Here is a 115343-nt window from a genome sequence, read left to right on the forward strand (position 1 = left end):
AGATAGACTGCAAAAACGCCAAAGAAGCCGCAAACTGGGGACGCAGCATGACAATTGAGTATTCTGATTTCGATACTACAAGAATGACCTCAAAATCACAGATAATAGTAGATTATAAGATCGATAAAAAAGACATGGATACAGCTCCCTGCGAGTTGGTTTTTCAAAGCTGGGAAAATCCCGATACTCCGATGGCTGACAAGGACGGCAAGGTTTGGGCAAAAATAGCTCCGTCTGAGTACAGCGATACTCAGGCAACTTTTGACTATATAGATATAATTGAAGCCTACGGAACTGCAAATTTTGAAAAGGTAAGCGCAATAAGCATAGGCGATTCAGGCTTCTGCAAATTGAAATGCACCGGTATTACTATAACGAACTGCACAGATAAGGGAACTCATAAAATTGACCAGGCCCAGTCCTCGTCCGAAACCGAAGAGGTTTCACAGACTGTATCTGAGCCTGCCGAAGAAGCGGTATCCTCCGCCGCCGAAGCCGCCGCTCCCGTTCAGCCGCAGAACAATTCCGGCAGCGGGAACAGCAATATCGTATTTATTATAGTAGGTATAGTTTCAGGAATAGCGCTGGCTGTCGGAGTTATCGTTATTATAATGAATAAAAAAAGCGGCGCAGCCTACGATGTAAATTCAGGAACATTTGTGGAAAAGAAAAAATCCAAAAAGCAGCAATAAGCTTATAACCGTCTTATGCGGATATTTCTCCGTACAGGACGGTTTTTCCGTTACACAGAAGCAAATTCAGTATGTAATGAATAGAAGTATAATTCTGATGATATTAATTACATTGCAGTACTATTCCCTAATATATAACTATAAACTGATTTGTTTATTTTCATTACCGTCTCTCTTGTTTTCTGAGTTATATTATGCTATACTATAGATAATTGTATAAAATTGAAAGGAGGGCTTCCCTGAATGCAGATAACGGATCAGGATAATCCAAGACTTCCCTATTTGAGAGAAAAAACCTCTAAGCTTACAGCATCTCCCGGCTGTTATATAATGAAGGATTCTTCAGCGAAAATAATATATATCGGTAAAGCCAAGAACCTTAAAAAACGAGTTACCTCATATTTCCGGAAGGGGCAGGATCATCTCCCCAAGGTCTGGAAAATGGTATCACATGTAAACGACTATGACTTTATAGTTACCGATTCGGAATTTGAAGCGCTGGTACTGGAATGCTCTCTAATAAAGCAGTATACTCCGAAATACAATATACTGCTTAAAGATGATAAGGGCTACAGCTATATCAGGATAACCGGCGAGCCTTTTCCGAGACTTCAGAGCGTACTGCAAAAATACGACGACGGAGCCGAATATATCGGCCCATACACAAGCTCCTATGCCGTAAAGCAGGCGGTCGCAGAAGCGAATAAGGTCTTTATGCTTCCGACCTGCAGCCGCAGATTTCCTCAGGATTTCGGAAAACAGCGTCCCTGCCTTAATCATCATATTAAACAGTGCATGGGTGTATGTACCGGACAGATCTCTCAGGAGGAATACCGTTCGGTAATACGTCAGGCTGTTGACTATATCAAAAACGGTTCTCAGGATTCAGTAGAGCGGCTTACAAAGGAAATGGAAGCCGCTGCGGAGGAGCTTGATTTTGAGCTTGCAGCAAAGCTCAGGGACAGGATAGCCGCAATAGCAAAAGCCGCCGACAGACAGAAAATAATAGACCCTGATATGAAAGATACCGACATAATAGCAGTTTCTCAGAACAGCGAAAAGGCCTGCGCCAGCGTTCTTATGTACCGTGGCGGAAGGCTCTTTGACAAAGCCGACTTCTTCCTCGGTGAAAAGGAGGATCAGATACAGATGCGGGAAAGCTTTATGACCCGCTTCTATTCAAATCGTGATTTTGTCCCTAAGGAAATACTGCTTGACGAGGATATTGAAAATTACGATCTGCTGGAAAAATGGCTGAGAGAAAAATCAGGGCACGCCGTACACATTTCTACTCCGAAAAGAGGGCATCTTCTCAGGCTTACTACTCTCGCAAAAAGCAACGCCTCCGAATATCTTTCAATAAAGGTCGGAAGAACAGGCAAGGAGATAGTCGCGCTTGAAGAGCTTGCAAAGGCTCTGGAGCTTCCGAAGCCGCCGAGATTAATAGAGTGCTATGATATATCGAATCTGGCTTCCGCTGATATGGTTGCGGGAATGGTAGTATTTGAAAACGGACGTCCCTGCAAAAAATTCTATAAAAAATTCTCTATAAAAACAGTTGAAGAGCAGAACGATTATGCCTGTATGTGTGAAGTGCTTGAAAGGCGTTTCAGAAACTATTTTGAGAAAACCGACGAGGGTTTCTCTGCTCTCCCCGACCTAATACTTCTTGACGGAGGGCAGGGGCATGTAAATACTGTTACCCCAGTTATACGGAAAATGGGCATAGACGTTCCTGTCTTCGGACTTGTAAAGGACTCAAAGCACCGCACCAGAGCGGTAGCTACAGGAGGAGGCGAAATTAGCCTGACAAGATCACGCAGCGCCTTTAATCTTGTTACAAGGATACAGGACGAGGTACACCGCTACGCAATAACCTATCAGGCACAAAAGCATAAAAAAAGTTCATATCAGCTTGAGCTTACCAAGGTAAAGGGAATAGGCGAGAAAAAGGCGGTAAAGCTTATGACCGAATTCAAGACCAAGGAAAACCTGAAAAAGGCCACTTCCCAAGAGCTTGCCAAAGCGGCAGGAGTAAACGCCGATACAGCTGAAGAACTATACAGAGTTATTCAGGATATGTAAACTTTATAGTAAATTTTCAAAAGCAGATACTGCCGCCTAAGGGCTGTTTAAAATATTGAAAGGAGATATGCTCACTATCCTGAGCATAGCCGCAGAAATGACTGAAGCAGAAGAATATATCAACAGCTTTTCCAGAACAGGAAAACGCATATATAACCTTGACAGGATCAGATCACTGCTGTCCTCAGTCGGCGAGCCTCAGAAAAGCCTGCGTTTTATTCACATTGCAGGTACCAACGGAAAAGGCTCTATGGCTCAGATGTTCAATGAAATACTTTCAGATTCCGGATATACTGTCGGACTTTTTACCTCTCCTTATATAGTAGAGTATTCCGACAGAATAAAGGTAAACAACTGCAATATTCCATACGCTGAGCTTAACGAAATAGTCGGACAGATAATGCCTGTTCTTGAAGCTCACCCTCAGAGAAAGGAATTTTCCCAGTTTGAAATAACTCAGGCTATAGCCTTTCTGTACTTTGTAAAGAAAAATTGTGATATTGTAGTGCTTGAAACAGGACTTGGCGGACTGCTCGACAGCACCAATGTTATTGAATCGCCGCTGGTTTCGGTAATAGGCTCGGTTTCCTACGACCATACGGCAATTTTAGGAGATACTCTGGAAAAGATAGCCTATCAGAAAGCAGGGATCATAAAGCAGAACCGTCCCTGCGTACTTTCACCCGGAAACAGCATTGAGGTCATAAATACGGTAAGAGAAAAGGCATTACAGACCGGATCACTGCTGAATATTCCTATCTTAAACCTCTGTTCCGTAAAAAGAAGCGATATAACAGGAAGTGATTTCCTGTACAGGGGCAGGAACTATAAAACTTCTATGGCCGGACTTCATCAGGTATCAAACGCCCTTACTGTAATAGACGCAATGAAATTCGTATCCGAAGAGCTGCCGGTTTCTCAGGAAGGCATTGAAAACGGAATACGAAAGGCAAAGCTTTTCGGAAGAGTCGAGGTCATTTCAGAAGCCCCTCTGACGATATTAGACGGAGCTCATAATCCTGACGGAATGAAAGCGCTGGCTTATTCCCTCAAAGCTTTGAACGGAAAAAAAATCACTGCTGTTATAGGAATGCACAAGGATAAAAATGCACTTGAAGCGGTAAAACATCTAATTCCGCTAGTTAGCAGCTTTACAGCAGTAGACGGATTCTCCGACGAAAGACTTGACCTTGATAAAAATGAGCTTGCCGAACTTATCATAAAAGCAGGAGGAAACGCCCGTCCTGCGCAGGACAGCATTATAAACGAAATACGCAAGGCGAGAGAAGAAGCTTCCAACGGTGCAGCTCTGATATGCGGCTCTCTGTTCCTTGCCGCTTATGTCAAAACAAACTCAGACAAGTTATTTAAGGAAAGCCATCTTAAAAATACAAAATGAACATAAATCAGAAGTTCAGCTAAAATAGTATGATCTTTTTTGCTTGCAGAACAGCAAGCTGTATTAATTTTATTATAATAGTTGACCTTTAAAACTGATTTCAGTAAATTATTTTATAAACCTTGACGCGGTTAAGTAAAAGTTGTATAATAATAAAAGTGTGCTGCACTAATTTATTCGTTTTAGGAGGAATTAAAATGCCTGAAAAGCCTTTTTACATTACGACCCCGATATATTATCCGTCGGGCAATCCGCATATCGGCCACTGCTATACTACGGTCGCCTGCGATTCTATTGCCAGATATAAGCGAATGCAGGGATATGATGTAATGTTCCTCACAGGTACCGACGAGCACGGTCTGAAAATAGAACAGAAGGCCGCCGAAAAGGGTATTACTCCGAAACAGTATGTAGACGAGATCGTAGAGATATTCAAAAGGCTTTGGAGCTATATGAATATAAGCTATGACAGATATATTAGAACTACCGACGATTATCACGTTGAAACTGTACAGAAGATCTTCAAGGCTCTTTATGACAAGGGTTATATATACAAGGGCGAATACAAAGGAAAGTACTGCACCCCGTGCGAAAGCTTTTGGACTGAATCCCAGCTTGACGAAAATGGCTGCTGCCCCGAATGTCACAGAGAAGTAACCGAGGCTAAGGAAGAAGCCTATTTCTTCAAAATGAGTCCCTTTGCCGATCGTATAGAAAAGCTTCTTACCGAAACCGACTATCTTCAGCCGAAAACCAGGGCTTCCGAGCTTGTAAATAATTTTATCAAGCCGGGGCTTGAGGATCTCTGCGTATCCAGAACTACTTTTAAATGGGGAATTCCGGTAACATTTGACGAGGGTCATGTCGTATATGTTTGGATCGACGCACTTTCAAACTATATTTCCGCTCTCGGCTATTGGAATGAAGAATATAAAGACTTTGATAAGTTCTGGCCCGCTGACGTTCATATGGTCGCAAAGGATATAATGCGCTTTCATGCTATAATCTGGCCCGCAATGCTTATGGCGCTTGAACTGCCTTTGCCTAAACACCTTGCAGTTCACGGCTGGATAACGTTCAACGGACAGAAAATGTCTAAATCAATGGGAAATGTAGTTGACCCGTTCATTCTGGGAGAGCGCTACGGAGCAGACGCAATAAGATACCATATTCTCCGTGAAATGGCGCTGGGCGCAGACAGCTCGTTTTCAAATGAAATAATGATAAACCGTATAAATTCCGATCTCGCAAACGGTCTGGGAAATCTTGTTTCAAGAACTACGGCAATGGCTGACAAGTACTTCGGCGGAACTCTTCCTTTTGAAAGAGAAGCTGAGGAAATTGACAGCGAGCTTATCGGAGAAGCATTGGCTTTAAGAGCCAAAACCGATGATTTTATTGACAAAACACAGATAAACAACGCACTTGCGGAAATATTCAAAGTAATTTCACGTGCAAACAAATATATCGACGAAACCGCACCTTGGATACTCGGCAAGGACAAAAGTAAAAGAGCCAGACTTGCAAGCGTACTTTACAATCTGCTTGAAACAATAAGAATAGCTTCTTCTCTGCTGAGCTGCTTTATGCCTTCGACTATGCCTGAGGTATGGAAGCAGATAGGCGCAAAAGAAGAGGACGTAACCTATGAGAACGCGGGAAAGTTCGGAATTCTTCCTCTTGACGTCACCGTTTCCAGAGGCGAGATAATTTTCCCGAGGATAGACGTTGAAAAGGAGATAGACGAGCTGAATAAGATAATCGGCTCTAATTTGCCTAAGGAAGAAAAAACGGAGGACTGCTTTGATCCTGCTCCGCTTTCCGACGAAATAGCTATCGACGATTTCGCCAAGATAGATCTTAGAGTTGCCCTTGTAAAGTCATGTGATAAGGTAAAGAAATCCAAAAAGCTTTTATGCCTGCAGCTTGACGACGGAATGGGAGGACGTCAGGTCGTTTCCGGTATTGCTCAGTGGTACAAGCCCGAGGATCTTGTCGGAAGAAAGGTCATAATTGTTGCAAATTTGAAGCCTGTTAAGCTCTGCGGAGCTGAGTCCAATGGAATGATTTGCGCTGCGGACGCTCCCGACGGCTCGGCAAAGGTAATCTTCCCAGACCAGAGCCTTCCCTGCGGTTCAAAGATCAGATAATTACAAATAAGGAGCGGAAATTCCGCTCCTATAATAAGCGTCCGTAGCTCAGTTGGATAGAGCGTCAGACTCCGACTCTGAAGGCCGCAGGTTCGATTCCTGTCGGGCGCACCAGCTCCATTCCGTCATCACATCCTGATGACGGATATTTTTTTGCCGCTGAGCAAACACACATAAGTAAAAAATAATATTCTTCCTATCCTGCATATACTCGTATAACCGCTCCTTATTTATAAGTATTTAATTCTGATAAAAGGATATACTACAAAAAAGTAATATAAAGGAAGTCAGACAAATGAGCAATAAACTGAAAAACGAAACAAGTCCGTACTTGCTGCAGCATGCGGAAAATCCTGTAGAATGGTATCCGTGGGGAGAGGAAGCGTTTGAAAAGGCAAAGTCAGAGGATAAGCCAGTTTTCCTGAGCATCGGCTACAGCACCTGCCATTGGTGTCACGTTATGGCACATGAAAGCTTTGAAAATCAACAAACGGCAGCTATTTTAAATAAGAATTTTATCTCAGTCAAGGTCGATCGTGAGGAACGCCCCGATATTGACAGCGTATATATGTCGGTATGTCAGGCGTTGACGGGCAGCGGCGGCTGGCCTATGAGCATATTTATGAGCTGGGACAAAAAGCCTTTTTTTGCCGGAACATATTTTCCTCCTAAATCAAATTACGGAATGACCGGTTTTCCTGAACTGCTTACTATGATCTCTGAACAATGGAAAAACAACCGCAGCAGCCTTATGAGATCTGCCTCCGAGATCATTTCACACCTGGAAAGGCAGGAAAAAACCGATTCAGATTGCGTAAATGATCCGGTAACTGAAGCGGCAGAGCAGCTTGAAAACAGCTTTGACGAGGTCTTCGGAGGCTTCGGTAATGCGCCGAAATTCCCTGTGCCGCACAATCTGCTGTTTCTTATGCTTTATGCTGAGAAGAAAAATTATCCTGAAGCATTGAAAATGGCGGAGAAAACTCTTACTCAAATGCGCATGGGTGGTATATTCGACCATATAGGCTCCGGCTTTTCAAGATATTCAACCGACAGGTACTTTCTTGCACCGCATTTTGAGAAAATGCTCTACGATAACGCACTGCTTATTATTGCCTATTCAGCCGCCTACAGGATAACAGGCAGACGGCTGTACCTAGATACCGCTGAAAAAACTGCTCAGTATATCCTGCGTGAAATGACCTCTCCCGAAGGCGGCTTTTACAGCGCTCAGGACGCCGACAGTGAAGGTGTAGAAGGCAGGTTCTATACATTCACGCTCAGCGAGATAATTGACGCACTGGGAGAAGAAAGGGGCAGGCTGTTCGCAAAAACCTTTGATATAACAGCCGAGGGGAATTTTGAAGGAGTAAATATCCCCAACCTGCTGAAGCACAACGAACTTACCTCCGAATTCAGCAAAGAGCTGAGTAAATTGTACGCTATGCGTAAAAAGCGTTTTAAGCTGTATCTTGATGATAAGATACTATTGTCATGGAATTCATTGATGACCGCCGCAATGTCGGTATTGTACAGAGCTTCCAAAAACCCTGAATATCTTGCTGCAGCTGAAAAGGCTCATAGATTTATTGAAAATAATCTGTGTTCAGGAAATGAGCTTTATACAAGCTTCCGCAGCGGAAAACATTCGAGCGGCGGCATTCTTGACGATTATTCATTCTATATTGCCGTGCTGATCGAGCTTTACTGCTCCGCACCTGATATACTCCTGCTGGAAAAAGCGGAGTTATTATGCAGCAAAGCGCTGGAAAAGTTCTCAGACAGAGAGAACGGCGGTTTTTATCTGTGTGATCCAAAGAACAGCGAGCTGATTATTAATCCTAAGGAAATATACGACGGAGCAATCCCAAGCGGAAATTCTGTCATGGCCTACAGCCTTGTAAGATTATATCAGATCACCGAAAAAGATAAATACCGTGAAGAAGCCGAAAAACAGTTTGATTATATGATGTCAAGAAGCAGTGATCATCCCTCAGGACATTGTATGCTGCTGCTTGCCAAGCTTTTATATGACGATCCTCCGGAGCATATATCCATCGCTTATCAAGATAAACCTGATCTGAAAAGCATCTCGGAAGCTCCGCCCTTTCTGGCAAATATAACTCTTGTAGGGGAGAATGAAAAATATCCGCTTATCAATAACAAAACAACCTATTATATATGCAGAGCGCATTCTTGCAGACCTCCGGTAAACGAATATCAGCCTTAGACTTTTATCTAAAAAAATTCCCGGCAGCCGAACAGCACCGGGAATTTTTGCTTATTATAATTTTACTTTACATCATAATCTGAAAGCTCGGCGGTTATCTCTCCCCCTATCTCTAAACTGCTCACAGTGCTGTTCTTCACTTTAGCAGTAAAGCTAACGCCGTTTATTTCTCCGTCAAGTATAAAGCTGTCTCCCTTACTGGAGCTTTTTACCCCTTTCCCTGAAATACACCTGTCGGCAGCCGAGGCAACAAGAGAGATCATTCCGTTCTGAGAAAGCTCCTCTCTTTCAGCGGTATAGGAAAGGTCCTTGAAATTGACCGTACACTGATCGTTCAGCAAAGAAAGCTCCATTCCCTCTATTGTTTCAGGCTCCGAAAATACAGCCTTCCACCCCGCTCCGTCTACCCTTTCAAGCTGCGCACGGTAAGTAGTATCCTCCTGAATGATAACCGCATTGCAGGTAAAGCTTTTATCCAGCTCCTCAGGCTTTTCCTCTCCTTTGGAACAACCCGAAAGTCCTGCCGTCAAACAAACCGCGATCGCCGCAAAAACACCCGTAAACGAAATCCTCGTCACAAGCAAGCACCCGCCTTTCATATATTTACTGCAAAAAAATACTGCCTTTCAAAGAAAGACAGCAGATAACGGAGCAGCTATACTATGACCCCTCTTTCAGCCTGCCACAGCATTTTCGGAAAGCAGGCTATAATGTCCTCGGCAAGCACTCCCCTCGGTGAATTAGTTTCACACAGAAGTTTCGCCGATCTGCCCATAATATAGTCCGCAAGCAGGCAGGCTTCCATAGGAGCAGAGCCCTGAGCGCAGAGAGATCCGATAAGTCCTGCCAGCATATCTCCCGAACCGCCCTTCGCAAGCGCGGAGCAGCCGAAATCCGTAATAAAGGCCTTTCCGCCGTACAGAGTTACAGTCTGTGTATTCTTTGCATGAACTATAACTCCGTATTTATCAGAAATACTTTCAGCATAGCCTATTACATCAGAGAGGACCTCCGAAACCGAAGCGCCGCATAACCTTGCAAGCTCTCCGATATGAGGAGTAAGTATTATCTCCGTCTGTTTTTCTTTTAATACATCTATATGCTCGGACAGACAGTTTATTCCGTCTGCGTCAATTATAAGAGGACATTTTGCATTTCTGATAACCTCGCATACGAGCTTGCAGGTATCCTCGGTTTTTCCCAGACCGCAGCCTATAACTGCAGAATCGGACTTTGAAAGCGATCCAAGTATTTTTGGTAAATTTTCAGCCGACGCAAAGCCGTCACGATCTGTAGAAAGCGCAGTAAAAATAATTTCGGGAGTTCTTGTTACTGCAGGAATAACCGCTCTTTCAGACGTGCAAAGCTCAACGATACCGACTCCTGAGCGCATTGCCGACATTGAAGAAATAACCGCCGCACCGGGATACTTTTCCGAGCCGCATACAAGCGTACACCTTCCGTATGTGCCCTTATGGCTGTTTTCAGTCCTTTTGGGAAGCAGCTCGGCAGCCTCAAAGGCTGTAACTGCCGAAATATCACGCTTTAACCCTATTTCCCAGCCGTCCGGGATCCCTATATCTGCGGTAATGACCTTTTTGCAGTGATCCTTTCCCGGAGAAAAAAACATACCTGTTTTCTTTCTGTGAAAAGTAACGGTTTCGTCAGATTTGAATGCGTTCTCACTGACCTGTCCGCTGAGCGAATTTACTCCTGACGGAATATCGCAGGCAATTTTATACGCAGAAAGCTCATTCACTCTTTTAAAAAATAAGCTTAAAACTCCGCTAAGTTCTCCATGAAAGCCTGTTCCGAAAACGCAGTCGGCAATTATTCCGGCTGAATGAACTACCGCACAGGTGCGCTCATCGCTTATATCGAGAACTGCGATCCTTGACGGCATATTGTTGAAAGCCGCCTTTGCAAGCTCAGTCTTAGGCTCGCCGCAGCACAGCACGACTATCGGCATAACTCCCTGCTCTGAAAGACAGACTGCCGCCTTAAAACCGTCGCCGCCGTTATTACCGCTGCCCGCCAGAATCACGATATTTTTTTTCATTATCCTCTGAGATACCGAAAGTATTCTTCTTGCAAGCCTTGCCCCCGCATTATCCATCAAAACGTCAAGTCCTGTTCCAAGCCTTACCGACGCCTCCTCAGCCGCCCTCATCTGCATTGGCGTTAAAATTTCAAACATCAATTGTCACCCTTTCCGTAAAACTCATTTTTTATATGCTATACATACCGCCTGCGCCAGCTGCTCCGTATGTGTAATACTTACCGTAAATTCAAGACCCGCTTCCTCCGCTATTCTTTTAGCGCAGCCCGTAAGCTCAATGTACGGAGCGCCCAGTTCGTCACGCAGTACGGATACCTCGTTAAGGCTGAAATCTCTTACCCCGGTTCCGAGAGCCTTTGAAAAAGCCTCCTTAGCCGCCCAATTGCCTGCCATGGATTCAAGAGCGTTTTTCTTGGAAGAAAAAAGGGCGATCTCTTTTTCAGAGAAAACCCTTTCCGTAAACCTGCGGCTTTTAACGCTTTTTTCTATGCGGGAGATCTCAACAAGATCCACGCCTACCCTGTACATATGCGCCTCCTGCTTTAAAGCTTTGCCCTTATGTTTCTTGGAACATAAGGCTTTATAAGTCCGAGCATTTCCTCGTTAGGAGTAAATATAAGAACCGTATCTCCAAGGCTCTTGTGATTTAATCTTATAAAATAATCCGTCTGGTCCTCATCGTCGGCAGAGGCTCTTACATAGGTTTCAGCGCCGTCCGTATTGCTTCCGTCTTCTACCTGTCCGAATTCAACAGCAGCGCCTATTCTTACGGAGCAAAGACGTTTTCTTTTTCTCTGTGCAATAATTTTATCAACGTCAAGTTCCCCGTTGGTAAAAATATATTCGTATTCAACGTCTAAATTTGTCACAAGATAATAGCCTCCGTAAAGCGCAAGCCCGGCAAAAAGTATCCCGAACATTGCGAACTGAGTGCCGAAAGCAAATATAAAGCACATCATAGCCAGCGCTACCGCAGCTACAAGAATAAGTATTTTTGATATCTTCTCATTTTTACTGGGAAGCTTCCTCACGATCTGCTCCTTAAAAACGTCCATATCCGATAACCTTTCCTTCCGTATAATTCATATAAAATATTCCGCCCTGCGTTCAGCATATAAACAGACGCCTACCGCCGATGCAGACCTTATTATTTGAATTATATCATATTTCAGATTTCTTTTCAAGTCCGTATGAGGAAACAGATAAAATTATTTTCTCAGGCCTGAGATAATAAGTCTGTTTAGCTCGAATATCTTTACTAAAAGTATATAACGTATGTAAATTATCGCAAGACATAGAATATTCATTTGAATGTAGCACAAAATTAATGTGAATAATGCTATAATTATTTCAAACAATACAGGTTATTGTTGTGCAGTTTTTACATAAAGTTTACTGCATTCCAACATTATTGACAAGAATTGAGGAGGAATCAGCAATGGCTAGATTTACACTGCCGAGAGATTTGTATCACGGAAAAGGAGCTCTTGAAAACCTGAAAAACCTAAAGGGTAAAAAGGCAATTATCGTAGTAGGCGGCGGCTCGATGAAGAGAAACGGTTTTCTTCAGAAGGCTGAGGATTATCTTAAAGAAGCCGGTATGGAGGTAAAGCTTATTGAAAATGTAGAGCCTGATCCATCAGTTACAACAGTTATGAACGGCGCAAAGGTAATGCTTGATTATGAGCCTGACTGGATCGTTGCTATGGGCGGCGGCTCGCCTATCGACGCAGCTAAAGCTATGTGGATCAAATACGAATATCCTGACTGTACATTTGAGGATATGTGCAAGGTATTCGGTATTCCCGAACTTAGAAAGAAAGCTCATTTCTGTGCTATTCCTTCAACCTCAGGAACAGCTACAGAGGTTACGGCTTTCTCTATCATTACAGACTACGACAAGGGTATAAAATATCCTATCGCAGACTTTGAGATCACTCCGGACGTTGCTATCGTTGACGCAGAGCTTGCCGAAACTATGCCGCAGAAGCTTACTGCTCATACCGGTATGGACGCTCTTACTCATGCTATTGAGGCTTATGTTTCCACGGCTAACTGCGATTATACCGACCCACTTGCTATTCACGCCATTGAAATGATCCAGAAGGATCTTATTGAATCCTACAATGGAGATATGGATGCGCGCGACAGAATGCACAACGCTCAGTGCCTTGCAGGTATGGCTTTCTCAAACGCTCTGCTGGGTATTGTTCACTCCATGGCTCATAAGACGGGAGCTGCTTTTGCAGATTACGGCGCTCATATTATTCACGGCGCTGCAAACGCAATGTATCTTCCTAAGGTAATCGCATTTAACGCCAAGGATGAAACAGCTAAAAAGCGTTACGGAGTAATTGCCGATTATATGCATCTCGGCGGCTCTGATGATGATGAAAAGGTTGCTCTTCTCATTAAGTACGTCCGCGATATGAACGATAAGCTGAATATTCCTCACGGTATCAAGACCTACGGACCAGACAGCTATCCCTGTGAGCAGGGCTTCGTTCCTGAAGAGGTATTCCTTGAAAGACTTCCCGAGATCGCAAAGAACGCTATCGGCGACGCCTGCACAGGCTCAAATCCGAGAATTCCTACTCAGGAAGAAATGGAAAAGCTGCTCAAGGCCTGCTACTACGATACAGAAGTTGATTTCTGAGATTGAGCTGAATAATATCGGCTCAGAAATGTTCGGTACCAATATAGTTAAAGCCGCAGAGAGTAATTCTCTGCGGCTTTTTTGTGTTTATCAGCTTTTAAATGAGGAGTTTATTACCGCCGCAAAACTGACCCTCCGTATTTTTATTTTCAAAACCTCTTGACAAATCAAAAAGTTTGTTATATACTTATTTACACAAGTAGTTAACCATTAAACTCTATGTGTATAAAAGAAAGCAGACAGCTCTACTTAAACGGAAGGAGGAAGAGTATGGAACTGAAATTTGAAAACGAAAAGCCTATATATATACAGCTTTCGGAATGGATATCCGATCTTATAATTTCCGGAAAAATAAAAGAAGAGGAACAGATCCCCTCAACAACGGAAATTTCGGTTAGCTACAAAGTAAATCCCGCAACCGCCCTTAAAGGAATTAACCTGCTTGTTGAAAAGGGCGTGATCTATAAGAAAAGAGGGCTTGGAATGTTCGTAGCGGAAGGTGCGGTCGAAAAGCTCAGGCAGGAACGGCAGTCTGACTTTTTTGACAGCTATATTAGATCAATGACCGAAGAAGCCAAAAAACTAGGGCTTACAAAACAGGAAATTATCAGACTTATCGAAAGGGGTTTTGAGGAATGAAAGGTATAGAATTAAAGAACCTTACAAAGAACTACGGAAAAAACTGTGCGCTTGATAACGTAAGCGTTAAATTTGACAGCGGAAAGATATACGGGCTTCTGGGAAGAAACGGAGCGGGAAAGTCCACAATGCTGAATCTTATTTCAAACAGAATATTTCCTACCTCAGGCGAAATTCTTATAGACGGAGAACCTTCTATAGAAAACGATCGGGCGCTCAGCAAGGTATACTGTATGAGTGAAAAAAATCTTCTGCCTGCAAATATGAAATTCAAGGAAGCAGTAAAAATAACAAAGCATTTTTACCCGAGGCTTGACGAAAATTACGCTTTTAAGCTTGCAGAAATGTATGAGCTTGCTCCGAAGAAAAAGCTGGGAAGCCTTTCTACCGGATATAACTCTATTTATAAAATAATACTTGCGCTGTCCTGCAATGCTGACTACGTTTTCTTTGACGAGCCGGTTCTTGGGCTGGACGCTCACCACAGGGATCTGTTCTATAAGGAGCTTCTTAAAAAATATATAGACATAGGCGGAACTTATATAATTTCAACTCACCTTATTGACGAATGTGCAAACCTTATTGAAAAAGCGGTAATTATCAGACAGGGCAGGATAATAGAGGACAGAGATACAGAAGCCCTGCTTTCCGGCTCCTATACCGTTACCGGACCGGCGGCGCTGATAGATATGTATTGCTCAGATAAGGATGTTTTAGGAGCCGACACTATCGGAGGAATTAAGTCAGCCTATATAAAAGGAACTCCGGAAGATCTGCCGGACGGACTTGAGGTTTCAAAAGCCAGCCTGCAAAATCTGTTCGTTCAGATGACTAACTGATCGGAGGGAAAACTATGAAGCTTTTTAAGGTCTATATAGCAGATAAAAAGAAAATCCTCTTTATATTTATTTTTTTAACAGCATTAATTATTTTTATTAATTTCTGCGGTAATTATTATGCACAGCAGGAGATTCGCAGTCTTACTGAACAATACGGAACACGGCAAAGCATTCCGTCAGATGAGCTTAAAGAAATCGAATTTAAATTTTCGACTCTCGACTCCCTTTTCATTGGTGGATTAATAGGCGCAACCGCTTCCGCTTTTAACGAGCTTTATACCATTTCACTGCAAAACAGCGTTTCAAGAAAAAGCCTGCGCAAGTCCTATATTGCCTTGTCGCTGATTTTGTCCACAGCCGCTTCACTGTCTATGCTTATAATTACCGCCGTAAGCGACAGATTTTTTGAGTATACTGAAACTCAGACATGGTTTACCGCTCTTAATTCAGGACTGACCGACAGCAAACCGATTATTTATCTGCTTTATTTTGCGCAGTGGCTTGCAGAGGGAATGCTTTTTACATTATTTACTGACTTAATTATTATGTCGTCTAAAAGGTATCAGTTCACACGCCTTTTCGCAGTAGCATTCGCCGCAATGCTTATACTTGTTACCGCTGCGGTCAGCACCTTGGAGTATGAAACCTATGCATTGCAAATCGCTCTTATTGCCTTCGCTTTATTTATCCTTATAGGCTTTTGGAGACTTTTCAGATCAATGTCCCTTGAATATAAATTATAAGGAGGAATCCAAATGATGAGATTAAAAACGATGGTAAGCTGCAATCTGAAATTCTACTTTAAAAAAACGGCGGTTCTGATTATGATAATTACAGCCTGTCTGCTTGCAGTTCTGATGGCTGTAGGACTGCTGATAGAGCATTTTGAAATTAACGGCGGCTTTCAGGCAGCTGCGGTTTTTCAAAACGTAATGCTTTGGACAATATTATTTATTGCCAAGGAAGCATATGATGTGAATTATAAAATTTCTACAGCAAACAGTATTTCTAGGAAAACCGTTATGGCGGCAGCGCTTATATCTTTTATTATTTTTATGGCATTTCTTTCAGCGCTGACAGTTGCCTGCGAATATTTGCTTCATCTTTTCTACAGACACTTTGAATATTCAGAATACTCCTTAGTTTTATTCGCCGACGCTCTGAATATGAATATTTCCCCGATCGCCGCATTTCTTATCCAAATGCTGATATACGGTACGATCGCTTATGTAGTAATACTTATATGTACTCTTACAAGCCGTCTGCCGAATTACGGTATAGCGATAATGTACAGCGTTTTTGCGTTAATGTTTTTATTGATAATACAATATTTTAGCAGAATATACTTTTTCTTTTACAATAATTTCGGAATAAATCTTTTATCAGGAAACAGTATAACGGTCATGCTGTCGGCATTATTTATCATCTCTGCGGCGGTTCATTTCCTTATATTCCGCAGGCTATCATTTGTAAAAGCGGCAAGCAGATAAATGTGCTTTAAAGCTTAACAGCGTAAGTCAAACGGTTTTTATCCGTCAGCCTTACGCTGTTTTTAAATGTAAACTCATACTTAATAAATTCCGTACAAATTCCGTAAATGCATTCCAATGCCTTGAATAAATATCATAATGTGATATAATATTAATATATTAAAGCTGAAACGGAAAAGGCAGGTAAAATTGTGGGAGAAAAAAATAAACTTAAAAAGCTAAGAAACAGATTGATAGCCGTATATACCGTTCTGGGAATACTTCTGCTGTCAGCAGGTGCGGCTTCAATAATAAGCGCCGCAAAACGCTCGCTTGACAAGCAGGCGGAAAGCTTTACTTCCTCGCTTACTGCACAGCTGAAAAAAAGCGTGGATAATTATATTGTGAGAATTGAAAAATCATCAGCTGCCGTCTTTGAAAATGAGGAGGATATTTCCTACTGCCCTGATGAAAACGGTGAGAAATCTATAGAAGATATAAAAAAGGAAGAACAGCTGACCAATAAGCTTATCTCCTTCAGCCTTATGGAAAACTACTGTGATTTCGGAATTATTTACAGAAACGGCAGTTCAGCAGGAAGAATATCAGACGGAACTACCGATCTCTTTGGTTCGGATATATTTGAAACTTTCTGCAGTTATCTTGATGACGGCTCGGACAGCAAATGGATCGCCGAAAATAACAGTCGGTTCAGTCGGCTTTACTACATCAAAAAGCTGAATGCAGGAGCGCTGCTGCTGACCTCAGTCTATACTACAGAGCTTGATACGGTATTTCAGAAATTCGGTCCCGACAGCGACGCAGTTGCCTATCTTACAGATAAAAACGGAAATATTCTGTACTCCTCAGATAATGCGCCCGAAAAAACCGGAGAAGCTCTTCCCAAGGATATTTCGGGTTTGCTTCAGGACAGAGAAAATATAGTGTTTTCAGACATAAGTCTTACAGGAGCGGCGACAGTATGCGAGCCTGACTGGACTGTAGTAACCTGCGTCAGGTCAAAAGGTCTGTTCAGCGGTAACTCGGATCTTGCCACACTGATGATCACTGTATTTTCAGCCGCAGCCGCAGTTCTTATCAGCGCCGGTTTTATTGCTTCAGGAAAATTTGCCTCTGAAACGGAAAAAGGTAAAGCTTCCTATGAAAATGAGGAAATAGACACTGTAACGGGACTTCTTAACGGAATGAGCCTTGAGGAAGAGATCTCCGACCGTATAGAAACCTGTCTTATGGGAAGTACCTACGCATTTATTCTGATCAAAATAAAGGATTTTGAAGATATAAAGCTTCGGCTTGGCTGTAACTACGCCAATGACGCTCTGCGAAAAATGGGTGATATGATAAGCGCCTCCTTCGGCGCAAAGGACATTGTCGGAATTAATGAAAACAGTGAATTTACCGTATTTGCCGATTTTTCCGACTTTGACCTCTTCAAGGCTCACAATAGCCTCAAAGCAAGGTGTAATTCACTTTGTTCAAGCTTTAAAAGCTTCTGTGCAGGCGGAAGTCAGGAGCATAAGCTTTACGCCGCAATGGGCGTATGCGTATATCCCGACAGCGGAAAAACCTTTGATGAGCTTTACGAAAACGCTTCTGCGGCGCTTGAGCTTTCTCTCCGTGCAGACAAAGACAGCTGTATATTCTATGAGGCTATGAGCAAACGTCAGTAATATGCGATACATTGCAACTTTTCAGAAAGGAGCCGCTTCCCGCGGAGACAGATAAATTATGAAATACAGTTTAAAAGCGTTATTGGCGCTGTCCGTATCAGCAGCATTATTTCTGTGCTCCTGCTCCGGTGAAGCTGAAATAAAGCTTGCCCGCCGTACCTCTGAAATTTACTTTTCATGGTGGGGAAAGGATATACGAAACGACTATACGATAAACGCCGTAAAACAGTTTGAAGCTCAGAATCCGGAGATAGACGTAATTCCTGAATACAGCGAATGGACCGGCTTTCAGAAGCGTATGTACGCTCAGCTTTCCTCTCATACGGAAGCGGACGTAATGCAGATAAACTATGACTGGCTGTATAAATATTCTCCTGACGGAGAGGGCTTTTACGATCTGAACGACCTGAGCGAATATATCCGCCTTGATAATTTCAGTCAGGAAGCGCTGATATTCGGAACTGTCGGAGGAAAGCTTAACGGGATCCCGACCGCGCTGAACGCTCAGACAATGTTCTATAACAAAACAATTTATGATTCTTACGAGCTTGAGCTTCCAAAAACGTGGGACGACCTTTTCCGAGCCGCAGAGGTAATGTCTTCAGACGGGATATATCCCCTTGAACTTAACCTTAAACAAATGTGGCTCGCCTCTGTTGCCTATGAGGAGCAGAAAAGCGGAAGAAGCTTTATCGGAGAAAACGGCGGACTGAACTTTTCTGAGGAAAACGTCGCTGATATGCTCCTGTTCTATAAATCACTGATAGACGCAAAGGTTTCTAAGCCTATCGAAAAGTACAACAGGAACGATTTTAAAAACGGAAAAACCGCAGGAACTATGTACTGGATATCCGATGCGGAATATTACTGCGTTCCGGCTCAGAAAAACGGCTTTGAAATAGCTGCGGGAGATTATCTTACGATTGACGGTACGCTTTCGGGCTGGTACGCTAAGCCTACCAGTCTTTATGCAATAAAGCGTGATACCGAATCTCCCGAAGCAGCGGCAAAACTGCTGGACTTTCTGGTGAACAGCGAGGAAATGACGTCAGCTCAGGGACTTGAAAAGGGCATTCCGTTAAGCAGATCCGCTCTTGAAGTCCTTGAAGCTAAGGATATGCTTAGCGGAATACAGTTTGAAGCAAACGAAAAGCTAGCCGAGAATTCTGATAAGATCGGCTGTATTGATCCGGCGCTTGAAAACTCGGAGCTTATTTCCGAATTTAAATCGGCTTTTGATGAAATGTACTACAATAATGCCGATGTATCAGAGGTAAGCCCCGAACTTTACCGTAGTTTTACAGAAATTATCCAAACAAACGGCTGAAATGCAGGAAGGTGATATTTTGAAAGCTCTTCAGAAAATAATTGATGAAAGCCGTAATATCGTATTTTTCGGGGGTGCAGGAGTATCTACCGAAAGCGGTATTCCTGATTTCAGGTCGGCAGACGGCTTGTATAGCCAAAAATATGATGTTCCTCCCGAAACTATCCTGAGCAGAAGCTATTTTGACCGTAATACCGAAAAATTCTACGACTTTTACCGTGATAAAATGCTTTGTCTGAGCGCAGAGCCAAACCCGGCTCATTATAAGCTTGCGGAGCTTGAAAAATACGGTAAGCTGTCGGCAGTCGTGACCCAGAATATCGACGGACTTCATCAGGCGGCAGGAAGCAAAAACGTGCTTGAGCTTCACGGCTCTGTACACAGAAATTACTGCATGAAATGCCGCAGAATGTATACGGCGGAGTTTATGCTGAACTCCGCAGGGATACCACGCTGCTCCTGCGGAGGAATAATAAAGCCTGACGTTGTGCTTTACGAGGAACAGCTCGACGACGATACCGTAAGCAAAGCGCTGGCGGCGATTTCCCAAAGCGATACTTTAATTATAGCGGGAACCTCCCTAACCGTTTATCCGGCGGCGGGAATGATACGGTATTTCCGCGGAAAGAGCCTTGTGCTTATAAACCGTGACTCTACAGCTATGGACTCAACTGCAGACCTTGTAATTCATGATTCGGTAGGAAAGGTGCTTAAAAATATTGCGGTCTGAAATACACCTGTTGACAAAAACCCCGCAATGAAGTACAATAAAATTTAAGACAATACCTGATAATTATCGGCTGACGGCTTTATGAATGATCCTTGCGTGGTATTGCCTTGATAATCTGAAAGGAGAATGCTCCGTATCGGAGCGGTTTAATATGTCTAAAATTTGCAGATCCTGCGGAAGCTACTATGAAGGCAGCTACTGCACAAAGTGCGGCTACGGCAAAGAAGTGAAATCCAAATCCCTTGCAAAATACAAGAAAGCAACCAAGCCTGAACGTTTTATGACCGATGAGGAAAAAAAGGAATTTTACGACCGCAGACGTGAACAAAATAAGAAGAAAACCCATACAGAACGTACAGACCCGAGAGCCAGAAGAAATACCCTGATAATTATTGCAGTAGTTGCAGCTGCAATGGTGGTCTTAGTTCTGATAAAGAACGGTACGCTTTCGGGAGGAAAGAAAACCGACGTCATAAATCAGTATTTTACTTCTATAAGCCAACGCAGTTTTGACGACTTTACCGACTGCTTTCCGTCTGATATGAAAAAGGAATACGAGGACGAACGCGAAACCCTCGGCTACGAAAAGGACGAGTATATGCGAGAGTTTCTCAAAGACTTTACAGAAGAATACGGCGAAGGCTTTACAGTTAATGTAACCTGCGGAAAGGAAACTCTGCTTGAAGATTTCAGCCTGGCGGAATACAAAAGCAAATACGGCTCCGTTCCGTCTGTAAGTGAAGCATATTCAGTTATTGCCGACGTTACCTTCTCAGGTTCAAAGAAAACAGATAATTTCAGATATACCTGCTATGTCGGCAAGGTAAGAGGCAAATGGAAGCTGTTCAATCTTGAATACTCGGCAGGAATTATTGACCCGTCAATGGAAATAAAAAATCCCGAGCAGTATGAAAACAGCTCCGTACCCTCTGCGGAAAGCAAAAATCAGTAATATTTAAAAACGGGCGAACGCACTATGTCCCCTGCAAGAACAAACGATATCACGTTGTTCTGCTGTCAGAGGGGAAACTGCGTTTGCCCGTTATTTTTATATGACTGCGAATATACCCTGCCGCTTTATACAATAAGCCCTGCGATCTCAGCCGTGATCTCTATAGGCGTTCCGTTCCCGTCAGCAGTTATATGAGAATTCTTTATATACAGCGGTCTTCGGTAATTATACCTTTCAAGCAGCTGTTCCCTTGTAGAGCTGTATGCTATAGGACGATTTTTGTCCTCCTTTATACGGTTATAGCATACCTCAAAGGGCGTATCTATAAATACTACCGTTCCCGTCCTTTTTGCAGCTTCGGCATTTCTGTCTGAAAGCAAAGCGCCTCCGCCTGCCGCTATAACTCCTCCGCTGCGGCCCAGCTCCTCCAGAGCCTTAGCCTCTGCTTCCCTGAAATATTTCTCCCCCAGCTTTTCAAAAATATCGGGAATGCTCATTCCAACGCTTTTTTCTATGTAAATATCCAGATCGGTAAAGCCTGCTCCCAGACGCCTTGCCAGAAGCTTTCCTACCGTAGATTTTCCGCAGCCCATAAAGCCGCATAAATAAACCGCTTTTGAGTTCAAAGACTTCACTCCCGTTTATATCTTAAAATTCTTTTCGACAGCCGCTTCCATTTCTTTGATTATGGCTTTTACTTCATCGTCGGTATACTTATCCGAATCCCATATTTCATGAGCAGATACCGCCTGCCATACCAGCATAGCCATTCCTCCCGCAGCTCTTTTGCCCATTGCCTTTGCCTTCTGTACAAGCAGCGTTTCACGGGGATTATAGATAAGGTCAAAAACGCAGTCCGCACGTTCAATAACTTCATCAGAAACCGGACAAGCGTTTACCCTCGGATACATTCCAACAGGACAGGCGTTTACAAGCAGATCATATCGCTTTGAAGCGTCTATTTCCGTATTAAGTACAATATTTACCCGAGCGTCAGGCTTAACAGCCCTGATCTCCTTTTCAGTCCGTACCGCAAGCTCCAGATCGGACTTTAGTACCGCAATATTCAGAGCCGCTCCCGCAAGAGCGGATTCGATAGCTGCCATTCTGCCTACTCCGCCGCATCCGATAAGCAGAACCTCTCCGGAAAGACTTGCTCCCATTGCCCTGACCGTATGAAGAAACCCGTCGCAGTCGGTATTATAGCCTGTAAGTACGCCGTTTTTATTATCAACGCAGTTTACTGAATTGTATCTCCTTGCAGATTCTCCCAGCCTGTCAATATATTTTATAATCTCAACCTTATGAGGAATAGTTATATTATAACCGCTCATTGAATTGAGATATTCCGCTTTATCAGCAAGCTCCTGAGCATTGACCTCGACTACCTCGTATTCAAAGCTTCTCCCCCTAAGCTCAAAAAGCCTTGCATGGATCGGCGGCGACATTGTGTGCCTGAGTGTTTCACCTAAAATAGCGTATTTTCTTGTCATTTTTATTCCTGCTCCTGCCTGCGGAAAGCTCCGCGATCATATGTATATCAGACTTATATTTAACGGTATTGCTTTAATTATATAACCGCAGTCCTTTTATGTCAAGAAAGATTTTATTAATTTCAAGAAAATCAATATCCCCAACAAATAAATCTGAGCTGTCCTTTTTACGCCATACGTCGGGGAAAAGGCAGAGATCTCATATCATTTTCGCTGAAATACCCATTTATTTTATTTGTATATTTTAGATTTCCGAGTATTACGATTTGCAGTAAAATTTTATAAATTTGTGCAGGATCTCTATAGATCTCCAAAAACATTCGTGCTAATTTATGAACATTAGTTCTTGACAAAATGCCGATAAAGCTGTATAATAAAGACATAAGGAAGCAAAACCGCACTGCTTCAATAATAAGAATTGCCCTGTAATTCAGCAAACAGCCGAAGATCATATCAACTGCTTAAAGACAAAAATGCAGCCTGACGCTTTAGAGTCGGGGGGATATCAGCTTTGTTATATTAAAATAACGGGCAGCAGCAGACCGCCCTGTCTGCGCTTACCCGTTTTGCTGAAGGTCTTTATTATAAGCTTTATATAACATAATCCGAAGCCAGAGATCTCTGATATTCCGCCAGATCTTCAAGGGTAATGGAATCGACAACTCCGTTGATAGCCTCGTAAAGCTTCTCCCACACCATAAGCGTTGCACATTCATTTCTTCTCTCGCAGGTATTTACATTGTCGTCAAGACAAGCTACCGGCGCAAGGCTGCCCTCCGTAAGCCTGAGAACCATTCCTACCGTATAACTTTTCAGCGGATGAGCAAGCTTATATCCGCCGCCTGCTCCCCGTACGCTTTTTACATAACCTGCACGTCCGAGTATTGATATGATCTGCTCAAGATATTTGTCAGAGATCGACTGACGTTTCGCAATATCCTTTATAGGAATATAGCTTCCGTCGTCGTGCATTGCAAGATCCAGCATAAGCCGCAGCGCATACCTTCCCTTTGTGGAAATTTTCAAGAAAATCAACCTTTCTCAGATATTAACGTTCCATATTGATTATTTTACACCGTCCGCCGCCGTTTGTCAATAATACCTAATGTCTAAAACATGCAAATCAACTTTATTTAACGGCTTTACAAGTATCGATTCAGTTGCTTTTTGCCGTATATTCAAAAAATACAGAAAGCGATCATCTACGATCAGGAATTAGCCATTATAAAGCTGTTTACAAACTCAAAAATTATCATAGCGAAATAAACAAGAATGAAAACGTTTGAAAATACCGCTCCGTACCGCTGAGTAGAGGTCATTGCGTAGGTTCGGTCGTTATTGAACCTGAGCCGCCAGCCGTTTGTGAAAAGCACATAAACGCCCATAAATATTACAAGTATCTCAAACGCCATATAAAATTCCTGAGCATATGCCCAGCCGTAAACGTCGGCAAAATCCATATAGCTTGCGAACATATTGTTGACTATATGGATAATTACGGTAGGAATTATCGAGTTGCACTGAATAGCTACCGCTCCGAAAATAAGCGCACTGGCGAACGCTGATGCCGCCTGAGGAATATTACCGTGCATAAGTCCAAATATAAGCGCCGAGAAAAAAACCGCCATAAATTTACCGAAAGGCTTTAAAAGGGTAAGAATTATCCCCCTGTATAATATTTCCTCAGCAATCGGCCCTAAAATTATAACATACGCAATCTGAAGTACGACCGCCGCCGTACTGGGCTGTCTTATGGAAAGATCACTTTCGGGAACGGTAACGCCCATTTGATCCATGTAAAAGGTAAAATAGGAAATTACAATACTGACAAGAACATTAAGCGTAAGGCAAAGCGGAAACCATTTTACTGCCTGAACGGCGTTTCCTTTTCTGGGACGCATCATTTCCGAAAAATTTATTTTCATTGCAAACCGCGCTATAATCAGAATAATAACAAGACTGACAAATATAATAAATAAATTTCCCGCCATTGAAAATACCGACGAGTTTACAAGCTCCTGCTGCTGGGATAAATATATCTTCGCCGTCCGTACGCTTAGCGTCAGGCTTCCGTTCTTATAAGCGTAAACGATAAGATAATAAACATTGAGAAATAAGGAATTGAGCAGATTGTAAACGATCAAAAGTATGCCCAGCTTGGAGCAGTTTATAAACATAGCCTTTTTTTCGCGTCTGCGGGCGTCCATAAGCTGATTGTAATAATCGCTCTGAAAATTGGTCCCGCCGAAATTGCTGTAAAACATCAAAGCCCTCCCGAACGTTATCTCATAGATTCTACTGCCGCAAATATCTTCTGGGCGATATACGGCTTATTCATTGTATAAAGATGTATTCCGTCAGCGTCGCTTGAGATCAGATCGACTATCTGGTCTATAGCGTAAGCGATACCGGCATCCTCAAGCGCCTTGGGATTATTTTCAAAGCGGTTGAGCATTTTCGCAAGCTTTTTCGGAATAGACGCACCGCACATTGAAACCATACGCATTATTCCGCTCTTGGAGGTAACAGGCATTATTCCCGCTTCGATCGGAACATTTATACCTGCTATCCTGCATTTTTCACGGAACTCATAAAAATCCTCGTTATTGAAGAAAAGCTGTGAAATAAGATGCTCAGCTCCGCAGTCTACCTTGTGCTTTAAATGAAGAATATCCGAGATCATATTCTCTGAATCCGGGTGCGCCTCCGGATAACAGGCGGCGGATACGCTGAAATCCCCTCTCTGCTTAATATATGAAACCAGCTCGTCGGCATGGCTGAAATCATTCTTAGGAGGACTGTCGGGATTTATATCTCCCCTCAGCGCCAGAATATTTTCAACTCCCGCAGATCTCAGCTTATCAAGGATATAATCAATATCCTCTTTAGTATTGTTAACGCATGTAAGATGAGCTATCGGCATAATATTGTATTTATTTTTTATTATAGAGCATATTTCGCAGGTTGAATTGTCAGCGATATTTCCTCCTGCTCCGTATGTAACGCTTATAAACGCAGGCTTCAGTTCCCTTAGTCCGTCCAGCGTTTCATATATTGTTTCTATTCCTCCGTTTTTCTTAGGCGGAAAAACCTCCAAAGAAAACTGAGGTCTGTGGGATTCAAAAAGCTTTGATATTTTCATTTTTTACAGCTTTCCTTTCTGCTTATGCGCTGTACGGCAGATCCTGCCGCCGTATAGCATTAATTGGAAATACAGCGGTAATTATCAGGACTTGGATCGTTTTTACCGTAAACCTATTTTATCGCCGTTAACTTATATTATAACACATTAAGTATATGAAATGCAAATTATTGTGCGCCGGCAATTATTAAGTAAAAGTAAATAAAGAGTATCTATTTTATTATAACTATTGCATTTTATCAAAAGCGTTGTATAATAAGATTATAGTTAGCACTCTGGTAGAGAGAGTGCTAAAACTTCTGAAAGAAAGGTTTGATCAATAATGGAAACAAAACAGTTCAAAGCGGAATCAAAGCGGCTTCTCGATATGATGATAAACTCTATTTATACTCATAAAGAGATTTTTCTGAGAGAGCTTATTTCAAACGCCAGCGACGCTATAGACAAGCTTTATTTTAAGTCGCTTACCGATACCTCGATCGGCATGAAAAAAGACGATTTTGCGATCCGTCTTGAAGCCGATAAGGAAAACCGTACGCTTACTGTTTCAGACAACGGTATCGGAATGACCGATGAGGAGCTTGAAAACAATCTGGGAACTATCGCAAACAGCGGTTCCTTTAAATTCAAAAAGGACAACGATCTGGGCGACGACGTGGACATTATCGGCCAGTTCGGAGTCGGCTTCTATTCTACCTTTATGGTAGCAAAAGAAGTAACGGTCTATACTAAAGCCTATGGCTCCGATAAGGGCTGGAAATGGCAGTCAAACGGTGTAGACGGCTATACAATAGAGGAATTTGACAAGGAAGGCTTCGGTACTGAAATAGTTCTGAAATTGAAGGACAATACCGATGATGATAATTACGATAAATATCTCGACCAGTATCAGATACAGTCGCTTGTTAAAAAATATTCCGACTATATCCGCTTCCCGATCAAAATGGACGTTGAGCATACTCATTATCCCGACGACGAAAATGCCGAACCGGAAAAGCATATTGTAAATGAAACTCTTAACAGCATGACTCCTATCTGGAAGAAAAACAAAACCGAGCTTAAAGACGAGGACTATAATAACTTCTATACCGAAAAGTTTATGGATTATATGCCTCCTCTCGCACATATTCACAGCAAAAACGAGGGCGTCGCAACATATGACGCACTGCTTTATATCCCCTCAAGAGCCCCCTTTGACTATTATTCAAAGGATTATGAAAAGGGACTTCAGCTTTATTCCAGCGGCGTGCTTATAATGGAAAAATGCGCCGATCTGCTGCCGGATCACTTCAGCTTTGTAAAGGGTCTTGTTGATTCGGAGGATCTGTCGCTGAATATTTCAAGAGAGCTTCTTCAGCATGACAGACAGCTTAAGATCATTGCAAAGAATCTTGAAAAATCAATAAAGAACGAGCTTGCCAAAATGCTTAAAAACGACCGTGAAAAGTATCTTAAATTCTATGAGACCTTCGGCCTGCAATTTAAGTTCGGAATTTATCAGTCCTACGGCGCAAGCAAGGATACTCTTGAGGATCTGCTTATGTTCCCGTCCTCCTTCGACGGTAAGAACGTTACCCTTGCCGAATACGTTTCCAGAATGAAGGAAGGGCAGGAGGAGATCTATTATGCCTGCGGAGAAAGCATTTCGAGAATTGAAATGCTGCCTCAGCTTGAAAGAGTAAAGGACAAGGGCTACGAGGTGCTTTACTTTACACAGGACGTTGACGAATTTGCCATCAAGGTAATGATGCAGTACAAGGATAAGAAATTCAAGTCAATTTCCGACGGCGATCTTGACCTTGAAACCGAAGAGGAAAAGGAAGAAGCTAAAAAGACCTCAGAAGAAAATCAGGATATGTTCAAATTCATGACCGAGGCTCTTGAGGGCAAGGTAAAGAACGTAAGATTGTCCTCGAAGCTTAAGAGCCACCCTGTATGCCTATCCGCTGAAGGCAATATTACAATTGAAATGGAAAAGGTTCTTAATTCTATGCCGCAGAATGAGGGAAAAGAAGTCAAGGCAGAAAAATGCCTTGAGCTTAACGCTTCACACCCTGTATTTGAAAAGCTGAAAGAGCTTTATTCCGCCGATAAGGACAAGCTTAAAGACTATACGAAGCTTCTTTATTCTCAGGCTTTGCTTATCGAGGGACTCAGCGTTGAAAATCCCGTAGAGTTTGCAGATCTTATCTGCGGACTTATGGTCTGATATAAATATTATTGCAGCGCCGTATAATTTCTGCGGAACAGATACCGAAATTCATAGTTATAATTACAAAAACGCTCCGGAACACTATTGCTCCGGAGCGTTAACACTATGATCCTGCTTAGTTTATGACGTAGTGCTTACCGTAAATGTATCAGACCATGCGCCCTTTTTGTTTTCGCTGTCCGGTACTTTTGTATATCCCTGAATACGATATTTGTACTGGGTACTGCTTTTCAGTCCCGAAATTTTCAGTTCTGCCGTTCCGTAAGGCACGAGCTGAACCGTTTTCCACTCTTTAGATGAAGTATCGTACTGCTGAACTTTATAGCCTGTGCAGGCAACCTCGTCCCAGAACAGACGGACAGATGTCGTTGAACGGTTAGCCTTAGTAAATGTGATCTTTTCCGGCGCAGTTGCAGTCGGCTTTTCTGAGGACGCATATCCCCAGTAAATCACATCATTTATACTTTTGTATGCCTTGACCTTATATTTATAAACTGTACCCGGCTTCAGCCCCTCGTCGCGATATGTAAGAACGCTGTTATCGCTTATCGTCTGAATATTCACCCACGATTTATTCTTCTCATTATATCTGTAAATACGGTATCCCGTTGCGTTATCGACCTTTTCCCAGTTTATTCTTACCGCATCGGTAACCGAAGTGTATTCCTCCTTAAATACAGGAGTTTTCGGGACGATCTCAAAGGTCTTTGTTACAGTTCCCATATAAATTCCCTTGCCGGTTATAATTACGGAAGCCTTGCCTATAGCGGTATTCAATTTGTAAGAAACGCCGAAATCTGTATTTCTTACAAGCTGCTCTGCGCCGTATTTAAGCGTCGGTGACGGAACAATTGGGCTGCCTGTGTAAATATACTTATCCTCTATACCTCCGATGTCCAGGGAAGCGATACTTCTCGGAGATATAACAAAGCTCTTGATTACGGTTCCCGTATAGTTGCCAAGTCCTCTAATTATAATATTTGCTGTACCGGCGTTTATATTGCTGTTATAGGATACCGAATAATCACTGCCCCGTAAAAGAACCGTATCTCCGTTTTTTACGGTAACGGCAGGGCAATAAGCATTACCGCTGTACACACAATTCTGTGTATACGAGAAGGTCAGTCCGCTTGAAACGCTTCTGCGGCTGATAGTAAAGTTCTCTGTAACTGCCTCAATATAATTTCCTGTTCCGACTACCGTTACATTTGCTGTACCCGCATTTACATTATTACTGTAAACAAGGTAATAATCCTTACCCATCGACAGCGTCTTATCTCCGTCTTTAACGGTAATTTCCGGAGCAACAGGACTTCCGCTGTATGTAAAACCGTTTCCTGCAACTGTTACCGAAAGCTCCCCTACCTTCTTCCGCAGTATCTTAAAGCTTTTTGTAACGCTTCCCGAATACCTTCCGATACCTTGTACAGTTACAGAAGCGGTTCCGGCATTTATATTGTCCGAATACTCAACGCTGTAGTCCTTATTTTCTGTCAGAACTTTCTCTCCGTCCTTTACTGTTACAGTAGGAGTTTTAGCGTTTGAATCATATGTAAATTGGGTCTGCGACAGCTCGGTACTGCACGTTTCTATTGAAGCCGCATACCTTTTTACATTTTCAACTGCCGAATTATTTATAATATCATACTCGTCAGCCTGAGTAATTAGATTGAACCGTATAAATTTTTCGGAATCATCATCGTTCAGAAGCTCGCTGACGGGAATATTAAATACTTCAATCCCCCCGCCTGATATTTCAGGAACTTCAATTGTCTTCAATACGTTTCCGTTCTCGTCCTCAGCCGAAAGCTTTGATCCGCTTACCGGAATATACGAATTGTTTTTTACGCTAACGGTCACGGTTCCTCCGTTTCCTGCTACAAACTCGCTTGTATTGACCTCAAGGTCGGCAAGTCCGCAGGAAAATACGGTTTCGTTATCGTCAGGTTTAATATCCTCTGAGCTGAGCGGCTGAACGCTTATCCTGTAATCTCCCGTATAGAAGTTTTCGTCAGTATCCAGCAGCACAAGAATCTCCTCTTCTGCACCTGCACGGATAACGTACGATATATCCTTTGCATAAACGCTCTCTTCGCCCTTATATATATTTACGCGTACGCCGTTTATCGTTTTGGTTCCGGCGTTTGTAACACTGATATACAGCGGCATCTGATAATCGGGCACCGCATATTCGTAATCATAATAAACCTTATTGACCCTGAGGTCGGTAACTCCGCAGTAACGATAGCTTACAATATCCGACTGGGTATTCAAGTCGTTATCGCTGATCTCAACTTTATTCTTGAGCATAACCGCAGTATCTCCCGCTGCCGAAAGCTGCTCGAAATAGCTGTCCGAAACCGACTTTGCAATACTTACCGGCTCGCTCCAGCCGTCCTCATAATTAACAAGCATAAGGTCTGTGGAATCATTGTTTCTTGATATAAAATATATTTTATCACCTGTTATGATATAGTCTGAACCTACGCTGTAATCCGCTCCCTCGCAAACAAGATCCGGATCTCCTGTTAAGCTGTTCAGATATTTGATAAAGCCGTCCTCATACCAGGTCAAAGACTGAGAATCCGTTCCAGGAAGAACAGTAAACTGAACATTGTCAGCATTTCCTTCACACACCAAAGTATTTTTACCGTCCAAGGTGCAGATTTTAAGCTGTTTATCACCTTCGGTTACAAGGTCATTGTCCGAATCTGTAATATAAGAAACAACGGGTTTACCCGAAAGCATGCCTGCTGACAGATCTGTTACGCAGCTGAGATTTTCAGCCAATACCTCGGGAACGCTCCAACCGCTGCCGGAATTTGTGCTGTACATTATTTTATTTGTTCCGTTAAGTCCGAAATAATCAGGATCGTCATTGGATACCCATACCGCTGTCAGCACTCCGTCAGTATTTGTTATGATCGGCCTTGAGTCCATGACCCCATTATCCGTCAGCTTTTCAATGTTCTCAAAGCTTCCGGTTTCTTCGTTAAACCGAGCATATACTATCTCAAGCGACGCTGCGAAATCCTCTACTGTAGCGTTATCGGGAAGAACGCCTGACGCCTCCTCATACATAAGATATATTTTATCTCCGTCTGTATAAAGATGAGCCCTGTTGTCAAGCAGCTCGTTGCCGTCGACCTGCTGCGGCTCGGACCATTTATCCGTACTCTCATTATAAACCGAGTACATAAGCACGTTTGAATTTATATCCGTTCTGTTGCTGTCCTTATCAAGATAGAGCATAAGCGTTGTTCTGCCGTTTGAAATTATCTGCGGTCCGGCATTTGCGGTACAGCCGTTGATTATTTCTGTAACTGTATTAGAGGCTACCTCTCCGCCGCTGAAAGATCCCTCGGGTATATCCGTGCTGAGAGAATAGTTTTCCATTTTGAACAGAGCTGCCATATTATCAGCAGTTTTCATAGATTGCATAGCATTGAAAGAGGCGAGACGGGAAGATTTATAGCAGTCATAAATAACATAATCTCCGTCGGTCTTCCAAATAGGTACTTTAGCCTTAAACGGGCCAACATCTGCCCTCGCTCCTACTTCTGCGCCTGCGGTTATAAGGTTAAAGCCGTTTTTTGATTCTACATATGACATCAGAGTTGCACGGGTCTTTAAATTGATATTTCCATATAACCCCGCATTGAAATATTTCATTCCTACCGATATATAGGGCGTAATATTTACCGAGGAATCAAGCGTAAGCTCGTCACTCCAATCCTTAAGGCTTAGTCCCTTCATACTGTCAAACTCTACATCGCGAGTTACATGAACAGCAAAGTCGTAGCCAAGCTCCATATATACTGGCATAGTTCCGATAAGCACTGATTTTGATATGTTCCCGGCAGCCTCAAAGGTCAAAACGATAGCAACGTCTAAATTTACGCTACCGTCAGAATTAACCTTGCCTTCTCCATATCCTACTAAATTTATTTTTGCATTATCAAACATCAGAAATCTTCCGACAATTGCGTTTTTCTTTATTTTTTTGTACTCAACAGAGCCTTTAAAATCCCCGATATTAACATTCAGCTTCGCGCTGTTCACAAATTTTTTAACTTCTCCGAGATCGTCATCTTTTTTTACGAAGTTTTTGGTATCTCCTACAGCTACCTGAACTGTACCGTCTTTGTGATATTTTATTTTGACTGGCGAACTTGCTTTTCCCAGCGACATTTTACTTCCGCCTATAATGGGAACGTCGGCAGGTATTTGAAAATCAAGCGATCCGCTGGAAATACTGAACATCCCGTAGTCAGATTCTTTTACCCTTACTACTTTCATTGTCAGATCAGTATATGTGACCTTTCCGTCTGCCGATTCAACTTCTACACAGTAGTAATTACTTGCTTCAAGCTCGTTTGCTTTTACAGTCAGCTTACCGTCTTTTCCTGCTGAACCGATTTTTGTTTTATTTCCTTCTTCATCCTTTTTGCAAAGATTATAGCAAATAGCGTACTTCTCATGACCCAAAACCTTAAACTGGAACTCTATATCCTTTGTATACGAATCTGCGTCATCCTCATTTACAAGAATTGTCTGATCCTGATTAAGTATATTTCTAATTCCGTCAAGTTTTACATAGGCTGACTGCAGCTTATGAGGCTCATCGCTTTCCTTGAACAGCATTATAGTTTCTACATTAGTGCCGGTTCCTTCGTATTGCTTCAGGTCTATATTGTGATCATAATACCCGTCTGCAAAAACCGAAAACGATTTGCCGGTATCAATATTATTTAATATAATATATCCCTTTTCAGTTTCTCCTAAACCAAAACCATACATATAATTGAACTTCTTAATTTCCTTGCCGTTTATATCGACTACCCTTATGAAAAGAGAGTCCCCTTCCTCCGGCTTCTTCGGAACCTTAACATCTGTGATCTTAAACTTAACGGTCTTCTGCGACTTGTAATCGCCCTTGAATTTTACCGTTACAGACCCTGTTCCAATATTTACGTTGTCCCTGTAGGAAAGAGTATAATCTGTATTTTCCTTCAGCTTGATATCCCCGTCCGTTACCGTTACCGCCGGCTTTATCTCGCTTCCGGTGTAGAGGTAGGAATCCTTGTCGAGAGCTATAGTAAGCTCGTCGGGAGCGTCCGCATTGGTAAGCCTGTAGGGAATATTATTATCCTTAGCATAGGTATGAGCATAGCTGCCTTCTTTACAGATAAGAGTGAGGTTAGGGCAGTATGAAAATGCATCATTTCCTATACTTGTTACACTAGAAGGAATTTTTATTGTTTTTAAATTCGTGCAATAACTGAATGCAAGTTTTCCTATACTAGTTACGCTATCCGGTATCGTTATCTCGGTTAAACTTGTGCAATTAGAAAATACCCCAGTTCCTATACTTGTTACACTATCAGGTATTGTTACTTGGGTTAAGCTTGTGCATTTATAAAATGCCACATCTCCTATACTTGTTACACTATCAGGTATCGTTATTTCAGTTAAGCTTGTGCAATTATTAAATGCATGATATCCTATACTTGTTACACTATCAGGTATCGTTATTTCAGCTAAGCTTGTGCAATAATAAAATGCATAATATCCTATACCTGTTATGCTATCAGGTATCGTTATTTGGGTTAAGTTTGTGCAATTAGAAAATGTCCTCTCTCCTATGCTCGTTACACTGTCCGGTATTATCATCATAGTTAAGCTTGTACATTGAGAAAATGCTCCTCCTCCTATGCTTGTTACGCTGTCTGGTATTGTTATTTTAGTTAAACTTGTACAATAGCTAAATGCACAATCTCCTATACTTGTTACACTGTCCGGAATCGTTATTTGGGTTAAGCTTTTGCAACCTTCTAATGCACGATTTCCTATACTTGTTACACTATCAGGTATTGTTATTTTAGTTAAGCTTGTGCAATAATAAAATGTATAAGCTTCTATACTTGTTACACTGTCCGGTATTGTTATTTCCGTTAAGCTTGTGCAATTATAAAATGCACTACCTTCTATACTTGTTACACTGTCCGGTATTGTTATTCTAGTTAAGTTCATGCAATTCTTAAATACACTGTCTCCTATACTAGTCACACTATCCGGAATCGTTATTTGGGTTAAGCTTGTGCATTTATAAAATGCCCTATTCCCTATACTTGTCACCAACCTCCCGTCAATCCCCCCCGGAATATTAAGAACGCTTGCCGAGCCGTTATAGCCTGCTATCTCCACCGTTCCGTCATCAAGCACCCTATACAGATAGTCCCCATAAGTATACGCCCCTGCTCTCATAAACAAACCGTCGAATAAGTCCGCCGGCAGGCACAGACTTCCGAAGGTCAGTATAAGCGCAAGAAACGCCGCCGTAAATCTTTTCATTTTTTAGATAACCCCTTTACAATAATTTTTTACCTTTTCGGCTCTTAACAAAAGCCTTTAATTCCGTACAATTGAAATATTTGCTTTCGTTTCATATTGATGTCGAAATTGGTCGTAATTTATTGTAACATATATATCCATAAATTGCAATAGTTTTTGATAAAAAATATATACCTTTTAATATTTCGTCAGATTATACAAAAAAACGCCCCGCAAAATAAGCAATTTCACGGGACGCTTTCCTCTTCTGTTCAGTTTTTATATTTTATTTTCTGCAAACTGTTTTTGCGCTCTCTATATATAAAACAACTCACAAGCCTGATTTGATACCGTTTTTTATAATTTTTTTATTTTTAGTAAGATTTTCGTATGACTGCACAAAAACGCCGCCGCAATTTTGTGCATTTTGCGGCGGTGCAACTGACTTTATTTTGCAGACCTGCTTGTAATTTTAAGCCTTGCCATTGCACGATTAAGTGCAGCCTGAGTGTGATAATACTGCCTTATGCTAAGCTTCTGACGCAGACGCTCTTCCGCCCTTTCCTTTGCCGCCTCAGCACGCCTGCGGTCTATGTCTTCCGGACGCTCGGCAGTATCGGCAAGTATCTTAACAAACTTCGGCATTATTTCAAGAAACCCGTCGCTTACCGCCGCCGAACGCCATTCACCGTCTGTTTTGAACCGAAGCTCTCCCGACGAAAGACAGCTTATCATCGGCTCGTGTCCAGGGAGTATTCCGTATGAACCGTCTGTTCCGGGAAATATCAGCTCTTCGCATTCTCCGCTGAAAAAATATTTGTCGCTGGCTATTATATCAAGATGAAATGTTTTTTCCATTCATCATTCCCCCTCAAGCTGCTTCGCCTTTTCAATAACGTCGTCAATGCTTCCTGCCATAAGAAACGCCGCTTCGGGATATTCGTCCGTTTCTCCGTCGATTATCATCTTAAAGCCCCTGAGCGTTTCTTTCAGAGGAACGTACTTTCCTTTAAGTCCTGTGAAATTCTCGGCAACGTGGAAAGGCTGCGAAAGGAACTTCTGTATTCTTCTGGCTCTGGCGACCGCCAGCTTATCCTCCTCGTCAAGCTCCTCCATTCCAAGAATAGCGATAATATCCTGAAGCTCCTTATACTTCTGCAAAAGCTCCTGAACCTTTCTGGCGATTTCGTAATGCTCCTCTCCTACAACGTCCGGCTCAAGTATCCTCGACGTGGATTCAAGCGGATCGACTGCCGGATAAATTCCCTGTTCAACTATCTTTCTTGAAAGCACCGTTGTGGCGTCAAGATGAGCAAAGGTAATCGCAGGAGCAGGGTCTGTAAGGTCATCCGCAGGAACGTAAACCGCCTGGACAGACGTGATCGAACCGTTCTTAGTAGAGGTTATCCTCTCCTGAAGCTCTCCTACCTCGTTGGCGAGAGTAGGCTGATATCCGACCGCCGACGGCATTCTTCCAAGAAGCGCCGAAACCTCCGAGCCTGCCTGAACATATCTGAAAATATTATCGATAAACAGCAGAACGTTCTGACGCTCCTTGTCACGGAAATACTCCGCCATAGTAAGACCAGTCTGCGCTACCCTCATTCTCGATCCGGGCGGCTCGTTCATTTGACCGAATACAAGAGCAGTCTTTCCGAGAACTCCCGAGTCCTTCATTTCATGCCATAGGTCGTTGCCCTCACGGGAACGCTCGCCAACCCCCGTAAAGATAGAATATCCGCCGTGCTCTGCGGCAACGTTTCTGATTAGCTCCTGAATAAGTACGGTCTTTCCTACTCCCGCTCCGCCGAAAAGTCCTATCTTTCCGCCCTTTGAGTAGGGTGCAAGAAGATCTATTACCTTGATACCCGTTTCAAGTATCTCAACTGCCGGACTCTGCTCCTCAAATTTAGGAGGATTCCGATGGATCTCCCATCTGTCCTCTGCTTCAACAGGCTCCTTGCCGTCTATCTCCTGTCCCAGAACATTGAACATTCTTCCAAGAGTACACTTTCCCACAGGTACCTTAATACAGGAACCTGTCGCAGTAACCTCCATATCTTTTTCAAGTCCCTCGCTCGAAGCAAGCATAATTGAACGCACAATGCTGTTTCCCATCTGCTGAGCTGCTTCCATATAAAGCGTTCTGCCGTTAAGCTCGACTGTTAGAGCGTCCTTTATCATCGGAAGTCTGCCCTCCGGAAACTCAACGTCGACAACAGGTCCTAATATCTGAACGATTCTGCCCTTTTCCATATATCTTACTATGCTCCTTTCGGATCAGTGTTTTTTCTGCTGGCTCTTAGCGCCGCTGACTATCTCCGTTATCTCCTGAGTAATAGCCGCCTGCCTTGCCCGGTTGTAGAGAAGATCCAGTTCCTTTATCATATCTCCGGCGCTGGCGGTAGCGGCGTCCATAGCGGTCATACGGGCATTCTGCTCGCTTGAAAACGCCTCGATAAGCGCTCCGTACATAAGACCCTTAAGGTAATTGGGAACAAGGTGATCCATTACCTTTTCAGGCGACGGAGAAAAAACGGCAGAGTGATGAGGAGTTCTTCCCATAGCCGTTCTGAAACTTTCCCTTTCCATCGGAAGAAGCTTGATTACCTCAGGCTCAAGTTTTGCAGAAGAGATCATCTTTGTATAAATTACATAGACCTCGTCCAGTCTTTCCTTCAGATAAAGGTCTATAAGCGTTTCGGCAATGCTTCTTGCTCGGTAAAGCGTCGGATTCTGAGCGGTATAAAGGAATTCGCCGTCTATAGTGACCCTGCGCCTTGAGAAATACTGCCTTCCGACCTGTCCCACAACGAAAAGGCAGGTGTTCTTATGCTTTGCCATTTCCTGTTCCGCAAGTCTGAGAACATTGTGATTATACGAGCCGCAAAGTCCCTTGTCACCGGTAATTACAATATAGCCGTAGGTTTTCTTATCCTCCGGTTTACTTTCTCTGCTGTCAAAATAAACGTGTTCAAATTCAGGAGTATGCTTTAAAATATGATGTATCGTTGACTGAAGCTGCTCAAAGTACGGTACTGTTGCTTCAAGGCTTTTCTTTGCCTTTTTTAGCTTTGAAGACGATATAAGGTACATTGCGTTGGTTATCTTCATTATATCTTTAATACTGTCTGTCCGCTCTTTTATTTCTCTTACGTTAGCCATAGCCCTTACCTGCCTTTAAATTCCCGTGTACAGGCTATGATCCTTTCCTCCAGCCCGTCGGAAAGCTGCTTGGTTTCGTTTATCTCGTCAACTATTTCCTGATAATTTACCTCAAAATAGCTTATTATATCCGCTCTGAACTTCTTTATTTCCTTGATCGGAATATCCAGCATAAGCCTGTGCTTGGCTATACAAAGCAGAATTACCTGCTCATGAAGCGGAAGAGGTCTGCAAAGCGGCTGCTTCAGCAGTTCGACCAGACGGTTTCCATGCTCCAGCAGCTCTTTAGTCGTCTTGTCAAGCTCTGAGCTGAACTGCGTGAAAACTTCCATTTCCCTAAACTGGGCAAGGTCGATACGCAGCGTTCCTGCGACCTTTTTCATGGCCTTGGTCTGAGCCGCTCCTCCTACTCTCGATACCGAAAGTCCTACGTTTACCGCAGGTCTTATGCCTGAGAAAAACAGCTGTGATTCAAGAAATATCTGTCCGTCGGTGATAGAAATAACATTTGTAGGGATATACGCCGATACGTCGCCCGCCTGAGTTTCTATTATAGGAAGCGCAGTTATAGACCCGCCTCCGTGCTTATCGTCAAGCCGTGAGGAACGCTCCAAAAGTCTTGAATGGAGATAGAAAACATCTCCGGGATAAGCTTCTCTTCCCGGTGAACGCTGCAAAAGCAGGCTCATGGCCCTGTACGCCGCAGCGTGCTTGGAAAGATCATCATATACGATAAGTACATCCTTTCCTTTATCCATAAAGTATTCCGCCATAGCCGTACCCGAATACGGCGCTATATACTGTAAAGGTGCAGGATCAGAAGCCATAGCAGAAACTACAATTGTATAATCCATAGCTCCGTGCTTTTTAAGATCGTTCACCAGCTTTGCGACAGTCGACGCCTTCTGACCTATCGCAACGTAAATGCATATCATATCCTGATCCTTCTGATTGATGATAGTGTCTACGGCAATAGCGGTCTTTCCGGTCTGGCGGTCGCCGATTATAAGCTCTCTCTGACCCCTGCCTATCGGAAACATAGAGTCTATTGCAAGAATACCCGTCTGAAGCGGTACAGATACTGATTTTCTGTTAACAACGCCGGGAGCTTCTCTTTCAATAGGATAAAAATCCGCTTCCTTTATAGGCCCGAGTCCGTCAATAGGCGAGCCTAAGGCGTCGGCTACCCGCCCGATAAGCTCTTCTCCTACCGGAACGCCTGCCCTTCTTCCCGTTCTGACAACTTTAGCGCCCTCGGTAAGACCGTGATCCGAGCCTAACAGAACAACGCCTACTGTTTTGCTTTCAATATTCTGTACTATTCCCTTGACTCCCGTTTCAAACTCGACAAGCTCCCCGTACATAACGTGATTAAGTCCGTATATATTGACGATCCCGTCGTTTATAGTTATGATCCTGCCTGTTTCAGAGACCTGCATCTTCAGCTCAAAATCCGAGATCTCGCTTTTAAGCACCGAAATAATATCGCTCTGACTCCTGCCCAAATCACTCACCTCCAAATTAATCGCCCTGCTCCGTCAGCTAACCCTCAGCAAGCTTTTTATGCAGAGCCTTCAGTGCGCCCGCAACGCTTTTATCGTATTCTGTATCTCCGACGCACAGCCTGTATCCTCCGATAAGCGAGCTGTCGGTACATATTTCAAGCTCAGCTCCGTCAGCCCCGTATTTGCGGCAGAGCATTTCACGGAACTTCTTTTCCGTTTCCTTATCGGGCGCTTTTGCGCAGTACAGGACCGCCTTAACTATCCCCCTGCTTTTAAGCATAAGCTCCTTATAAGCTTCAAATATCTCAGAAAGCGCATCTATATGACCGAAGCCGCATATTACCTTTAGAAATGCCCCGACGCTTGTTGGAAAAAGCTTATCAATTACCGAATACTTCTCTCTCAGCGATACCGCCGGACAGCAGAGCGCCTCCCGAAGCTGCGCCGAAACGTTCCACAGCCTCTCCGATTCAATAATATCTGATTCGGGTATATTTAAGGAATACAGCACTTTCCCGCAGTTTTCAGCAGCGCAGGTTATCATTCCGGCTCACCTGCCTCGGAAATAAAGCTTTCCGCAAGCTCTCGGCCGTCGATACTGTCTGCTTTTTGACTTAATACCTTTGCTGCGGCAAGCAGTGCAAGATCGGCGATCTCGTATTTAGCGCCGTCCATCGCCCTTGCTCTTTCGTTTTCAATAGATCTTTCAGCATCGCTTATAAGCCTTGCGGATTCGGCTCTTGCGTTTTCAAGCATTATTTCGCATTCCCCGGCTGCTCCGGCTTTTGCGGCTTCCGTTATCTCAGCGGCCTCCCTACGGGCGTTTTCAAGCGCCGCCTTATAGTCCTCCCTGAGCCTTTCAGCCTCGGACTTTTTTTCCTCAGCCTCATCAAGACTGTCCTGTATAAGCTTCGCCCGCTTATCCATCATTTCGCAGACCGGCTTAAAAAGAAACCTTTTCAGAAGCGCATAAAGCACCAGCAGATTTACTATTATCCACACAACGCTCCAGTCTAAACTCAACATAAATTCCGCTCAATACTCCTCTTTGACGAGTAAGAGCTCACCAGCCTTTCACTTTGAATTACTATCTTACGGTCATCTAAGGAACAAAATGATCATAAGCGCTATTACAAAGCCGTAAATAGCCGTAGCCTCGGCAAGAGCGCAGCCGAGCAGCAGCGCCTTGTTTATATCTCCCTTTGCCTCAGGCTGTCGTGCAATAGCCTCCGTTGCGTGAGAAGTAGCGATACCTATACCGATACCCGCACCAATACCTGTCAATACTGCGATAGCAGCTCCAATAGCAACCATCATAAAAAACACTCCTTTTCTCTCTGCGGCCGTATCGTCCGCAGTCTTTTCTATGTTATGCGTAAAATCACGCACAGCAAGCCTTCATATGTTTTGTACCGGCTTTATTCAATAGCTTCCTTGATAAAAAGCGACGTAAGAAATACAAAGACATAAGCCTGAATAAAACCGTCGAATATATCGAAATACGCCGAAAACGGAAGCGGAAGAACTGCCGGGCATACCGCTTTGACAAGCTCCATTACAACGAACGCTCCTAAAACGTTTCCGAAAAGACGCATACAAAGCGAAAGCGGCTTGATAACAAGCTCAAGAATATTTATCGGAGCAATAAGCGGTATAGGCTCTGCAAAGCTTTTGAGCCATTTTTTCGTTCCCTTTGCCCTTATTCCCGAAGCTTCAATAAGAATTATGCTCATTGCCGCCAGTCCTGCCGTTACGTTAAGATCCTTGGTAGGCGGAGTAAAGCCGAAAAGTCCGATTATATTTGCGGCGCCGATATATATCATTACCGTCGCAAGCCACGGAAAATAGCACATTCCCTCCTCGCCGAGTATATCCCTGAAAAAGTTCCTGAGAAAACCTACGAAGGACTCTATTATCATCTGCGGCCTTTTCGGCACAAGCTCAAGCTTTCGGGTAAATAAAACCGATGCCGCGGCCACCGCCGCCATTATTATCCATGTGACCGCACAGGATACAGGAACGGGAATTATCCCGAACAGCTTGAACGCCGTTTCGTTATCCAGTGCGGCAAGCAGCTCGTCTGCAATTTTTTCCATATCAGCGCCTCCCTCGAAAATGACTGCAAAAAAATAAAACCACTGCGAATATCGCCTATCAATGTTGTTAACAAAAGATAATACTTTAAAATCGCCGTTGATTTTATATTTGTCTGATATTTTACTTAACAAATAATTTTCACTTGTAATTTTTATCTTTATATATTATAATACTTTTATAACCATTTGTAAAATACATATTTTCTATAGCTATCATACGCTGTCGCTATAGATGACCTTCAAAAATGCTGAACAACAGCTGAATTTTTCACATCCAAAGGAGTTTTTTATTATGTCGGCAATAAATTTTGAGCATTACAAGGTCTTTTACTTTGTTGCTAAAATGAAGAATATTACCTCCGCCGCCGCTGCGCTTTATCTTTCACAGCCAAGCGTAAGCCGATGCATATCAAATCTGGAGGACGACCTTAACTGCACTCTTTTTATAAGAAGCAAAAAAGGCGTATCGCTCACCCCTGAGGGCGAGCTGCTTTTCAAGCATATCCAGATAGCCTGCAAGCATATTTTTACCGCCGAAGAGGAAATATCTATTTTCAACAAGTCAAAGAGCGGAATAATACGCCTGGGAGTATCCGAAGCGGCAATGCACAGCTATACGATCAAGCACATTATCGAATTTCATCATCTGAATCCTATGGTAAAAATAAAAATAGACAATATGACTACTCCCGACGCAATTGAAGCGCTGAGGTCAAATCTTATCGACGCAGCGGTCGTTACCTCCCCCTTTGCCGATAAGGAGCAGCTGAGCATTACAGTTCTGGATACGCTTCAGGATATTCTTGTTGCCGGAAATGAATTTTCCTGCCTTCTGGGCAAGACTATCTCAATGCACGATATTTCAATGTACCCCCTTATCTCGCTTCAGGAAGGAACGACTACCCGCCACTATCTTGATCATATTTTCAGGCTTCACAATATCCTTCTCAGACCCGATATAGAGCTTGCTTCGTTAAGCCTTGTACTGCCGCTGGTAAGAAATAACCTCGGTATCGGCTTTATTCCGAAAAAGATCGCTGCTGACGATATAAAACGGGGAGATATATTTGAAGTAAAGCTGAAAGAGCCTCTTCCTCACCGAAGTATCTGTGCGGTTACCTGTACAAAGTACCCCGTTAATTCCGTAATGCGCGACTTCCTTGAATGTGTTTCAAAAAGCGCATCTGAATAATTAGTTTTTAGTTAACAATACATTATTGAAATATGCGAACGCTTATAGTATAATGATTAAAATCGTCAAGGGGGAATGGCTATGAGCTTTGTACAGTTTAAAAACGTATATAAACGCTACCGTATGGGAGAGATAACAATAAACGCTTCGGACGGTGTTGACTTTGAAATAAACAAGGGCGAATTTGCGGTCATAGTAGGCGCCAGCGGAGCCGGAAAAACAACTATACTGAATATGCTGGGCGGTATGGATACCTGCGACGAGGGCGAGATAATAGTCGATGGAAATGATATCGCCAAATACAGCCGCCGTCAGCTTACAGCTTACAGACGGTTCGATATAGGCTTCGTTTTTCAGTTCTATAATCTTGTGACTAATCTTACCGCACTTGAAAACGTAGAGCTCGCTACTCAGATATGCCCCGAAGCGGTATCTCCTGAGGAAGTGCTTAAAAGCGTAGGCTTAGAGGACAGAATGAACAATTTCCCCTCACAGCTTTCCGGCGGAGAGCAGCAGAGGGTCTCAATAGCAAGAGCCCTTGCAAAACGCCCCAAGCTTCTGCTTTGCGACGAGCCTACGGGAGCGCTTGACTACAATACGGGAAAAACCATACTCAAGCTGCTTCAGGATACCTGCCGCCAAAACGGAATGACAGTTATCGTTATAACTCACAACTCAGCGATTACCCCCATGGCAGATAGAGTTATCCATGTTAAAAACAGCAAAGTAGATAAGGTTGTCCTTAACGGAAGTCCCGCAGATGTTTCAACTATTGAATGGTAGATCCAGGAGAATTATTATGTATAAAGTAACAGGTAAAATACCATATATGTATAAAAACTGCCCCGTTCCGGGAGGGGGATATGTGACCGGCTTTGTTTTTCACCCTAACTTCCGCAATATTCTTTATGCCCGTACTGATATCGGAGGAATGTACCGATTCAGCTTTGAAAGCGGCAGCTGGAATTCCTTGTGCAGCCGAGTTACCGCCGAGGATACGGCTCAGACCTATCCTCTGTCAATGGCGCTGGACGAAAACGACCCCGATATGCTTTTCTTCGTATGCGGAAATAAAAAGAACAATTATCTTACCCTGTCCCGTGACGGAGGTAAGACACTTGAAAATAAGCCGCTTCCCTGCCCTGTTCACGGAAACGAGGCGGGCCGTTCGACAGGAGAAAGGCTTGCGTATAAAAACGGCGTCCTCTGGTTCGCTTCTCAGTCGGCAGGTCTGTTCACCTCGTCTGATATGGGAGAAGAATGGGAAAGCGTTTCGGTAAACGGAGAGAAAAACCTTACCTTTATCCGAATTTCACCCGACGGCAGCATAATGCTTGCAGGAACCGACGGCGAAGTAAACTCCCCCGACGGCAGAAAAAGAGGGCCTACCCTTTATTTTTCAGCGGATTCAGGCAAAAGCTTTACCCCTGTTGAAACGCCTGAGGGCTGTGACGATGAAAGCTGCGACTATATAGGCTTCGTTCCCCAGAAAGCCGCCTTCGACGGAAGCTATCTCTATATTACTTTCTGTCAGAGCGGAAAAATACGCTTCGGCGGTATGGGCGCATATTCCTGCGATACCGGCTCGGTTTTCGACGGCCGCGTTTACAGGTACATTATAAAAAACGGCGCTGTAACCTTCGACAGGGATATTACGCCCTCTGACCCGAGTATAAGCGGAGAAAAACGGCGTATAAGGGGCGGCTACTGCGCCTGCGAGGTTTCAGACGGAACGCTTTATGTATCGACCGTTTGCAGGGAAAGCGACGATATAATATACCGCAGCTGCGACTGCGGCGAAAGCTGGAACATTGTACTGAAAGGCCTTGAGGTCGGCGTTATAGACTGGACGGTATCATACATGAAGCCAAAATACAACGGCGGACGCTCATGTATTCACTGGATAAGCGACTTCAGAGTATCGCCCTTCAATAAGGATTTCGCCGTTTTCAATACGGGAACAGGAATATTCTGTACCGAAAACCTTACCTCTGAAACAGTTCGCTTCGCCCCTCTATGCAAAGGACTTGAAGAAACGGTTCACCTAAACGTTTATTCTCCCCCAGGCGGTGATATTCACGTTATAGATATTATAGGCGATCTGGGAGGCTTTGCTTTTAAAGATCCTCCTGCGGAATGTGAAAACTCTTTTGCCGATCCGGAGGGGAACAGGTATATAACCTGCCTTAACGCAGATTTTCCGGACAATGACCCGAAATATGTAGTATGTACTCCTCGGGGAAACTGGACGGGTAAAACCAAAGGCGGAGTTATCCTCTCTCACGATCAGTGCAGAAGCTGGACAAGACTTCCCTCTCCCCGCGGCTTTACAGAAGAAGCCGACAATGCGCTTGACGCTATAAGTCAGCCTAATACCGATTCAGGCTGGACTGCCGTTTCAGCTGATTCAAAGAGGATAATCTGGACTCTGAGCTGTAAAAGAGTATTCCGCTCAGATATGACCTTTTTTACCGACAACGAGGGACTAAGCTGGAAAAGATCCGAATTTTACGATATAAACGGAGTTTCACCCGAAATTCCTGCCGATATAAAGATATTCTCCGACCGTACAGACGAAAACGTATTCTACGGGATTACGGAGGACTACAGATTCTTCGCCTCCTGCGACAAGGGCGGAAGCTTCAGGGAAATAAAGCTTGATATATCCATTCCTCACGGATTCAGGATAAAGCACGAAATACGGGCAGAAAGCGGCCGCTTCGGCAGGATATGGATAGCAAACGGAATAGACGGACTTTATCTGCTCGAATTTGATAAGGAGAGCTTTTCAGTCAGGATAAGCAACCTGCTCTGCGGCGGAGATCATGCCCGCTGTATAGGCTTCGGAAAGGGTGAAAACGGTATCCCCGCATTATTCACCGTCGGCAGGATTGGCGGAAAATACGGCTTTTACCGCTCATTTGATTACGGCGGAACATGGAGCCGTATAAATTCCGACGACCAATGCTTCGGAGATATTACCTCTGTATGCGGCGATCCCAGAATATACGGACGTATATATGTTGCCACAGGCACAAGAGGTCTGCTGTACGGAGATGAAAGTCGATAAAGACCTTGCTGTATAAAAAAATTAAGGGCGGGCGCAGCTGTGAACTGCGTCCGCCTTTTTTATCTGTAAATTTCAAAGTCCTTTCTGTTAAACTTTGCTTTTTTCCCTGACCTCTCTTACTACTCCGCCTACAGCAAAAACTACTGCCAAAAGAACGCATACCGCGCATATTACTGTCATTATATTTGCGTTAAGGTAATTCGGATCAGACCATCTTGAAAAATCAAACGGCTCAGGTCTGAACGGCTTTCCGTCAAGAAACGTACTTATAAGGGGTCTCTGGAAAACCGCAAAAGCTCCTCCTAAAACAAGACATACCGAGGTCTTGAACATCGGATTTATATTCAGATACCTTATTACCAGCAGATATGCCCAAGGAACGATAAGCTCTGCCAGAGAAAGCCTGAACGCTGCCCCCGCTCTGCCGGAGACCCATAATACAAGCAGTATAAGCAGAACGCTGTCCGCCGCCATACATACTGCGCCCTTGTTGCTCCGTAACTTTTCAGGAAACAGACCGTCTTTAAGTATAAACGGCAGAAGTATTACCGACAGTCCCAGAGTAATGCCCAAAACCGCCGCTATAAGCCAATCTCCGCCGTTGTAAAGCCTGCATGAAACCAGAAGTGCAATAAGTGATACATAAAAGCCGCCTGCCGTCCATAGACCCTTGTGATCTTTTACAAGTACAGGTAGATTGATCAGAGAAAACGCAGTCATTTCAGCAGTAAGCACAATAAAAAACCAGGTCGGCGCTCCGCTGCTAACAATATTTGCTATCAGGCACGGAACAAGCGATACAATATATACCGCTGCCCAGATCCATGTATAATTCTTCTTTGTTCTTTGAAGCGCAGCCGCCTGACTCTCGATTTCCCTCTGACGGTAATCGTCGCTTGCCGTAAGCAGCTCATGCTCAGAAATCTCCAGCGTTTCGCATATCCCCTGTATCATTGATATATCAGGATAAGATATTCCTCTTTCCCATTTGCTGACTGCCGATTCCGTAACGTAAAGCTGCTGTGCAAGCTGTTTTTGTGATAACCCCTTTGCTTTCCGTTTGTCCTGTATGAACTTACCTAATGTAATTTTTTCTTTCATAGCTCTTCACCGCTTTCTTAAAATTTGCCTGAACCATGGTTTAAGGTCATTATAGCATCGCGGTGCTTCAAAGTCAATAAAACAAGTCCGAAAACGCACACGACCGTTAAGCCAGCCGCGTATTTTCGGACTTTTCTTATTACTACAGCTTGTTTATAAGGTTTACAAGCTCGTCGATCTTATCCTGAGCGTTACCGCTTTCGACAGCCTCCGTTACACAGCACTGCATATGAGCGGACAGTATCGCCTTGTTTGCCTTTTTTATAATAGCCTGCGCCGCAGAAAGCTGGTTTGAAATGTCAATGCAGTAGCGGTCGTCCTCTATCATTTTCAGGATTCCGTCAAGCTGACCTCTGGCAGTTTTTATAAGAGCCGTGATCTCGTTTTTATCAGCCTTCATCTATTCCCGTCACCTCGTATCCGGCTTCCTCGACTGCCGCTCTCAGTACCGAATCGTCAACGTCCTTATCCAAGGTAACATAAGCCGCCTTGTCCTCAAGCGAAGCCTGAGCCTTTACCCCGCCGACAGCGTTAAGCGCCTTTTCGACATGAGCCGTACAGTGACCGCACATCATTCCGCTGATCCTGATAGTTTTTTTCATAGTATCATTTCCTTTCATTTCTATAGCTTCTGTATTTACTCCTGCACCGACGTCAGGAGCATTAAACCTTACCGACCTGAAGTCAGGCTTAAAGAATTTAAGCCTTAAGGCGTTGGTTACTACGAATACTGAGCTTAAACTCATTGCCGCAGCTCCGAACATAGGATTAAGCGTCCAGCCTGTTATCGGATAAAATGCTCCGGCAGCAAGCGGTATTCCAAGAGAGTTGTAAAATAACGCCCAGAAAAGATTTTCCTTTATATTCTTAATAGTAGCACGGCTCAGCTGAAAGGCGGCGGCGGCGTCCTGCAGATCGCTTTTCATCAGAACTATATCAGCAGATTCGATAGCTATATCTTGACCCGCTCCGATAGCGATACCTATGTCCGCCCTTGCAAGTGCAGGAGCGTCGTTGATCCCGTCGCCTATCATAGCTGTTATTTCTCCGCTTTCCTGAAGCCTTCTTATCTCCTTTTCCTTGTCCTGAGGAAGGACCTCAGCTATAGCGGTATCTATATCCACCTCTTTTTTTATCGCTTCTGCGGTACGCTTGTTATCTCCGGTAAGCATTACTACCTTCATGCCCATTTTCTTGAACTGAGCGACTGCGTTTCCGGTGGTATTCTTTACAGTGTCCTTAACTGCGATAACGGCTTTCAGGCTTCCGTCAGCGGAAATATACAAGGGAGTCTTCCCCTCGTCTGCAAGCTCGCTTACCCGTTCTTCAAGCTCGGAAACGTCAACTTCCTGCTCTGTCATAAGCCGTTTGTTTCCTGCACAAAGTACACTTCCGTTTACTTCTCCCCTTATTCCGCCGCCATGTATCTCCTCAAACGAGGTACAGCCCATATCCTCTGCTCCCCTGACCTCACAATACGAGCATATCGCCTTTGACAGCGGGTGAGATGAAGCCTTTTCAAGAGAATAAACAAAGCTTATTATATCGCTTTCCTCACATCCGAAATAAACGGTATCCGTAACCTCAGGAGTGCCGTTGGTAACTGTTCCCGTCTTGTCCAGCACTACAGTGGTTACCTTATGGGCAAGCTCCAAACTTTCCGCTGATTTTATCAGTATTCCGTTCTCAGCGCCCTTTCCCGTACCGACCATTATCGCCGTCGGAGTAGCAAGTCCCAGCGCACAGGGGCAGGAAATTACCAGAACGGCTATTCCTACCGATAAGGCGGCAGCAAAGCCTGCTCCCGCCGCAAGCCAGATGACCGAAGCTATAAGAGCGATTGCTATAACTATCGGAACAAATACGCCGCTTACCTTATCCGCAAGCTTTGAAATCGGCGCCTTTGAGGAAGCCGCCTCTTCAACAAGCTTTATTATCTGAGATAAAGTAGAGCCTTCGCCGGTCCTTTCACAGCTTCCCTTGCAAAAACCGCCGGAAAGTATCGTTCCACCGATAAGCTCTTCGCCCTCAGCTTTTGATACAGGAATACTTTCTCCCGTTATAGCCGACTGATCCACAGAACAGCTGCCTTCGATGACCTTTCCGTCGCAGGGAACAGTCTGACCTGCTCTTACTACAAAAATGTCTCCGGCTTTAAGCTGCTCCAGCGGTATAGATTCCTCTTTTCCGTCCCGTATTACAACCGCCGTCTTTGGAGCAAGGTCCATAAGCTTTTCAATTGCCTGAGAAGTTTTTCCCTTTGAGCGCGCCTCAAGAAACTTGCCTACGGTTATGAGCGCAAGTATCATTCCGCACGACTCGAAATACAGGTTCATCATTGCGTCATGAGCGGCCGTCATATTCCCCCTGCCCATATGATAAGCCATAACGAAAAGCTGAACTGCGCTGTAACCTCCTGCGGCAGCCGCGCCTATCGCAATAAGACTGTCCATATTCGGCGCTCTGCGAACAAGGTTTTTAAAGCCGTTTATAAAATAATTTCTGTTTATAAAAACAATAGGAGCAGTAAGAAAAAGCTGAGCCAGAGCAAATATCATCATATTTTTATGCCCTGTAAAAATTGACGGTATAGGTATATCCGCCATATGCCCCATACATATATAAAACAGCGGAACAAGAAAAACAAGCGACCATATCATTCTTCTTTTTATATCTCCGCTCATATCAGGAACTGACTTCTTAGATTTTCCTTCGCCCTGAACAAACGCCCCGTAGCCGCCCCTTTCTACAGCCGAAATTATATCCTCCGCCGTGACCTTAGACGGATCGTAGTCAACCGTCATAGAATTCTGCAGCAGACTTACCGCTGCGTTTTCAACTCCCTCAAGCCTAGACACGCTTTTCTCAACGTGAGCAGAACAGGCTGAGCAGGTCATTCCGGTAACAGAAAACTTTTCTTTCATCTATACGACTCCTTTCTTAGCCTTTATCCGTGCCAATTCGCTGAGTTGTATTAAAAATGCACAGGATCTGAAGCACGAAACCTTATTTTAGGGAATCCTACCCTCATATTAAGCTATACCATATATTTTCTGTATAAATCATATTTTTATACCCTATACCCCCACCCCCTGGGGGTATACTAGCAGTATATCATAAATACTTTTTTCTGTCAAGTCAAGCTTTTGCAGAAATTAATTTTTTCTCGGATCACGTCTTATTACCCAAAGCTTTTATTTTACCACTTATACAATTCCCCTCCTTGCTTGGTTTAAGAACAAAAGGCAATAAAAAAAGCAAAGCCCGCATATAGCGGACTTTACTCTCTTATCATTAAGCTTTGATCAGCTTAAATTATTTCTTCTTTGTAGCAACTACAGCAGCGCCTGCAAGAAGTACGCCTACTGTTGCAAGAGCAGCAGCGCCTGTTGACGGGTTCTTGTCATTACCCTTGTTGTCATTCTTGGAAGATGTTGTAGAATCTGTCTTGGAAGCTGTTGAATCCTTATCCTTTGAGGAATCCTTTGAAGGCTCAGAGGATTCTGTAGGCTCAGGAAGCTCTTCAGGAAGACCGTTGATCGTAAATGTAACAGCGATCTCATCCTCAGCTACAAGTCCGCCTTCCTTAGGAGCAAGAGCAGCTACCTCAGCAGGAGCAGTAGTCTTTGTATCACCGTAAGTGTTGTAGATCTCAAGTCTCAGATTTCCGTTGCCTTCAATATCAGCATAAAGAAGATCCTCGTCATTGTAAGTGTAGATAGTTTCGCCGTCTACGATAAGTGAAACGTCGCTGAATGTAACGCCTGCGTCCTTAACGAGCTGCATCTTATCAGCATTTGTTACATCCTTGCCGAGATCTGCAGTACCTACGCCGAGAGCGTCAGCCAATTCAAGAATATCTACGCACCAAACATTAACGCCGGCTGCAGGTGCAGGTGTAGCGCCTTCTGTACCGGCAACAACAGCATTTCCTTCAGCGTCATACCAAGTAGCAACCTGCTCAGCTGAAATGCTTACAGTATATGTGCCGTTACCTGTGATCTCAGCGTCAGTTCCCTTACCGATATCGGAACCGTCTTCCTTTTCAACGCCGTTAGGAAGCCAGTTGCCCCAGCCCCAGTTAGCGTCTGTAAACATCTCTACAGCTGTGTAAGTTGTAGCAGGTGCAGGTGCCTCAGAAGAACCGTCGCCCTCAGACTCTTCAACAGGTGTATATTCCATTCCTGTTGCATATACAGTTACCTTACCGGCAGCGCCTACCTGGAAATTACAGCCAAATCCGTTATCCCAGCCCTGTACAGCAGAATAGCCATCATGATCCTCAAAAGCCTTGAGCTCTGTAAGAGGTATCTCAAATGTAAATGAAGTTCCGTCAGCCTCAGCTGTATATGCATGATTAGAATCATCAGTTGTATCGCCTATACGGAAAATGGTAGAACCTGCTGCAACAGTTTCGCTTGCTTCAAGCTTTAATACAAGCTTAGCATTTGTTTCATCAGCTGCCTGATAGCCTTCCTTGCCATAATCGAGCTGGAGCCACAATCCGTCCCAAGCAGCCATGTCAGCTTCCTTTAGGCTTTCAACAAAAGCCTGGCTCCAAGTTGTTCCGCCGTTGCCGAAAACAGCGTCAGCAGGATAACCGGTCTCAGCCTCAGAATCGCTTCCGCCTTCACTGTAACCGCTTACAGTAATGTTATAGGTTACTGAAGTGATAGTTGTAGCCTCATCGCCTACATAGAACTTGATAGATGTTCCGCCGTCACCCTTGAATGAGCAGCCGTCGCCTGAGAATACAACGTCAGCCTGACCTGCCGGATTCCAGATATTAGGCAGACCGTTTCCTGTTTCATCAGCAGTATTTACAGCGGATCCTACAGTTACTGTGTAATCATTGTTAACAACAATGCTGTTTACTGTTGCTGTTACAGCCTTTTCATCTGCTCCTACCGCAAAGAATCCAAGATTTGTAAGACCGTCAGCAATAGAAAGATCTCCTACTGTAATAGAATAGTCACCGTCAGCTGTGATAGCTGTCGTGTTGCTGTACTCTGACCAGCCCACTGCCTGCAGCTGAACTTTCAGCGTTGAAGAATCAGCAGCCGAAGCGGTGATCATTGTCAGCATTGAAGCAGCCATAGCAGCAGCTGACATACCGGCCAAAATTCTGTTTAACTTCATTTTTAATTTCCTCCAATTTTAATTAGATTTCAATCTTATCGGCGCCGAAAACCTCTCAGGAAAACGGCATAAGCCAAATACCCTTACAGCTTCCCCGCCAACTGTTGTAATACAATTGTAACATAATAACGTTTTCATTGCAATGATACTTTTCACCAAACTTTCACATTATCTTTTAGTGCTTTTGAACAAATTATTCAAAATAAAACGGGGTCTGATTTTAACAGACCCCGCAATTTGCAGAATTATATTAACGATTTGTTACTTTCTCTTTACTGTAGCTACAGCTGCGCCTGCAAGAAGTACGCCGAGTCCGCCGAGAGCCGCCGCACCTGTGCTGGGGTTCTTATCCTTGCCCTTATCGGCAGCAGAAGACGCCGAAGCCTTTGAAGAGTCAGCCGCCGGATCAGAAGTATCGGTCTCTGCCTCGGAAGAATCGGTCTGTGACTCAGAGGAAACGTCCTGAGCTGAAGAAGTCTGCTCCTCGGAAGAAGCGTCCTCTGATGAAGATATCTGCTCTTCGGAAGAAGCGTCTGCTTCTGAGCTTTCCTCCGATGATGTATCTTCAGAAACGTTGAAGGTTACGGAATAAATATCATAAGAAGCTCCGCCGTACTCAACGAATCCGAAGGAGTACCAGTCTGTAACCTCGCCGCTTTCGTCAACAAGGCTGAGAGGGATCGTTATCTCAGATACCTCGGTTACTTCCTCTGCCCTAATTCCGGTCTGCTGCCAGCCTGCGCCTGCTGAATTAGCCATCCATGCTCCGTTTCCCCACTCTCCGTTTGCGTTGGTAGCTTTGTATTCGATCGTAACAGATTCTATCGAAGCCGGATCTATTTCTTCAGGTATAGCAAACTCGCTCTCTACCTTCTGAGTATCCGTAAGATTCTGTCCTACCATACCAGCCGAGCCTACAGCCCAGTGTCCGTTTATTGTACCGCTGACCTCGTCCCAGGTCGAAGTTATCTGAGCTATCGGCGTAAGGTCTGCACTTGCCATGAGAGCAAGTGCGCCTGCAAGCGCCGCTGCCGACATTGCCGCTGAAATTTTTGTGATCTTCATCTTTGCTGTCCTCCGTTAATGTCATAATTTATAAGCTCTTATATGAGCTTATTTTAATTATATCATTATTAATATTCATATTCAATTGGATATTTATACAAAGATAATTGTCGAAATCAGTATGTTTTTTACGGATAACGTTTACAGTTTCTGATAAAATGACAGCTTTAGAGAAGTTTTGAACTGCTCAAAACAATCTGCTTATATTCAGAAACAAAAATTAAAGTTAAAAAAGACAGGAGTCTTCCGCCGCCTTTCAAGCGCCGAATACTCCTGCCTTAAATTTAAAGGAACACAGTCCTGTATTACATTTGTTTGTCAGTAGCTGCTGAGATTCAGTATGACCGGAAGAATATATACTATCCCGGCTGCTGCGATAAGCGCAAACAGGACAACGCTCTGAACGTTTTTCTCCGTCCTTTCGCCGAGTTTGATCTTCTTTCCGAAGATTATATAAAGCGCAAACAGCGCCGCTCCAGCCATAGAAATCGTAAGTCCGGGATAAAATCCCTTAGGAACAAAGCTTATTTCTATTTCATTTTTTCCGTCCTGAAGCTTAAAGCATATAAAGTCCGAAATAGCCTTGCTGTATTCCGTCCTTTCGCCGTTTACCCGAACGATAAAACCCTCCTCGTAAGGAACTGAAACTACGCAGGTCTTTTCTCCCGATACCTCACAGCTTGCTTTGAGCTTTCCTCCCTCGGCGGTAAAGCCTGCGCTTTCGGTATTTTCAACGGTACTCTCAAGCTTGTCCAGATCAAGACCGAAAACCCCCAGCGAATAGCAGTTTACAGCCTTTTTGCAGCTCAATACGACCTCTACCTGCTGGTTCTCGAACTCGCCCAGCTTTATGACCCCGTTATCTGTCGTAGTAGGATAATCCCCCGTAACCGAAATTCCGTTTACGGTTATTGAAAAGCTGTTGAAGTATTCCTCCGTCAGATCGTTTGAAAGTCTGTCGAAGCAGTCTGCATAGACCGACTGTCTGCCCTTTACGTCAAACTTATACTTGATTTTAGCGCCCTGTCCTGCAATATAGCGTTTGTTTACCTTTTTTATACCGTTAGACGAAGCGTCGAATTGATACTCCGAAATAAGCTCTCCCTGATTCGGGAACAGCTTTTCAAATACATACTCCTGTACCTCGGCTCTGGTAAGATCTGAAGGTATCTCCTCCGCTTCCGAAAGCTCGGCTTCGGTTACCATTCCAAGTCCTATCGAATACGGGATCCTGACGATCGAGTATGCTCCGTTTGAATACATCGAATCGTCAGCTCTGCCTCTTACTATTCTGTAACCTGCGCTGTAAAGAGCGTCGGTAAGCTCTGTTCCTCCGCATGAGCCTACCTCCATCCATACCGTTGTATAGCCTAGTCTTTTCTGAGTAAACATATACTCACGGTCGGTAAGCGATGTATAATGGCTTAAAGACGGGTAGCCAAGCGCTCCAACCATATTGTAATCCATTATCTTTCCGTCGGTTACCGCTCTGTAAAAGCTGTCGTCATCTATCCTGTCCGCAAGATCGGTTATCTGCCTTACCGACTGTGTCTTTTGAGTATTCCTTGAAGCCGCCGAGGTCATGTATATTTTTACGTTTCCCGCCGACTCGACAGCTACCGCCGCACAGAGCACTGCAATAAATATCCTCCTGTTTATATATCCCCTGCGGTAGATAAAATATATAGCCCCGAAGCATATGAGCGATACTGCGAACAGCTCGGCATTGCCCTCGAAGGAAGCGTCGTTTCCCCAAAGGGACGAGGTATAATGGCTTAGAGCATCAAAATTGCCGTCTATAAACCTTGTTGAAAAATAATAATACAGTGCGATAAGGAATGCCGTTCCGACATAGCCTATAAACCGCTCTGTCGATGACACCCTTTTTAAAACTCCCTCATGTCCCCCAAGGAACTCCGAGCAGCATACAAGGCCGATAAATATCGTTATAAAGCCGTACCTTGCAGGAAAAGACATATAGTTTCCCGTATGCCACATTAGATTTATCGGCTCGATAAAAAAAGGTACCAGCAGCAGCGCAAACAATATAAGATATGTTCCCGTTCTTCGTGAGCGCTTTCCTCCGCAGACCGTATGATATCCGACAAGCATAAATATAAACGCCGAACAGAACAAAAGCGGAACTACCGTCTTATAGCTTGTTATAAAGTCGGAATTTGCTATAGTGCCTGTAACCGACTCTCCCCGTCCCGAGGAAAGGAACTGCATAAAGCAGGGCAGCCATACGACGGCTGAAAGCAGAGCAGCAATTACCGAGCCGGACACGAATTTTACGCATACCTTAGGCGTATTTTCACACCTTGCGTATCTGCACACATATACTGCGGTAAACAGAATAATAAAAACTACTGTCATATAACTGATATAATAGTTTACGATCATCATTGCGGTTACCGCTATTATATAAGGTATATTATTCTGCCTCTGAACAAGTATATTGAGCGAAAGCATAAGCAGAGGAAACAGATACATCATATCAAGCCAGATAAGATTCTGGTAAAACAGCATTCCGTAGCCGCAGAAAGCATAGATAAGGCTGAAAACTACAGCATAGCCCGGATCAAGCTCCTTTCTGCATACCCTGAAATAAACCGCCGAGGTAAACGCCGCCGTCATAAGCTTCAGCATAACGAGGATATTTACAAATGTAAACATATCCCCTTTGCTTACGAACTTTACAAGAAATGAAAAGGGACTTGCCAGAAAGAAGAAAAACACTCCGTAGAAATTCATTCCCCCTGCATTATTCAAATTAAGAAACAAGCTGGACTTTCCGTCAAGAACGTCCTTGAGATCCATAAGCAGCGGTACGACCTGCTGATTCATATCGCACCACGAAACCGAGCCGTCTCCGAACGGATACATTCCGCAGGCTTTAAATACTATCAGCATTATTGCGGCAACTCCGACCGGAGGAACGACAAACGGGATAAGCTTTTTGAGTTTTTCCATACTGAACTTCGCTTTCATACAAAAGCGTTTCTCCTTTCGATTTTACGGATATTATAAGTAAATATCCTTTTCTTTTGTTTTTATATCTGCAACAAAGTCCATTATACCTCTTAATAGTAATAAAGTCAATAAAATATACAAAAATCCCACACAAATTAATTTTGCCGAAATAATGGATTTGAGCCGTCTTTTCCACGCCGTAAAACATAGATAAACCACAAGCTTCATATTATTCCCGCTGAAATTATGAATGCCGTATGACCTGACAGGATCAGTACGCTCTTGTTCCCTGTATATGGATAAACCTTGCCCTGTCGTAAATATAACTGCTGAGCGGCCGGTCATAAGCGTCGAAGCTATGAGCCGCAACGTAAATGCGCCCGTTCCTTACCGACGTAATTACAGGCGAATGATAGAAGCTTCCTTCTGAATTTCCAAGCTGAACTATATCCCCCGGCTCAGCCTCGCTTTCGTCTGCTTCTGAGCCGTAAGGCCCTTCCCCCTTATTTGACGTAAGAAAATTATAGAAATACTCTACCCCCGTCCATGCTGGCGCTCTGTCGTCAGCCGAATAATAATACCAGCCGAAGGTTTTCGTATGATTCATTACTCCGCTGCCCGCATAAACGCACTGCGATGCGAAATTTGTACAGTCCCCTCCCAGCTTTTCAAAGTCAAGGTATTTGGGATTCCTTTTAAAAGCCCATTCTCGGGCATAGCCTACCGCCTTTTCACGGTCATATCCAAACTCTCTCATTGCTTCTCCTCCCGTTTATTTTTCATAATACTGAGCGGCCGAAGCCGCCTCAATGCATTATATGCGAAAGCTTCTTTCTCCGATAAAGCAGGAAAGCGTCTAGGTATTGCCGTCAGGATAACAGGTTACCGTTGTTAATATCCTCATATCCCGTATATTTATTTCCACACGTCCTATTGAGTAAGTTCCGAAAGCGCAGACTCCCGAGGTCAGCGACGCCTTGTCGTAAAGCTCTTCACCGTTAAAGCCTATATAGGTAAGAAAGACCTGATTGCCTGCTCTCTGTGAATATTTTACCTTTGCAGTAAGTCCGGCAACGGGAGAGCTTAGCCACTGTCGGTCCAGTGCGTAATATTTTGTCCTTACTATATTTACCGATGAAGCTGAGGCGTTTTTATATGAATGGGTATAGTTTCCGTCCGCATCAGCCATATAAGCCTCTGAAATAAGTTTCCGCCTGTCGGTAAGCTTTCCGCAGCTTACTATCGGAGCGTCGTTATAGCTGATTTGCTTTTCCGATACCGGAGTTACTCTTACCGTATTTGTTTGGTAAATATAGGGGAAAATGCTGTACGCCTTATAGCCGTAAGCGGTTATTGCGTCCCATATAGTAGACTTTTCCTTGACGTAAACATAATTAACAGTTAAAGTTCCCCCCTGATAAACCACATTCGGGATCGTTTTGTTCATTTCCGCCAAAGAGGCAAGATTAACGTTGTAATTCATTCTCGGAACAGGCTCGTTCTGCCCCAGCATAGCCGTATAGCCCTTTGAAGAAAACTTATACTTCCATCTTCCTCCTGTGCGTTTTCTTTCAAGCCTGTCCAAAGGCCCTTTATGTATCGTTTTCCCGTTTACGCAGCAGGTGATCTCATAAAAAGAAATAAAATCTCCGTCTGACAGAAAGCTTCCCGAAACGCTGGTAAAGGGAATATATCTGTCTTTTTCAAAGTGAAGATCAACAACATTTCGGCAGGTCACCGTACTAGGACCTGTCAATATAAAATAGCATGACTGTGCCGTAATACCGCCTCCTATAGCTTCTTCAGCTGAAGAACGCATTCTCCTGCAAGACAGCCGTCGGAGAACCTGAGATTTCCCTTCGTAAGGGCAAGCCGGGAATACTCGGTTCCGTCTATTACCGCCGATCCTATCTCACTGCCTGAATACTGAGAAATAAGCTCTCTGAAATAATCCCTGTCGCAGGGCAGTACCTTTCCTCTGAGCGTTATTGTAAAAGGCTCTCCTCCGGCTGTTCTTCTGTCGCATTCACCTGTTATAAGCATTACCTCCGAGATCCTTGTTCCGCCTGAAAATATTGCCTCGCTTATAAAAAAAGCGTTTCCGTCAAGAGCCGCCCTTATGTTTTCCCTGCTTATGACCTGAGTCTGCATTTTTCTCCGCCTCCTGAAATTTCTTTACTCTTCATTTATCATCACCAGAATTTTTACTGACGCATTTACCGCAATTTCCAGCCTTCCCAGAACGCTTTCCCGATGTACGGGTGACCGTTCAAGCTTTGTTATTACCGCCCCGGAATTAAGACCCAGCGACTGCATAAATGCGTCCGCCATGCTTTCCAGATTCTCATTATCGCTGTAGCCGCACCGCTTTCCGAGCAGACGCAGCGAAAGAGAAAACTCCGCCTCCGTTCCCCATGAGCTACCGTCTGCCGCCATTATTTTCGGTGAATACACGGCTCCGCTTACTCCGCATAAGCAGAAGCTTTCCTTTGAACGCTGAGTAAGGCGAATATCCGAGATCCCGGGCACATAAACAAAGCTTCCTGCGGTACAGGCCTGCCTGATAATTTCTTTAAGACCGCTGTACATTTTTATCCCTCCGTTCCCGAAAATACAAAGCCGTCGTCACGTATCAACCCTGCCAGAGCCGCAAATGCGCTGCTTTTCAGCTCTGCCGCAGCTCTCAGGCAGGCCTCGGAGCCAGTTTCTCCGTAAGCCGCTCCGTTTTCCGAAAGCATTACTTTCAGCTTCATGGAGCTTTCCAAAACATAATCGTAGACCGCAGCTGCACAGGCTGCATATTCGCACCTTGCCGCCGAAGCTTCGTCAAGCTCCGTACACAGCCTTTCTTCTATAAAGCCTATTTCCGCTTGAATAAGATCCTCATACTCAAAATCCTCCGTATCCATTCCGGTGATCCTGAGAAACAGCGCTTTTACGTTATCATTGCTTATCTTGACCATTTTTCACTCTCCTTAAGGTTTTCATTTATGCCGTAAGAGCCGGGCAGACATAAGCTCCGTCCGCCCTGACCCTCGGCATACCGTTATTTAGCGGCGTTAAGTACCTTTACCGCTCCGTCGGTAAGCTTTGAAAAGCCTACGGCTACCGAACAGGCGATCTCGTCGCACTGAGTCGTTATAAGCTTGTCGAAATCAACTGTAACGTCTGTTCCGAAAACCATTTCGGCGGCGCAGGAGCTGTCTATTCCTATAGCTTTTTTGCTGTCAAGGGACGAGCATTTTACCAGCGTTACTCCGTATGGGGTCTTTACCCTTCCTCCTGACATATAGTCGGAAACACAGAACTTCATCTCCTCAAGCGCAAGAATTTCCGCCATAAGCGCCGGACTGCACACCATTGCCGTCATATCGTTTTCACCCATCGAAGCCCAGAACTGAGCAAGATCGGCGTAGGTAACGGAGCTTCCTGCAATAGAAGCTGCCGTAACGCCGCTTGAAAGCTCGGTCACCGCAAGCTTGTTCACAGCTCTTGATATCTGAGCGCCCAGACTTTTGAGTATTACGCCGAAGGCTTCAAGACGCTGCTTTCTTATAGCTTCATAGGAGCAGGAAAGCTTTCTTGCAAACTTTGTGAGAGTTTTTGCCGAGGAAGCCAGCCTTACTGAGGAGGATGGCATTTCTCCGCCCTGAGCCACTCCTGCGTCAGTTCCGCTTTTTGTTACCGTAAGACCTCGGAAATCCATTCCGTCGGTATAGGAGACCGCCGCTATAATATCGGAAAGTATCGACGCTTCCTCCATTCCCTGCTTTACAGCTCTGCGGACGTATTCGGGGAAAAGCACGGCGGATTCGGTAGAAGCGAAAAATTTCTCCACCCTGTCTGAGCCTGCGCCCGAAACTTTTATGTCAAAACGCTTCAGCTGTCTTTCAAAAGCGTCCAGTCCGGCAAGCTTCGTATCCGCATAATTCTCGTCTGGATCAAGCTGCTCCAACGCCTGAGTAAAGCTTTTGCCTGTTATCGAATAAAGTCCCTTTTCAAGTTTGATCGTATCGTACATAAATCATTTCTCCTTTTTATTAAGTTTAAAATTATTGTTATCTCCGCTTTTTTCAGCGGTTTTGTGAATATCAAGCTGAAAGGCGCTTTCCTCAGTAACGCACCTCTGCTTCAGCGTTTCGTACATTTTTTCAAGCTCCGCAAAGCTCATTCTTTCGGTAAGCGCCTTTACCGTTTCAACTGCGGCGGGAGGACGGCAGAGAAAGCTCAGCGACATAATTTCACGTTTCAGTATTCCGCAGGCTCTAGCATTGAGCTCCTCCTGCTTTTCAAGGCGGTCTTTAAGCGCTTTCAGACTAGCTTCTTCAGCTTTACTGCCGTAGGTCTTTGTTACTCCTGCGTTTTTCTGCGCAGGAACCGCTACGAACGACCACTCGTATGCGTCGTCAGGCTCGTCAAGGATAACGCTGCAAAGCTTTCCGTCATAGTATTTTCCCTTGATATGCCCGCACTGCTCCTCTCTCAGATCTGTTCCGCATACCGAGCAGAGCTTCCTTTTTACCGAACAGCCTACTGAAACCTCCTTTTTTATTCCTCCCTCTATTTCGGCAATAAGATCCTTTGACTTCTCAGTCCTTATCATATACGCCTTGGCGACAAGGCAGCTATAAGGCTCTCCCGCCTTGGTAAGCCTGTTCTGTTCGGCTTTTACCTCGCAGTCGAATATCCTTGCCGTCTGGTTTTCCCCCTTAGGATCATGATCGAATATTCCGGTCTTTCCTACAAAAAGTTCCGAAAGCCTCTGCAGAGCGTCCGCCGAAAACCGCTCTCCGTCACGGTCTACCTCATTATCGCAGAGGATAACGGGAAAGGTATATACGTCCTCAGCCTTTACCTCCGAACGGGTAAATCTGTTAAGCTTTTCAAGCAGCGCTTCGTCAAGCGCAAAGTCGTTTTCCATTTTGTTCTCCTTTCATTTCTTAGTTTTTTGTTACTGTATTACAGTAACAGTCATTGTTTATAACGTTTTTTGAGTAACCTCCCTCCGAAAATATCAGCAGGCATAGAGCTTTCTTTTGCCGCGGCAGTAAAGTTACCGTCTGCACTAGGACTGAGCTGCCTGAGCCAGAGCGTTATAGTAGTTGGCTTTGGCAAGCTCGGCTTCGTCCTGAAGATTTATGTTCTCCCATTCTATCGAGCAGCCGCAGGAAAAGCCGCTCAGCCTCAGGAAGGCCTGCGCCGCTTTCAGCAGTATAGGCGTAAGCAGACGGCGGTAGTATTCAAGCTCGCTAGTAAGAATATCCGCCTGCTGTGAGGACATACGCTCGGTAGTAGACCAGTTAAGCCCCAGCAGGAAGGGCGGTATCGACAGCTTGCAGATTATCTGCTCCAGAAGCTGGCGTACAGGTATTTCTGTGTCGATTATCTGGCTGTCCGCTCCGATCACCTTTATCTGTACGTCGCCTACCGCAACAAAGTCCTTGATAACACCGTTACCGGCGCTGCTCATTCCGTCAGACCACTCCTTGGCTATCTCCATTGCCCTGTCCTTTGCAAAAGCTTTGTCAGCCGGATCGTCGGAGGGCTTGTAGGTAACAGCGTAGCGCACGTTTCCCGCACGGTCGAAATTCTGACCTATACAGCGGTATATCTTCATAAGCGCCTCGCTAAGCGCAGGAGTTCCCCTAAGTATAGATACGCCCTCAGGGTGCTTTACCGACGGATTAAGGGTAGAGTACAGCAAAAGCTCGGGTGCGGAAAGCTTTACCTCGCTGCCGGAAACATTCTCTATTATCTTCATTTCAAGGGGAGTTTTTCCCCTTCGTACGCTGAACATTACCGGATCGGCTATGTAAAGACCGTTTATTTTCCTGCGCTTGCGGTCTAACGATATTTCTCCCAGCGCCTTTCCGTAGGTAAGCAGGGTATCAAGCCAGATGTCCGCAAAGCAGCTGAGTGAACAGCCGGAGATCCCTGCCGGAACGTTCATTGCAAAAGCGTCCATAAGCTTCTGCGCTCTCTTATCGCCGCACACTACCCTGAAATCATTGCAAAGCCTGATTATTTTTCCTATACAGGCATCAAGCACAGGGACTTCGGCTCTGAGGGTTTCGTAAAATTGAGTTTCAAAGCCGTTCCACGACGGTGAAAGCCTGAAAACCTCCCGCTGAGCCGAGCAGGATATCCTGGCGTTTTCAGCGGCTTCTTTTTTTCTGAATAAGTTCAATTCTGAGTCTTTCCTTTCTTTTGTGTCTTTTACTGCTACCTGCGCCTGTCAAGGGACATAACGCAGAACGGATCGGCTGTATCCCTTAAAAAGCGGGTCACGAAATAGCGGATATCGTCCATTGCGTGATCATTCTCCTTGACAGGGGCGTCGCATACTGTGCTTTTGTCCCAGCGGTAAAGGGAAAATTCCCGTACAGCGTCGGCGCAGGAGGAGTGTATCTTCAGCTTTCCGCAGCTCAGAGCGTCGTTTACTCTCCTTATTCCCGAAAGCACGTCGTTTGCCGCAGGTGCAACGGGGAATCGTCCGTGACGGCGTATACACTCGATAAACGAAGCCGCAGACGGGTCGCAGACCACAAGTTCTATTGTTCTTCCGGCGCAGAGCCTTTCTAGCGCGGCGTAATGCTCCTCGTCGGTACGCTGTCTGCCCTCTTTTCTGGAATCGTAGTAATACTCGCTTATACGGTACCAGACACCTCCGCTTTCTCCCCATAGTCCGAAGCTGGAGGGATTTACCGTTCCGTAGTCGCAGCTTACGGCAAAGCGGGAAAAGCTTTCGGGCAGAGTATTTACAACATGAAGCTTAGGGTCGAAAGCCGAGTAAACGCAGCCCGATACGTCAGTCCAGCTACCCAGCACAAAGCGCTGATAAAATGCTCCTGTAAACAGCGTCCGGTATCTTCTGATTATCGCCGGAGTAAGAGAGGGGTTGTCCTCCAGAGCGAAATGAAGATAGATAAGATTTTTTGAAGCCGCCTTGTCTATCCAGTCCTTTTTGAACCAGTGATACCTGTTCTCGGGGTTGCAGTTGAACCATAGCTTTGAGCCGGCTACCGAGCATCTTGCAACCGCCTGTTCCACAAAGCTTCTGGGCATAAGCACCGCTTCGTCCATAAGTATTCCGCTGAGAGTAATTCCCTGAATAAGCGAAGCCGAGCTTTCGTCCCTGCCGCCGAAAAGGTAAAAGCGGTTTTCCGCTCTCCCGAGCCTTATGTCAATATAGTTGCCTGAACGGTTCTCTTTTACCTCCATGCTCCATTCGGGTGCATTTTTCATAAGCGGCGCTATCAGATTTCTTCTTACGGAGGTTATCGTCTTTCCGCAGATACCAAACGCCGCATTATTGAAGTTCATTGACGCCCACATTGCAAAGGAAAGCGACATACATAGGGTTTTTCCCGACCTTACCGCCCCGTCGCAGATTATTCCATCCTTTTCACGGGTGCTTTTGTTCTTCCACCAGTTAAGCACCATTTTCTGCTTTGAGGAAAAATCCTGCCAGCCTATCCTGCCGTTTGTTTTAATCATCTCCGTCCCCCTCGAGAGGAGTGTCGCTCATAATTTCTCCGCAGTCTGTTCCGTATACCGCTTCTACCAGATTTTTCGCCTTTTCATCACTTTTCAGACGAGCGTCAAGCTCCTCAAGCTTTTCAAGCGCTTTTTGACGGTCGAAAAATTTGATCTCAACTCCTCCGCCCTTGACCCTTTTTATTTCCGATACGTTAAATAGATCGGATTCGGCAAGCATATGAGGAGTTATCTCTTCCGCAAACACAAGCGCCGCCGCATCATTTACCCTTCCGTAGGCAAGCCGCTCCAATCCTGCCCTTACCTCGCAGCGCTCCTTATCCCTCAGCTTGTCCGCCGCTTCAAGCTGACGTCGGCAGCGCCTGTCAAACAGCAGCCTCGCTCCCTCAAGCTTCGCTCTGAGAGGACTTATCCCCGCAGCTATCGCCGCCTCCGCCGCATTTCTTGTCCGTGAAAAGAACAAAGCGAAATCCTTAGTGTCAATAGGCTTCATAATCGTTCACCGCTTTTTTCGTAGTAGTTGTCATTGCAATCATCCTTTCTTGTCTATAGTTTTTTTGTGTGCCGAGCCAAGGAGCAGGGGGATAGGTTTACGGAGGGGAAAAACGGCAGCACAGAAGCAGTAAAGTTACCGTCCGTACTTTCGAGCGACGTCAGGAGCGACTGCGCGAATTGCGCCGTCCGCGCTAGGACTTGACTGATTTCTCTTGGCAACCATTTTTCTTTTGCCGCGGCATAAAAGTTACCGTCCGCACTTTCGAGCGACGTAAGGAGCGATCATGCGAATTGCGCCGTCCGCGCCAGGACCGCCGTCTGCGATAGGACCCCCTCACTAATAGGCGAAAATGGGGCAAAAGTTGCACGCAAATGTGCAACTATGAACGAAAAAGTTTTTAATTAAAACAAAATTTGTAATTTCCTACAGTTTCAACATGGTCAATTTTAGCAGTTTGACGAAAGAAATTGCATTTAATATGAATTTGTTAGTTTTGGCAAAAAATAAAAAACGGGCGAAAAAATCGTCCGTTTTTAACCTGATATTCTTTTTGATTTGCAAATCGGAGAATAATTCTCTCCTCTTAAAGATATGAAAAACCAGTCAGCTGCTCTCTTTTGCCGCGGCAGTAAAGTTACCGTCCGCACTTTCGAGCAACGTCAGGAGCGACTGCGCGAATTGCGCCGTCCGCGATAGGACCGACGTCTGCGCCAAGACTTTGGCGATTACTATCTTTTGCCGCAGCATAAAAGTTACCGTCCTCATCTTCGAGCGACATTTGGAGCGATTATGCGAATTGCGCCGTCTGCGCTAAGACCGACGTCTGCGCCAAGACCGCACGGAAGGTTATGCCGCCGTTTTTGTATTCGGCTGAGATCTTTCCTTTGTGAGCTTCGCAGATAGCTTTGGCAATTGAAAGGCCTATACCGTAGCCTCCCGTATCTCGTGAACGGGAGGAATCGGCTCTGTAAAAGCGGTCGAAAAGCCTTGAAGGCTCGCACTCCGGTTCAGCCGAGCAGGGATTGTAAACGCTCAATTCAATAAGCTTGTGAGCTTTTTTGAGAGAAAGCTTTATCTCGCCGCCGTCATCTGCGTATTTCACCGCATTGTCAAGAAGTATCGAAACCAGCTGACGTATCATTCCCTCATCTCCGAAATATTCGATCTCGTTTTCAATATCGACAGACAGAGTCTTTCCGCCGGAGGAAGCAAGAGTCTTGAACGGAGAAGCCGCATCGTATACAGCGTCGCTTATGTTGAATTTTTCAAATACAGTCTTTATTTCCTCGTCAGTTCTTGAAAGAGTAAGCAGATTTTTTATAAGCTCGCCCAGCCTTGCTGTCTGATTCTTAATACTGTCAGTCCATTCGGAGCTTCCGCAGGTAAGTTCTAATACCTCGGCATTTGCTGAGATTATCGACAAAGGGGTTTTTATCTCATGACCTGCGTCGGTTATGAACTGCTTCTGCTTTTCCATGCTTTCAATTACAGGACGGATCGCTCTTTTTGAAAAAACTGCGACAAGAACGCTTACTACTGCAAGTCCGGCAATTCCTATAGCCAGCGACACCGACAAAAACTGATACCTTGTTTCAAGCTGGCTGCGGCAGTCAACGAATACCAGAAGCTTTCCGTCCGAGCTTTCCGAAACGGCGTATTTGTAATTTCCGCACCAGCCCCTTTCGGCTTCCCTGTCAAGGGCTTCTTCGGCATATTCGGCCGCTTCGCCGGAGGTTACGGCTGCAATATGAGAGGTATCTATCGAAACTACACTTCCGCCGCCGTCTGTTCTTACCGTAAAGTAACGGGTTATATATTTTGTTTCGGGATCGAACCTTCCGTCAATGCCGCCGAACCGATCTCCTCCGGGCGGCTTATCGTGAATCCCCTTTACGTCGGGAAATTTTCCGTCGTTTTCTATTATCATATCAAGAAGATCATCCGATCTGGAATTGAGCTGACAGACATTGATAATATTTATTGCGCCTATTATCACAGTTTCAACCAGAAACAGCGACAAAACCGCTATCAGCACAAACTTTCTGCGCAGTCTTTTGATCATCAGACAACCTCCCCGTGATCAATAATTTACATAACCCTGTCAACCGGCAAGGGCTTCTATAACGATACGAAACACTATATTAAACCGCCTATAAGCCGAAGTTATTTTCTTCCTATCTGCTCCAGAGTATAGCCGACTCCTCTGGTCGCTTTTATCTCAACGTCTGCTTTTACCGATGCAAGCCTTTTACGGATATATGAAATATACACCCAGACTACGTTTATCTCCGCTTCGGAATCATATCCCCATATCCTGTCCATAAACTTTTCGGTGGATATGAGCATATTTGGGTTTGACATAAGCATTTCAAGCATTTGAAACTCCTTATTTCCCAGTCTGACCGAACCGCAGGGAGAGGACAGCTCAAAACTTCCGCGGTCAAGCGTTATATTTCCGATAGTTAATTTATTAGGTGCAAATTCGCTTTTTCTCCGTGTAAGCGCTCTGAGTCTTGCCAAAAGCTCGCCCATTGCAAACGGTTTTGTAAGGTAATCGTCCGCTCCGGAATCAAGTCCCAATATTTTATCGTCAAGCTCCGCTTTTGCCGTAAGCAGGAGGACAGGCGTATCTATCCCGCGGGAACGCAAAAGCTTCAAAACGTCTATCCCGTTCATTTTAGGCATCATTATATCGAGGATAATTCCGTCATAATTCTGTGTCATTGCATAATTCAGCGCGTCCTCTCCGTCGTAAACAGTATCTACCGAATAATGATCATGCTTCAGGATAGCGGCTATGGCATTTGAAAGCTCACGCTCGTCCTCGCAAAGCAGCAGGCGCATAATATCAACTCCTTTTTTTATTGATCATACCCCCTGTGCCTTAAACCTACTTTAAAGTCTCGGTCCTAGCGCAGACAGCGGTCCTAGCGCGGACAGCGGTCCTGGCGCGGACGGCGCAAATTCGCGTGATCGCTCCTGGCGTCGCTCGAAAGTGCGGACGGTAACTTTACTGCCGCGGCAAAAGAAAGCAATTGCCACAGCAGTCCTAGCGCAGACGGCGGTCTTAGCGCAGACGGCGCAAATTCGCGTGATCGCTCCTGATGTCGCTCGAAAGTGCGGACGGTAACTTTACTGCCGCGGCAAAAGAGAGTGATTGACAAAACGGTGCTGCGGCTATGGGAAGTTATTGTTGAGATCGGTAATTCTGATCAGGAATTATGCGGGGGGCATTATTTTCATGTCGTAATATAGTAAGACAAGTATATCACATAACTTGTGTAATTTCAACAAGCAGAGCATATTCCGCAATAAGAAAATTAACCTTTTTCCGATTCCGATGTACACGTTTTTACTGTTTTTAAAATAGGTTTATATGATTATTGACTTGCGTTAAACAGATTTAAAATTCTTACAGATATGCAGAAAACGATTTCTTTTCGGGCAATGCTTCAAACGGTTTTCAAAATATTAATAATTTGTGCAGTTGTACCTGAACTGCGCTGTAAAAACGGCTTAAAACTGTGATAATGACAGTGAAATATTTCTTCAGCCCCCTTGACTTTATTAGAGTATAAGTATATAATACCAATAGCCTTGAAAGAAAACAAGGTTTCATATTTTTATATATCATGAAGTAAAAGAAAATCATAGTGCATAAATATGCAATATGAAAGGAGGAGTTTTCATGTTTCAGCTTCAATGGCTGTGGCACAATTTGAAAGGCTACCGAAAGGTATACGTTACAGCGCTTATTCTGTCGCTTGTCTGCAATGTACTGTATCTTACCACTCCGTTTTTCAGCTCGGAGATAGTTGACAGATACATAACGGGGGAAAATGCGGTGGAGAATCTCACCGCCGACCGACGCGGATTTATAGTTCTGCTGGTATGCATGATAGGCTTTACGCTGCTCAGAACGGTATTTCAGTATACCTGCAACATGACCTATGAAATTTCATCTCAGGGAATGATCTACAGGATAAGGAATCATCTGTTTCACCGTATTCAGAATCAGGACATGGACTTTTATGACAAAAACCGCACCGGAGATCTTATGACGAGACTTACGGGAGATCTGGACATGGTACGTCATGCGGTTTCGTGGGTCTTTAAGGGAATAGTAGAATCGTTTTCGCTTTTTACGGCTTCAATGATCTACTTTTTCGTTATTGACTGGAAGATAGCGCTTATGCTGTTTTCTGTTACTCCCTTTATTTTTATAGTAATGCTTATGTTCAAGAAAGCGGCTAAGCCGGTTTATGTAGAACTTCGTGAAAAGCTTGCGAAGATGAATACCGACGCTCAGGAAAATATTTCGGGAAACCGTGTGGTAAAGGCTTTTGCAAGAGAGGAATTTGAAAAGGAAAAATTCCAGAGAGCCAATCTTGATTATTCCGTTTCAAACAAAAGAGCCTCGCTTCTCTGGCTGAAATTCTCGCCTTATATGGAGAGCTTTGCAAACGTGCTTTCGGTAGTTATGCTTCTCGGCGGAGGAATGTTCCTTATAAAAGGCTCGATAACAACGGGTGAATATATAGCCATTTCGGGGCTTATATGGGCTATTGCCAACCCTGTAAAGAATCTGGGAATATACGTCAACGACCTCCAGCGCTTTATGGCTTCTGCAATGAAAATAATCGAAATATACTACGCCCGTCCGAGGATAGCTGACAGAGAGGACGCTGTAGACTGCAGCGAAAGGCTCAAGGGTGAAATAGAATTCAGGAATGTTACCTTCAGATATGGTAAAAAGACAGTGCTTGACAATATTTCGTTTACCGTAAAGCCTGGCGAAACTGTAGCTATAATGGGCGAAACAGGCTCAGGAAAGACCACGCTTATAAATCTTATTCCCAGATTCTACGATGCAGCTGAGGGTGAGGTTCTTGTTGACGGGGTAAACGTACGGTTCAGGAAGCTTAAACAGCTGAGGCAGAACATTGGAATGGCTACTCAGGACGTACTGCTGTTTTCGGATACTATAGACGGCAATATCGCTTACGGCGACTCGTCAATGCCGGAGGAGGACGTAAAGAAATACGCCCGTCTTGCCGCCGCCGACGGCTTTATCTCAAAAATGCCGGAGGGCTACGAAACACTTGTGGGAGAACGAGGAGTAGGACTTTCCGGAGGACAGAAGCAGAGAATATCCCTTGCAAGGGCGCTTGCGGTAAAGCCTGCTGTACTTATTCTTGACGACACCACCTCGGCTGTAGACATGGAAACAGAAAAGCACATACAGGAAAGCCTTGAAAATCTTGATTTCAACTGTACAAAGCTCATAATAGCTCAGCGTATTTCCTCCACCAAGGACGCCGACAAGATAATTATTCTTGAGAACGGAAAAATTAAGGAAATGGGTACTCACGACGAGCTTTTAGCCAAGAAGGGTTACTATTACGAGGTATTTATGCTTCAGAACGAGGGATTCGGGAAGGAGGCGGTTTAAATGGCAAGAAACAGATATGACGTTGACGAGATTCTTGAAACGCCGTTTGACTTTCGGCATTTAAAGCGTTCTTTCAAATACATGAAGAAATACCGCAAAAAAATGATAACGGCGCTTATACTCAGCGTTTTCGCCGCTGTTTCGGGGCTTCTCGGCCCGCTTATAACTCAGTATGCGCTTGACAAAACCATTCCCGACAAAAACGTTCCCCAGCTGTTCCTGCTCGGAGGACTGCTTATACTTACGCTGGCGGTTTCGATAGCTTTTTCAAATATCCGTTCAAGGATCATGACGGTAGTCGGACAGGACATTATATTTGACATAAGGACAGATCTGTTTGCTCACCTGCAAAAGCTTCCCTTTCAGTATTACGACGACAGGCCTCACGGAAAGATACTTATAAGAGTAGTAAACTACGTCAACTCGGTTTCGGATATGCTTTCAAACGGAGTTATCAACGTTATTCTCGAATTTTTGAATATGCTTTTCATAATGATATTCATGTTTTTTGTTGACGTAAGGCTTTCGCTTGTGGTGCTTTCGGGACTCCCGCTGTTCGTACTGGTAATGATGGCGATCAAAAAGCGTCAGCGCAGGGCATGGCAGGACGTTTCAAACAAAAGCTCCAATCTCAACGCCTATTTGCAGGAAAGCATTACCGGCGCAAGAGTTACCCAGATATTCACCCGTGAGGAAGAAAACGAGGGTATCTTTGACCGTCTGTCCCAGCGCTACCGCAAAAGCTGGATGAGAGCCGTTACCTACTCTAACCTTGTCTGGCCCAGCGTTGACAATATTTCGACTCTGGTAAGGGCGGCTATATTTGCGGTAGGACTGCTGCTTTTAAGTCCCGCTACAGTTACTCTGGGAACTATAGCGGCTATGACGAGCTACGCCTCAAGCTTCTGGCAGCCTATTCTTAACCTTTCAAACCTATTCAACAACTTTATAAACAACGTTGCTTATCTTGAAAGGATATTTGAGACACTTGACGAGCCTGTTACGGTAGACGACAGGCCTGACGCTCATGAAATGAAAGCTATTGCAGGAAATATCAGCTTTGAGGACGTTACCTTTGCATACGAGGAGGACAAAAACGTACTTGAACACGTTTCCTTTGACGTAAAGGCAGGAGAAAGCATTGCTCTTGTAGGGCCTACCGGCGCAGGAAAATCGACTATAGTATCCCTGCTTTCACGGTTTTACAATCTCAACAGCGGCAGGATAACGATAGACGGAGAGGACATAAGCGAAGTAACTCTTCACTCTCTGCGCTCACAGATGGGAATAATGCTTCAGGACAGCTTTATTTTCAGCGGAACTATTCTTGACAACATACGCTACGGTAGGCTTGACGCTTCCGAAGATGAAATTATAAAAGCTTCAAAGACAGTATGCGCCGATGAATTTATAAAAGAAATGAGCGGCGGCTATATGACCGAGGTAAACGAGAGAGGCTCGTTGCTTTCCGGAGGACAGAAGCAGCTTATAGCCTTCGCAAGGACTCTGCTTTCAGATCCAAAGATACTGGTACTGGACGAAGCTACGTCATCTATCGACGCAAGGACGGAACGGCTCTTGCAGCAGGGTCTTTTACAGCTGTTAAAGGGCAGGACCTCGTTTATTATCGCTCACCGTCTCTCGACTATAAAGAACTGCGACAAGATAATGTACATAAACAACAAAGGCATCACCGAATGCGGCTCTCACGATGAGCTTATGGCAAAAAAAGGCGACTACTACCACCTCTACACCTCCCAGCTGTCCTAGGTCCTGGCGCGGACGGCGCAATTCGCGCAGTCGCTCCTGACGTCGCTCGTATGAGAGGACGGGGGATTTTGTGCTGCAGTTATGGGAATATGAGAATTGATAACTTTTTCAGGATCTTACAGTTTTACATCTCAGCTTATTCCTAGCCGGGCAGGCTTATGATTTTATTATAGCTTCAGAATGAATTTAACTATAAATTCGGGCATTATATATTTGCACAAGCCGAAAAGAAAGGATTTTAACATCAATGACAGAAAAGGAAAAAATGCTGGCGGGAATTCCTTACGACCCGTCGGACAAAGAGCTTACAGAGCTACGAGTAAGGGCGCACAAGCTTTCAAAGGATTACAGCGATACTTACGAAGATGAATTTGACAAGCGCAATGAAATTCTTGATATTCTTATGCCGAACCGAGGTAAGGAAACATTTTTACAGGGGCCTGTATTCTTCGACTACGGAGTTTTTACCGATGTAGGCGAAAACTTTTATGCAAACTTCAATTTTACCGTTCTCGACTGTTGCAGAGTCACAATAGGAGATAATGTATTCTGCGGTCCGAACGTAACCTTAGCTGCACCTATGCACTTTTTTGACGCTGAGGAAAGAAGAATGAGAACCCGTGCCGACGGAACTTCCTACGATATTGAATACGCCAGACCCATAACCATAGGAAACGACTGCTGGCTTGCAAGCAATGCCGTAGCCTGCGGCGGCGTTACGATAGGCGACGGCTGTATTATCGGAGCCGGAAGCGTTGTAACAAGGGATATTCCGCCTAATTCACTAGCAGCAGGAAATCCGTGCAGGGTAATAAGGAAGATAACCGAAAAGGATAAAATGAATTACTGAAAGCGAAAGCGTTTTAATACAGAAATTTAATATAACGAAACGGGCGGACACGGTTCTTCCCCTGCAATATTCCGCAGGGAAGAGCTGTGTTCGCCCGTTGTTTTTTTGTCTGCACGGTTTTCAAGCCTTGAAATGAGCTATAGATCTAATGCCGTTTCTGTCGTTCAGGATCCCTGACGCAGTATAGTTCCGCCGCCGAGAACGTAATCTCCGTTATAGAATACTACCGCCTGTCCTTTTGAAACCGCTCTGTGCGGAGAAGCAAAGACAACTTTTGCCGTTCCGTCATCAAGCGGATAAACAGTACAGGGCGCTTCAGTCTGATGATACCTTGTCTGAGCGGTGCATTCAAAGGGCTTATCCGGCTTATCAAAGGGAATAAAATTAAGATCTCCCGCTATTAGTGAACGGCAGGACAGCTTATCCTTCGTACCGAGAATAAGAGTATTTTCAGCAGTATTTTTACCTGTAACAAAAAGCGGCTCGCTGTAGGAAACGCCTATTCCCCTGCGCTGACCGACGGTATAGTGAATAAGACCCTTATGCTCTCCTAAAACTGTACCGTCGCTGAGAACAATTTTACCTCGCTTCTGTTCGCCGGTAATGCCGGTAATAAATTTTGCGTAATCGCCGTCAGGAATAAAGCAGATGTCCTGACTGTCAGGCTTTGAGGCGTTAACAAGTGAATTTTTAAGAGCTATCTGACGTATTTCCTCCTTGCTGCATTCACCTGCCGGAAAAAGCGTACGTTCAAGCTGATACTGAGTGAGTGAATAAAGCACATAGCTCTGATCTTTTGCAGCGTCCTTTGCCCGCTTTAAAAGCCAGCGCCCGCTTTTTTCGTCGTATTCCCTGCGCACATAATGTCCGGTAGCGATATGATCATACCCCAGAAGCTCCGCCCGCTCCAGAAACTTTCCGAATTTAAGATACCTGTTGCATTCTATGCAGGGATTGGGAGTTCCTCCGTTAATATATGTATTAACAAAATGATCTATGACCTTCTCTTTGAAATCCGCCGAAAAGTTGAACATATAAAATTCTATTCCCAGCTTATACGCCGCAAGCCGCGCGTCCTCAGCGTCCTTCAGAGAACAGCAGGTCTTATCCTCGTCAAGTCCTATATCTCCGTTTGAATACAATCTCATCATTGCTCCGGCGCACTCGTATCCCTTATCAAGCAGCAGTCTGACGGAAGCGGAGCTGTCTACTCCGCCGCTCATTGCGACGAGCACCTTTCTTATTTCATTACCGTTATGCATTTTAAGCTTCCCTCCCGTAATATTTACGCTCTGCCCGCAGGGGGCGGACAGGCGCATAATATCAGATCAATTGCAGCCGTGACATTCGCTGCAGCCCGGACATTTTCCTACGATAGGCTCAGGGTCTATCCCGTTTTTGCTGTAATAGTCGGCAATAGCCGCTTTCATAGCCTGCTCCGCAAGCACCGAGCAGTGAAGCTTTGCCGGCGGAAGTCCGTCAAGCGCCTCAACTACCGCTTTATTCGTAAGCTTTAACGCGTCCTCCACCTTTTTCCCCTTTATCATCTCGGTAGCTATAGATGAGGTAGCGACTGCCGCTCCGCAGCCGAAGGTCTTGAATTTAACGTCTGAAATGACCCCTCCGTCTACCTTGATGTACATTTTCATTATATCTCCGCACTTTGCGTTTCCTACCTCTCCGATACCGTCGGCGTTTTCAAGCTCTCCGACGTTTCTGGGGTTTGCAAAGTGATCCATTACCTTTTCGCTGTATATCATTTTAATTTATCCTTTCCTAAGATTCTATATTTTCCGTCCTGCATATTCTCTCCCATAGCGGAGACATTGCCCTCAGCCTTTTGACCGCTTCGGGTACTTTTTCGAGAATATAGTCTATATCCTCATCTGCGGTTTCTTCATTTATCGTCAGCCTTAGCGAGCCGTGAGCGGTTTCGTGCGGAAGTCCTATCGAAAGCAGAACATGAGAAGGATCAAGAGAACCGCTTGTACAAGCCGAGCCTGACGACGCCGCTATACCGTACATATCCAGCATAAGCAGCAGACTTTCTCCCTCAACTCCCCTGAATGAAATATTTACGTTTCCCGCAAGCCTGCGCTCCCTGTCGCCGTTGAGCCTTGTCTGAGGAATTTTAAGCAGTCCGTCTATAAGCCTGTCCCTCATTGCACGTATTTTCTCAGTTCTTTCTGGAATACTGCGGCTCGCTTCGGAAATTGCTTCGCCGAGGGAAACTATTGCCGGAACGTTTTCTGTGCCTGCTCTCCTGTTTCTCTCCTGAGCTCCGCCGTAAATAAGATTGGGAAGCGAAAGTCCTTTTCTTACATAAAGCGCCCCCACGCCTTTTAAAGCGTGAAGCTTATGACCCGAAAGCGAAAGCAGGTCAATATTCATTTTATTAACGTCTATCCCGATATTTCCTACAGCCTGAACAGCATCGGTATGAAAAACAACTCCCTTGCTGCGGCAGACCGCTCCTATCTCGGCTATCGGCATTACTGTTCCTATCTCGTTGTTTGCAAACATTACCGTTACAAGACAGGTATCCTCACGCAAAGCGTTTTCAACCTGCTGTGGAGTAACAAGTCCTCTTTCGTCAACCGGAAGATAGGTTACCTTAAAGCCCTGCTTTTCAAGATACTGACAGGTATGAAGCACGGCGTGATGCTCGACCACAGTAGTTACAATATGTTTTTTTCCCTTTTTAGCGCCGTTTTCAGCGCACCCTCTAATCGCCCAGTTATCCGCTTCAGAGCCGCCTCCGGTAAAATATATCTCGTTAACTGACGCTCCCAGCGCCTGAGCCGTCTGCTCCCTCGCCTTCAAAACCGCCTTAGCGGCGTTCATTCCGAGAGAATATATACTTGAAGCGTTTCCGAACTGCTCGGTAAAATAAGGCATAGCCGCCGAAAGCGCCTTATCCAAAACCCTTGTAGTTGCGGCGTTGTCGGCATATACAAATCTTTTTTCCATTTTATAATAATGTCAGGCTGAATGCCAGACATATCCTCCTTCCAAAAGCACTTTTCTGCCGCTGAGCATAAACGGCATAATATCTGCTTTTACGGTAATTATATCTTATACAACGGAATTTTGCAATACTTTTAAAGAAAAATTAACTATTTTCTCTATGAATAATAGGAATTAAAAGCAAAATAGCTCTTAAATCCTGAAAAATATCTAATCTCATATTCATATCAGTTCAATATGAATTATTTCTTCATTGACTGAGCCGCTTCTACCGCAAGCCTATCGCAGCGTTCGTTTTCAGAATGTCCGGCATGACCCTTGACCCATATGAACGTAACTCTGTGCTTATCGAGCAGAGCCAGAAGCCTTTCCCAGAGATCCGAATTAAGAGCCTTTTTCTTATCCCCCTTTATCCAGCCGTTAGACTGCCATTTTTTTGCCCAGCCCTTTGTAACAGCGTCGATAATATACTTTGAATCACTGTAAAGCTCGACCTCGCACGGCTCTTTCAATGCGGAAAGACCGGTAATTACAGCGGTAAGCTCCATACGGTTATTTGTAGTTTCACGTTCCCCTCCGGAAAGCTCCTTTACCGTTCCGTTGTATCTGAGAATAACCCCGTAGCCTCCAGGCCCAGGATTTCCCGAGCAGGCTCCGTCGGTAAAAATCTCAACCCTTTTCATTACGATCTCTTCCTTTCCTATTGTGCATGAATCGCTATTAATTATACCATGTATTTTAACATTTGACAAGTACAGATGCTGCCGATATACGGGAATCAGTTTTGCCGATCGGATATCCGACGGGATAAGAGATCGGCTGACAATATGCCGGACACGCATTTACTAAATCCAGATTTAAATTGCGGCAGGATATGTATATTCCTTCGTCAGGGAGAAGCTGCTGAAAATAATTATATACGCTAAAAATATTATGCATTATTTACGAAAAAGTTATTGACAAAGCAGGGGCGTTTGGTGTATCATTATACTGTAAACGTTTTACTCCAACGAGTAATACATATAAAAAGAATTTTTATCGGAGGTATAATTTTATGGCTGAATTTTTCAAGGATATTCCAAAGATCAAGTATGAGGGACCTAAGTCCGAGAATCCGCTGGCATTCAAATATTACAATCCCGACGAGGTAGTAGGCGGAAAGACTATGAAGGAGCAGCTTAAATTTGCACTTTCATGGTGGCACACAATGGGCGGCGACGGAACGGATATGTTCGGCTGCGGCACTACGGACAAGACCTGGGGAGAGACTTCTCCCGAGGCGAGAGCAAAGGCAAAGGTAGACGCCGCTTTTGAGATTATGGACAAGCTTTCCATTGAATATTTCTGCTATCACGACCGCGATCTTTCACCTGAGTACGGAGATCTTGCCACGACAAATGCGAAGTTTGACGAGATCGTTGATTATGTAGCCGAGAAAATGGCTGCCGATCCTTCAAAGAAGCTTCTCTGGGGTACTGCCAAGTGCTTCGATCATCCCAGATATATGCACGGCGCAGGAACCTCTCCCTCTGCCGATGTTTTCGCTTATTCCGCAGCCCAGATCAAGAAGGCTGTAGATTCAACTATCAAGCTCGGAGGAAAGGGCTACGTTTTCTGGGGCGGAAGAGAAGGCTATGAAACCCTCCTCAATACCAATATGGCTCTTGAGCAGGACAATATGGCAAGACTTATGAGAATGACCGTTGACTATGCACGCTCAAAGGGCTATACAGGCGATTTTTATATCGAGCCTAAGCCGAAGGAGCCGACAAAGCACCAGTATGATTTCGATACCGCTACCGTTCTCGGCTTCCTGAGAAAATACGGTCTTGACAAGGATTTCAAGATGAATATCGAAGCCAATCACGCTACCCTCGCTCAGCATACTTTCCAGCACGAGCTGAGAGTCGCAAGAGATAACGGCGTATTCGGCTCTATCGACGCTAACCAGGGCGATATGCTCCTCGGCTGGGATACTGACCAGTTCCCGACAAACGTTTACGACGCTGCTCTTTGTATGTACGAGGTACTCAAGGCAGGCGGCTTTACAAACGGCGGTCTGAACTTCGACTCAAAGGCAAGACGCGGCTCATATACTATGGAGGATATTTTCTACAGCTATATTGCCGGTATGGATACCTTTGCTCTTGGTCTTAGAATTGCCGATAAGATGATCAACGACGGCAGGATCGACAAGTTTGTAGAGGACAGATACGCTTCATGGAAGACCGGAATCGGCGCAGATATTATTGCCGGCAAGGTTACAATGGAGGATCTTGAGAAGTATGCGCTTGAAAAGGGCGAGGTTACCGACAGCCTTTCCAGCGGCAGACAGGAAATGCTTGAAAGCATTCTCAACAATATTATGTTTAATCTCTGATTTTAATATTTCAAACGGCTGTGCTAAAGCATAGCCGTTTTTTGGTTTATATCACATATATGTAAGGTAAATTTTGTATTAGATGTATATTGACCGCTGTCGGAAAATGTTGTATAATATAGACTAACAGGTTTTAAATCAATTAATTTCAAATATTTAACAACGAAGTGAAAGCATATGAAAAAACAGATATTTTCCGTATTCCTAGCCGCAGCTGCTGCAATTATGGTTTCTTCCTGCGGCTCAGTTGAAACCTCAGGATCGAATAACAGTGACGCCCTGTCTGCCAATGCTTCAGTTACGAAAGCTTCCTCATGGGATATATCCGATACCGATCCCTCCTCCAAACAATCAGTTCCCGATACGTCGTCACAGTCGGATGATTCCGGCATATCATCTCAGGCAGATGAAAAAACCTACACCATAACCGAAAGCTACGACAACAGCTGGGATATTACAGACAGAGAAACTATAGCCGAGATAGATACCTGGCTAAGCGAAGTAATGTCCATCTGTGAAGATCACAGGCTTGAAGAGGGGGATTATCCCGAAGTAGGCGGAACCGAGGGCTTTATAATTAAGACCGACGGCGATAATTATGAGAAAATGTACTTTGTTACAACGACTCGCCTTGATCTGGCTCAGTATACTGATAAGAAATATAAGCACCAGGAAAACTTCTCCGTAAACTATAATTCCTACGAGCTTCCCCAAGATTATATCGACCGCATAACCGAAATAATTAAAAAGGCAAAACAGTAAAATAAATTATTGAGATCCGAATAAAAAAACAACAGGCAAAAACGGCTGACCCTGCGATAATACAGGGCCGGCTTGATTTTGCCTGTTTCTTATTTTTGTTGATTTGCGGATATCAAGACCGCTTATTTTTTCCTGCTTCTGAACATTACTGCAAAATTCAGCGCTGTCAGAACAAATATAGAAATTTCGATCAAAAGCATTTTCCGGTTTCCTTTCATTCTTCGTTCATTAGACAGTAAGAGCAGCCCCATGCTTTTTATCATGGGGCAGTATATTCTATATTATTCGCTGTAGGCTTTCATAAGCTCGCCCAGCTTTTCTCTGGCAATATCCGCAACATAATCCGGAGCTAATATCTTCGCCTTGCTTCCGAATTGGAAAAGCCAGCCCCAGAAAGTAGGCGCAAGCTGAACCTCGGTATTTATAAAAAAGCTGTTCTCCGAATCGGGATGACATATTACCCTTTCGCCGAAACGGTCTACTACTACGTTCATAAGGGAATTGTCAAATCTTATCCTCAGCGTTTCTTCTCTTCCTCCGTACATTGAGTAAAGTGACTTCTGATTTTTAAGCTCCTTCTCCTCCGACTCACTAAGCTCCCTGCGCTTCGTATCGGTCAGCTCAACCATAGTCATTCTGTCAACTCTGTAGCGGCATATCTTTTCGTGCTTGCTGCAATAACAGGCTAAGTAGTAATTATCGTTTTCCCATATAAGCTGGAAAGGCGATACGGTATAGGTTTCTCCGCCGTGCTTCAGCTGCTTTTTCTTTTCAAAATTAAATTCAAAATACTTAAAGCTTATCTGACGGTCACAGAAAATACCGTTCTGGATAGTATTGATATTGTAGTAGATAGACTCGTTAAAGGCCTTTGTACGGTTGTCAACGTAGATGGAGCGCCTTAATTCTCCCGCCTTGTACTCGCTGGTAAGCGTCTGAAGCTTTTTTATAAGCTCGTTAGACTTCTTGATAGTTAGAAACTTTGACGACGCTACAGCGTCCGCAAGTACAAACAGCTCTTCGTCCTGAAACAGCCTTTCGCCGAGATAATAGGCGTTTGAATGACCCTTTTTGGTAGTTTCGATATTAAGGCCGCTGTCGCAGAGCGTTGCTATATCGTCGTATATAGTCTTGCGCTCAGCCTTGATACCGTCAGCCGACAGCATTTCTATCAGCTGATTACCCGTAAGAGGGTGATTTTCATCTGTCTTGTTCCTGAAAAGCAATTCCATTCTCAGTAACTTTTGTTTTTGTCTGGATACTCCTGCCAATGCTTATTCCTCCCCGCTGCGTTTCAGATCCGAAACTTTGATTTTTGAACCGTCAGGCTCAATGATCGTCATACTTTCAAGCTGACGCCTTAAATTTCCCGTAACCGCCGCTCTGTACTCGTCCCTGAGGGTCTGCCTTTCGGTCTTTTCCTCAGCGGTAAGCTCACGCGTACGTGAAATTGCTGTCAGCTCCGACAATCTGTCAAGCTTTTTTTTCTCCATAAATTTTTACACCCTTACGGCTATGCCCTCTTCGGACATACCCTCTTTCTGATGTTATTGAGGACTGAATCTCTCAGCCCCTGCCGAAGCTTCTTACACAATAAAGCTGCGGTACGGCGCAAAGCATAGCTCCTTACGCCTTACAGCACATTTTTCTGATAACAGTACGCTTAATTCCGTATATCAAAGGGAAGCCTTTCTGTTTCTTTCTTTACATATTATTCCTCGTTGATATCAAGGCTCGGCTATTATTTATTCTGCGCCGTTTTTTTGCCTCTGCTGTACATATTTTCGCCCAAATGTGTTGGTAAAAGATATTATAACACATCTTTTCGGATTTTTCAACGGCAAAATGCACAAACTGTCCATTATAATTCCCTCATTTTCACCAAAAATTATTAAATTTCTTTTACCTCTTGACAAATTGAAAATATGTGGTATTATATTACTTAGAAAGATAAGAACATAGGTTCATAGACTTGACCTATGTTAAGAGAACAAAAGACAACAAAACCGAAACAAAAAAAGGAGAACAGAATGAAAGAACTTTACGAAAGCTACAGAAAGACGATCGACGAGCTTGCGGCTCATATTAAGCGGCTGGAGGATATAAAGCGAAGCCGCCCCGATCCCGACAGTCTCAACAGCCTCAACGCAAGGATAGAGCTGCTTGAAACCGAAAGAGCCGAGCTTATAAGAGTATGCGCCCGCCTGCGCTCATACGTTGTCCCGAAGCCCGTTTCACCCAGCAGAGCGGCTTTACTTACAGGGAGCAGCGCCTCATGAGTACAAGAATAGCCTTGACCGAAACCGAGCTGTGCGAAAACGCTTACTGTTCCAGCGGCGGACGCAGACTGACTGAAAATATGCCTGAAATGCTGTTGCTCTGTATCAACGACAATTTGACGAAAACTCAGAAACGTTATATAATGTTATATTATAAGAGGAATATGACCGTACCGCAGATAGCCAATCTTTACGGAGTAAACAAGTCCACCGTTTCCAGAACGATAAACAGGGGGCGTCAGAAGCTTTCCAAGGCGGTAAGACTGAAAATGCTGGAACGAATGGTCAGATCCTCAGACGAAAGGATGACTGACCTTGAAAGCTGAAGCTCCGATAAACAGCTTTGTACGGAGATATTACGAAAGCGGTATATCACGATTTCATATGCCCGGACACAAAGGAAAAACTCTTCACGGGCTTGAAGCTTTGGATATTACCGAAATAAAGGGAGCGGATTATCTTTACGAAGCCGAGGGGATAATTGCCGCCAGCGAAGCCGCCGCTTCTGAAATTTTCGGGACAGGAAAAACGCTTTACTCTACCGAGGGTTCAAGTCTTTCAATAAAGACTATGCTTGCCCTGACCTGCCGCCGCAGCAGCTCGGGCAGAATAAAGATAATCGCTCCCCGTAATGTTCACCGAGCCTTTATAAACGGCTGTATACTTCTGGACATAGATCCGGTATGGGTATACCCCTCCTCCGCTTCGGTATCGGTATGCGGCTGCCCCGTAACTCCGGAGGATATTGAGAAAGCGCTTGCAAAAGAGCCTGAAGCCGCCGCAGTTTACATAACCTCACCCGACTATCTTGGAAACCTGGCTGATATAAAGGGTATCTCAAGGGTATGCAGACGCTGCGGAGTGCCTCTGCTTACTGACAATGCTCACGGAGCGTATCTGAAATTCCTCTCGCCCTCGCTTCACCCGATAGACCTGGGTGCAGATATGTGCTGTGATTCGGCTCACAAGACCCTGCCGGTATACACAGGCGGAAGCTGTCTTCACATTTCCTCCTCCGCTCCCGAAGTATTCGCCCGTTATGCCAAATCCGAAATGTCATTATTTGCCTCAACAAGTCCGTCATACCTTATAATGGGCAGTCTTGACAGCTGCCTTGAAGAGCTTCGAGGATCTCTTCCTGAAAGGATACGGCAATGCTGTAAGCGTACAAGACTTGCCAAGGAGCGGCTTACCGCACTGGGCTGGGAAGTTAACGGCGGCGAGCCTATGAAGCTTACGGTTTTCCCCGGCTCCTGCGGCTACAGCGGACAGGCGCTTGCCGAGCTTATGAGAGCTTATCGCATTGAATGTGAATACTCCGACCCTTCGTCTATAGTATTTATGCCGTCGCCTTTCAACAGCGAAGAGGATTTTCAGCGGCTTGAAAGTGCGTTTGCGGAAATTCCACACAAAGCTGCTGCAAGCTCTCCCGTTCAGGTATTCCCAGTTGCCAAGGCCGCTATGAGTTTGCGTACGGCATATTTCTCCGACTCGGAGGAGCTTTCGACAGATGAAGCCGCCGGCAGGATCTGTGCCAGATCGGCTCTTTCCTGTCAGCCCTCGATCCCGCTGATAACAGGCGGCGAAATTTTCACACCGGAGATAATAAATATTTTAAAAAACTATAGCATTTTCACTGTAAATGTGGTAAAATAGACCTAGGTCCTGGCGCGGACGGCGCGACTTCGCGGTACGCTCGCCCTGCTCGCTTTGTTTATGCAGACGGGGGAGTTTTGAGCCGCGGTTATGGAACAGCAATTGATATTGGGCATAATGTCCTGGCGCGGACGGCGGTTCTGGCGCGGACGGCGCGACTTCGCGGTACGCTCGCCCTGCTCGCTTTGTTCATGCAGACGGGGGAGTTTTGAGCCGCGGTTATGGAACAGCAATTGATATTGGGCATAATGTCCTGGCGCGGACGGCGGTCCTGGTGCGGACGGCGCGATTTGCGGTACGCTCGCCCTGCTCGCTTTGTTTATGCAGACGAGGGAGTTTTGAGAATTAAAACGGATAGTATCAATACAAAAAGGAGAAGCCAATGAAAAAGCTATTTATCGGTTTGTTTTTTGTACTTCTCAGCATAAGTATAAATATAGGCGAGATTTCTATTGATCTTATCCCTGATTTTATCGGGTATCTGCTGCTTATAAGCGGACTTCGGGAATTCACCGCCGAAAGCGGATACTTTGGCAAAGCCGCAAAGCTGAGCATTATTTTTACTGTTTTTTCTCTGGCGCTTTTTGTTGCAAATATCTTCGGCTTCTCATATTCCGACGAAGAGATAAAGCTAATTCCTCTTTTAGCTGAAGCCGTTTGTTCGGCAGCAGGAATATATACCGCCTATCTTATATGCCGCGGTATAGATCAGCTTGAAAATCATCATCTATGCAGCCTTAATTCCGACAAGCTTATTATTTCATGGAAGGTCATGACGGTAATGCTTATAATTGCGTATCTTACCTTCTTTATTCCGGTAATTACTGCCGGCTGTCTAATGGTAAGCTTCGCATTTTCAATAGTTTTTCTTTTCCAGTTCAACACGACGAAAAACAACTATAACTATATATTTAACAAAAACTGAACGGAGGTAATTTTATGAAACTTGTATATGCGATAGTAAACAGCGACGATACATACGCCGTTTCCAAGGGACTGCTCAAAAAAGGCATACGCGCCACAAAGCTTTCCTCGACCGGCGGATTTCTTTCCGCGGGAAACACGACATTTATGATCTGCTGTCAGGACGACGAGGTCGATCTGGTCATTGAAGCCTGCAAGGAGCATTCGCGCAAAAGAAAGCAGTTTGTTCCGTCGGCTACGGTTCTCGGACCTGAAGGCGGCGCTTCTTATCCGGTAGAGGTAACTATCGGAGGAGCAACGATCTTTGTGACCGATATAGAGCGGTTTGAAAAGGTTTAGGCACAAAAGCGAAAGGAAACGCCGCATTAAAGGCGCGTAAATTTATATTATGAAAATATTCTCCAATGAAAATAATATAAAGCTTATATCCTCAATGCTTGAAAAAGGCAGAGAGCCTCATTCTATTGCGGTCTGCGGCGAAAAGGGACAGGGGAAAAAAACTCTGGCAAAATACGCAGCCGCTATGCTGCTGTGCGAAAGCGGCGGAGAAAAACCCTGCGGCCACTGCAGATCCTGCCGTATGCTGAAACATAACGCCCATCCTGACTTTATTACCGCAAAAGCCAATGAAAACGGAAACTATCAGGTCGAAACGATACGCTCGCTTGTTTCCGACGCAGTTATAAAACCTAACGAGGGCAGATTCAAGGTTTACCTTATTCCCGATCTTGACCGATCGGTAAGCACCTCTGTTCAGGTTCAGAACATACTGCTCAAGCTTATAGAAGAGCCGCCGCCGCACTGTATAGTTATCCTGACCGCTGAAACGAAGCAGACCTTTCTTAAAACCATAATTTCGAGAGTGCTTTGCCTTGCCGTTCAGCCGTGTTCTGAGGACGAAGCCGCCGGTTATCTTAGATCTCTTGAAAAATATTCTGAACCAAGGATAAGGGAAGCAGTTTCCTGCGGTCACGGAAATATCGGAAGATGCCTTGAATTTCTGGAGGGAGATATTCTGCCCGCCGCTTTTGATACCGCAAAAAAATGCACCGATGCGATGATCGCCAGGGATGAATACGAAATACTCCGCTCGCTTTTCGGTACGGACGGAAAAAAGGCCGTATTCCGCCAGTCGCTTGTATTTTTAAGCGAAATAGTCAGGGACGCCTGTGCCGCAAGGCTCGGAGTTAACAGCAGATTCGGCTGTTGTTCCGAAGGTTCAGGCAGACTTTGCGCAATGCTCAGCGAACAAGCCCTACAGCAGCTTTACGGACTTTTCAGGGAATATACAGTCAGGATAGACTCCAACTGCAATCTGACGCTTGCTATGAACAGTCTTTCCGGCGAGATCTGTACGATAATAAGCAGACCGGAATGACGTTTATTTTAAAATGAAAGGAAATGAAAAATGCTCAATATAATAGGAGTAAGGTTCAAATCAATAGGAAAGGTATACTATTTCGATCCTAACGGACTTGATATAAAAATGAACGATAAGGTCATCGTTGAAACTGCGAGAGGCGTTGAATGCGGAGAGGTAGTAATTACCCGGCGTGAAATAGACGAAGCTCAGTTTGCCAATCCGGTCAAGCCGGTTATAAGAATAGCGACAAAGCAGGACTTTGCGGCAATTGAAAGGAACAAGCAGAAGGAAAAGGAAGCTTTCAGGATATGCGAGGAAAAGATAAAGCTTCATAAGCTGAAAATGAGCCTTATAGACGTTGAATGCACCTTTGACAACAGCAAGCTTCTGTTTTATTTTACCGCTGAAAACCGAATTGATTTCAGAGAGCTTGTAAAGGATCTGGCTGCTGTGTTCCGTACCAGGATAGAGCTCAGACAGATAGGAGTAAGGGACGAAGCGAAAATGCTGGGAGGACTGGGGATCTGCGGTCAGCCGTTCTGCTGTTCAAGATTTCTGGGGGAATTTCAGCCGGTTTCTATCAAAATGGCAAAGGAGCAGTCGCTTTCTCTTAATCCGACAAAGATCTCAGGCACCTGCGGACGTCTTATGTGCTGTCTGAAATATGAGCAGGACAGCTATGAGGAGCTGCTGAAAACCACTCCGAAGGCAGGCGCTATTGTTAAAACCGCAGACGGAAAGGGGATCGTAGAGGAAGCAAATCTTCTTACGGGAAAGCTGAGAATAAAGCTTGACAAGACCGACGCTGTCGTTACACTTGACAAATCGGAGGTCGAGGTGCTGAAGGACGCAGTTATTAGGCTTAACCGCAACGAGATAAAGGCGCTGAAAGCTCTGGAGGACAAATAAGCTATTGAATAAAGACCTAGCAAAAAGAAAATTACCGCATAATAAAGCTAACGGACATGAGCAGACGCTCCTGCATTGTTTTATGCAGGGACGTACTGCAAACGTCCGTTTTTTCAAGGAAAATATCCTGTATTTATTCAGTTAAAGCTCAAAAAACATCTGCATCAGGGTATGTCCCTTATCTACGAAAAGTCCTGAGGCTTTCGCGGTTTCCTCTGTAAATTCAGGCTGTCCCTTGACCTCCTCCGCTTTATGATACATCATAAAGGGTATAGGATCGTTTGTATGAGTTTTCAGTGAAAGCGGTGTAGCATGATCGGGACAGATAAGAACTTTATAGTCGTCATACTGCTCAAGCGCTTCAAGAACAGGGCCGAGAATTTTTTCATCTATAAGCTCCAGCGACCTTTTCTTGTTTTCGATCTCATGACGGTGTCCGCACTCGTCGGGAGCTTCAACATGAATATAGACGAAATCCTGACCCTTTGAAAGTTCGCTTATGCAAGCCTGAGCCTTGCCATCAAAATTGGTGTCTATATAACCTGTCGCTCCGGGAACGTCCACAACGTTCATGCCGCTGAATTTTCCGATCCCTTTAAGCAGATCAACTGCGGAGATCATTGAACCCTTCAGCTTATATTTTTCCTCAAAGGGCATAAGAGCCTTTCTTACTCCCTCGCCCCAGAACCACATTGAGTTTGCGGGACGCTTTCCTGCCGCTTCTCTCGCCTTGTTAACAGGGTGATCTTTAAGCAGAGCATAGCTTTTTACCATCATATCGTAAAGCTTAGCCGCATTCGGGGAGTTCGGTATGTACTCCTTTATAGGCTTTCCTGTTATATCATGAGGAGGGGTAAGCGTACCAACGTCAAGCGTTCCGTTGTTCCAGATAAGGCAGTGACGATAGGAAACTCCCGAATAAAGCTGAAACTCATCACTGTTGAAATGCTGTGCCAGATAATCTATAAGAACTTTAGCTTCCTCAGTCGAAATATCGTCGGCGCAGTAATCTAGAATAGTCTTATCCTCATAGTTTTCTTCATCGGAAAGCGTAACAAGATTGCACCTGAATGAAACGTCGGTAGGCTTCATATCTATTCCTATCGAACCTGCCTCCAGCGGAGAGCGTCCTGAATAATAAACTGCGGGATCGTATCCCAGAATAGACAGATTAGCTACGTCAGAACCCGGTTTAAGTCCGTCGGCAACGCTTTTGACCAGTCCTATAGTAGACTTTTCAGCAAGCCTATCCATATTCGGAGTATGCGAAGCGCCCATAGGGGTTTTATTTCCCAGCTCCTCAACAGGATAATCAGCCATTCCGTCGCAGAGCAGCACTACATATTTTGTCATAAGTCATTCTTCTTTCATGAAAATTTTCCGGCACAGCCGAAATATCATTTATATTTTATCATATAACAGCAAAAAAATCAAGGACTAAGGGCATGAATAACGGGAATCTATTCTAAGGGTTAAATATTGGTACAAATTCTGATCCAACCGCCGATCCGAATGAGTAATTGTCTTTTCCCTGACATTCGGCAGCGAAAAGCAGCAAGATCAGCAGAATTGTAATTTTTATCACAAGTTGAATCGCAAAGTCATTCGGATAAGAGGCACAATACGTTTCAATACTGATTATCTATCTGTATAACACAGTTGTATCTTCCGTCGGTATCCGAAAGGCTTTGCTTTATCCTGTCCAGATCATCTTCCAGTCTTTCGTCTGAGATACCGTAGGGTACTACCATATCAAAGATAAGATTTATCCTGTTTTCACCGTCAACTATCCTAAAATCGTGAATACTGTACTCCGGATCAGCTTCGGCGACTGCTTTGCAGACCTGCTCCTTTATCTTATTGGTTCGTTCACAGCTGACAGAAACCGGATCCATATGAATGACCATATGTATCCCGAGTTGAGTTTCAATATTTTTTTCAACGGCGTCTATTACCTCGTGAACCGCAACTATATCGGAATCGTCCGGAACTTCCGCATGAATTGACGCCATTACCCGCCCCGGCCCGTAATCGTGAACGATAAGATCGTGAACTCCGGTTATTCCCTCTCCTTTAAGTACAGCAGAGGATATTGCGCTGACAAGCTCAGAATCCGCAGGCGAGCCTAAAAGTATACCTACGGTATCCCTTGCTATATCAAAGCCCGTTTTCATTATAAGCAAAGCTACTGCCGTTCCGACAATGCCGTCAAGCGCCGGAAGCCTGACAAACTGACCGATAACAGTTGTAATAATTACTGCGCCTGTAGCGATAACGTCGTTAAGCGAATCCCGTGCCGCCGCCTTCAGCGTTGAGGAATTTATCTTGCTGCCCATATAGCTTCCGCTGAAATAAAGCCATACCTTTACAAGTACCGACAGCGACAATATGATAATAAGCGGCAGACTGAAATTCACTTCTTCGGGTCTGAATATCTTGACTGCGGAGCTTTTAAGCAGCTCAAAGCCCATCAGCAGGATAATAAACGAAACTATAAGCGAAGATATATACTCCAGTCTGCCATGACCGAAGGGGTGCTCCTTATCGGGGCGCTTTCCGCTCAGCTTCGTACCGATTATTGTTACCAGTGACGAGCCCATATCCGACAGGTTATTAAAGGCGTCGGATATAACTGCGATACTGTTCATAACCGTTCCTGCGCACAGTTTCAGAACAAAAAGAAAGGTGTTGCAGATTATTCCCAGCGCTCCTCCCAGAACGCCGTAGCTTTCCCTTACCCTTTTATCTCCAGTATTTTCGCTCTCTTTTATAAAGCGTTTTATTATTAGTTTTATCATAAGCCAAAGCCTTTCGATTCAGATACGTCGGAAGATATCCTCCGTAAAGTTTATTATACTATTATTGAAAACCTATGTCAATGCTTTTCGCCGGTGAATACACGGCTTTTGTCAGAAGCAGGAGGCTGATTGAAAGCTTTTCTCCGAAACAGGCAGAGAAATATAAAAATTCAGCCCGCATTAATATACAGACTGAATTTTTCATATCGGTTATTTTAACCCGGCATCAGAAATGAACCGGCTCGGACTGAGCATGAGCGCTCTCGTTTTTAACGACCTGAACGTTATTGTAAACGTCCATACCTGTTCCGGCAGGGATCAGCTTACCGATAATAACGTTCTCTTTAAGACCCATAAGCTTATCGGTCTTGCCCTTAATAGCCGCATCCGTAAGAGCCTTTGTAGTTTCCTGGAACGAAGCTGCCGACAGGAACGAATCCGAATAGCTTGAAGCCTTTGTAATACCCTGAAGCACAGGAACGGTAGTAACGAGCCTTGCGTTGATATCTCCGGCGTCGATCTCCTTCTGGATCTCCTCGTTGATAGCGGCGATCTCGTTCTTGTCAACCAAAGATCCCGGCAGCAGGAAGCTAGAACCTGAATCCTCTACCTTGACCTTCTTCATCATCTGGCGTACAATGACCTCAATATGCTTATCGTTGATGTCAACACCCTGAAGACGGTAAACCTTCTGTACTTCTGTAATAATATAGTTCTGAACAGCCTGAACTCCGTTGACCGCAAGAATATCGGCAGGATTGAGCGAACCCTCGGTAAGAGCGTCGCCGGCCTTTACAAGATCTCCGTCATGAACCTTTATCTTATAGCCGTAAGGGATCGAATAGCTTTCCTGATCGGGGTCGTTGAGATCCTCGCTTGTAACTGTGATCTGCTTTGTCTTCTTGACCTCTTCGATCCTTACCGTACCGCTTAACCTTGTGATTATAGCCGCACCCTTAGGACGTCTGCTTTCAAACAGCTCCTCAACACGGGGCAGACCCTGTGTAATATCCTCAGCCGACGCGATACCTCCTGTATGGAAGGTTCTCATTGTAAGCTGTGTACCCGGCTCGCCGATAGACTGAGCGGAAATTACGCCTACAGCCTCTCCGACCTGAACCTCCTTGCCGTTTGCAAGGTTAGCTCCGTAGCACTTTGCGCATACGCCGTGCTTAGCCTTACACTGAAGCACCGAACGGATAGCTATCCTGTCCTTGCCCTCGGCTTCAAGAGCGGCACATACCTTTTCGGCGTCATGCTCGTTCATAAGCTTTGAACGTGAAACTATCATCTCACCTGTCTTAGGATCTTTAAGATCCTCAACAAGATAACGTCCTACAAGACGCTCTGAAAGCGGCTCTATCTTTTCTCTTCCGTTGCGTATCTCAAATACGTCGATACCGTGATGAGTTCCGCAGTCCTCCTCATGAATAATAACGTCCTGTGAAACGTCGACAAGACGTCTTGTAAGGTAACCGGAGTCAGCTGTACGCAGAGCGGTATCGGCAAGACCCTTTCTCGCGCCTCTGGAGGAAATGAAGTATTCCAGAATATTAAGACCCTCACGGTAATTGGCTCTGATAGGCATTTCGATAGTAGAACCAGAGGTATTGGCGATAAGTCCTCTCATACCCGCAAGCTGACGTATCTGATTGATAGAACCACGGGCTCCCGAATCAGCCATCATATTGATCGGGTTGTACGGATCAAGACCCTCTTTAAGCGCCTCTGTAACCTCGTCGGTAGCGTTGTTCCATATCTCAATGAACTTCTTGGACTTTTCCTCTCTTGAAATATAACCTCTCTTATACTGCCTGTCGATAATGTCAACGGCAGCGTCCGCCTTGGCAAGGATATCCTTTTTAGCGGCAGGTATTTCAGCGTCGCATACAGCAACTGTAATAGCCGCCTTTGTTGAGTATTTATATCCCAGAGCCTTTATTTTATCCAGCACCTCGGATGTAGCCGCAGTGCCGTGCTGATGAATACATCTTTCGATAAGATCGGACATCTGTCCTTTCTTTACTAAGAACGATATTTCAAGATCGAACTGCTTGTCGGAATTGGTTCTGTCAACATATCCCAGATCCTGAGGAATATGCTCGTTGAAAATAAGGCGTCCGACTGTAGCGTCTATGATCTTTGAAACCTGCCTGTCGCCTATCTGTCTAGTGATCTTGACCTTTATCGCAGCGTGAAGCGAAATAACGCCCTGATCGTAAGCCATAAGCGCTTCGTTTACGTCGCGGAATATCTTGCCCTCGCCCTTTTCACCCGGCTTTTGCAGGGTCAGGTAATAAGAGCCCAGCAGCATATCCTGAGAAGGAACTGCAACAGGACGTCCGTCGGAAGGCTTGAGCAGATTGTTTGCCGCAAGCATAAGGAATCTTGCTTCAGCCTGAGCCTCAGCGGATATAGGCAGATGTACAGCCATCTGGTCGCCGTCGAAGTCGGCATTGAACGCAGTACATACCAGCGGGTGAAGCTTTATAGCTCTTCCCTCTACAAGAACCGGCTCAAACGCCTGAATACCAAGTCTGTGCAGCGTAGGCGCACGGTTGAGCATTACGGGGTGACCCTGTATTACATTTTCAAGTGCGTCCCATACCTCAGGCTTTGCACGGTCTACCATTTTTCTGGCAGATTTGATATTTATAGTAGGGTTGGTATCAACCAGTCTTTTCATTACGAAAGGCTTAAACAGTTCGAGAGCCATTTCCTTAGGAAGTCCGCACTGATACATTTTCAGCTCAGGACCTACTACGATAACCGAACGTCCCGAATAGTCAACACGCTTACCCAGCAGGTTCTGACGGAAACGTCCCTGCTTACCCTTGAGCATATCCGAAAGGGATTTGAACGCTCTGTTGTTAGGGCCTGTAACAGGTCTGCCGTGTCTGCCGTTGTCGATAAGGGCATCAACAGCCTCCTGAAGCATTCTCTTTTCGTTTCTTATAATAATATCAGGCGCTTCAAGCTCCAACATTCTTTTAAGACGGTTATTTCTATTGATAACACGTCTGTAAAGGTCGTTAAGGTCGCTTGTAGCGTATCTTCCGCCATCCAGCATTACCATAGGACGAAGATCCGGAGGGATCACCGGAACAACGTCAAGTATCATCCATTCGGGACGGTTGCCCGAAAGTCTGAAGGCTTCTACTATCTCAAGCCTTTTAAGCAGCTTGATCCTCTTCTGTCCGGAGGGCAGATCCTTAAGCTCGGCTTTAAGCTCGGCTGACAGCTTATCAAGATCTATCTCTTCAAGCAGCTCCTTGACAGCCTCTGCGCCCATTCCAGCCTTGAAGCCGTCCTCCCACTTCTCGCGGGCCTCAACATAATCCTTTTCGCTGAGAAGCTGACACTTTGTAAGTCCGGTATCGCCGGGATCTATAACTATATACTTTGTAAAGTAGAGAACCTCTTCAAGTCTTTTCTGAGAAACCTCCAGCATTTGTCCTATTCTTGACGGAGTTCCCTTGAAATACCAGATGTGCGAAACGGGAGCGGCAAGCTCGATATGACCCATTCTCTCACGTCTTACCTTTGCTCTTGTTACCTCTACTCCGCAGCGCTCGCAGACCTTGCCCTTAAAGCGTATCTTCTTATACTTACCGCAGTGGCATTCCCAGTCCTTCTGCGGCCCAAATATCCTTTCGCAGAACAGACCGTCCTTTTCAGGCTTCTGCGTACGGTAATTTATTGTTTCAGGTCTTTCTACAACACCATAAGACCATTCCCTGATTTTTTCCGGTGATGCCAGTCCGATTTTTATTGATTCAAAAACGTTAAATTCCAAAAATAGTACCCTCTTCCTGTATAGTTTTGGTTGCAAATATCCGTTTGAACGCATATTACTGCGGACAAGAAGCGCCCGCAGCTATGCATATAAATCTGTTTATTTATACCTTTATACAACTTCTTAGGTCGAAGCCCGATAAGTCGTCATATATCGGTATTACTCCTCGTCATCACTCAGAAATAAATCGGTATCGTCAATATCGTCACCAAAATCGTCTTCCGTATCAAGGTCAAGCTCGGAAACTCCGTCCTCGTCCTCAGCCATAAAGCCCTCGTCAAGATCGCCGTCGTCAAGACTGAAATCCATATTTTCCTCAGCCTCGGCAGCTGCGTGAGGAACAAAATCGTCATCATCGTCAAAGGACTGTTTAAGGTCGATCTCCTCATTGTTGATATTAAGCACCTTAATATCAAGACCCAGCGACTGAAGCTCCTTGATAAGAACCTTGAACGCCTCAGGGATACCCGGCCTCGGAACATTCTGACCCTTGACGATAGCCTCATAGGTCTTTACTCTTCCTACCGTATCGTCAGACTTGACAGTAAGAATTTCCTGAAGAGTATAGGCCGCACCGTAAGCTTCAAGCGCCCAAACTTCCATTTCTCCGAATCTCTGTCCGCCGAACTGCGCCTTACCGCCGAGCGGCTGCTGTGTTACCAGCGAATAAGGTCCTACCGAACGGGCGTGTATCTTATCGTCTACCAGATGGTGAAGCTTTAGATAATACATATAGCCGACAGTTACACGGTTATCAAACTTCTCTCCGGTTCTGCCGTCGTATACTGTAAACTTTCCGTCCTCGCTCATTTCAAGAGCGCCGGGGTTTATCACCTCATCCATCGTATGAAGAGTAAACTCATCATCTTTATGCTCAAGGTGCTTTTTCTGCGCCTCTCTGAAGCACTCTCTTATATCCTCTTCGTGAGCTCCGTCAAATACAGGAGTCATTATCTTCCAGCCAAGAGCCTTTGCAGCCATTCCAAGATGTACTTCAAGCACCTGACCTATATTCATACGGGAAGGAACGCCCAGAGGGTTAAGCACGATATCAAGCGGAGTTCCGTCCTCAAGGAACGGCATATCTTCCTGAGGAAGAATACGGGAAACTACACCCTTATTACCGTGACGTCCGGCCATTTTATCTCCGACGGAGATCTTTCTCTTCTGAGCGATATAGCATCTTACCAGCATATTTACTCCCGGAGAAAGCTCGTCGCAGTTCTCCCTTGTAAATACCTTAACGTCTATGATAGTTCCTGCCTCGCCGTGAGGAACTTTAAGTGAATTATCTCTTACTTCCCTTGCCTTTTCGCCGAAGATCGCTCTCAGCAGTCTTTCCTCTGCGGTAAGCTCAGTCTCGCCCTTAGGAGTAACCTTTCCTACGAGAATATCGCCCGAACGGACCTCTGCTCCTATACGGATTATACCGTTCTCGTCAAGATCCTTCAGCGCGTCCTCTCCGACGTTCGGAATATCCCTTGTTATCTCTTCGGGTCCAAGCTTTGTATCACGGCACTCGATCTCATATTCCTCTATATGGATAGAGGTATACTTATCCTGTCTTACAAGGTTTTCGTTAAGCAGAACGGCGTCCTCGTAGTTATAGCCCTCCCAGGTCATGAAGCCGATAAGGGCATTCTTTCCGAGAGAAAGCTCTCCGTTTGAGGTAGCAGGACCGTCGCCTATTACCTGACGCGCTTCGACTCTTTCGCCCTTTTCAACAATAGGACGCTGGTTGGTGCAGGTTCCGGCATTTGAACGCTTGAACTTTGTAAGCTGATAGGTATGAAGCGCTCCGCCGTCCTCTCTTACAGCTATCTTATCAGCGTCAACGCTTTCAACAACGCCCGGCTTTTCCGCAACGATAGCAACACCCGAATCTACACACGCCTTGTATTCCATACCCGTTCCTACGATAGGCGATTCGGTCTTGAGCAGAGGAACAGCCTGACGCTGCATATTAGAGCCCATCAGCGCACGGTTAGCGTCGTCGTTTTCAAGGAAAGGAATACACGCTGTAGCAACGGACACTACCATTTTAGGCGATACGTCCATAAAATCTATTTTATCCCGCTCGATCTCAAGGATCTGGTCGCGGTATCTACCGTTTACCTTGGCTCTTGCAAACCTTCCGTCCTCGGTAAGAGGTTCGTTTGCCTGAGCGATCATATAGTTATCCTCGACGTCCGCAGTCATATATACTACCTCGTCGGTAACGATCCCGGTCTCCTTATCCACTCTTCGGTACGGAGCTTCTATAAAGCCGTATTCGTTTATCCTTGCAAACGAAGCAAGGTAGGATATAAGTCCGATATTAGGACCTTCAGGAGTTTCGATAGGACACATTCTTCCGTAATGAGAATAGTGAACGTCACGAACCTCGAAGCCTGCACGGTCACGGGAAAGTCCTCCCGGTCCGAGAGCCGAAAGCCTTCTCTTATGAGTAAGCTCGGCAAGGGGGTTATTCTGATCCATAAACTGCGAAAGCGGCGAAGATCCAAAGAACTCCTTGATAGCTGCGGTTATGGGTCTGATATTTATGAGAGCCGAGGGGGTAACGACCTCCATATCCTGCGACTGGATATTCATTCTCTCACGGATAACCCTTTCCATCCTTGTAAAGCCTATCCTGAACTGATTCTGAAGCAGCTCGCCGACAGAACGGATACGCCTGTTTCCAAGATGGTCAATATCGTCCACTGTTCCTACGCCCTCGCAGAGATTGAGGAAATATGAAACTGTAGCTATAATATCGTCTATTGTAATATGCTTAGGCACGAGCTCGTCCGCTCTCGCCTTTACGTTTTCCATCAGCTCTTCTTCGGAATCCGACTCCTCGAGTATCTCTTTAAGAACATTAAAGGAAACCTTTTCGTTTATTCCGAACTGCGCAACGTCAAAGTCAACGTACTTTGTAATATCGACCATTCCGCTTCCGATGATCTTGACCTCGCGCTCCTCCATCTTAGCGATAGTTTCACCTGTAGACGGGGAAGTCACAAGCTCCTTTACCTCAACGGTAACGTACGCCTCGTAAACTCCTGCGGCCTCGATCTCCATAGCGCGCTCATAATTTATGAACTCGCCTGCCTCAGCCATGATCTCTCCGGTAAGAGGATTTACAACGTCGCGGGAAACGGTATGTCCCGAAAGACGTGAGCCTACTCCCAGCTTTTTATTGTATTTATAGCGTCCGAACCTGGAAAGGTCGTATCTTTTAGCGTCAAAGAACAGATTGTTCAGATGAGTAACGGCGCTGTCCACTGTCGGAGGCTCGCCGGGGCGAAGCTTCTTGTATACTTCAAGCAGCGCTTCCTCTCTGTTGGCGGTCTGATCCTTCTGAAGAATAGTCTGGTTTATTCTTTCGTCGGTACCGAATACCTCTTCTATCTCCTCGTTAGTACCGAAGCCGAGAGCTCTTATAAACGTAGTCAGCGGTATCTTCCTGTTCTTGTCTATTCTTACATAAACAACGTCATTGGAGTCCATTTCATACTCCAGCCATGCTCCGCGGTTAGGGATAACAGTAGATTTAAACAGATCCTTACCGGTCTTATCCTTATCAAAGGAATAATAAACGCCGGGCGAACGAACAAGCTGAGATACGATAACACGCTCCGCTCCGTTTATAACGAAAGTACCGCTGTCTGTCATCATAGGGAAATCGCCCATGAAAACCTCTGACTCCTTGATCTCGCCGGTCTCTGTATTGTTAAGTCTTGCGGTAACTCTCAGCGGGGTAGCGTAGGTAACGTCGCGCTCCTTACACTCCGCAACCGAGTATTTGGGCGAATCGTCGAAACGGTAATCGACAAAGTTCAGCTCAAGCGTACCGTTGTAATCGGTAATTGTCGATACATCTCTGAATACCTCTTTAAGTCCCTCTTCCAGAAACCACTTATACGAGTTTTTCTGCACCTCGATAAGATTAGGGATTTCCAAGACCTCATTGATCTTCGCAAAACTCTTTCGGGTATTTTTGCCAAGCTTCACGTCCTTGACATTCACCATAGGCTCAATCACTCCTTAAATTTATCCGGTATACCGTTTGACGCCGGATATAAATAAAATATCCGCCGGCAAAGATTTACACAATATTCAGAATTTCCAGCGGTTTTCATTGATGAAAATCAACAAAAAAGGTGTAAAACTCCATTATGATACAGTATACTATTATATAATATACTGAATCAAAAGTCAAGAGCTTTACACCCGTCATATATCAGATTTTACGTTTTGCACAAAAACCGCAGAATTCGACCCTCAAAGTTCTATGATGACAGAACTATTGATATATCGTAACTTTTTTATTAAGCTGACCTGCTACGCTTCAATACCCATAATACTTTCAAGCTCTCTGTAAAGCTCGTTATAGGTTTCGCTGTCGCACCTGTATGATGAATAACTAACATTCTCCTGCTTATTTCCGTCATTTACATTTTCTGAACAGCAAAGAATATTCCCTCTAGACAGCTTATTTTCATCATAGTTCTTATCTGCCTGAAGCAGAACCGAAATAACCGTTCCGTCGTCCTGCGTTAGAGATAGTATAAGTCTTTCGCCGCCAATCAGGATATCGTAGTCTGAGTCAAACTCTATTTCCGTACTTTCGTTAACAGCTTTATTATAAAGCGACAGTATCCGATTTTTCTGTTCAGTATCATTAATTGCATATTTCGGGCTTTCTTCGGGAGAACACTTTTCCATACAGCACTCGGCGGAATACTGAGGAAACTCGTCCCGAATCTCGGAAATCTGCTCCGCAGGCTCTGCATTCAAAGATTCGTCCTTATCGATCTGCCCGCAGCCTGCCGCTGTAACAGCCAGTGTTAATGCTAAAACAATTAAAACCTTTTTCATATAATCACCTCATCAAATCAAGTACTCAAATATTGAAAGTACCCGCAATAATCCATATTTATAAATACTTTGGACTGACTCCAGCCATCATTTACAATAAAATCGGAACGAATTAATTTACTCCCAAGCGTAATTTTTCTGTAACCATAAGTAAATACCTCATGATCCAATAAACCGTTGTTGTCAGTATCCCAAGCTACTATTCCAGGAACACCTCCGGAGCATCTATACTGCATATAGTCGGGTTAGTCAATCATTTACTGAAAATTAAACAGATTTTTGTATAACCGTTCCGTCGTCCTGCAAGCGAAGTCTTTACAGTAAATAATTACCTCACTCAGCAGAAACTTCCTGAACAGCTTCACACAGCGCACGGTAATTTTCCACGCTGGTGCAGGTATAGTCCACGGCAGTATCTGAATCTGCTTCTCTTACCGTTACCTTGCCCGGCTCTGATGAATTATTGTCAATATAATTTTTGTAACTGCGCAGATCTATGCTGAGAGTCTACTTACCGTTCTCATAAACTTCAATGTTTAATGATATACCGCCTGCCCAGCCTTCATCTTTAGCCTGCTGTAAAGAATATTCCACCTCATCAGACCTATCCTCAAGAACAGCTTTGCACAAGGAGTCAAACTTATCGGTCTTATCCTTGCTTACCGTCACACGCTCCGAAGTATCATTGCTGTCATTTTCAGGATCGTATATTCTGTATTCCTTATTTACATCGGCAGCTGAACTCTAATCAATGTCTGATGAATCATCTTCTATAGGAAACTGCGTAATAGTAACCCAGTAATTACTCTTTTGAGACCAAACCAAGAAGTTATCTTTTTCTTCATTATACAGGAGAGCATCGCCTTCTTCAAAGTAATTACTCGTTAATTCTGTATCTGGCATTACCCATTTACCGTCCTGTTTATAATTCTCAAACTTACTTGAAAGCGTTCCGACAAAGTTGTACCCGTCCAGCAATGAATAGTCAAGTTCAGCAATTGAGCCTTCATATCGGGTGCCAATAACCATATGAGCATATAACTTTTTATAGTATATCGCTGTCATTGGTTCATCGCCAGCATTCATTTCTGATTCGGATATATCTGAACTGATATCATCGGTTACAGTTTGACCTGAAGTGTTTTCATTATTTGATCTTAAGTCGGTCGATTCAGTTTCTGTATTCGCTTTTTCGGTATTACTGCACGATACAAGCAATAATGAAGTCATTGCCGCAAGCATTATTGTTTTTACTGTTTTCATAATCATCAGCCCTTCTGATTATTTATTTAATTTAGTTATCAATAGCAACACCATATAATAAATACTATGTTATTTTTTCGAGAATCTGCCAAACCGAAAATTCAATTTCTAAAAGTACCTATAGTTTTATGCGGTATTCCCTAGTAAATCGTTCTATACCAATCAGTATATGAACCATAATAAAATTGTGATGGGTCAGACATTGCCGCATAAGAAACGTACTGATATACCTTACTGTCTTTATTTGGATCACATATTGTATAAACCGAGTGATCAGTATAGATCGTAATTCCGCTAATTATCACAGCATGTGCAGATGTACTGTTTCTTACATCAATCTGGACCGGTTTATTATTATTTATTGCCGTAGATACGGTTCCCGCTCCTACTCCGGATTCACTGTATGCTGCGCTTATCCCATAATATGGATACTCCCTTTTATACCAAGTCATAGTTCCTAAAGGCTCATCGGAATATTTGTTATACATTGCATAATAAACATCTCTTGCCGTTAAGTTTTTCCCTTTTGTATAGTTGATTTTCATTGCTCCTGAAGCAGCCCAGCACAACCATTTTCCTGTTTTGGGACTTGTGCTGTTTTTAACTATATTTACAGATAACTGTTTGTTGAAAACTACTGAAGCTCTGGTTCTGGGTGCTTGAATTGTAAATAAGTACTCAGCAGATATTGGTTCAAAACTACAAATTGACCGGTCAAACGATAAGAACAGCGTATCGTCAGAAACATCAATCGAACTGTATAAAACGTCATCTTCAGATATTATATATAAAATATCATTCTTGTAGCCGATCGCCACTGTTGTTCCTGAATCCAGCGCCTCATTTACCTCTTCTGAAGTAAAGCTGAAATAATTCGATCCATAAGAATTATTGATCTCATAAACAGCATATAATCCGATAACTTCATCATCTGAGATAACAAAGTATTGATTTTCATTTTCGACAATTGTATTCGTGTCAAGATCCATAACTTCAAATTCATTACTTAACTGATAACTATCTCCATTTTCATAGCCGTTTAACTGCAATATATCATTTAAAACGCTTTGAGCATAATTTTCGATGTTTCCATCACTTTCTTCTGCAAAAGATTTAAAGCCGCCAAATGAACACAAAGTAGATATAATTGCCGCGATTATCGTTAATGATACTAAACGTTTAAACATTTCGGACACATCCTTTCTATATACTATTATATAGTATATAGTCAGTCAAGTCAATCATTTACAGCAAATTATACATGTATTTGTATAAATACCCAATTAACCCCTTGAAATTTTGTGTAATTCGACCCGTGCATAAACAGTAAATGCCCGCCTGCTACTTCCAGTATTTTCTGTCAAGACTTCGGTACTGAACAGCCTGAGCTATATGCGTCTTTTCAATTATCTGCGAGTCTTCCATATCTGCGCAGGTTCTTGCTACCTTTAATATGCGGTCGTAGGCTCTGGCGGAAAGTCCCAGCTTATCGAATACGTTTTTCAGCATTTCCCTTGCTTCCTCCGTCATAGGACATACCTCCTGCATTATATCGCTGGTTATACGGGCATTGCAGGTTATACCGGTATTTCGGAACCGTTTGTTCTGAATATCTCTTGCTTTCTGTACTCTGATACGGATACTTTCAGAGGATTCCTCCTTTTGCTTTGAGGAAAGCTCGGAAAACTCCACCGGAGCTACCTCGGCATGAATATCGAAGCGGTCAAGCAGAGGCCCTGAAACCTTTGACAGATAACCTGTCACCTGCTTCTGAGAGCAAATGCACCTTCTCGACGGGTGACCGTAATAGCCGCAGGGGCAGGGATTCATTGCCGCAATAAGCATAAACGAACAGGGATATGTAACGCTTCCCGAAACCCTCGAAATAGTTACCTGTCTGTCCTCAAGCGGCTGACGGAGTATTTCCAGTGCAGGACGTGAAAATTCAGCAAGCTCGTCAAGAAACAGCAGTCCGTTGTGAGCAAGGGAAATCTCCCCCGGTCTGGGTACCGAGCCTCCTCCTGACAATCCCGCCGCAGAAACAGTATGATGAGGAGATCGGAAGGGTCTTGACGAAACCAGAGGATTATCCTTGTCCAGAAGTCCGGCTACCGAATGTATATTCGTCGTTTCTATAGATTCCTCGAAGGTCATTTCGGGAAGTATTGAGGGCATACGCTTTGCAAGCATTGATTTTCCCGAGCCGGGAGGTCCTACCATAAGTACGTTATGTCCCCCTGCCGCAGCGATCTCAAGCGCTTTTTTTGCGCTCTGCTGACCCTTTACGTCAGCGAAGTCAAGTCCTGCGTCTTTATGCCCCGAAGCAGGGACAGGCTTTGCAGGAAGCATTACCGCCCTGCCGGAAAAATGCAGTACAAGCTGAGCCACGCTTTCAACTCCGTATACCTTTATTCCGTCTATTACCGCCGCTTCTCTTGCATTTTCAAAAGGAACGTAGATCTCCTCAAATCCGGAGTTTCTCGCAAGTATAGTCATGGGCAGTACGCCGTGAATACCTCTTATTTCACCGTTTAACGAAACCTCTCCTATAAATACCGCCTTTTCCGTCCGGCTCTCTGAACAGAGTCCGAGAACGGAAAGCAGGGCGACCGCTATTCCAAGGTCGTGAACCGAGCCTGACTTCTTTCTGTCCGCAGGAGCAAGATTTACCATTACTCTCATTACGGGGAAATTAATGCTGCTGCACCTCAGCGCCGAGCGTATTCTTTCACGGCTCTCCTTTACTGCGGCGTCGGCAAGTCCTACTATATCAAAGCTCTGCATTCCCCTGCTTGCCTCGATCTCAACGTCTACAGGAAAAGCATTCAGTCCCATAAGTCCCAGACTGTTTATTTTTGCAAACATATTATAACTTACTCCCTGATTTTATTTTTTGCAGCCGGTCAGATGTCCGAAGAAAACTGCCTGAAGAAATCCAGCATATCTCTGTAAACCTCTCTTCGGTTTGTTTCGTTTATAAGCTCGTGCCTTGCTCCTCCGTAAAGCTTCAGTCTTACGTCGCAGCCGTTTTCAAGCATATTACTGTAAACTTTCTTAACTCCTTCACCGTAGCTTCCGACAGGATCGCTGCCCCCTGACGCCAGAAGCACAGGAAGATCCTTTCTGAACGATGAATACCATTTATCATTGCTTACATACCAAAGCACCTTCATAAGATTTTCAAAGCCGTTAAGCGTAAATATAAAAGTACAAAGCCCGTCCGCACTGTATTTGTCAACTATCTCAGTATCCCTTGAGATCCAGTCATACGGCGTTCTGTTCCCCTCTATTTTTCTGTTGTAAGCGCCGAACGCAATATTATCCACCAGCGCACTTCTGTATTTATCTCCCCGTACCCGCTCCAGAGCGCCGATAAACGCAAGCATTCCCGGTATTCCGTCAATTCCGCCGCTTGTTCCGCAAAAGACTGCCGCGTCAAGTTCAAAGCCGTATCTGATACAGTACGCCCTTGCCATAAAGCTGCCCATACTGTGTCCGAACATAAAATAAGGAACTGAGGGATAATTCTTTTTCATTATTTTCGTAAGGGTATGCAGATCGCCGACAGCTGTTTCCCAGCCGTTTTTTTTACAGAAGTATCCCAGCTCGTCCCGTGAGTTTACGCTTTCTCCGTGACCTAAATGATCATTTCCGCAGACAACAAAGCCATGTGCGGCAAGATACTCCGCAAAGTCACGGTAGCGCATTATATATTCGCACATTCCGTGCGAGATCTGCACCACTCCCCTGACAGCTCCCTGCGGAAACCATACATGATAGCTGATATTGTGAATACCGTCCCTGCTCTTATATGACGATCTTATATTTGTACACTCCATAAATTCATTTCCTCCTACAACTGATATATTTTGTCGTTTTTCATTATTATACCACGGCGAGTTATAAATTACAAGGTTTGCAAGCCGTTATTTTCTGCAAAAGCCGTAATATTTGCCTCTTACCTATAAGCTGAAACGAATCACAAAATAATAAAACGTAAATTTTTTATTATTCCCCTTGCTTAACGGCGGAAATGTGATATAATATTTATGGTTATTTTATTTTAATTCAGAAATTTAATTTATTATGAGGTGATTTTATGACAGAAATGGAGCTTTACAGGCTTTGGTGCGAAAAGGCCGTTGACGACCCCGATCTGCAAACAGAGCTTAATTCTATAGCAAATGACGAAGAAGCCATAAAGGATCGTTTTTACCGTGACCTTGAATTCGGAACGGGAGGCCTCAGAGGAGTTATCGGAGCAGGCTCGTACAGGCTTAATATCTATACGATAAGACGTGCTACTCAGGGACTTGCGGATTATGTAAACGGCGCATTTGAAAACGGAAGCGTAGCTATCGCTTACGATAGCCGTATCAAGTCGGACAAGTTTGCCAAGGAGGCGGCTGCTGTTCTTGCCGCAAACGGGATAAAGGTATATATTTATCCTGAGCTTATGCCTACGCCTATGCTTTCATGGGCGGTAAGATACCTTGAATGTCAGGCGGGAATCGTTGTTACCGCTTCACATAACCCCGCAAAATACAACGGCTACAAGGTCTACGGAGAGGACGGCTGTCAGATAACTCTGGACGTAGCAAATACCGTTATCGGAAAGATAAACGAAGTACCGATGTTCGGCGGAGCTAAGGTAATGAGCTTTGACGAGGGTCTGGCTTCTGGAATGATCAGCCTTATAGGTCAGGACGTTTTCGACGCTTATCTTGAAAAGGTACGCGAACAGGGTATCCATACCGACCTGGTAGCTGACAGCGGGCTAAAAGTCGTTTACACTCCTCTTAACGGAACCGGAAACAAGCCGGTAAGAGCTATACTCAAAAGTATAGGGATCAAGGAAGTTACCGTAGTTCCGGAACAGGAGAATCCGGACGGAAACTTCCCGACCTGTCCTTTCCCCAATCCTGAAATAAAGGAAGCTCTTGCAAAAGGACTTGAGCTATGCAGAACTGTTAAGCCTGATCTTCTGCTGGCTACTGACCCCGACTGTGACAGAGTAGGAATAGCCGTACCAGATCCTGACGGAAATTACGTTCTGTTCAGCGGAAACGAGGTCGGCGCAATGCTGCTTGAATATATCTGCGAGGAAAGAACAAAGCTGGGAACAATGCCCAAAAGACCTGTTGCGGTAAAAACTATCGTAACTACCGATATATGCAGAAAGATCGCCGCAAAATACGGTGTAGAACTGAGAGAGGTACTTACCGGATTCAAGTTTATCGGCGAACAGATCGGCTTTCTTGAGGACAAGGGCGAGGAGAACAGATATATTTTCGGCTTTGAGGAAAGCTACGGCTATCTTGCCGGTTCATATGTAAGGGACAAAGACGCAGTAGTAGCTTCTATGCTTATCTGCGAAATGGCGGCCTTCTACAGAACAAAAGGCGTTTCCCTGCTTCAGGCAAGAGAGGAAATGTACAAAAAATACGGAAACTACGTTCATACCCAGAAGTCATTTACCTGCGAGGGCGCAAGCGGAATGGAAAGAATGAAGGAAATAATGACCGGACTGAGAACAGATACGCCTAAGTCTATCGGCGGATTGAAGGTCGTTGATTTTGCAGATTATCTCGCTTCTGAGGAAACAAATCTTGAAACGGGTGCAAAAACCGTTCTTACCCTGCCTAAGTCCGACGTTCTTGCATTCAAGCTGGAGCAGGGTGCAAGCGTAATAATCAGACCTTCGGGTACAGAGCCTAAGATAAAAGCTTATTATACGACTATCGGAGAAAACCGCAGCTGTGCCGAAAAGCTAGAGGAAACTATTTCGGAGGACTTCAAAAAAATACTCGGCTTCTGAATAAGCTGACCGGCGGCGCTGAAATATGCGCCGCTTTTTTAATTAATATAAATATATTAAATTGCGTTGTAAAGTTCTATTATACGCTCTGCATAAAATTAAAAACATAATTTGTGTAAATCAACTAAAATAAATCGGTTACAAAAAAATATATTGCAATTTTCAAAAAAATGTTGTATAATTATTTTAACCTTAATATATAAGGATAATAAACTAAAATATAAGGAGATTAGGCAAATGAACAATTTTGTTAAAAGAATTCTGACGTCTGCTCTTGCCGCCGCTACTGCGGTTTCTGGCCTGTCGCTTTCAGCTTCAGCTGAGCCGGACGGAAGCTTTACAGATCTGTCCGCCGCAGAGATCACCGACGCTATGGGCGCAGGCTGGAACGTAGGAAACCAGCTTGAAGCTTCAAGCAACGGAACACCAAGCGAAACTGCATGGCAGAGTACAAAGATCACAAAGGAGCTTATTGATACAGTAAAGGCTCAGGGCTTTAATTCAGTAAGAATACCCGTATCCTATCTTTCCAAGATCGGAGAAGGCCCAGATTATACTATCGACGAAGCCTGGCTCGGCAGAGTTCAGGAGGTAGTTGACTACGTTGTTGAAAACGATATGTACGCTATTATCAATATCCACGGCGACGGCTACTATACCGTTGACGGCGGCTGGCTGCTTGTAGACGAGGCTGACCAGGAGGGTATCAACGATAAGTTCAGCAAGGTATGGACTCAGATCGCAGACAAGTTCAAGGACTATGACGAGCATCTTATATTCGAGTCAATGAACGAAGTATTTGACGGCGGATACGACAACGACCCTTCAGCTGAGCAGTATGAAAAGATCAACGCCTATAACAAGACATTTGTAGACGCGGTTCGTGCTACCGGCTCCAACAACGCCAAGAGATGGCTTCTTATTCCCGGCTGGAATACAAATATCAACTATACAGCAGGCGATTACGGCTTTAAGATCCCGTCTGACGAAGGCTGTACAGCTGACGGAAACAGGATAATGGTTTCGGTTCACTATTACGATCCGTATGATTTCTGTCTTAACGAAGGCAACCTTGTAAAAACACAGTGGGGCAAGGACGCTGATTTTACACACCGCGGCGGAGTAGAAAGCACTGTTGTTTCCGATTTCACAAAGCTTTATGACGCTTTTGTAAGCAAGGGCTATCCTGTTGTTATCGGAGAGCTCGGCTGTATCGACAAATCAGAGACTGACCCGCTTAACGCTGAATCCAGAGAACGCTGGCTCTCATTCGTAGTATCGACAGCCAGAGAGCTGGGCTGTATACCCGTATACTGGGACAACGGCTGGAACGGTAAAAACGGCTTCGGTCTTATCAACAGAGCGAACTGCGAAGTAACTCAGCCTGAGCTTGCCGCTGCTATAGCAGAAGCTGCTCAGACAAAGTTCAACCCTCCGTCTGACGATAACAGCAGTGAGTCTGAAACTGATTCCTCTTCAGAAACTTCAAGCGAGATCTCCTCGGTTGATTCCGCAGACACATCTTCGGCTGCTTCAAGCTCTGAGACAGCAAGCGCAGCTACAAGCAGCAAGGCTTCTTCCAGCAGCAAGCCATCGGGCAATGCCGATAAAACTCCTGCTACAGGAAATTCAAACGCAGCTGCAATGGCCGCCGCACTGATACTTATTGCAGGCGCAGGTCTGACTGTCGCTAAATCCAAAAAGAAATAATTTAATAAGCTCTTAAAGCGTCTGATTTGATTCAGACGCTTTTTTTATCCCTTTGATACAAAAAAACGGTAAAAACAGTTGAAGCATAAGAATAAATGTGATATAATGTAAGGTAACAGCTTTTAAAGGACGTGAAGCGTATATGCAGAACGTAATAATTATATCCCTCGGAAACGAAATAGACAGATATGCTGAATTACTCAAGGAGGAATTCGGTATTATCCGTATGCCTGCCGATTCAGCGCTTACAAAAGACCTCAGCAGCGCCAGGTTTATACTTTACTCATTCCGAGCGATCCAGTACAGACTTGACAACCGGATAAAAACCGAACTGGAGCTTCCGGTAATTGCAATAGTAAGCGAAAGCGATGTGTACGATCATGACGATCCTATCGGGAAACTGTTGTTCTATGGAATTTCAGAACCGATAGCCGAACCTATTCCAGACAAGTTATTCCTTCTCAGAATACGCCACGCTCTCAAAAGATACAGCAGCACTTATCAGGCAAGACTAAACTATTCCTATAAAATGTACAAAATGGAAAAGTTTATTTCCCGCATGGAATACTGGATAAGCTCATGCAAAAACGAAACCTTTGAAATACTATGTATTGATATAGAACGAATAAAGGTACTTAATGAAATATACGGCTATGAAAAGGTAGACGACCTTCTCTGTTACCTTGAACAGCGGATCATTAATCTGATCGGCTCAAAGCAGGCGGTTACCGGCCGCTACAACGCCGATATACTTATTTTTATAAATTCTTCGGAAAGCGAATTTCTATTCAGCCTTCCGCATCTTCTGGAAAGCTGGACAGAAGAATATAAATTCCCCGACAAGATAAATTTCAATATAGGTATGTGCGCTGCCGATAATCCCGCTATGCCTGCTATGAAGATAATAGACAGAGCAAAGCTTGCGGCGAATACGGTTAAAGAGGATTCATCGTCCAGCATAGCCTTTTACGGCAAAAATATCTACAGCCGTATCCTTGAGGAGCAGATATATTCCAGCGAGATCGAAAGAGCAATTGAAAACAGGGAATTTATTCTTTATGCACAGCCGCAGACTGATATGATAAGCGGAAAAACGGTAGGAGCAGAGATTCTTATCAGATGGAAACATCCCAAAAGAGGACTGCTTTATCCAGCCGACTTTATTCCGACTATGGAACGTACCGGTTATATACGCCGTATAGATCTTTACGTTTTTGAGGAGACCTGCCGGTTTATGCGTTCGATAATGGATAAAGGGATCGCTCCGCCCCCGTTTTCGGTAAACTTTTCCGGCATAAGCTTCTACTATGATGATCTTTGCAGAAAAGTTTGTGAGATAACCGATAAATACAGAATTCCCAAAAGACTTATTCAGCTTGAAATAACCGAAAGCACCTATGTTGACGGAATAAAAAACTTCAGAAGCACATTTCAGGACCTGAAAAGCAGCGGCTTTACTATAATAATGGACGATTTCGGAAGCGGATATTCTTCGCTGAATTCTCTGAGGAGCTATGACATCGACATTATAAAGCTGGATATAAACTTCCTTAAAAACTGGGATACCGAAGCGTCCGGAAGCAGATCCAAAATTATTGTCGAATCAATTTTACAGATGACCGGAAAGCTTGATCTGGCGGTGATCGTCGAGGGAGTGGAAACAAAAGAGCAGAGCAATTTCCTGATTAATATCTGCTGCCGTTACGTTCAGGGCTTTTATTACTTCAAGCCTATGCCCGCAGAGGAGCTGGCTTTGAAAATTGACGAGGGGAGCATTTCGGTAGATACTAACGGTATTCGGAAGCATGACCCTTCGTTCAGCGTTATCCGTAAGGATCTTTTTCACGAAAACCGATTTGCCGCAGCCGCTGCAGAGCTAGACGGCAGTACGATCGCTATGCGCTTCTGCAATCCTGCGTTTACAAGCCTTACCGGTATAGACTTAAACAAACCCGAAACGACAAGCTGTGATTTCCTTGATTTTATAACCGAAGAATCCAAGTCAGCGGTTCTGGACGCAGGTAAAGCGGTGATGGAAGGCAGGCTGAATATTGTAAATATCTCCGTTACCCTTGCACATAACGGCGAACCGTACAAAAACGTTGTACTGTATATCTTTTCACTGAAAAGAAACGGCGGAGATAATATGCTTGCTTTTATAGCCGATTCATATACTGAAAATACCGATCTGTTGCTTTCCTCAATAGCAAATATATTAGGACAGACTATCGACGTTATAACTGAGATAACCATTCCGTCGTTTACTTACAGACAGCTTACTTTAAGCAAAAAGAATTATTTCGACGTTGAAAGCTGCGGTGAATACGCTCCCGCTTATATGCATATGATCAACGACGAAATTGAACCCGGCGATATACCGTCGGTTTCCGCAGTGTTCAGTCCGGATAACCTGCAAAAGTTTATAGACGATCCTGAAACGAGTGATACCGTTTCGGTAAAATACCGTCTGAAAAATGCGCCTGAGACCACATGGATGGAAAGCAGTGCGGTTTTTATTCGGAACAGCGTACCGCAGAAGATAATAGTCCTCGCCAAAGACGTTACGGCTAACGTTGAATTTAAAAAAGTAAGCGAGCTTGCAAAGCACGACTATCTTACTCATACTATGAACAGAAGCGCAATACCGAAAATAGAAAGCTTACTGCGTTCGGAGAAATATTCCGACGCAGATCACGCCGTATGCATGATAGACGTAGATAACTTTAAGATCGTCAACGATACCTACGGCCATTATGAGGGGGATAAATGCCTTAAAACGATAAGCGGAATAATCAAAAGCCGCTGCTCTGGCAAAGACTCTATAGTACGTTTCGGGGGCGATGAATTTCTGGTATACCTTGCCGCTGTACCGTCTGAGCAATATGCCCTTGAATGGGCCAACTCCGTAATTGACGACATTAAGCATATAGACGGAAATGAAAACGGTTTGGTTTCAATAAGCGTCGGGATCGCATTTTCAAAGCCTCCTCACGATCTCTTCGGCAATGTTTACCGTGAAGCTGATAAAGCGCTTTACAAGGCCAAGAGAAACCGTAAAGGCAGAGCCGCAGTATACGGCGTAAAATAAATTGTACAGCTAAGGCTGCGTCCTATATAACGGACGCAGCCTTTATTCTGCATTTATTACTTTTTTAGTCCCCATATATCGCGGGCGTAATCCTCAACCGAACGGTCAGCCGAGAAAATTCCTGCGTTTGCGATATTGGCAAGCGACATTCTCTGCCACTTCATTTTGTCGTTATAACATTCTGAAGCGTATTTCTGAGCCTTCTGATAGGAATCAAAATCAGCAAGCGCCATATAGGTATCGGCATTTTTGAGAGAACCTGCGATCTCGCCGAACTGCTCGCCGTTGATACCGCTCTGAAGCCTGTCGACAGCCGACTTTACTACGCCGTTTGAATTATATATATCAATAGGCTTGTAATTTGACTTCCTCGCATTTACCTCGTCTACGTTCATACCGAATATAATTATATTCTCATCGCCTACCTGCTCATGGATCTCAACATTGGCTCCGTCCATAGTTCCCAAGGTAACTGCGCCGTTTATCATAAGCTTCATATTGCCTGTACCGGAAGCCTCCGTTCCCGCAAGAGATATCTGCTCGGAAATATCTGCCGCAGGCATAAGGATCTCGGACAGCGTTACACAGTAATCCTCAAGGAAGATCACGCTGAGCTTCTCGTTCAGCTTCTTATCCTTTCTGAGCTCCTGAGAAATATTCCAGATAAGCTTGATTATCTGCTTCGCCATATAATATCCGGGAGCCGCCTTAGCTGCAAAAATATAAGTTTTAGGCGTAAAATCGGCGTCGGGATTTTCTTTCAGATAATTATATTCCGCAATTATATTAAGCGCATTAAGCTGCTGGCGTTTATACTCGTGCAGACGCTTGACCTGAACGTCGAAAATAGATTCTGTATTAAGCGCAACTCCGTATTCATTTTTGACATACTTTGCGAACCTGTTCTTATTATCAAGCTTGATCTTTGCAAGGCGCTCAAGAACCTCTTTATCATCCTTAAAGCTGTTGAGCTTTGCAAGGTCGGAAGCGTCCTTTAAAAATCCGCTGCCGATCTTCTCTCTGAGAAGCTCCGTAAGTCCCTCGTTAGACTGATAAAGCCATCTTCTGTAGGCAATTCCGTTGGTAACGTTTGTGAATTTTTCAGGAGTATACTCATATTCGTCCTTAAAGGTTTCACGCTTGATTATCTCAGAATGTATTTTAGCAACTCCGTTTACATGATGACAGGCGTGAACACAGAGGGTTGCCATTTTTACCTTATTGTTCTCAACGATAGACATTCTTGAAACCTTTGCCTCGTCACCGTATTTCTCCCAAAGCTGACGGCAGTATCTTTCGTTAATTTCAATAATAATTGCAAATATTCTGGGAGTTACGCTCTTAAGCAGATTGCAGTCCCATTTCTCCAGCGCCTCCGGCATTACCGTATGATTCGTATAAGCAAAGGTATGCTGAACTATATACCAAGCCTTGTCCCACGAATATCCGCAGTCGTCAAGCAGAACTCTCATAAGCTCGGGGATAGCAAGCGTCGGATGAGTATCGTTTATATGAATAGCAACCTTTTCGTGAAGATTGTCAAGCGTACCGTAAACGCCCATATGCTGATTGACTATATCGCCTATCGAAGCGGCACACAGGAAATACTGCTGTCTTAAGCGAAGAGATTTTCCCTCGGCGTGATTGTCGTTAGGATAAAGCACCTTTGTTATAGCCTGCGACATAATATTAAGACCCAGAGCCTTAGAATAATCGCCCTTATTAAACATTGTCATATCAAATGACGGGACCTCAGCCTTCCAGAGCCTCAGCTTTGAAACGGCTTCGCTTCCGTAGCCTGATACGAAGAGATCGTAAGGAACCGCCATAACCGAGGTATAATTTTCATGAGTCACGCAGTGATACTGATTATCCCAATACTCTTTCAGATCTCCGTCAAAGCGAACCTCAACAGCCTTGCTCGGAACAGGAACCAGCCATGCCGAACCGCCCGGAAGCCAGTTGTCGGGAAGCTCCGTCTGCCAGCCCTCATCAAGCTTCTGCTTGAAAATACCGTATTCATAGCAGATAGAATATCCCGTAGCATGATACCCGTCGGCGGCAAGGGCGTCAAGATAACAGGCGGCAAGACGTCCAAGTCCGCCGTTGCCCAGACCTGCGTCAGGCTCGCACTCATAAATTCCGTTTATAGAGATACCGAAATCCTTCAGCATTTCGATGGTTTCGTTTATCATTTCAAGGTTATAAAGGCTTGTTTTCAGCGAACGGCCCATAAGAAATTCCATTGACAGATAATAAACCTTTTTATTTCCGGCAGAATGAGTCTTTACCGTAAAATGACGGCGCTTTGCTTTAAGAATACCGACAACTATTTTTGTCAGCGCTTCGTAAACCTGCTGATCCGAAGCGTCGTCCGGAGTCGTCTGAAAATCGTTATGCAGAATATCAACAAACTGTTTTTTAAGCTCAGCCTTTGATATAGTTCCTCCGCCCGGAGTATTTGATTTTGCCATATTATTTTACCTCCTGAAAAAATATGCCTTTGTATTAGATCCAAACAAAGACAGTTTATTGTAATTAATTATATCTTATTTACCGCCAGGTTTCATCAACCTGCTGTTAATACATAAAAACATTATACCTAATCGTTTTCGCTGCTCTGATTTTTTATTTATATATATTATTATATGGTGTTTTTGAACAAATGTCAAGTGGAAAAATTGTATAGTATGCCTAATTCGGGAATTTACACATTGCTTAAATGTTCAGACGAAGCATTTTTAACTATTATCACAACACAGATCATAAATGCTTAGGCAATTTACTCAAACGTTTTCGGAATATGCGGAGATATATTTATCCCTGCCTTTGCCGCCTGACTGTGCTGAAGCCTTCTTGGAATATTATAAAGCCTGTTATCCTTAATGAATTTAGCTCCCGTCTGCTTGAAATAAAATGATATACCGGCGCTGAGACACTGCTGCCGAAGTGAAAGTATCCAGTCGTATCGGCAGGGGCGGGCATAGTATCCCGACTCCCCTCCTGCTATCACTTCAATTATTCCTGAACTCAGATACATAGACAGGTCGATCTCCTCAAGCAGCGGTTCACAGACTATTGATTTTTTCTTTATAGGCGCATCAAGAAAGATCGGCAGTCTGTAATCCGCCCTATCCTGATCCTCACAGGTACAGCAGATATGAACGTTATCGTAGCCCGCTCCCCAATCATGGGGGATACAATCGTAAAATCGGTGTATCCTTTTTGTTATAAAAAGAAATTCAAGCTCGGAGCGCTGTTTTATCATTTTCCAACATTCATTCCTCCAGCTGTCGGCGTCTTCAAGGAAAAAGTCACTTGAAAAGCAGAGATAAACTATTCCGTCCCCCTCGCGCTTCAGTTTATACTCTCCGTTTTTGTTCTTTTCTATCGGAAGATAAAAGGTTTTGTTTTTAGTGACCCTCGAGCTGTCCCTCTCATAGCGGGCGTCCTGACGGTATACATAGCAGTTCTTACAGCCGGGGCTTATTTTATGACAGCCGTGCCACGGATTCCAGGTTACGTTCATAAAAAGCTGCGGTTTTCTCCGGAAAACGCCTCTCCTTTCACAAAATCTGCGATAGCTATTCCCTTCGGGTTTATTCCTTGTATTTATTATAACATATTTTCTCGCAAATGTCAAGAACAAATATTCGAGGTTTCTTTGCTGAACAAGCTGTTACCTTGACGCATATAATGACGCAGGGGGGAACTTATATGGAAGAAATAACGAATGAAATGAAAAAACAGCTTATTCATGCGTTTGCAAGAGGCTCGTCTATTGCAAATCTTGAGGCGTCTACGGGACTTTCAAGAGAATTTCTTGAGGAATTCGCAAGAACCAACGCAGACGAGATATGCAGACGGCGCAGAGAAATAAGAGAGGATTTCAACACCGGCCGTGAGGACGGCAGATATTATGGTACAGACGTATCTTCCTGGCAGGGAGTTATTGAATGGAACAGGGTAAAACGTGACAGAAACGGAAGCTTTACTATGCTCAGAGCGGCTTACGGACTTGAACGCGACGAACGTTTTGAGGAAAATTACCGAGGCGCAGTCAAAGCAGGGATAAATACGGGAGCTTATCTGTACTCGCTTGCGCTGAACAAGGAGGAAGCGGTAAGAGAAGCGGAATTTATGCTGGAGCTTATACGGGGAAAGGATCTAAAATATCCGATAGCTTTTGATATAGAAGAACGTTCTCAGGCGGAGCTTGGAAGAGAACGGGTATCGGAAATTGCCGAAGCCTTCTGCTCAAGAATTGAGAGAGAGGGCTATTATGTAATGATATACTCCTATGAGGATTTCCTTATCAGCCTGCTGAATGAGGAAGTGCGCCGCAGATATGATATATGGGCGGCTTCTATAGGTCAGACTCCTTCAATACCCTACGGGATACACCAGTATTCCTTCCGAGGACGGGTCGAGGGAATAAGAGGCGACTGCGATCTTGACGTATCGCTGAAGGATTATCCGGCGATAATAAGCGAAATGAACCGCAGAAGAAGCTTGACTTAATTTCTTCGGTTCAGTACCTTGTTATAGTTATATTTTTACTGTAGGAGCGAATCTGACTGCTCCTACAGTATTTTATATTGAAAAAATATCCGCAGCGTGGTATAATAAATATCAATAACTAATTATTGCGAAACGGAGATACGCTATGAAACTAAAGGATAAGGTACTTTGTATACTTGAAGAAAACAGAGGAGCGCATATATCGGGGGCGGAAATAGCCAAACGCCTGGAGGTTTCAAGAAACGCCGTATGGAAAGCCGTTGAAGAACTGAGAAGCGGCGGAACAGGGATAGAAGCGGTAAGGAACGGCGGCTACTGTATTCCTGCTGATGAAAGCAGTCTTTCGGTTCAGGGGATAGAAGCGATCTTGGGACAGTCTGATTATATAATAAACGTTGAGCAAAGCGTGACCTCAACAAATACCGTATTAAAAGAGCTTGCACAGCAGGGCTGTCCGGAAGGCTATGTTCTTATCGCACGGCAGCAGACCGCGGGAAAGGGCAGGCTCGGCAGAAGCTTTTATTCGCCTCCCGACAGCGGATTATATCTTTCTGTTGTACTGCGGCCGCACATGAACGTTGAGGACGCACTTTTTATTACTACGTCGGCGGCGGTAGCGGTTTCAAGAGCGATCGAAACCTGCTGTGATCACCAGCGGACTGCTCAGATAAAATGGGTCAACGACATATACCTGGACGAAAAAAAGGTCTGCGGTATACTTACGGAAGCCGCTATCGATTTTGAAAGCGGAGGTCTTGAATACGCTGTTCTTGGGATAGGCGTAAATATAACGCCTCCTGAGGACGATTTCCCAGACGGACTTTCAGATACAGCGACCTCGATATTCAGCAGCAGGAAAATCGGCAACCTCAGAAACCGTCTTGCCGCAGAAATTCTAAGAGAGCTTTCAGCGCTTCCTGACGGATTTATGTCCGAAAAAACGCTGGACGAATACCGCAAACGCTCCCTGCTCATCGGAAAAAACGCTTATGCATTGTTTAAAAATGAAGCAAAGCCCTGCCGAGTCCTCGGAATAGATGACAGAGCCAGACTTCTGGTAAGCTTCGGAGACGGCTCTGAACAGGCGCTTTCCTCAGGTGAAGTAAGCGTAAAAAGATCCGTACCGGAACACAACGGCGGCGGGGATCTATAACTGATTAACTGATTTTATAAAAACAGCAGACGGACACCGGCCTTTCTGCTATAACGGGATACTGCCGTTATAGCAGAAAGGCCGGTGTCCGTCTGCTTTATTTATCAATACCTTGCAAAGCAGCTGTTAAATTCTTATACATAACCTATTATCGAAGAAATAAGAATTATAATAAGACAAATCGGACAAACGACCGAAATCATTATTCTGTAAAGCTTTTTCGACTTGAATTTCTCAGAGCGTTCGACCTCTTCTTCAATTGCTTTAGGCTTTATAATAAATGCTACGAAAATACAGGTAAGCAGAGCGGTGATCGGCATCATTATATTATTGCTGATAAAATCAAAGAAATCAAGGATAGAACGTCCCAGCAGAGTAAAGTCAGACCAAATGCTGTAGCCGAGCGACGACGGAACAGCTACTGCCGCAGATATTATCATTACGCATACACAGATCACCCAGCGCTTTACCTTCAGCTTATCGCTGAATATAGACACTATTGTTTCCATCAGTGAGATCGCAGAGGTAAGCGCCGCAAGCAGGACCAGAATAAAAAATACCGCTCCGACTATCTTTCCTCCGTACATTGTGGAGAAAACCTTAGGAAGTGTAACAAACATAAGACCTGCGCCCTGATTCAAGGCTTCCTTATCGCCTCCCGAAAATGCGTAGACCGCCGGAACGATCATCATTCCCGAAAGAAAAGCAACGGCTGTATCAAAAATTTCTATCTGCCTGACCGAGCCTTCAAGATTATCCTCCCTCCGCATATAAGAGCCATAGGTAATCATTATTCCCATAGCAAGCGACATTGAATAAAACAGCTGACCCATAGCCGCAACTACGGTTTTTATAGAAAAGTCAGCAAAATTCGGCTTTACATAGTAAAGAAAGCCCTCCCACGCACCGTCAAGCGTAAGGCTGTAAAAGGCTATTCCGACGGATATTACAATAAGTACGGGCATAAGAATTTTGCTAACCTTTTCAATTCCCTTCTGAACTCCCAAAAGAACTACTACAGCGGTAAGAAATATAAAAACCGCAGTAAAAATTATCGGAGAGACCGGTGAACCGATAAAGCTGCTGAAATAATCGTCTGCGGCAGCACTGGCACCGTTTCCCGAGAGATATACCATAAGATACTTTATTACCCAGCCGCCGATCACGCAGTAATATGGAAATATTATCATAGGAACTGCCGAGGCAATATAGCCGACGAATGCAAACTTCCTGCTCAGCGCCGAAAAAGCTCCTACCGCGCTCTTGCCTGTTTTTCTTCCTATAGCTATTTCCGTAACCATCAGCGCAAAGCCGAAGGTAACGGCAAGGATCAGATATACAAGCAGGAAGATACCTCCTCCGTACTTAGCCGCAAGAAAAGGAAAGCGCCAGATATTGCCCAGTCCCACCGCAGAGCCGGCAGCGGCGAAAATAAATCCCAGCTTGCTTGAAAATCCGGTCTTGTGATCACTCATATTTAATACACTCTTTCAATTTGATTTTTTGCCTTATAAAGGTAAAGGCTATTACTCCCAGAGCAGTTAATGTTTCTGCCGTAAACAGCGATACCCATACTCCGTTCATTCCCAACAGATACGGAAGAATAAAAACTGCCGGAACTATA

At 44.5% G+C, this 115343-nt stretch carries 91 protein-coding genes and 1 tRNA gene (1 of these 92 running past the window's edge); 36 read left to right on the forward strand and 56 right to left on the reverse strand.

Features of this window, described 5'->3' with window-relative positions; translation table 11 throughout:
* The 6 genes from ACYQ0H_RS08080 to ACYQ0H_RS08105 all read left to right on the forward strand — a co-directional run.
* Nucleotides 1-692, forward strand: a 692-nt coding sequence (locus ACYQ0H_RS08080) for a hypothetical protein (protein ID WP_459812334.1), incomplete at its 5' end; no start/stop codon positions are given.
* 243 nt (nt 693-935) lie between these two features.
* Nucleotides 936-2777, forward strand: coding sequence for an excinuclease ABC subunit UvrC (gene uvrC, locus ACYQ0H_RS08085; RefSeq protein WP_459812336.1), 1842 nt, complete (start codon nt 936-938; stop codon nt 2775-2777).
* Between the two features lie 55 nt (nt 2778-2832).
* A complete protein-coding gene (locus ACYQ0H_RS08090; protein ID WP_459812338.1) occupies nt 2833-4176 on the forward strand; it encodes a bifunctional folylpolyglutamate synthase/dihydrofolate synthase in 1344 nt (447 codons plus the stop codon).
* A gap of 197 nt (nt 4177-4373) precedes the next feature.
* On the forward strand, nt 4374-6326 hold the full coding sequence (gene metG / locus ACYQ0H_RS08095; protein WP_459812339.1) for a methionine--tRNA ligase: 1953 nt from the start codon (nt 4374-4376) through the stop codon (nt 6324-6326).
* Nucleotides 6327-6363: 37 nt separating this feature from the next.
* Nucleotides 6364-6440: transfer RNA gene (locus ACYQ0H_RS08100), tRNA-Arg, on the forward strand.
* A gap of 181 nt (nt 6441-6621) precedes the next feature.
* Nucleotides 6622-8556: a thioredoxin domain-containing protein gene (locus tag ACYQ0H_RS08105; RefSeq protein ID WP_459812340.1), complete on the forward strand. Its 1935-nt coding sequence runs from the start codon at nt 6622-6624 to the stop codon at nt 8554-8556.
* A gap of 62 nt (nt 8557-8618) precedes the next feature.
* Here ACYQ0H_RS08105 and ACYQ0H_RS08110 read toward each other — a convergent pair whose 3' ends face one another.
* The 4 genes from ACYQ0H_RS08110 to ACYQ0H_RS08125 all read right to left on the reverse strand — a co-directional run bounded on the left by ACYQ0H_RS08110 (nt 8619) and on the right by ACYQ0H_RS08125 (nt 11670).
* Nucleotides 8619-9134, reverse strand: coding sequence for a hypothetical protein (locus ACYQ0H_RS08110; RefSeq protein ID WP_459812342.1), 516 nt, complete (start codon nt 9132-9134; stop codon nt 8619-8621).
* Between the two features lie 77 nt (nt 9135-9211).
* Nucleotides 9212-10753, reverse strand: a complete 1542-nt coding sequence (locus ACYQ0H_RS08115; protein ID WP_459812344.1) for an NAD(P)H-hydrate dehydratase — start codon at nt 10751-10753, stop codon at nt 9212-9214.
* Nucleotides 10754-10777: 24 nt separating this feature from the next.
* Nucleotides 10778-11143: a holo-ACP synthase gene (gene acpS / locus ACYQ0H_RS08120; protein WP_459812345.1), complete on the reverse strand. Its 366-nt coding sequence runs from the start codon at nt 11141-11143 to the stop codon at nt 10778-10780.
* A 14-nt stretch (nt 11144-11157) separates the two neighbouring features.
* Complete coding sequence (locus ACYQ0H_RS08125; protein ID WP_459812346.1) at nt 11158-11670, reverse strand: DUF6106 family protein; 513 nt, start codon at nt 11668-11670, stop codon at nt 11158-11160.
* 383 nt (nt 11671-12053) lie between these two features.
* Here ACYQ0H_RS08125 and ACYQ0H_RS08130 point away from each other — a divergent pair, with 383 nt between their 5' ends.
* The 9 genes from ACYQ0H_RS08130 to ACYQ0H_RS08170 all read left to right on the forward strand — a co-directional run bounded on the left by ACYQ0H_RS08130 (nt 12054) and on the right by ACYQ0H_RS08170 (nt 20918).
* Nucleotides 12054-13271 (forward strand): iron-containing alcohol dehydrogenase, encoded by a 1218-nt coding sequence (locus tag ACYQ0H_RS08130; RefSeq protein ID WP_459812347.1) that lies wholly within the window; start codon nt 12054-12056, stop codon nt 13269-13271.
* 270 nt (nt 13272-13541) lie between these two features.
* The gene (locus ACYQ0H_RS08135; RefSeq protein ID WP_459812348.1) at nt 13542-13910 is read left to right on the forward strand and encodes a GntR family transcriptional regulator; all 369 of its coding nucleotides are present in this window, start codon (nt 13542-13544) and stop codon (nt 13908-13910) included.
* Nucleotides 13907-14749, forward strand: coding sequence for an ATP-binding cassette domain-containing protein (locus ACYQ0H_RS08140; RefSeq protein ID WP_459812349.1), 843 nt, complete (start codon nt 13907-13909; stop codon nt 14747-14749). The genes ACYQ0H_RS08135 and ACYQ0H_RS08140 overlap by 4 nt, the downstream gene beginning before the upstream one ends.
* A 14-nt stretch (nt 14750-14763) precedes the next feature.
* Complete coding sequence (locus tag ACYQ0H_RS08145) at nt 14764-15492, forward strand: hypothetical protein (protein WP_459812350.1); 729 nt, start codon at nt 14764-14766, stop codon at nt 15490-15492.
* 12 nt (nt 15493-15504) lie between these two features.
* A complete protein-coding gene (locus tag ACYQ0H_RS08150; RefSeq protein ID WP_459812351.1) occupies nt 15505-16239 on the forward strand; it encodes a hypothetical protein in 735 nt (244 codons plus the stop codon).
* 191 nt (nt 16240-16430) lie between these two features.
* Entirely contained in the window at nt 16431-17909 is a 1479-nt protein-coding gene (locus ACYQ0H_RS08155; RefSeq protein ID WP_459812352.1) for a sensor domain-containing diguanylate cyclase, read from the forward strand.
* A gap of 58 nt (nt 17910-17967) precedes the next feature.
* On the forward strand, nt 17968-19236 hold the full coding sequence (locus tag ACYQ0H_RS08160; RefSeq protein WP_459812353.1) for an ABC transporter substrate-binding protein: 1269 nt from the start codon (nt 17968-17970) through the stop codon (nt 19234-19236).
* A 1-nt stretch (nt 19237) separates the two neighbouring features.
* Entirely contained in the window at nt 19238-19966 is a 729-nt protein-coding gene (locus tag ACYQ0H_RS08165; RefSeq protein ID WP_459812354.1) for an NAD-dependent protein deacylase, read from the forward strand.
* Nucleotides 19967-20117: 151 nt separating this feature from the next.
* Nucleotides 20118-20918 (forward strand): hypothetical protein, encoded by an 801-nt coding sequence (locus ACYQ0H_RS08170; RefSeq protein WP_459812355.1) that lies wholly within the window; start codon nt 20118-20120, stop codon nt 20916-20918.
* Nucleotides 20919-21043: 125 nt separating this feature from the next.
* Here the strand turns inward: ACYQ0H_RS08170 and ACYQ0H_RS08175 are convergent, their stop codons facing one another.
* From ACYQ0H_RS08175 to metF, 5 genes are all read right to left on the reverse strand, one after another.
* Complete coding sequence (locus ACYQ0H_RS08175) at nt 21044-21544, reverse strand: shikimate kinase (protein ID WP_459812356.1); 501 nt, start codon at nt 21542-21544, stop codon at nt 21044-21046.
* A 15-nt stretch (nt 21545-21559) separates the two neighbouring features.
* Nucleotides 21560-22411 (reverse strand): shikimate dehydrogenase family protein, encoded by an 852-nt coding sequence (locus tag ACYQ0H_RS08180; RefSeq protein WP_459812358.1) that lies wholly within the window; start codon nt 22409-22411, stop codon nt 21560-21562.
* A 591-nt stretch (nt 22412-23002) separates the two neighbouring features.
* Entirely contained in the window at nt 23003-23437 is a 435-nt protein-coding gene (locus ACYQ0H_RS08185; RefSeq protein WP_459812359.1) for an RrF2 family transcriptional regulator, read from the reverse strand.
* A 182-nt stretch (nt 23438-23619) separates the two neighbouring features.
* Nucleotides 23620-24675, reverse strand: coding sequence for a CPBP family intramembrane glutamic endopeptidase (locus ACYQ0H_RS08190; protein WP_459812360.1), 1056 nt, complete (start codon nt 24673-24675; stop codon nt 23620-23622).
* A gap of 17 nt (nt 24676-24692) precedes the next feature.
* The gene (metF, locus tag ACYQ0H_RS08195) at nt 24693-25553 is read right to left on the reverse strand and encodes a methylenetetrahydrofolate reductase [NAD(P)H] (RefSeq protein WP_459812361.1); all 861 of its coding nucleotides are present in this window, start codon (nt 25551-25553) and stop codon (nt 24693-24695) included.
* A gap of 322 nt (nt 25554-25875) precedes the next feature.
* Between metF and htpG the strand changes: the two genes are divergently transcribed.
* The gene (htpG, locus tag ACYQ0H_RS08200; RefSeq protein WP_459812362.1) at nt 25876-27762 is read left to right on the forward strand and encodes a molecular chaperone HtpG; all 1887 of its coding nucleotides are present in this window, start codon (nt 25876-25878) and stop codon (nt 27760-27762) included.
* Nucleotides 27763-27885: 123 nt separating this feature from the next.
* On the opposite strand, the gene ACYQ0H_RS08205 is transcribed toward htpG, so the two are convergent.
* The 9 genes from ACYQ0H_RS08205 to ACYQ0H_RS08245 all read right to left on the reverse strand — a co-directional run bounded on the left by ACYQ0H_RS08205 (nt 27886) and on the right by ACYQ0H_RS08245 (nt 40864).
* Nucleotides 27886-34119 carry a leucine-rich repeat protein gene (locus ACYQ0H_RS08205; protein ID WP_459812363.1) on the reverse strand — a complete coding sequence of 2078 codons (6234 nt, stop codon included), beginning with the start codon at nt 34117-34119 and terminating at the stop codon, nt 27886-27888.
* A 426-nt stretch (nt 34120-34545) separates the two neighbouring features.
* Nucleotides 34546-34956 (reverse strand): F0F1 ATP synthase subunit epsilon, encoded by a 411-nt coding sequence (locus tag ACYQ0H_RS08210; RefSeq protein ID WP_459812364.1) that lies wholly within the window; start codon nt 34954-34956, stop codon nt 34546-34548.
* 3 nt (nt 34957-34959) lie between these two features.
* Nucleotides 34960-36354, reverse strand: coding sequence for a F0F1 ATP synthase subunit beta (atpD, locus tag ACYQ0H_RS08215; protein WP_459812365.1), 1395 nt, complete (start codon nt 36352-36354; stop codon nt 34960-34962).
* Between the two features lie 24 nt (nt 36355-36378).
* Nucleotides 36379-37263, reverse strand: a complete 885-nt coding sequence (gene atpG, locus ACYQ0H_RS08220; RefSeq protein WP_459812366.1) for an ATP synthase F1 subunit gamma — start codon at nt 37261-37263, stop codon at nt 36379-36381.
* Between the two features lie 5 nt (nt 37264-37268).
* Entirely contained in the window at nt 37269-38768 is a 1500-nt protein-coding gene (gene atpA, locus ACYQ0H_RS08225; RefSeq protein ID WP_459812367.1) for a F0F1 ATP synthase subunit alpha, read from the reverse strand.
* 37 nt (nt 38769-38805) lie between these two features.
* Complete coding sequence (locus ACYQ0H_RS08230; RefSeq protein ID WP_459812368.1) at nt 38806-39312, reverse strand: F0F1 ATP synthase subunit delta; 507 nt, start codon at nt 39310-39312, stop codon at nt 38806-38808.
* On the reverse strand, nt 39309-39794 hold the full coding sequence (gene atpF, locus ACYQ0H_RS08235) for a F0F1 ATP synthase subunit B (protein WP_459812369.1): 486 nt from the start codon (nt 39792-39794) through the stop codon (nt 39309-39311). The genes ACYQ0H_RS08230 and atpF overlap by 4 nt, the downstream gene beginning before the upstream one ends.
* 72 nt (nt 39795-39866) lie before the next feature.
* A complete protein-coding gene (gene atpE, locus ACYQ0H_RS08240) occupies nt 39867-40085 on the reverse strand; it encodes an ATP synthase F0 subunit C (RefSeq protein ID WP_459812370.1) in 219 nt (72 codons plus the stop codon).
* Between the two features lie 101 nt (nt 40086-40186).
* Complete coding sequence (locus ACYQ0H_RS08245; protein WP_459812371.1) at nt 40187-40864, reverse strand: F0F1 ATP synthase subunit A; 678 nt, start codon at nt 40862-40864, stop codon at nt 40187-40189.
* A 292-nt stretch (nt 40865-41156) separates the two neighbouring features.
* On the opposite strand from ACYQ0H_RS08245, the gene ACYQ0H_RS08250 reads away from it, so the two are divergent.
* The 3 genes from ACYQ0H_RS08250 (at nt 41157) to ACYQ0H_RS08260 (ending at nt 45126) form a co-directional block, all read left to right on the forward strand.
* A complete protein-coding gene (locus ACYQ0H_RS08250) occupies nt 41157-42056 on the forward strand; it encodes a LysR family transcriptional regulator (RefSeq protein WP_459812372.1) in 900 nt (299 codons plus the stop codon).
* Nucleotides 42057-42137: 81 nt separating this feature from the next.
* Nucleotides 42138-42839: an ABC transporter ATP-binding protein gene (locus ACYQ0H_RS08255; RefSeq protein ID WP_459812373.1), complete on the forward strand. Its 702-nt coding sequence runs from the start codon at nt 42138-42140 to the stop codon at nt 42837-42839.
* A 16-nt stretch (nt 42840-42855) separates the two neighbouring features.
* Nucleotides 42856-45126, forward strand: coding sequence for a beta propeller repeat protein (locus tag ACYQ0H_RS08260; protein ID WP_459812374.1), 2271 nt, complete (start codon nt 42856-42858; stop codon nt 45124-45126).
* Nucleotides 45127-45213: 87 nt separating this feature from the next.
* On the opposite strand, the gene ACYQ0H_RS08265 is transcribed toward ACYQ0H_RS08260, so the two are convergent.
* The 18 genes from ACYQ0H_RS08265 to ACYQ0H_RS08350 all read right to left on the reverse strand — a co-directional run bounded on the left by ACYQ0H_RS08265 (nt 45214) and on the right by ACYQ0H_RS08350 (nt 66241).
* Nucleotides 45214-46227: a helix-turn-helix domain-containing protein gene (locus tag ACYQ0H_RS08265; protein WP_459812375.1), complete on the reverse strand. Its 1014-nt coding sequence runs from the start codon at nt 46225-46227 to the stop codon at nt 45214-45216.
* 142 nt (nt 46228-46369) lie between these two features.
* Nucleotides 46370-46627 (reverse strand): metal-sensing transcriptional repressor, encoded by a 258-nt coding sequence (locus tag ACYQ0H_RS08270; RefSeq protein ID WP_459812376.1) that lies wholly within the window; start codon nt 46625-46627, stop codon nt 46370-46372.
* Nucleotides 46617-49151, reverse strand: coding sequence for a heavy metal translocating P-type ATPase (locus tag ACYQ0H_RS08275; protein ID WP_459812377.1), 2535 nt, complete (start codon nt 49149-49151; stop codon nt 46617-46619). Before ACYQ0H_RS08275 ends, ACYQ0H_RS08270 begins: the two co-directional genes overlap by 11 nt.
* Nucleotides 49152-49542: 391 nt before the next feature.
* The gene (locus tag ACYQ0H_RS08280) at nt 49543-51366 is read right to left on the reverse strand and encodes an NPXTG-anchored protein (RefSeq protein WP_459812378.1); all 1824 of its coding nucleotides are present in this window, start codon (nt 51364-51366) and stop codon (nt 49543-49545) included.
* Between the two features lie 261 nt (nt 51367-51627).
* The gene (locus ACYQ0H_RS08285; protein WP_459812379.1) at nt 51628-52431 is read right to left on the reverse strand and encodes a hypothetical protein; all 804 of its coding nucleotides are present in this window, start codon (nt 52429-52431) and stop codon (nt 51628-51630) included.
* Between the two features lie 318 nt (nt 52432-52749).
* A complete protein-coding gene (locus tag ACYQ0H_RS08290) occupies nt 52750-55422 on the reverse strand; it encodes a YfhO family protein (RefSeq protein ID WP_459812380.1) in 2673 nt (890 codons plus the stop codon).
* A 253-nt stretch (nt 55423-55675) separates the two neighbouring features.
* A complete protein-coding gene (locus ACYQ0H_RS08295) occupies nt 55676-56161 on the reverse strand; it encodes an amidase domain-containing protein (RefSeq protein WP_459812381.1) in 486 nt (161 codons plus the stop codon).
* A gap of 99 nt (nt 56162-56260) precedes the next feature.
* On the reverse strand, nt 56261-57223 hold the full coding sequence (locus ACYQ0H_RS08300) for a hypothetical protein (protein WP_459812382.1): 963 nt from the start codon (nt 57221-57223) through the stop codon (nt 56261-56263).
* Nucleotides 57196-57555: a hypothetical protein gene (locus tag ACYQ0H_RS08305; protein WP_459812383.1), complete on the reverse strand. Its 360-nt coding sequence runs from the start codon at nt 57553-57555 to the stop codon at nt 57196-57198. The genes ACYQ0H_RS08300 and ACYQ0H_RS08305 overlap by 28 nt, the downstream gene beginning before the upstream one ends.
* A gap of 24 nt (nt 57556-57579) precedes the next feature.
* Nucleotides 57580-57993: a hypothetical protein gene (locus ACYQ0H_RS08310; RefSeq protein WP_459812384.1), complete on the reverse strand. Its 414-nt coding sequence runs from the start codon at nt 57991-57993 to the stop codon at nt 57580-57582.
* Nucleotides 57994-57995: 2 nt separating this feature from the next.
* Nucleotides 57996-58367, reverse strand: coding sequence for a hypothetical protein (locus ACYQ0H_RS08315; protein WP_459812385.1), 372 nt, complete (start codon nt 58365-58367; stop codon nt 57996-57998).
* An 83-nt stretch (nt 58368-58450) separates the two neighbouring features.
* Complete coding sequence (locus ACYQ0H_RS08320; RefSeq protein ID WP_459812386.1) at nt 58451-59425, reverse strand: phage major capsid protein; 975 nt, start codon at nt 59423-59425, stop codon at nt 58451-58453.
* A gap of 3 nt (nt 59426-59428) precedes the next feature.
* The gene (locus ACYQ0H_RS08325; RefSeq protein ID WP_459812387.1) at nt 59429-60325 is read right to left on the reverse strand and encodes a hypothetical protein; all 897 of its coding nucleotides are present in this window, start codon (nt 60323-60325) and stop codon (nt 59429-59431) included.
* Between the two features lie 144 nt (nt 60326-60469).
* The gene (locus tag ACYQ0H_RS08330) at nt 60470-61591 is read right to left on the reverse strand and encodes a phage portal family protein (protein ID WP_459812388.1); all 1122 of its coding nucleotides are present in this window, start codon (nt 61589-61591) and stop codon (nt 60470-60472) included.
* Nucleotides 61592-61626: 35 nt separating this feature from the next.
* Nucleotides 61627-62901 carry a PBSX family phage terminase large subunit gene (locus tag ACYQ0H_RS08335; RefSeq protein ID WP_459812389.1) on the reverse strand — a complete coding sequence of 425 codons (1275 nt, stop codon included), beginning with the start codon at nt 62899-62901 and terminating at the stop codon, nt 61627-61629.
* Entirely contained in the window at nt 62894-63394 is a 501-nt protein-coding gene (locus ACYQ0H_RS08340; RefSeq protein WP_459812390.1) for a terminase small subunit, read from the reverse strand. Before ACYQ0H_RS08340 ends, ACYQ0H_RS08335 begins: the two co-directional genes overlap by 8 nt.
* 790 nt (nt 63395-64184) lie before the next feature.
* Nucleotides 64185-65459 (reverse strand): sensor histidine kinase, encoded by a 1275-nt coding sequence (locus ACYQ0H_RS08345; protein ID WP_459812391.1) that lies wholly within the window; start codon nt 65457-65459, stop codon nt 64185-64187.
* Nucleotides 65460-65560: 101 nt separating this feature from the next.
* Complete coding sequence (locus tag ACYQ0H_RS08350) at nt 65561-66241, reverse strand: response regulator transcription factor (RefSeq protein ID WP_459812392.1); 681 nt, start codon at nt 66239-66241, stop codon at nt 65561-65563.
* Nucleotides 66242-67085: 844 nt separating this feature from the next.
* On the opposite strand from ACYQ0H_RS08350, the gene ACYQ0H_RS08355 reads away from it, so the two are divergent.
* From ACYQ0H_RS08355 to ACYQ0H_RS08365, 3 genes are all read left to right on the forward strand, one after another.
* On the forward strand, nt 67086-68849 hold the full coding sequence (locus tag ACYQ0H_RS08355) for an ABC transporter ATP-binding protein (RefSeq protein WP_459812393.1): 1764 nt from the start codon (nt 67086-67088) through the stop codon (nt 68847-68849).
* Nucleotides 68850-70619 carry an ABC transporter ATP-binding protein gene (locus ACYQ0H_RS08360; RefSeq protein ID WP_459812394.1) on the forward strand — a complete coding sequence of 590 codons (1770 nt, stop codon included), beginning with the start codon at nt 68850-68852 and terminating at the stop codon, nt 70617-70619.
* 247 nt (nt 70620-70866) lie between these two features.
* A complete protein-coding gene (locus ACYQ0H_RS08365; RefSeq protein ID WP_459812395.1) occupies nt 70867-71469 on the forward strand; it encodes a sugar O-acetyltransferase in 603 nt (200 codons plus the stop codon).
* 164 nt (nt 71470-71633) lie between these two features.
* On the opposite strand, the gene mnmA is transcribed toward ACYQ0H_RS08365, so the two are convergent.
* From mnmA to rnhA, 4 genes are all read right to left on the reverse strand, one after another.
* Nucleotides 71634-72731, reverse strand: coding sequence for a tRNA 2-thiouridine(34) synthase MnmA (gene mnmA / locus ACYQ0H_RS08370; RefSeq protein ID WP_459812396.1), 1098 nt, complete (start codon nt 72729-72731; stop codon nt 71634-71636).
* Between the two features lie 66 nt (nt 72732-72797).
* Nucleotides 72798-73229, reverse strand: a complete 432-nt coding sequence (gene nifU / locus ACYQ0H_RS08375; RefSeq protein WP_459812397.1) for a Fe-S cluster assembly scaffold protein NifU — start codon at nt 73227-73229, stop codon at nt 72798-72800.
* 16 nt (nt 73230-73245) lie between these two features.
* Nucleotides 73246-74439 carry a cysteine desulfurase NifS gene (gene nifS, locus ACYQ0H_RS08380; RefSeq protein WP_459812398.1) on the reverse strand — a complete coding sequence of 398 codons (1194 nt, stop codon included), beginning with the start codon at nt 74437-74439 and terminating at the stop codon, nt 73246-73248.
* Nucleotides 74440-74678: 239 nt separating this feature from the next.
* Nucleotides 74679-75119 carry a ribonuclease HI gene (rnhA, locus tag ACYQ0H_RS08385; protein WP_459812436.1) on the reverse strand — a complete coding sequence of 147 codons (441 nt, stop codon included), beginning with the start codon at nt 75117-75119 and terminating at the stop codon, nt 74679-74681.
* Between the two features lie 371 nt (nt 75120-75490).
* On the opposite strand from rnhA, the gene xylA reads away from it, so the two are divergent.
* Both xylA and ACYQ0H_RS08395 read left to right on the forward strand, forming a co-directional pair.
* Complete coding sequence (xylA, locus tag ACYQ0H_RS08390; RefSeq protein WP_459812399.1) at nt 75491-76816, forward strand: xylose isomerase; 1326 nt, start codon at nt 75491-75493, stop codon at nt 76814-76816.
* Nucleotides 76817-76993: 177 nt separating this feature from the next.
* Nucleotides 76994-77578, forward strand: a complete 585-nt coding sequence (locus tag ACYQ0H_RS08395; protein ID WP_459812400.1) for a hypothetical protein — start codon at nt 76994-76996, stop codon at nt 77576-77578.
* Between the two features lie 281 nt (nt 77579-77859).
* Here ACYQ0H_RS08395 and ACYQ0H_RS08400 read toward each other — a convergent pair whose 3' ends face one another.
* On the reverse strand, nt 77860-78849 hold the full coding sequence (locus tag ACYQ0H_RS08400; protein ID WP_459812401.1) for a helix-turn-helix transcriptional regulator: 990 nt from the start codon (nt 78847-78849) through the stop codon (nt 77860-77862).
* A 3-nt stretch (nt 78850-78852) separates the two neighbouring features.
* Entirely contained in the window at nt 78853-79071 is a 219-nt protein-coding gene (locus ACYQ0H_RS08405) for a DUF896 domain-containing protein (protein WP_459812402.1), read from the reverse strand.
* 537 nt (nt 79072-79608) lie between these two features.
* On the opposite strand from ACYQ0H_RS08405, the gene ACYQ0H_RS08410 reads away from it, so the two are divergent.
* The 7 genes from ACYQ0H_RS08410 (at nt 79609) to ACYQ0H_RS08440 (ending at nt 84709) form a co-directional block, all read left to right on the forward strand.
* Complete coding sequence (locus ACYQ0H_RS08410; protein WP_459812403.1) at nt 79609-79857, forward strand: hypothetical protein; 249 nt, start codon at nt 79609-79611, stop codon at nt 79855-79857.
* A complete protein-coding gene (locus ACYQ0H_RS08415; RefSeq protein WP_459812404.1) occupies nt 79854-80183 on the forward strand; it encodes a sigma factor-like helix-turn-helix DNA-binding protein in 330 nt (109 codons plus the stop codon). Before ACYQ0H_RS08410 ends, ACYQ0H_RS08415 begins: the two co-directional genes overlap by 4 nt.
* The gene (locus tag ACYQ0H_RS08420; RefSeq protein WP_459812405.1) at nt 80173-81513 is read left to right on the forward strand and encodes an aminotransferase class I/II-fold pyridoxal phosphate-dependent enzyme; all 1341 of its coding nucleotides are present in this window, start codon (nt 80173-80175) and stop codon (nt 81511-81513) included. The genes ACYQ0H_RS08415 and ACYQ0H_RS08420 overlap by 11 nt, the downstream gene beginning before the upstream one ends.
* Before the next feature lie 382 nt (nt 81514-81895).
* A complete protein-coding gene (locus tag ACYQ0H_RS08425) occupies nt 81896-82438 on the forward strand; it encodes a hypothetical protein (protein WP_459812406.1) in 543 nt (180 codons plus the stop codon).
* 14 nt (nt 82439-82452) lie between these two features.
* Nucleotides 82453-82776: a cyclic-di-AMP receptor gene (locus ACYQ0H_RS08430; RefSeq protein WP_459812407.1), complete on the forward strand. Its 324-nt coding sequence runs from the start codon at nt 82453-82455 to the stop codon at nt 82774-82776.
* A 49-nt stretch (nt 82777-82825) separates the two neighbouring features.
* Nucleotides 82826-83815 (forward strand): DNA polymerase III subunit, encoded by a 990-nt coding sequence (locus ACYQ0H_RS08435; protein ID WP_459812408.1) that lies wholly within the window; start codon nt 82826-82828, stop codon nt 83813-83815.
* Nucleotides 83816-83845: 30 nt separating this feature from the next.
* The gene (locus ACYQ0H_RS08440) at nt 83846-84709 is read left to right on the forward strand and encodes a PSP1 domain-containing protein (protein WP_459812409.1); all 864 of its coding nucleotides are present in this window, start codon (nt 83846-83848) and stop codon (nt 84707-84709) included.
* 141 nt (nt 84710-84850) lie between these two features.
* Here the strand turns inward: ACYQ0H_RS08440 and ACYQ0H_RS08445 are convergent, their stop codons facing one another.
* The 10 genes from ACYQ0H_RS08445 to ACYQ0H_RS08490 form a co-directional block, all read right to left on the reverse strand.
* Nucleotides 84851-86062 (reverse strand): cofactor-independent phosphoglycerate mutase, encoded by a 1212-nt coding sequence (locus ACYQ0H_RS08445; protein WP_459812410.1) that lies wholly within the window; start codon nt 86060-86062, stop codon nt 84851-84853.
* Nucleotides 86063-86337: 275 nt separating this feature from the next.
* On the reverse strand, nt 86338-87507 hold the full coding sequence (locus ACYQ0H_RS08450) for a cation diffusion facilitator family transporter (RefSeq protein ID WP_459812411.1): 1170 nt from the start codon (nt 87505-87507) through the stop codon (nt 86338-86340).
* A gap of 226 nt (nt 87508-87733) precedes the next feature.
* The gene (rpoC, locus tag ACYQ0H_RS08455; RefSeq protein ID WP_459812412.1) at nt 87734-91303 is read right to left on the reverse strand and encodes a DNA-directed RNA polymerase subunit beta'; all 3570 of its coding nucleotides are present in this window, start codon (nt 91301-91303) and stop codon (nt 87734-87736) included.
* Between the two features lie 159 nt (nt 91304-91462).
* Nucleotides 91463-95317, reverse strand: coding sequence for a DNA-directed RNA polymerase subunit beta (gene rpoB, locus ACYQ0H_RS08460; protein WP_459812413.1), 3855 nt, complete (start codon nt 95315-95317; stop codon nt 91463-91465).
* A 312-nt stretch (nt 95318-95629) separates the two neighbouring features.
* Entirely contained in the window at nt 95630-96166 is a 537-nt protein-coding gene (locus ACYQ0H_RS08465) for a hypothetical protein (protein ID WP_459812414.1), read from the reverse strand.
* 507 nt (nt 96167-96673) lie between these two features.
* The gene (locus tag ACYQ0H_RS08470) at nt 96674-96835 is read right to left on the reverse strand and encodes a hypothetical protein (protein ID WP_459812415.1); all 162 of its coding nucleotides are present in this window, start codon (nt 96833-96835) and stop codon (nt 96674-96676) included.
* 75 nt (nt 96836-96910) lie between these two features.
* Nucleotides 96911-97429 (reverse strand): hypothetical protein, encoded by a 519-nt coding sequence (locus ACYQ0H_RS08475; protein WP_459812416.1) that lies wholly within the window; start codon nt 97427-97429, stop codon nt 96911-96913.
* A gap of 140 nt (nt 97430-97569) precedes the next feature.
* Nucleotides 97570-98616 carry a papain-like cysteine protease family protein gene (locus tag ACYQ0H_RS08480; RefSeq protein ID WP_459812417.1) on the reverse strand — a complete coding sequence of 349 codons (1047 nt, stop codon included), beginning with the start codon at nt 98614-98616 and terminating at the stop codon, nt 97570-97572.
* 154 nt (nt 98617-98770) lie between these two features.
* Nucleotides 98771-100294 carry a YifB family Mg chelatase-like AAA ATPase gene (locus ACYQ0H_RS08485; RefSeq protein ID WP_459812418.1) on the reverse strand — a complete coding sequence of 508 codons (1524 nt, stop codon included), beginning with the start codon at nt 100292-100294 and terminating at the stop codon, nt 98771-98773.
* Nucleotides 100295-100332: 38 nt separating this feature from the next.
* The gene (locus ACYQ0H_RS08490) at nt 100333-101268 is read right to left on the reverse strand and encodes an alpha/beta fold hydrolase (RefSeq protein ID WP_459812419.1); all 936 of its coding nucleotides are present in this window, start codon (nt 101266-101268) and stop codon (nt 100333-100335) included.
* A gap of 260 nt (nt 101269-101528) precedes the next feature.
* On the opposite strand from ACYQ0H_RS08490, the gene ACYQ0H_RS08495 reads away from it, so the two are divergent.
* The 3 genes from ACYQ0H_RS08495 (at nt 101529) to ACYQ0H_RS08505 (ending at nt 108045) form a co-directional block, all read left to right on the forward strand.
* The gene (locus tag ACYQ0H_RS08495) at nt 101529-103247 is read left to right on the forward strand and encodes a phospho-sugar mutase (protein WP_459812420.1); all 1719 of its coding nucleotides are present in this window, start codon (nt 101529-101531) and stop codon (nt 103245-103247) included.
* Nucleotides 103248-103484: 237 nt separating this feature from the next.
* The gene (locus tag ACYQ0H_RS08500; RefSeq protein WP_459812421.1) at nt 103485-104957 is read left to right on the forward strand and encodes a glycoside hydrolase family 5 protein; all 1473 of its coding nucleotides are present in this window, start codon (nt 103485-103487) and stop codon (nt 104955-104957) included.
* A gap of 142 nt (nt 104958-105099) precedes the next feature.
* Nucleotides 105100-108045 (forward strand): GGDEF domain-containing protein, encoded by a 2946-nt coding sequence (locus ACYQ0H_RS08505; protein WP_459812422.1) that lies wholly within the window; start codon nt 105100-105102, stop codon nt 108043-108045.
* A gap of 56 nt (nt 108046-108101) precedes the next feature.
* Here ACYQ0H_RS08505 and ACYQ0H_RS08510 read toward each other — a convergent pair whose 3' ends face one another.
* Together ACYQ0H_RS08510 and ACYQ0H_RS08515 are read right to left on the reverse strand one after the other, a co-directional pair.
* Nucleotides 108102-110519: a glycogen/starch/alpha-glucan phosphorylase gene (locus tag ACYQ0H_RS08510; RefSeq protein WP_459812423.1), complete on the reverse strand. Its 2418-nt coding sequence runs from the start codon at nt 110517-110519 to the stop codon at nt 108102-108104.
* A gap of 308 nt (nt 110520-110827) precedes the next feature.
* Nucleotides 110828-111574, reverse strand: coding sequence for a DUF5131 family protein (locus ACYQ0H_RS08515; protein WP_459812424.1), 747 nt, complete (start codon nt 111572-111574; stop codon nt 110828-110830).
* 188 nt (nt 111575-111762) lie between these two features.
* On the opposite strand from ACYQ0H_RS08515, the gene ACYQ0H_RS08520 reads away from it, so the two are divergent.
* Together ACYQ0H_RS08520 and ACYQ0H_RS08525 are read left to right on the forward strand one after the other, a co-directional pair.
* Nucleotides 111763-112566 carry a glycoside hydrolase family 25 protein gene (locus ACYQ0H_RS08520; RefSeq protein ID WP_459812425.1) on the forward strand — a complete coding sequence of 268 codons (804 nt, stop codon included), beginning with the start codon at nt 111763-111765 and terminating at the stop codon, nt 112564-112566.
* 145 nt (nt 112567-112711) lie between these two features.
* Complete coding sequence (locus ACYQ0H_RS08525; protein ID WP_459812426.1) at nt 112712-113719, forward strand: biotin--[acetyl-CoA-carboxylase] ligase; 1008 nt, start codon at nt 112712-112714, stop codon at nt 113717-113719.
* 134 nt (nt 113720-113853) lie between these two features.
* Here the strand turns inward: ACYQ0H_RS08525 and ACYQ0H_RS08530 are convergent, their stop codons facing one another.
* Both ACYQ0H_RS08530 and ACYQ0H_RS08535 read right to left on the reverse strand, forming a co-directional pair.
* Nucleotides 113854-115194 carry a sodium-dependent transporter gene (locus ACYQ0H_RS08530; RefSeq protein WP_459812427.1) on the reverse strand — a complete coding sequence of 447 codons (1341 nt, stop codon included), beginning with the start codon at nt 115192-115194 and terminating at the stop codon, nt 113854-113856.
* Nucleotides 115187-115343, reverse strand: partial view of an MATE family efflux transporter gene (locus ACYQ0H_RS08535; protein ID WP_459812428.1) — the final stretch only. The gene runs 1190 nt beyond the window's last position; the window shows 157 of its 1347 coding nt (coding positions 1191-1347); the start codon falls outside the window, past its right edge; its stop codon occupies nt 115187-115189. The genes ACYQ0H_RS08530 and ACYQ0H_RS08535 overlap by 8 nt, the downstream gene beginning before the upstream one ends.

The sequence above is a fragment of the Hominimerdicola intestinalis genome, assembly GCF_054655215.1.

What these genes read in the sequence shown, in the direction of transcription:
- ACYQ0H_RS08340 (WP_459812390.1), bottom strand. Translation starts at nt 63,394, where the DNA reads ATGAAGCCTATTGACACTAAGGATTTCGCTTTGTTCTTTTCACGGACA.
- ACYQ0H_RS08395 (WP_459812400.1), top strand. Translation starts at nt 76,994, where the DNA reads ATGAAAAAACAGATATTTTCCGTATTCCTAGCCGCAGCTGCTGCAATT.
- ACYQ0H_RS08365 (WP_459812395.1), top strand. Translation starts at nt 70,867, where the DNA reads ATGACAGAAAAGGAAAAAATGCTGGCGGGAATTCCTTACGACCCGTCG.
- ACYQ0H_RS08495 (WP_459812420.1), top strand. Translation starts at nt 101,529, where the DNA reads ATGACAGAAATGGAGCTTTACAGGCTTTGGTGCGAAAAGGCCGTTGAC.
- ACYQ0H_RS08320 (WP_459812386.1), bottom strand. Translation starts at nt 59,425, where the DNA reads ATGTACGATACGATCAAACTTGAAAAGGGACTTTATTCGATAACAGGC.
- ACYQ0H_RS08305 (WP_459812383.1), bottom strand. Translation starts at nt 57,555, where the DNA reads ATGCAGACTCAGGTCATAAGCAGGGAAAACATAAGGGCGGCTCTTGAC.
- ACYQ0H_RS08350 (WP_459812392.1), bottom strand. Translation starts at nt 66,241, where the DNA reads ATGCGCCTGCTGCTTTGCGAGGACGAGCGTGAGCTTTCAAATGCCATA.
- htpG (WP_459812362.1), top strand. Translation starts at nt 25,876, where the DNA reads ATGGAAACAAAACAGTTCAAAGCGGAATCAAAGCGGCTTCTCGATATG.
- ACYQ0H_RS08510 (WP_459812423.1), bottom strand. Translation starts at nt 110,519, where the DNA reads ATGGCAAAATCAAATACTCCGGGCGGAGGAACTATATCAAAGGCTGAG.
- ACYQ0H_RS08205 (WP_459812363.1), bottom strand. Translation starts at nt 34,119, where the DNA reads ATGAAAAGATTTACGGCGGCGTTTCTTGCGCTTATACTGACCTTCGGA.
- ACYQ0H_RS08450 (WP_459812411.1), bottom strand. Translation starts at nt 87,507, where the DNA reads ATGATAAAACTAATAATAAAACGCTTTATAAAAGAGAGCGAAAATACT.
- atpE (WP_459812370.1), bottom strand. Translation starts at nt 40,085, where the DNA reads ATGATGGTTGCTATTGGAGCTGCTATCGCAGTATTGACAGGTATTGGT.
- ACYQ0H_RS08520 (WP_459812425.1), top strand. Translation starts at nt 111,763, where the DNA reads ATGGAAGAAATAACGAATGAAATGAAAAAACAGCTTATTCATGCGTTT.
- ACYQ0H_RS08480 (WP_459812417.1), bottom strand. Translation starts at nt 98,616, where the DNA reads ATGTTTAAACGTTTAGTATCATTAACGATAATCGCGGCAATTATATCT.
- ACYQ0H_RS08410 (WP_459812403.1), top strand. Translation starts at nt 79,609, where the DNA reads ATGAAAGAACTTTACGAAAGCTACAGAAAGACGATCGACGAGCTTGCG.
- ACYQ0H_RS08295 (WP_459812381.1), bottom strand. Translation starts at nt 56,161, where the DNA reads ATGAGAGAGTTTGGATATGACCGTGAAAAGGCGGTAGGCTATGCCCGA.
- atpG (WP_459812366.1), bottom strand. Translation starts at nt 37,263, where the DNA reads ATGGCTAACGTAAGAGAAATAAAAGAGCGGACAGACAGTATTAAAGAT.
- ACYQ0H_RS08355 (WP_459812393.1), top strand. Translation starts at nt 67,086, where the DNA reads ATGTTTCAGCTTCAATGGCTGTGGCACAATTTGAAAGGCTACCGAAAG.
- ACYQ0H_RS08435 (WP_459812408.1), top strand. Translation starts at nt 82,826, where the DNA reads ATGAAAATATTCTCCAATGAAAATAATATAAAGCTTATATCCTCAATG.
- ACYQ0H_RS08210 (WP_459812364.1), bottom strand. Translation starts at nt 34,956, where the DNA reads ATGGAAAAAACATTTCATCTTGATATAATAGCCAGCGACAAATATTTT.
- ACYQ0H_RS08300 (WP_459812382.1), bottom strand. Translation starts at nt 57,223, where the DNA reads ATGCGTTCTTCAGCTGAAGAAGCTATAGGAGGCGGTATTACGGCACAG.
- ACYQ0H_RS08260 (WP_459812374.1), top strand. Translation starts at nt 42,856, where the DNA reads ATGTATAAAGTAACAGGTAAAATACCATATATGTATAAAAACTGCCCC.
- ACYQ0H_RS08525 (WP_459812426.1), top strand. Translation starts at nt 112,712, where the DNA reads ATGAAACTAAAGGATAAGGTACTTTGTATACTTGAAGAAAACAGAGGA.
- ACYQ0H_RS08115 (WP_459812344.1), bottom strand. Translation starts at nt 10,753, where the DNA reads ATGTTTGAAATTTTAACGCCAATGCAGATGAGGGCGGCTGAGGAGGCG.
- metG (WP_459812339.1), top strand. Translation starts at nt 4,374, where the DNA reads ATGCCTGAAAAGCCTTTTTACATTACGACCCCGATATATTATCCGTCG.
- ACYQ0H_RS08490 (WP_459812419.1), bottom strand. Translation starts at nt 101,268, where the DNA reads ATGGAGTGTACAAATATAAGATCGTCATATAAGAGCAGGGACGGTATT.
- ACYQ0H_RS08165 (WP_459812354.1), top strand. Translation starts at nt 19,238, where the DNA reads ATGCAGGAAGGTGATATTTTGAAAGCTCTTCAGAAAATAATTGATGAA.
- ACYQ0H_RS08145 (WP_459812350.1), top strand. Translation starts at nt 14,764, where the DNA reads ATGAAGCTTTTTAAGGTCTATATAGCAGATAAAAAGAAAATCCTCTTT.
- ACYQ0H_RS08275 (WP_459812377.1), bottom strand. Translation starts at nt 49,151, where the DNA reads ATGAAAGAAAAGTTTTCTGTTACCGGAATGACCTGCTCAGCCTGTTCT.
- ACYQ0H_RS08440 (WP_459812409.1), top strand. Translation starts at nt 83,846, where the DNA reads ATGCTCAATATAATAGGAGTAAGGTTCAAATCAATAGGAAAGGTATAC.
- mnmA (WP_459812396.1), bottom strand. Translation starts at nt 72,731, where the DNA reads ATGCATAACGGTAATGAAATAAGAAAGGTGCTCGTCGCAATGAGCGGC.
- ACYQ0H_RS08505 (WP_459812422.1), top strand. Translation starts at nt 105,100, where the DNA reads ATGCAGAACGTAATAATTATATCCCTCGGAAACGAAATAGACAGATAT.
- ACYQ0H_RS08485 (WP_459812418.1), bottom strand. Translation starts at nt 100,294, where the DNA reads ATGTTTGCAAAAATAAACAGTCTGGGACTTATGGGACTGAATGCTTTT.
- nifU (WP_459812397.1), bottom strand. Translation starts at nt 73,229, where the DNA reads ATGATATACAGCGAAAAGGTAATGGATCACTTTGCAAACCCCAGAAAC.
- rpoB (WP_459812413.1), bottom strand. Translation starts at nt 95,317, where the DNA reads ATGGTGAATGTCAAGGACGTGAAGCTTGGCAAAAATACCCGAAAGAGT.
- ACYQ0H_RS08285 (WP_459812379.1), bottom strand. Translation starts at nt 52,431, where the DNA reads ATGAAGATCACAAAAATTTCAGCGGCAATGTCGGCAGCGGCGCTTGCA.
- ACYQ0H_RS08415 (WP_459812404.1), top strand. Translation starts at nt 79,854, where the DNA reads ATGAGTACAAGAATAGCCTTGACCGAAACCGAGCTGTGCGAAAACGCT.
- ACYQ0H_RS08250 (WP_459812372.1), top strand. Translation starts at nt 41,157, where the DNA reads ATGTCGGCAATAAATTTTGAGCATTACAAGGTCTTTTACTTTGTTGCT.
- ACYQ0H_RS08130 (WP_459812347.1), top strand. Translation starts at nt 12,054, where the DNA reads ATGGCTAGATTTACACTGCCGAGAGATTTGTATCACGGAAAAGGAGCT.
- ACYQ0H_RS08255 (WP_459812373.1), top strand. Translation starts at nt 42,138, where the DNA reads ATGAGCTTTGTACAGTTTAAAAACGTATATAAACGCTACCGTATGGGA.
- ACYQ0H_RS08445 (WP_459812410.1), bottom strand. Translation starts at nt 86,062, where the DNA reads ATGACAAAATATGTAGTGCTGCTCTGCGACGGAATGGCTGATTATCCT.
- ACYQ0H_RS08180 (WP_459812358.1), bottom strand. Translation starts at nt 22,411, where the DNA reads ATGACAAGAAAATACGCTATTTTAGGTGAAACACTCAGGCACACAATG.
- ACYQ0H_RS08530 (WP_459812427.1), bottom strand. Translation starts at nt 115,194, where the DNA reads ATGAGTGATCACAAGACCGGATTTTCAAGCAAGCTGGGATTTATTTTC.
- metF (WP_459812361.1), bottom strand. Translation starts at nt 25,553, where the DNA reads ATGAAAATATCAAAGCTTTTTGAATCCCACAGACCTCAGTTTTCTTTG.
- ACYQ0H_RS08405 (WP_459812402.1), bottom strand. Translation starts at nt 79,071, where the DNA reads ATGGAGAAAAAAAAGCTTGACAGATTGTCGGAGCTGACAGCAATTTCA.
- ACYQ0H_RS08230 (WP_459812368.1), bottom strand. Translation starts at nt 39,312, where the DNA reads ATGATAACCTGCGCTGCTGAAAACTGCGGGAAAGTGCTGTATTCCTTA.
- ACYQ0H_RS08125 (WP_459812346.1), bottom strand. Translation starts at nt 11,670, where the DNA reads ATGGACGTTTTTAAGGAGCAGATCGTGAGGAAGCTTCCCAGTAAAAAT.
- xylA (WP_459812399.1), top strand. Translation starts at nt 75,491, where the DNA reads ATGGCTGAATTTTTCAAGGATATTCCAAAGATCAAGTATGAGGGACCT.
- ACYQ0H_RS08315 (WP_459812385.1), bottom strand. Translation starts at nt 58,367, where the DNA reads ATGGTCAAGATAAGCAATGATAACGTAAAAGCGCTGTTTCTCAGGATC.
- uvrC (WP_459812336.1), top strand. Translation starts at nt 936, where the DNA reads ATGCAGATAACGGATCAGGATAATCCAAGACTTCCCTATTTGAGAGAA.
- ACYQ0H_RS08345 (WP_459812391.1), bottom strand. Translation starts at nt 65,459, where the DNA reads ATGATCAAAAGACTGCGCAGAAAGTTTGTGCTGATAGCGGTTTTGTCG.
- ACYQ0H_RS08335 (WP_459812389.1), bottom strand. Translation starts at nt 62,901, where the DNA reads ATGATTAAAACAAACGGCAGGATAGGCTGGCAGGATTTTTCCTCAAAG.
- ACYQ0H_RS08290 (WP_459812380.1), bottom strand. Translation starts at nt 55,422, where the DNA reads ATGAAAGCGAAGTTCAGTATGGAAAAACTCAAAAAGCTTATCCCGTTT.
- ACYQ0H_RS08245 (WP_459812371.1), bottom strand. Translation starts at nt 40,864, where the DNA reads ATGGAAAAAATTGCAGACGAGCTGCTTGCCGCACTGGATAACGAAACG.
- ACYQ0H_RS08140 (WP_459812349.1), top strand. Translation starts at nt 13,907, where the DNA reads ATGAAAGGTATAGAATTAAAGAACCTTACAAAGAACTACGGAAAAAAC.
- ACYQ0H_RS08265 (WP_459812375.1), bottom strand. Translation starts at nt 46,227, where the DNA reads ATGAAAGAAAAAATTACATTAGGTAAGTTCATACAGGACAAACGGAAA.
- ACYQ0H_RS08160 (WP_459812353.1), top strand. Translation starts at nt 17,968, where the DNA reads ATGAAATACAGTTTAAAAGCGTTATTGGCGCTGTCCGTATCAGCAGCA.
- ACYQ0H_RS08135 (WP_459812348.1), top strand. Translation starts at nt 13,542, where the DNA reads ATGGAACTGAAATTTGAAAACGAAAAGCCTATATATATACAGCTTTCG.
- ACYQ0H_RS08280 (WP_459812378.1), bottom strand. Translation starts at nt 51,366, where the DNA reads ATGAAGTTAAACAGAATTTTGGCCGGTATGTCAGCTGCTGCTATGGCT.
- ACYQ0H_RS08500 (WP_459812421.1), top strand. Translation starts at nt 103,485, where the DNA reads ATGAACAATTTTGTTAAAAGAATTCTGACGTCTGCTCTTGCCGCCGCT.
- ACYQ0H_RS08475 (WP_459812416.1), bottom strand. Translation starts at nt 97,429, where the DNA reads ATGAAAACAGTAAAAACAATAATGCTTGCGGCAATGACTTCATTATTG.
- ACYQ0H_RS08105 (WP_459812340.1), top strand. Translation starts at nt 6,622, where the DNA reads ATGAGCAATAAACTGAAAAACGAAACAAGTCCGTACTTGCTGCAGCAT.
- ACYQ0H_RS08465 (WP_459812414.1), bottom strand. Translation starts at nt 96,166, where the DNA reads ATGAAAAAGGTTTTAATTGTTTTAGCATTAACACTGGCTGTTACAGCG.
- ACYQ0H_RS08270 (WP_459812376.1), bottom strand. Translation starts at nt 46,627, where the DNA reads ATGAAGGCTGATAAAAACGAGATCACGGCTCTTATAAAAACTGCCAGA.
- ACYQ0H_RS08170 (WP_459812355.1), top strand. Translation starts at nt 20,118, where the DNA reads ATGTCTAAAATTTGCAGATCCTGCGGAAGCTACTATGAAGGCAGCTAC.
- atpF (WP_459812369.1), bottom strand. Translation starts at nt 39,794, where the DNA reads ATGTTGAGTTTAGACTGGAGCGTTGTGTGGATAATAGTAAATCTGCTG.
- ACYQ0H_RS08430 (WP_459812407.1), top strand. Translation starts at nt 82,453, where the DNA reads ATGAAACTTGTATATGCGATAGTAAACAGCGACGATACATACGCCGTT.
- acpS (WP_459812345.1), bottom strand. Translation starts at nt 11,143, where the DNA reads ATGTACAGGGTAGGCGTGGATCTTGTTGAGATCTCCCGCATAGAAAAA.
- rnhA (WP_459812436.1), bottom strand. Translation starts at nt 75,119, where the DNA reads ATGAAAAGGGTTGAGATTTTTACCGACGGAGCCTGCTCGGGAAATCCT.
- ACYQ0H_RS08150 (WP_459812351.1), top strand. Translation starts at nt 15,505, where the DNA reads ATGATGAGATTAAAAACGATGGTAAGCTGCAATCTGAAATTCTACTTT.
- nifS (WP_459812398.1), bottom strand. Translation starts at nt 74,439, where the DNA reads ATGGAAAAAAGATTTGTATATGCCGACAACGCCGCAACTACAAGGGTT.
- ACYQ0H_RS08425 (WP_459812406.1), top strand. Translation starts at nt 81,896, where the DNA reads ATGAAAAAGCTATTTATCGGTTTGTTTTTTGTACTTCTCAGCATAAGT.
- ACYQ0H_RS08325 (WP_459812387.1), bottom strand. Translation starts at nt 60,325, where the DNA reads ATGGAAAACGACTTTGCGCTTGACGAAGCGCTGCTTGAAAAGCTTAAC.
- atpD (WP_459812365.1), bottom strand. Translation starts at nt 36,354, where the DNA reads ATGGAAAAGGGCAGAATCGTTCAGATATTAGGACCTGTTGTCGACGTT.
- ACYQ0H_RS08360 (WP_459812394.1), top strand. Translation starts at nt 68,850, where the DNA reads ATGGCAAGAAACAGATATGACGTTGACGAGATTCTTGAAACGCCGTTT.
- ACYQ0H_RS08515 (WP_459812424.1), bottom strand. Translation starts at nt 111,574, where the DNA reads ATGAACGTAACCTGGAATCCGTGGCACGGCTGTCATAAAATAAGCCCC.
- ACYQ0H_RS08310 (WP_459812384.1), bottom strand. Translation starts at nt 57,993, where the DNA reads ATGTACAGCGGTCTTAAAGAAATTATCAGGCAGGCCTGTACCGCAGGA.
- ACYQ0H_RS08190 (WP_459812360.1), bottom strand. Translation starts at nt 24,675, where the DNA reads ATGTTTTACAGCAATTTCGGCGGGACCAATTTTCAGAGCGATTATTAC.